The sequence below is a fragment of the Pseudomonas sp. LJDD11 genome, from assembly GCF_024584215.1.
Classification (GTDB): Bacteria; Pseudomonadota; Gammaproteobacteria; order Pseudomonadales; family Pseudomonadaceae; genus Aquipseudomonas.
Genome location: NZ_JANJFL010000001.1, coordinates 1 through 115343, shown reverse-complemented (window position 1 = coordinate 115343; position 115343 = coordinate 1). Strand labels below are relative to the sequence as shown.

Genomic DNA, 115343 nt, shown 5'->3' with positions numbered 1-115343 from the left:
AAGCTGGTGCATATCCACTTCGGCCGGGAAATCATCGAGGTTGCGACCTTTCGCGCCAATCATCCCGACGAAGATGAAGAAGAAAACACCCACCAGTCATCGCGCAACTCCAGTGGCCGGATCCTGCGTGACAACGTCTACGGCACCCTGGAAGACGATGCACAGCGCCGCGACTTCACTATTAACGCGCTGTACTACGACCCGGTGACCGAGCGCATCCTCGATTACGCCAACGGTGTACACGATATTCGCAATCGGCTGATTCGCCTGATCGGCGACCCGGAGCAACGCTACAAGGAAGACCCGGTGCGCATGCTGCGTGCGGTGCGCTTTGCGGCCAAGCTGAACTTCGGCATCGAAAAACACAGCATGCTGCCGATCCGGCCGCTGGCACCGATGCTGCGCGATATCCCGGCGGCACGGCTGTTCGAGGAGTCGCTCAAGCTGTTCCTGTCCGGGCATGGCGAGATCACTTTCGAAATGCTCGTCGACCTTGAGCTGTTCGACCCGCTGTTCCCGGCCACCGCCAAGGCGCTGGAATACAACCCGACCTACACCCATACGCTGATCAGCAAGGCGCTGGCCAACACCGACCTGCGGGTGCGTCAGGAAAAGCCAGTCACCCCGGCCTTCATGTTCGCAGCGCTGCTCTGGCCAGCCTTGCCGGCCCGGGTACTGCGCCTGCAAGAGCGCGGCACGCCGCCGATCACCGCGATGCAGGACGCTGCTCACGAACTGATCGTCGAACAGTGCCGCAGCATTGCCATCCCCAAGCGTTTCACCCTGCCGATCCGCGAGATCTGGGACATGCAGGAACGCTTGCCGCGCCGTTATGGCAAACGCGCCGACCAGTTACTCGACCATCCGCGCTTTCGCGCCGGTTACGACTTCCTGTTGCTACGTGAAACCGCTGGCGAACAGACCGATGGTCTGGGCCAATGGTGGACCGATTATCAGGACGCCAACGACAGCGAACGGCGGCACATGATCAGCGACCTGAGCAGCAAGTCCGACGAAACCGGCAACGGCCCGCGCAAGCGCCGCCGCAGCGGTTCGAAACGCAAGCGCGGCAGCGACGATGCAGACCTGTTCAATGACTGAACGCGCCTATATCGGCATGGGCAGCAACCTGGCCGACCCGGCGGCGCAGTTGCGCAACGCCCTTGAAGCCATGACCCGGCTGCCCGGCACCCGGTTGGCTGGGGTATCGTCGTTCTACGTCAGCGACTCATTGCTGCCCGGCCAACCGCGCTACACCAATGCGGTGGCGGCACTGGATACTGATCTGGCGCCCTTGCAATTGCTCGACGCCCTGCAGGCCATAGAACTCGATCAAGGCCGCGAGCGCCTGGAGCGCTGGGGGCCACGTACGCTGGACCTGGATATCCTGTTGTTCGGCAAGCAGTTGATCGATGTGCCGCGCCTGCAGGTGCCGCATTACCACATGCAGGCCCGGGCATTCGTGCTCTATCCGCTGGCCGAGCTGGACGCCGACCTGCAACTGCCAGACGGCCGCCGCCTCGACCAGATGCTGGCCGCCTGCCCCTTCGAAGGCCTTGAGCGCCTGCCAGCCTTGCAGTAGCAATCCTTTAATGCCCAGAGGGCGCTTATAAAAGAAGTTTTTAGAAGCGTCCTCGTAACGGGTAACACCTCCAATTGACTTCACACTCCCGCCTCACGAAGATAGGCCTCCCGCGCCGGCTTGCTGGCGAATGGGCACAAGACAGGCCTTTGCAAAACACCGCGACACGACGGTGTGCCTGCTTTCCAGGATAAATCCCGAGGATTTACAACGCCTGGTGATGGAGGAACTCTACATGCCGGTTACAACCGTTACGTCGTTGCAGTCGCTCAAGCAAAAGGGTGAAAAGATCACCATGCTGACGTGCTATGACGCGACTTTCGCCCATGTCGCCAGTGGTGCGGGCGTCGAAGTCCTGCTGGTCGGTGACTCGCTGGGTATGGTCCTGCAGGGCCATGACAGCACCCTGCCTGTTACTGTGGCCGACATGGCGTATCACGTCGCCAGTGTCAGCCGTGGCAATCAAGGCGCGCTGGTGCTCGCTGACCTGCCCTTCATGGCCAACGCCAGCATTGAGCAAACCCTGCTCAACAGCGCCACGCTGATGCGGGCCGGCGCGCACATGGTCAAGGTCGAAGGTGCTGCATGGCTGGCCGACTCGGTACGCCAGCTCACCGACCGCGGTATTCCGGTGTGCGTACATTTGGGCCTGACCCCGCAAACCGTCAATGTGATGGGCGGCTATAAAGTTCAGGGCCGGCTCGAAGCCCAGGCCCGACAGATGCGGGCCGACGCCATTGCCCTTGAACAGGCCGGCGCAGCGATGATTCTGCTCGAATGCGTGCCCACCGAGCTGGCCCAGGAAATTACCCAGGCCGTCCAGGTGCCGGTCATCGGGATCGGTGCCGGCAGCGGCACCGACGGCCAGGTGCTGGTGCTGCACGACATGCTCGGCCTGTCGATCAGCGGCCGGGTCGCCCGCTTCGTGCGCAACTTCATGGTCGGCCAGCCGGATATCCCGTCGGCCATCAGCGCCTATGTAGCCGCAGTCAAAGACCTCAGCTTCCCTGCCCTTGAACACGGATTCCAGGCATGAACACAGTCAACAGCGTTCAGGCACTGCGTGCAGCCATTGCCCAGGCACGTAAAGACGGCAAACGCATTGCGCTGGTGCCGACCATGGGCAATCTGCACAGCGGCCATACCACTCTGGTGGCCCGCGCCGCTGAACACGCTGACTTCGTGGTGGCGAGCATCTTCGTCAACCCGCTGCAGTTCGGCGCCAATGAAGACCTGGCCAGTTACCCGCGCACCCTCACCGCCGACCAGCAAAAGCTCCAGCAGTCTGGCTGCCACCTGTTGTTCAGCCCCGGTGTGGACGAGATGTACCCCAACGGCATGGGCGAGCAGACCCGGGTCAGCGTACCGCTGGTTTCCGAAGGTCTGTGCGGTGCCAGCCGGCCCGGGCATTTTGAAGGCGTGGCCACGGTGGTCAGCAAGCTGTTCAACATGGTTCAGCCGGATGTCGCGGTATTTGGCGAGAAGGACTTCCAGCAGCTGGCGGTGATCCGCGCGATGGTCCGCGACCTGAACATGCCAATCCAGATCATTGGCGAACCCACCGTGCGCGCCGCTGACGGCCTGGCGCTGTCGTCGCGCAATGGTTACCTGAGTGATGAGCAGCGCGCCCAGGCGCCGGCCCTGTACCGGGTACTGCGCTCGATAGCCGATGCCCTGCAAGCCGGTGACACCCGGTTCACAGCCTTGCTCGACAGTGGCCGCGACGAGCTTGCGGCAGCTGGCTTTCGCGTCGATTATCTGGAGATTCGCGAGGCTACTAGCCTGCGCCCGGCCACCGAGGCTGATCGCGATGTGGTGGTGATTGGCGCAGCGTTGCTGGGCAAAACCCGACTGATCGACAACCTGCACCTGAGCCGCTGAGGCGTCATTGGCTACTGCAACGGCGCCCTGCGATGAACTAAGCTGGGACAGCAGTGCCATAGCCCTACAGATTGGCGTGGTAATCGATGGCACCCTGGCGTGAAATGCCCGTACATTGAGCGGCGCCCCCAATGTCGAGCCTGCGCTACACAACGGCCGCCGCAGCTGCGGCCCTGACATGTCCACTGGCAGTTCAAGTTAAAGGAAACCCCAAGCGATGGCGTACTACCGCAATCCTTCCGATGTGACCGCTCTGCCCGCCTGGCAGGCATTGAGCCAACACCGCCAGGCAATGCAAGACTTCAGCATGCGCGATGCATTCGCCGCTGACCCGCAGCGTTTCAGCCAGTTCACCCTGAGCAGCAATGGCCTGTTTCTCGACTACTCGAAAAACCTGATCACCACCAAAACCCGCGAGTTGCTGGTCAATCTGGCCAAGGAAGCGGGCCTCAAGGAAGCCATCAAGGCGCAGTACGACGGCGAGCTGGTCAACGCCTCCGAAGGCCGCCCGGCGCTGCACACCGCGCTGCGACGCCCGGTGGGTGACAAGCTGCTGGTCAACGGCACCAACATCATGCCCGAAGTGCACCGGGTGCTGAGCCAGATGACCGAATTGGTCGGCCGGATCCATGACGGCCTGTGGCGCGGCTACACCGAAAAGCCGATCACCGACGTGGTCAACATCGGCATCGGTGGCTCCTACCTGGGTCCGGAGCTGGTCTCCGAATCGCTGCTGGCCTACACCCACAAGGGCGTACGTTGCCATTACCTGGCCAATATCGACGGCAGTGAATTCCACGAGCTGTCGATGAACATCCGTGCCGAAACCACACTGTTCATCGTCTCGTCGAAATCCTTCAGCACCCTGGAAACCCTCAAGAACGCCCAGGCGGCAAGGGCCTGGTATCTGGCTCAGGGCGGCTCGGAAGCCGAACTGCATCGTCACTTCATTGCCGTGTCGAGCAACAACGCGGCGGCGGTGGCATTCGGTATTCGTGAAGAAAACATCTTCCCGATGTGGGACTGGGTCGGTGGCCGCTATTCGCTGTGGTCGGCCATCGGTCTGCCGATTGCGCTGGCCATCGGCATGTCCAACTTCAAGGAGCTGTTGTCGGGCGCCTACACCATGGACCAGCACTTCCAGAGCGCGCCGTTCGAGCAGAACATGCCGGTGCTGCTGGGCCTGCTCGGGGTGTGGTATGGCAATTTCTGGGGCGCACAGAGCCACGCGATCCTGCCGTACGACCATTACCTGCGCAACATCACCAAGCACCTGCAACAGCTGGACATGGAGTCCAACGGCAAGAGCGTGCGTCAGGACGGCAGCCCGGTATCGACCGACACTGGCCCGGTGATCTGGGGCGGTGTGGGCTGTAACGGCCAGCACGCCTACCATCAGTTGCTGCACCAGGGCACCCAGCTGATTCCGGCCGACTTCATCGTGCCGATCGTCAGCTTCAACCCGGTTGCCGACCATCATCAGTGGCTGTACGCCAACTGCCTGTCGCAGAGCCAGGCGCTGATGCTGGGCAAAACCCGCACCGAGGCCGAAGCCGAACTGCGTGAAAAAGGCGTGCCCGAAGAGCAGATTCAGAAGCTGGCGCCGCACAAGGTGATCCCCGGCAACCGGCCGAGCAACACCCTGGTGGTCGAACGCATCAGCCCGCGCCGGCTGGGTGCACTGGTCGCCATGTACGAGCACAAAGTGTTCGTGCAAAGCGTGATCTGGGGCATCAACGCCTTCGACCAATGGGGTGTGGAGCTGGGCAAAGAGCTGGGCAAAGGTGTCTACCAGCGCCTGACCGGCGGTATCGAAGAGCCTGCCGAAGATGCCTCGACCCAGGGCCTGATCAACTACTTCCGCGGCCGTCATCGCGGTTGATCCCCTTGTAGGGACGACCCATGCGGGAACGACATTGGTCGTGAAAGCGGCGTGATATTCACAGCAGATAGTGTGAATGTAACGCCCCCTTCACGAGCGAGCTCGTTCCCACTGAGGTAGCAACTCAGATCTGTGAGAACACCCTCTGTGGGAACGAGCTCAGATCGGTAACACCCGCGCTATGCCTACCGGGATTGAACCCTCCTCCCCCTTGCCGCTCCTATTCTTGTAGAGACCCAAGAACAAGGAGCATGGCATGTTGCAGCTCAGCGATTTCCCTCAAGCCGATGCCGTACGCCGCGCAGCGCGCCTGAGCCCGGATGACTATCAGCGCCTGTATCGGCAGTCTATCGAGCAGCCGGAACAGTTCTGGGCCGAACAGGCCAAAGCGTTTCTCGACTGGGATGCACCCTGGACCCAGGTCTGTCAGGCCGACCTGCACACCGGCCAGGCGCAGTGGTTCAAGGGCGGCAAACTGAACGTCAGCTACAACTGCATCGACCGCCACCTGGCCAGCCGCGGCGATCAGCCGGCCATAATCTGGGAAGGCGACAACCCCGGCGAGTCCGCCGAAATCACTTACAAGAAGCTTCATCACCATGTGGCACGGCTGGCCAACGTGCTCAAGCAACGTGGCGTGAAAAAAGGCGACCGGGTGTGCATCTACATGCCAATGATCCCCGAAGCCGCCTACGCCATGCTCGCCTGCACGCGCATCGGCGCGGTGCATTCAGTGGTGTTTGGCGGCTTCTCTCCAGAAGCGCTGCGCGACCGGATACTCGATGCCGACTGCCATACCGTGATCACCGCCGATGAGGGCGTGCGCGGCGGCAAGTACATCCCGCTCAAGGCCAACGTCGACAAAGCGCTGCAAAGCTGCCCGGCGGTCACTACCGTACTGGTGGTAGAGCGTACCCAAGGCGAGATCGACTGGGTCGAAGGCCGGGATATCTGGTATCACCTGGCGCTCAAAGGGGTCGATGACCATTGCCCGCCCGAGGCGATGGACGCCGAAGACCCGCTGTTTATCCTCTACACCTCCGGCAGCACCGGTAAACCCAAGGGCGTGTTGCACACCACCGGCGGCTACCTGTTGCACGCGGCGCTGACTCACAAGCTGGTGTTCGACTACCAGGATGGCGAAGTCTACTGGTGCACGGCGGATGTCGGCTGGGTCACCGGCCACAGCTACATCGTCTACGGCCCATTGGCCAACGGCGCGACCACCCTGATCTTTGAAGGCGTGCCTAACTACCCGGACAGCTCGCGCTTCTGGCAAGTGATCGACAAGCATCAGGTGAACATCTTCTACACCGCACCAACCGCACTGCGCGCCCTGATGCGCGAGGGTTCCGGTCCCTTGCAGAGCACTTCGCGCAGCAGCCTGCGGGTGCTGGGCAGTGTCGGCGAGCCGATCAACCCCGAAGCCTGGGACTGGTACTTCCGCCAGGTCGGCCAGGCGCGCTGCCCCATCGTCGATACCTGGTGGCAGACCGAGACCGGCGGCATCATGCTCAGCCCACTGGTGGGTGAGGCGCGGATCAAACCCGGTTGTGCCAGTCGGCCGTTGTTTGGCGTGCAGCCAGTGTTACTCGATGACAAAGGCCAGCCAATCGAAGGCGCGGGCAGTGGCTTGCTGGCGATCAAGGCCAGTTGGCCAGGGCAGATCCGCAGTGTGTACGGTGACCCGCAGCGGATGCTCGACACCTATTTCAAGCCTTACCCCGGCTATTACTTCACAGGTGATGGTGCGCGCCGCGACGAGGACGGTGATTACTGGATTACCGGGCGGGTCGATGATGTGATCAATGTGTCCGGGCACCGGATCGGCACGGCGGAGGTCGAGAGCGCGATTGTGCTGCATGACAGCATTGCCGAGGCGGCCGTGGTCGGTTACCCGCATGAGGTCAAAGGCATGGCGATCTATGCCTTTGTGACCCCGGTCAAGGGCGTGGAACCCTCTGATACGCTGAAGCAGGAGTTGCTGACGCGGGTCAGTGGCGAGATCGGCAGCTTTGCCAAGCCTGAGCTGATCCAGTGGACGCCGGCGTTGCCCAAGACCCGTTCGGGCAAGATCATGCGGCGGATCCTGCGCAAGATTGCCTGTAACGAGCTCGACAGCCTGGGGGATACCTCGACCCTGGCCGATCCGGCGGTGGTGGATGAGCTGATCGACAAGCGGATGAACCGTTGAGGGGGTTTATCCGTTAAATGCGACCCGGCGCTTGAGCATCAAGGCGCTTAGCCTTCATTATTCGCGAGCAAGTTCGCTCGGGGTTATGCTCCGGCCCGTGGATCAGCCTTAGGCGTTATATGGAATTCATTCGCCGTCGTATCGAAACGCAGGTTCTGAGCCTGACCGGCCTGGCGCTCGGTCAGCTCGACCTGGAAAATCCCAAGGGTGACCCTGGCCTGTTCGGCCCGCAGGCGGTGTGCTGGCGGGTCAATGGGGATTTCACCAGTATGCTGATCGGCGGTATCAGCGCGCTGATGCTGCAGACCCTGCATCCACTGGCATTGTCCGGGGTCTGGGATCATTCGAGCTTTCGTCAGGACATGCTCGGTCGCCTGCGCCGCACCGGGCAGTTCATCTCAGGGACCACCTATGGCTCGACGCAGGATGCCCAGTGGCTGATCGACAAGGTACGGCGTATTCACCTGCAGATCACCGGCACTGCACCGGACGGCCGGATTTATGCGGCCAGCGATCCGGCCTTGCTGACCTGGGTGCATGTCGCGGAGGTCAGTTGCTTCATGGCCGCGCACCTGCGTTACCTCAACCCGCAGCTGTCGCCAGCCGAGCAGGACGCCTATTTTGCCGAAACCGCCCTGGTCGCAGAGCAACTGGGTGCCCGCAACGTCCCGCGCTCACGCCAGGCGATTGCCGAGTATCTGGACAATATCCGCAGCGAACTGGTCTGCGACCAGCGCAGTCATGAAGTGATCCGCCTGCTGCTGGCGGAGCCGGCGCCCAACCGGCTGGTCAAACCGTTCGGCGCGCTGATGATGCAGGCCGGTATCGAGCTGTTGCCCAACTGGGCCAGCACCATGCTCAGCCGCCAGCAGAGCGCGCCCAAGCGCGCCCTGATCCGCACCGCCGTGCGCAGCGTGGCGCCGGTATTGCGCTGGGCAGTGCGCAACGGCTCGGTGCACCGGGCGAGGCGGCGCATGGGGGTGCAATAACCTGATCGCGCTGCACAAATTTTCTAGATAGCCAGCGGCCCGGAAGGACGATAATGGCGGCGCGAATGAACCTGCGGGCACCCTTGACCGATCATGCCGACCACTAGCTGGATCACCCTCAAACTGGATGCCGAAACCGGGATCGAGACCATTCGTGCGCACTTTACCGGCCATGCCTACGACCCGCACTGGCACGACTGTTATCTGGTGGGCATTACCGAGCAGGGTGTGCAGCAATTCAACTGCCGGCGCCAGTTGCACAGCAGTACGCCGGGCCAGGCATTTTTGCTGGAGCCCGGTGAAGTTCATGACGGCAATGCGCCGCTGAGCGGTGGCTTCACCTACTCGACCCTGTACCTGCAACCGCGTTGGCTTGAAACCCAGATGCAGGCATTGTTCGGCGACGCCCCGGCCAACAGCCTGCCCGGCTTTCGTCAGACCCTGGCCCACGAGCCGGCGCTGGTACAGCGCATCGCCCAGGCCTTTGTCGCGCTGCATCACCAGGATCTGCGGATTGTTCGCCACGCGGCGCTGGATGCTTTGCTGGAAACCCTGAGCGCCACCCTGCACTGGCGTCAGGCCGAACCGGGCAGCGCGCGGCTGCCGCAGGTGGCTATCCGCGCACGCGAATACCTGCACGCCCACGTAGAGCAGGATATCGGCCTGGATGAGCTGGCGCGGGCCAGCGGCGTCGACCGCTTTCGCCTGTCACGGGCGTTCAAGGCGGCTTATGGGCTGGCGCCGCATGCTTATCTGGTGCAACTGCGCCTGAGCCTGGCACGCAGGCTACTGCATCAGGGTTCGACGCCTGCCGATGTCGCCGCCGCGCTGGGCTTTGCCGACCAGAGCCATCTGGGCCGCTGGTTCCGCCGCGCTTACGGCCTGAGCCCGGCCGCCTACCGCAAGCACTGCACAAACCTTCCAGACCGCTGAGCGACAGGTACGGACAATCGGCAGCTCCAAGGAGCTACCCATGACCCACTATCTGCCCTTCATCGTGTTCGCCTTCGTTGCCTCGATCACACCCGGCCCGACCAATATTCTGGTGCTGAGCAACAGCGCCCTGCATGGCCTGGCCGTCGCCCTGCGCATCGCGTTGGGCGCCAGTGCCGGTGCGGCGCTGATTGTGTTACTCACCGGGCTGGGCCTGGGCGAGTTTCTCCAGCGCCTGCCTTGGTTGCAACAGCTGATGGGCTGGCTGGGCGTGGCCTGGATCAGCCTGCTGGCCTGGCAACTGTGGCGTGCGCCCGCCAGCGTGCTGACAGCCGACAGCCGGAGCAAAGCCATGGGCGCCTGGGCCGGCGCCGGCCTGCAACTGATCAACCCCAAAACCTGGCTGATGGCCCTGGCGGTGGTCAGCGTGTTTACCGGCGCACAGGCAAGCGCAGTCGATTACGGGCTGTATGCCGCGATCTTCTTTGTGATCGCCACTCCCTGCCTGCTGGTCTGGGCGTTGCTGGGGCGCGGGGCGGCTGGTCTGCTGACAACCGCGCAAGCCATGCAGCGCTTCAATCGCGGCATGGCTTTGCTGTTGTTGGGGTCAGCCTGGGGCGGGATGCTGCTTTAAGCTTTTTCCTGAGCCTCAACACCCTGCCCGGCAGCGTCGTGCTTACCGGCAACGAAGATGCCGATCAGCGAGATGGCCAATGCCAGGCAGATGGTCGAGGTGATTTCCGCGCGGTGATCCGGGGTGATCATCATCACCACCAGCGCGGCCGAGATAAACAGGATCACCGCATAGGTCAGCCACGGAAACAGCCACATCGGCAGGGCAATTTCGACTTTCTGACGGGTCAGCTTGCGGCGCATGCGCAGTTGCGAGATAGCGATCACCAGGTACACCAGCAACGCGATGGCGCCGGAGCTGGCCAGCAGGAATTCAAACAGCCCGGACGGCGCGAAGTAACTGACGACGGTGATAATGGCACCGAGCACGACACTGGCGTACACCGCCATGCGCGGCACACCGACCTTTGATGTCTTGCGTACTGCAGCCGGTGCTTCGCCGCGCTTGCCCAACGAGTAGAGCATGCGCGAGGAGATATAGATCGACGAGTTCATGCAGCTACCCACCGCGACCAGCACCACCACATCGACCATGAACTTGGCGAACGGGATGTCCATGATCTCCAGCGCCCGCTGGTAAGAGCCCACCACAGTCAGTTGCGGGTCGTTCCATGGCACCACGGAAATGATCACGAACACCGACAGGATGTAGAACACGCCAATGCGCCAGATCACCGAGCGGGTGGCCCTGGCGATGTTGCGTGCGGGGCTGGCGGACTCAGCAGCAGCGATGGTCACCGCTTCAGTACCGATAAAGCTGAACATCACCGTGATGAAGGCCCCGACCACTGCCGACCAGCCGTTGGGGGCAAAGCCGCCATGATTGGCCATCAGGGTGGTCAGGCCGCTGGCCTCGCGGCCCGGCACCCAACCGAACAACACCGCAAAACCGAGGCTGATGAAACCGATGATTGCGGCAACCTTGAACAGCGCGAACCAGAACTCGAACTCGCCGTACTTGGCCACGCTGAACAGGTTGGTCGCGGCCAGCAGCACGATCGACAGCAAGGCGAACAACCAGGCATCGACCTGCGGGAACCACTGATGCAGCACATGGCCGGCGGCCAGCGCTTCGATGGGGATGACCAGCACCCAGAACCACCAGTACAGCCAGCCGATGGTGAAACCGGCCCATGGCCCGATGGCCTGGTCGGCGTAGGTGGAAAACGAACCGGTGTCCGGGTTGGCCACAGCCATTTCGCCGAGCATGCGCATCACCAGCACGACCAGCAAACCGGAACACAGGTAGGAGAGGATGGTGGCCGGGCCGGCGGCGGCGATGGCGTGGCCGGAGCCTACGAACAGGCCGGCGCCAATAATGCCGGCAATCGATAACATCGTGACATGACGCGGCTTGAAACCTTGCGCCAGTTGACCACTGGAGTCGGGGCTGATCATGGTGCTTGTTCTTCTCTTTTTTGTGTCGACGGGTACAGGCTGGCTACCCTGGAAACGGCGCACCTTACACGCTGAGGCACATCGGGAGTAACTACAACGCACGCCAATGAAAATGCCCCGCCACCTTACCCTTGGGCTGCATGGGGTCTATTACCCGATTGCGCCCCGACCAAAGCCAATCACGACATGGGTGTCGCAACCACGACAGCGCTGCGCCGGGCGGTCGCAGGCACGCCGTCAGGGACGTTTTTTGATCAAACGGCAGGCGAAAAAAATGGCCGCGGCACAGGCTGCGACCATCAAAAGAGGAGGTTAAAGCGATAAAGCAGAATCAGGCGAACACGAAATACTTGCGCACGGTTTCAACCACTTCCCAAGTGCCCTTCATGCCGACTTCAACGATGAACTTGTCACCGGCCTTCAGATGAATCGGCTCCTGGCCATCGGGGGTGATGATGCAATAGCCTTCCTGGAAGTCGCAGTATTCCCACTTCACATACTCCACGCGCCACTTGCCCGGCGTGCAGATCCAGGTGCCCATGATCTTCGAGCCGTCCTCGGAGGTGTAGGCATTGAGGTTGACGGTGTGCGGCTCACCTTCGATGCGCTCCCATTTGCAGGCATCGACAACGGGCAAGGGAGTGGTGTCGCGCAGGACGGTGATCGGTTTCTGGCTCATCGGAGGACGCCTGGGTGGTTGAGAAAGACACCGCAGGGTACGGGGGTGGGGCGGGGGGTAATTGTCTGAATGAGACGTTGGGTTTGCTGATTGCGAAAGGAGGGTGATTCATAGAAGAGTCCGCCCCGAGGCGGACTCTGTGTAACAGGATAAAAGCTTTTATCCTTATTGGTTATTTCGCGCGTAGCCCAAGGTTACACATTGACCGGAGTATTCCCAAGTTACAACGCCATTGCCACCCTGCACAATTGTAGGAGTCAATGTACAGGTGTCTGCTGCAGTGAGCCCCCTCACAGCGTTTGGCGTAGCGAAAATTGCAGCCGTGTTCGCGTTGATGACAACCGAGTTCACTGCACCGGCGTTAACAGGGAGAACGACTCCCGCTTCAGCGGCGGTATCACAGTTTGCAAGAACACCTGTCTGGGTCAAACAAATGCCCACTCCAGTTTTAACCGAGGCCATCGCAGCCAGTACCTCGGTATAAGCCGCCTTACGGGTGTAGTTCTGATAAGACGGAATGGCTACCGCAGCCAGAATGCCGACAATCGCCACAACGATCATCAGCTCGATCAGGGTAAAACCTTTTTGTGCATTCATCTGCGCATCTCCAGGCGTCAAGGAAAAGGTGCCTGACTGGGTCAAAGCACAGCGCATGCCAAAGTGACAGCGATCACAATTTCGGCGCAAAAACGCCAGCTGAGCGCAGCAAAGCCTCCAACAATCCGCACAAACTGACATTTTTTGTCACTCGGCACATCCTCATTTGGCAGCATCGTCTGACTGCGATATAACCGTCACACTGTCTGTGTCTGGTGGTGTTATGTCTGATGTTGTCCTCAGCGGTCTGGCCAAGCAACTGGTCGCTTCCGAGCTGTTAACCGAAAAAGCCGCCCAGCAGGCCTCCCAGCAGGCGCGCCGCGACAAGGTTTCGCTGATTACCTATCTGGTCCAGCACAAGCTGGTGAAAAGCCTGACACTGGCCGAGATGGCTTCCGAGCAATTCGGTGTGCCATTCATGGACCTGCACAGCCTCGACAAGGACGGCCAGCCCAAGGGCCTGGTCAGCGAAAAGCTGGTGCGTCAGCACCATGCCCTGCCGCTCTGGCGGCGCGGCAACAAGCTGTTCATTGGCGTGTCGGACCCGACCAACCATCAGGCCGTCACCGATATCCAGTTCAGCACCGGCCTGAACACCGAAGCCATTCTGGTTGAAGACGACAAGCTCAGCGATGCCATCGAGCGCCTGTTCGATACCGGTGGGGGCCTTGCAGAAATTGGCGACATTGATCTAAACGTCGATCTGGAGCCTACCGATAATCTCAAAGAAACATCGCTCAGCGCCCAAAGCGATGCCGACGACGCGCCGGTGGTGCGCTTCGTCAACAAGATGCTGCTCGATGCCATTCGCCTGGGCTCTTCGGACCTGCACTTCGAGCCCTATGAAAAGAGCTACCGGGTACGCTTTCGCACCGATGGCATCCTGCATGAAGCCGCCAAACCGCCGATTCAGTTGGCCGGGCGGATTGCCGCACGCCTGAAGGTGATGGCCAGCCTGGATATTTCCGAGCGGCGCAAGCCGCAGGACGGGCGGGTCAAGTTGCGCATTTCCAATAACAAGGCCATCGATTTCCGGATGAACACCCTGCCCACCCTGTGGGGCGAGAAGATCGTGATGCGGATTCTCGACTCTGCCAGTGCGAAGATGGGTATCGACGCCCTGGGCTACGAACCGGATCAGAAAGCCCTGTACCTGGAAGCGCTCAAGCAACCGCAAGGCATGATTCTGGTCACCGGCCCGACCGGCTCGGGCAAGACCGTGTCGCTGTACACCGGCCTGAATATTCTCAATACCGTGGGCATCAATATTTCCACCGCCGAAGACCCGGTGGAGATCAACCTCGAAGGCATCAACCAGGTCAACGTCAACCCGCGCCAGGGCATGGACTTCGCCCAGGCCCTGCGAGCGTTTTTGCGTCAGGACCCGGACGTGATCATGGTCGGCGAGATCCGCGACCTGGAAACCGCCGAGATTGCCATCAAGGCCTCGCAGACCGGCCATATGGTGCTCTCGACCCTGCACACCAACAGCGCGGCAGAAACCCTTACGCGCCTGCACCATATGGGCGTGGCTTCGTTCAACATTGCCACCGCGATCAACCTGATCATTGCCCAGCGGCTGGCCCGCAAGCTGTGCAAGCATTGCCGCAAAGAGATCGAAGTGCCGCACGACACCCTGCTTAAAGAAGGCTTCAGCGAGGCGCAGATCGGCACCTTTACCCTGTACGCGCCGGTCGGTTGCGAGCAGTGCAATGGCGGCTATAAGGGCCGGGTGGGGATCTATGAGGTGGTGAAGAAAACCCCGGAACTGGAACGGATCATCATGGAAGAAGGCAACGCCCTGCAAATCGCTGCGCAGATGCGCAAGGACGGCTTCAATGACCTGCGCACCTCTGGTCTGGTGAAAGTGATGCAGGGCGTTACCAGCCTGGAAGAAGTCAACCGGGTGACCAAGGACTAAGCATGGCCAAGAAGGCAGTCAAACTCAGTACCTTCAATTGGGAAGGCCTGGACCGCAAAGGCGCCAAGGTGCGTGGCGAGATGGACGGTCACAACCCGGCACTGATCAAGGCCCAACTGCGCAAGCAGGGCATCAACCCGACCAAGGTGCGCAAAAAATCCACCTCGATCTTTGGCAGCCGGGGCAAAAAGATCAAACCGCTGGATATCGCCTTCTTCTCACGGCAGATGGCGACCATGATGAAAGCCGGCGTGCCGCTGCTGCAGTCGTTCGACATCATTGCCGAAGGCTCGGAAAAACCGGCCATGCGCGTGCTGGTCGAGTCGCTGAAGCAGGACGTGGCAGCCGGTAACAGCTTTGCCGCCGCACTGCGCCAGAAGCCGCAGTATTTCGACGAGCTGTATTGCAACCTGGTGGACGCCGGCGAACAGGCCGGTGCCCTTGAAGCGTTGCTGGACCGGGTCGCCACCTACAAGGAAAAAACCGAAGCGCTCAAGGCCAAGATCAAGAAAGCCATGACCTATCCGGCAGCGGTGATGATAGTGGCGGCCATCGTCTCGTCGATTCTGTTGATCAAGGTCGTGCCGCAATTCAAGTCGGTGTTCGAAGGCTTCGGTGCCGAGCTACCGGCCTTTACCCTGATGGTGATTGGCCTTTCCGAAGTATTTGAACAATGGTGGTACATCATCCTCGGCGGGCTGATCGGCGGGATTTTTCTGTTCCTGCGCAGCTACAACAACTCGCAGAAATTCCGCGATACGGTTGACCGTTTTCTGCTCAAGCTACCGCTGGTAGGCCCGCTGATCTACAAGTCCTCCGTGGCGCGCTATGCCCGTACTCTGGCCACGACCTTTGCCGCCGGCGTGCCGCTGGTCGAAGCGCTGGACTCGGTGGCCGGTGCGACCGGCAACGTGGTGTTCAAGAATGCGGTATACAAGGTCAAGCAGGACGTGGCGACCGGTATGCAACTGAACTTCTCGATGCGCTCGACCAATGTATTTCCCAGCCTGGCGATCCAGATGACCGCCATCGGCGAAGAATCCGGCGCACTGGACAGCATGCTCGACAAGGTCGCGACCTACTACGAAGACGAAGTGGACAATATGGTCAATAACCTCACCACCCTGATGGAGCCGATGATCATGGCGGTACTGGGGGTGATTGTCGGCGGCCTGGTGATCGCCATGTACCTGCCGATCTTCAAACTGGGGGCGGCGGTCTGACATGTCACTGGCCGAATTTCTGGCCGCCTCCCCGGCGGCCTTTATCGTTTGCACCCTGCTGCTCGGCCTGCTGGTCGGCAGCTTCCTGAATGTGGTGATCCACCGCCTGCCGAAGATGATGCTGCGCGACTGGCAGACTCAGGCCCGTGAAGTGCTTGAGCTGCCCGCAGAACCGGCCCCGGCGCGCTACAACCTGATCCTGCCGCATTCCGCTTGCCCGCATTGTGAACACCGTATCCGCCCCTGGGAAAACGTGCCGGTCATCAGTTGGTTGCTGCTCAAGGGCCGCTGTTCCAGTTGCCGGGCGCCGATCAGTAAACGCTACCCGTTGGTCGAGCTGGCGTGCGGGGTATTATCGGCCGGCGTCGCCTGGCACTTCGGCTTCGGCTGGCAATGCGCAGCAATGCTGGTGCTGGGCTGGGGTCTGTTGGCCATGAGCCTGATCGATGCCGATCACCAGTTGCTCCCCGACAGCCTGGTGCTGCCGCTGTTGTGGCTGGGCCTGATCGTCAACAGCTTCGGCCTGTTCACGACCCTCGGCGATGCGCTGTGGGGGGCGGTGGCCGGTTACCTGTCGTTGTGGACGGTGTTCTGGCTGTTCAAGCTGCTGACCGGCAAGGAAGGCATGGGTTATGGCGACTTCAAGCTATTGGCCATGCTCGGCGCCTGGGGCGGCTGGCAGATCCTGCCGCTGACCATTTTGCTGTCGTCACTGGTCGGCGCGCTGCTGGGCATGATTTTGCTGCGTCTGCGCCGCCATCAGGCGGGCACGCCAATGCCTTTTGGTCCTTATCTGGCCATCGCGGGGTGGATCGCTTTGCTATGGGGTGGTCAAATAACCGACTCCTATCTGCAATTTGCCGGTTTTAAATGACCCAACCCGTTAACACCCCCTGGATTCTCGGCCTGACCGGCGGTATCGGCAGCGGCAAGAGCGCTGCGGCGCAGTGCTTTATCGACCTGGGTATCCATACCGTCGACGCTGACCACGCCGCCCGCTGGGTGGTCGAACCCGGCCGCCCGGCGCTGGCAAAAATCGTCGAACACTTCGGCCCGCAGGTGCTGCAAGCCAGTGGCGAGCTGGACCGTACTGCATTGCGCCGTTTGATATTCAGCGACCCCGAACAACGCCGTTGGCTCGAAGCATTGCTGCACCCGTTGGTGCGCGAAGAGATCGCCAGCTACCTGAGCCGCGCCGAATCGCCCTACGCCATTCTGGTGTCGCCGCTGCTGATCGAGTCCGGGCAATACCAGACCACCCAGCGCGTGCTGGTGATCGATGCGCCCGTCGAGCTGCAGATCGCCCGCACCATGCAGCGTGATGCCAGCAGCGCCGAACAGGTGCAGGCCATTGTCAAGGTTCAGGCCCAGCGCGAGGAGCGCTTGCGCCACGCTGACGATGTACTGGTCAACGACCGCGACCCGGCCTGGCTGAAAAGCGAGGTCGAGCGCCTGCATCACTTTTATCTGACCCTGACAGGAGGCCACTGATGAGCCAACCCATGACCGTACAGTGCCCCACCTGCGGCGCCCCCGTTGAATGGAGCGCCGCCAGCCCGACCCGGCCATTTTGTTCGGAGCGCTGCAAGCTGATCGATCTGGGCGCCTGGGCGGCTGAAGAGCACGCCATCCCGGTGGCACCGGATGCCGAAGACGAACTGTTCTCTGCCGACCTGGAAAGGCCGTTTCGCGAACATTGATGGTCAGGAGCCTGTAGGCTCTGGCACAACACTATCGCGCTGCACACCCCGTAGGAGCGGCTTCAGCCGCGAAGCTTTAGCGGCGAAGCCTTCGCCGCTAATTTTCGCCGCTAAAGCGGCTCCTACAGGCATCAATGTATGGGCTGTTCCAGTGCCTTGCGCAGCACCTGGGCATCACTGAACTGCTGCTGGCTGAGCAGCTTGCCGTCACGCAATTGCAGCCACAGGACTTTATCCTCGTCACCGGCATAGCGCGGCGCGATCTGTGATTCACGGTCCAGCATCACCCGGTACGAATAGTCGCGCATCTTCGGAATGGCGAACATTTTGGCGATGATGGCCGGCATTTTCTGAATGTCAGCGACAAACACCGTGTTACGCGCCTCCAGATAGCCCTTGGGCTTGCCCTACAGCGCCGCATTGACCAGTTTGGCGGCGTCCATGCTGCGCGCTACCAGCAGGGTCTGGGCCTGGTCGGTCAAGGTGTAGGGCTGATCGTACTGGTCAAGCAGTGTCCAGGGTTGCAGACGCTCGCCAACTTCGACGGCCTGAGCGGCCATAGGCAGCAGGGCCAGCAGCAGGATGGGCAGAATTTTCAAGGCGTTGTCCTCAAGGCAATGGATGACGGCGATTGTGCGCCTGTCTGGCGCATGGCAGGCTACAGGCATATTCACTTTCAGTCACCGCGACGCGACGGCTATGGATGATTCAGATTACCTGCGCCTGCTGACCAGCCAGGCCGAACAAGCCAATGCGTTTCTGTCCAACGCACGCAAATGGGAGCGTGAGCGCTGGGTCTGCCAGCGCCTGCTGCAAGGCCTGAATATCCCCTATCGCCACGAAGACTTTCTGCCGGCCGAACAGGAACCGCCGGATGTGCTGTTTCTGGATGCGCGCTTTGAGGTGTTTTTCGTGCTCGACGAAGGCCGGCGTCTGAACGATGAATGGCGCGAAGAACTGCAACGTCGCCGCAGTGCTTTCTCGCTCAGCCAGCTGGTGCGCCGCGAGACCAAGCCCAAACGGGTGCCGGCCCCTGCCCTGCTGCGCCGGCTGGCCCCGACCCTGCTCAAAAAGGCCAGCAACTACCAGGAACGCGGTCTGGACCTGGGCGCGCTGGACATCATTGCCTTTGCCAGCCTCAAGCGCGAAGCGCTGGACCTCAATAGCCACTTTCCGCCGCCCACCGAATACCTGCGCCAGGGCTGGCGTTCGCTGTCGCTGGTCGGCCCCAATTTTGCCAGGGTGCTGTTCGCGCACCCTGGCGCACCGGACTTTCTGCGTACCAACCTGGGCCGCACGGTGGTTTTCGACGTAGGAATCAGCCTGTGATCAGCCCATTGCAGCAATTATTGGCCGAGGTGCCGCAAACCGGCCAGGTCCGCTGGATCGGGGTACGCCCGCAGGCCCGTGGTGCCATGCTGGAACTGGACGCTGTCGAAGCACGTCGAGAGGCTGGCCTGACCGGCGATCACGCGCGCCCCGGCCCGCGCAATGCCCGCCAGGTGACGCTGATTCAGTGGGAACATCTGGCCGTCATCAGCGCCCTGCTGGGACGCCCTGCGGACCGACCGATCCTGCCCCAGGACCTGCGCCGCAATCTGGTGATCAGCGGCATCAACCTGTTCAGCCTCAAAGGCCGTCGCTTTCGGGTGGGTCAGGCCATTCTGGAAACCACCGGCTGGTGCCAGCCATGCGCACGGCTGGAGCAGAATCTGGGCGTTGGCACCTTTCAGGCAGTGCGCGGGCATGGCGGAATCACTGCGCGAGTGATACAAAGCGGAATCATTCGCTTATGCGACGATCTGCAGGTTGAGCCATTGAGCTGATCCGCCCTGTGGCCTATCGAGCCGAGGCGTCGTCCATGAACCACTTGTTATCCGAGCAGTCTCAATTGTCCAGTGTGTCAGCACAGCCTCCGTATCCGGTAGAGCGCCAGCCTCGCAAGGCTTCGGCAGCTCCCGTGCGGCCATCTGTGGCTTGCCGCCTGACTGCTCTGGATATTCGATCCGCCGCTCTGAGCCGCGCTGCGCTCGCGAAGATCGTTATCACCGATTTCCTTAACCTTCCGAGTAATCCCTATGACTCATCGTATTGTTATCGTCGGCGGCGGCGCCGGCGGTCTCGAACTGGCTACCCGCCTGGGTAAAACCCTGGGCAAAAAAGGCACCGCCAGCGTGACCCTGGTAGACGCCAACCTGACCCACATCTGGAAACCGCTGCTGCATGAAGTGGCGGCCGGCTCGTTGAACTCCTACGAGGACGAGCTGAACTACGTGGCTCAGGCCAAGTGGAGCCACTTTCAGTTCCAGCTCGGGCGCATGAGCGGCCTGGACCGCGCCAACCGCAAAATCCACCTGGCGGCCACGCAGGATGAGCACGGTGAGGTGCTGGTGCCCGCACGCAGCCTGGACTACGACACTCTGGTGTTGGCGGTGGGCAGCACCACCAATGATTTCGGCACCCTGGGGGCAGCCGAGCATTGCCTGTTCCTCGACACCCGCAAGCAGGCCGAGCGCTTTCACCAGCAATTGCTCAACCTCTATTTGCGCGCCCACGCCGGCCAGGCAGACAGCGCCCAGGAGATTAGCGTGGCCATCGTCGGCGCTGGCGCCACGGGGGTAGAGCTGGCTGCCGAGCTGCATAACGCCGCCCATGAACTGGCTGCCTACGGCCTGGGCCAGATCAAACCGGAAAACCTGCGCATTACTGTGATCGAGGCAGGCCCACGCGTACTGCCGGCCCTGCCCGAACGTATCGGCGGCCCGGTACACCAGACTCTGGAAAAACTCGGGGTTACCGTGCTGACCAACTCGGCAGTCAGTGAAGTGACTGCCGATAGCCTGGTGACCAGTAGCGGCCAGGTGATTCCGGCAACGCTCAAGGTCTGGGCGGCGGGCATTCGCGCACCGGGCTTTTTGCAGGACATCGACGGCCTGGAAACCAACCGCATCAATCAACTGCAAGTGCTGGCGACCCTGCAGACCACCCGCGACGAAAATATCTTCGCCTTCGGCGACTGCGCAGCCTGCCCGCAAAAAGGCACTGATCGCAACGTCCCGCCACGCGCCCAGGCCGCCCATCAGCAAGCCTCACTGCTGGTCAAATCGCTGCGCCTGCGCATTGAGGGCAAGGCGTTGCCGGAGTACAGCTACAAGGACTACGGCTCGCTGATCTCGCTGTCGCGCTTCTCGGCAGTAGGCAACCTGATGGGCAACCTGACCGGCAGCGTCATGCTTGAAGGCTGGCTGGCGCGGATGTTCTACATCTCGCTGTACCGCATGCACCAGATGGCCCTGTATGGCACCTTCCGCACCTTGATGCTGATGCTCGGCAGCCGGATCGGCAAAGGCACCGAGCCACGAATGAAACTGCATTGATGCCTTCGCAACCCTAGCCACCGGGAACAACTGTAGGACCAGCCGGGCGGCGACCGGCTTTAGCCGGGAAGCCTTAGCAGCGCCGCCCGGCCGCTGCTACCGGGTGGGCAACAGCCCAGCCGCAATTTTCTTGAATCAACGCCTTGAGCCATCTGTCACATCTGTTGAAGCCCGGATAACCGGTATGTTCATCAAGTGAGGTGTTGCATGGATTTGGCTATCAAGGGGCGGGTCGCACTGATCAGCGGCGCCAGCGGTGGGATCGGGCTGGCCACGGCCCGGTTGTTGAGCGAGGAAGGCGTTCATCTGGTGCTCACCGACAAAGACACGGACGAGTTGCACAAAGCCTGTGCCGGCCTGCCAGGTGAACCGTTGCTGTGGGCCGCCGATATGACCAACCAGAAGCAGGTCGATCAGCTGGTGCAACACGCCGTCGACCGGTTTGGCCAGGTGGATATCGTGGTCCATACCGCAGGGGTTACCGGCGCTAAAGGCGATCCGCTGGAGCTGTCTGATGACGATTACCTGGAAGCCTGGGAAACCGATTTTTTCTCGGCGGTGCGGGTCGCCCGCGCCACCATCCCGGCCATGCGCAGCCGCAACTGGGGGCGTTTTGTCTGCATCACGTCCGAGAACGCCGTGCAGCCCTATTGGGAAGAGGCGGTCTATAACACCGCCAAGGCGGCACTGGCGGCGTTCATGAAGAATCTGTCGTACCAGGAAGCCAAAGACGGCGTGCTGTGCAACACCGTAGCGCCGGCCTTTATCGAAACCGGCATGACCGACGGCATGATGGAAAAACGCGCTGAAGAACTCGGCGTGTCGTTTGAAGAAGCAGTCGAGAGTTTTCTGGAAGAGGAACGGCCAGGCATCGTACAGAAACGCCGGGGCCAGCCTCAGGAAGTGGCTGCAGCCATCGCCTGGCTGGTGTCGGACCGGGCCAGCTTTGTGAACGGCAGCAATCTGCGGGTCGATGGCGGATCAGTACAAGCGGTGCAGAATTGACCGAAGATTTTTAACCTGAAATAAAAAAGGCGTCCTTTGCAGGACGCCTTTTTCAAATATGGTCGGGGTGAGGGGATTCGAACTCCTGACATCCTGCTCCCAAAGCAGGCGCGCTACCGGGCTGCGCTACACCCCGAGGTGACACAGAAAAACGCCCGTTAGGACGTTTTTCGAGGATGATGCAACTGGCATCATCTCCCTAAGATTTGACCCAGTGTAGCAAGGTCAAAAATGGTGGGTCGTGTAGGATTCGAACCTACGACCAATTGGTTAAAAGCCAACTGCTCTACCAACTGAGCTAACGACCCAAATATGGTCGGGGTAAGGGGATTCGAACTCCTGACATCCTGCTCCCAAAGCAGGCGCGCTACCGGACTGCGCTATACCCCGACATGTACAACTTGTATTTGAATCTGGCTCCACGACCTGGACTCGAACCAGGGACCCAGTGATTAACAGTCACTTGCTCTACCAACTGAGCTATCGCGGATCGTATTCAGATTCAGCTACGGCGTTGATTCTAAACAAGTTTTTGTTTCGAATCAACCTCTTTGATTTGATTGTTTCGCGTTTTGCGCTACGTTCGCGTCTCTGAGGCGCGCCATTCTACAAGAATAAAAGACCCTGTCAACACCCTAAATTGCTTTTACTACAATGATTTGCAGTTTTTTTGCGAAGTTGTTGTTCGGGCTCGAAAAAACACTGGTTTGCCGCCAAAAAAGCAGGGCTCCGTTAATGAAGCCCTGCTTTACAACCCCATAGCGACATCAGGCAAAAACGATTTCGTCGCCTTCCAGCGTGGCATTGATCACCTCGCCCGGCACGAAACGCCCGGACAGAATCAATTGCGCCAACGGGTTTTCGATCCAGCGCTGAATCGCCCGCTTGAGCGGCCGTGCGCCGTACACCGGGTCGTACCCTACCGCAATCAGCTTGTCCAATGCCTCGGGGCTGAGGGTCAGGCTCAGCTCGCGTTCAGCCAGGCGGCTGAGCAGGCGGCTCAATTGAATCTGGGTAATGCCTGCGATCTGCTCACGACCCAGCGGTTCGAAGATCACCACTTCGTCGATCCGGTTGATGAACTCGGGCCGGAAATGGGCGCCCACCGCATCCATCACCGCTGCACGCTGCGCCTCGCGGTCACCGGACAACTCCTGGATCTGCGCCGAGCCCAGGTTGGAGGTCATGACGATCACCGTATTACGGAAATCCACGGTACGCCCGTGGCTATCGGTCAGGCGGCCATCTTCCAGCACCTGCAACAGAATGTTGAATACATCGGTGTGGGCCTTCTCTACCTCATCAAGCAGGATCACCGAGTACGGTTTGCGCCGCACGGCCTCGGTCAGGTAGCCGCCCTCTTCGTAACCGACGTAGCCTGGCGGCGCGCCGATCAGGCGAGCCACGGAGTGTTTCTCCATGAACTCGGACATATCGATCCGCACCATGGCCTCATCGGTGTCGAACAGGAACTCGGCCAGCGCCTTGCACAGCTCGGTTTTGCCGACCCCGGTCGGGCCGAGGAACATGAACGAGCCGCTGGGGCGGTTCGGGTCGGACAAGCCGGCCCGCGAGCGCCGCACCGCGTTGGCGACCGCCACCACGGCTTCGTTCTGGCCAATCACCCGCTCGTGCAGCAGGCTTTCCATCTTCAGCAGTTTTTCACGTTCGCCTTCGAGCATCTTGGCCACCGGAATACCGGTCCACTTGGACACCACTTCGGCAATTTCTTCTTCGGTCACCCGGCTGCGCAGCAACTGGTTCTCGGGTTTGCCATGCTGGTCGACCATCTGCAGGCTGCGCTCCAGGTCCGGGATGATCCCATACTGCAATTCAGCCATGCGATTGAGGTCACCACGGCGCCGCGCCGCTTCCAGCTCCTGGCGCGACTGTTCGATCTTCTGCTGGATTTGCGCAGAGCCTGTGACTTCAGCTTTTTCCGACGTCCAGACTTCTTCCAGGTCGGAATACTCCCGCTCCAGCCGCTCAATCTCGATCTGCAGTTTTTCCAGACGCTTGAGGGTCGCTTCGTCGTTCTCTTTCTTCAACGCCTGCGCTTCAACCTTGAGCTGAATCAGGCGACGTTCCAGCCGGTCGAGCACTTCGGGCTTGGAGTCGATTTCCATGCGAATCCGGCTGGCCGCTTCGTCGATCAGGTCGATGGCTTTGTCGGGCAACTGCCGGTCAGTGATGTAGCGATGGCTCAACTTGGCGGCAGCGATGATCGCACCGTCGGTGATTGCCACCTTATGGTGAACCTCATAGCGCTCTTTCAAGCCACGCAGGATGGCGATGGTGTCTTCTTCACTCGGCTCGTCCACCAGCACTTTCTGGAAACGCCGCTCAAGCGCCGCGTCCTTCTCTATATATTGCCGGTACTCATTGAGCGTCGTGGCACCCACGCAATGCAGCTCGCCGCGCGCCAGGGCCGGCTTGAGCATATTGCCAGCGTCCATTGCGCCCTCGCCTTTGCCGGCGCCGACCATGGTGTGCAGCTCATCGATAAACAGGATGATCTGGCCTTCCTGCTTGGCCAGCTCGTTGAGCAACGACTTGAGGCGTTCCTCGAACTCGCCACGGAACTTGGCACCGGCAATCAACGCGCCCATGTCCAGCGACAACAGCCGCTTGCTCTTCAGGCCATCGGGCACTTCACCGTTGATGATGCGCTGGGCCAGGCCCTCGGCAATCGCGGTCTTGCCCACCCCGGGCTCGCCGATCAGCACCGGGTTGTTCTTGGTCCGGCGTTGCAGCACCTGGATGGTCCGGCGAATCTCGTCGTCACGGCCAATCACCGGGTCGAGCTTGCCCTCTTCGGCACGCTTGGTCAGGTCGATGGTGTACTTGTCCAGTGCCTGACGCGACTCCTCGACGTTGGGGTCATTGATCGCGTTGCCGCCGCGCAGGTTGTTCACTGCGTTTTCCAGGGCTTTCTTGCTGACGCCCTGGCCAAGCAGCAGCTTGCCGATCTTGGTGTTTTCATCCAGCGCCGCAAGCAGCACCAGCTCGCTGGAAATGAACTGATCACCCTTCTGCTGGGCCAGCCGGTCGGCCTGATTGAGCAGGCGCGCCAGATCCTGAGACAGGTTCACGTCGCCGGTGGGGTTCTGGATTTTCGGCAAGGTGTCGAGCTCTTTGCCCAACTCCTTGCGCAGGCTGTTGATATCAAAACCGACCTGCATCAGCAGTGGTTTGATCGAGCCGCCTTGCTGTTCCAGCAGAGCATGCAGCAGATGCACAGGCTCGATGGCCGGATGATCGAAACCGACCGCCAACGACTGGGCATCGGATAACGCTAACTGAAGCTTGCTGGTCAATCTGTCGATACGCATTAGTCACCTTCCTTCTGAGCAGGCCGGAGTAATGGACACACCTGTAAAGAAAACCTGCCGGATTACCCGTTAGATGCGGACGATTCTGCAGGTTTCAAGGTAGTACAGATTGATGCGGGTCAGTCTTGGGACAGCCAGACCAGAGAGGCAAAACGACCGGTGCGGGCGCCACGGCGGTAGGAGAAGAAACGCTCATCGGTAAAGGTGTCGAGCCCACCGCCATACACCTGGGTGATTCCGTAAGCCGCCAGACGCAAACGCGCCAGGGCATAGATATCGGCCATGAAGCGGCCATCGTTGACGCTGGGTATGAAGGCAGCAGCGGTTTGCCGATGGCTGGCGACAAATGCCTCACGCACCTCGCCGCCCACCTCAAACGACGGCTGACCGATGGCCGGGCCCAGCCAGACCAGAATCTCGTCAGGTGCCGTCTGCAAGCTGTCGGCAGTGGCTTCCAGTACACCGGCCGCCAGCCCGCGCCAGCCGGCATGGGCTGCCGCTACGCGGGTGCCGGCACGGTTGCAGAACAACGCGGGCAGGCAATCGGCAGTCATGATGGTACAGGCCACACCGGGTGTGGCCGTCCAGCTGGCGTCCGCCTCATCGACCCGCAACGGGTCAGCATGGGCGACGGCAACGCCGTGAACCTGTTGCAGCCAGGCGGGCTCGACGCCCAACGCTGTGGTCAGGCGCAGACGATTGGTGGCCACTGCCTGTGGCTCGTCTTGCACATGATCACCGAGGTTGAAGCTGTCGAATGGCGCCTGACTGACGCCGCCGGCCCGTGTGGTCACACAGGCTCGCACATTGGCGGGCGCGGGCCAGTCAGGCAGCAGCCAGTCGTTGCTCACCCGATGAACGCCTCGCGGTCCTGCTTGAGCAGCGACAGCATCCACACCAGGTCTTCGGGCAACGGCGACTCCCAACGCATGCGTACGCCGGTGGTCGGGTGATCCAGCTCCAGGAACCGCGCATGCAGCGCCTGGCGCGGGAAAGTCTTGAGCGACTCGACCAGGGTTACGCTGGCCGCTGGCGGAATACGGAAACGACCGCCGTAGACCGGGTCACCGATCAGCGGGAAGCCGACGTGAGCCATGTGCACGCGGATCTGGTGGGTACGGCCGGTTTCCAGCTTGACCCGCACATGGGTGTGCGAGCGGAAGCGCTCCAGCACCCGGTAATGGCTGACCGCAGGCTTGCCGTTGTCCATCACCGCCATCCGCTGGCGCTGCTGGCCGTGACGACCGATGGCGGCGTCGATCTTGCCGCCTGCGGTCACCACACCCAGCACGATGCATTCATAGATACGGCTGACCGTGCGGCTCTGCAACTGGTTGACCAGTTGGGTCTGGGCCTGCAGGGTCTTGGCCACCACCATCAGACCGGTGGTGTCCTTGTCGAGGCGATGGACAATACCGGCGCGCGGCACGTTGACGATGTCCGGCACATGGTGCAACAGGGCGTTGAGCAAGGTGCCGTCGGCGTGCCCGGCGGCCGGATGAACCACCAGCCCGGCAGGCTTGTTGATGACCAGGATCTGGTCGTCTTCGTAGACGATATCCAGTTCGATATCCTGGGCCACCCACTCGCCCTGGGCTTCCTGCTCGGCAGTAAGGTGCAAAACGGAGCCGCCGTGGACGATGTCGCGCGGACGCAAGACGGCACCATCCACCGTCAGGCGGCCGTCCTTGATCCAGGTGACAAGGCGTGAACGCGAGTATTCGGCGAACAATTGGGCGGCGACCTGATCGAGGCGTTGACCGCCGGATTCTGACGGTACCTCTGCGCTGAGTTCTATATTTTCGGACATGGCCAGACTGGAAGGCGGCTAGCCTTTGGTTTCGGCTGCGCGCTTGTGGTTAAATACGGCGTCTTTTGTCCCGCATGTTAGCGGGGCGCTCATCATAACAGGACGGCCCCGCCCAAGACAGCAGGCCGTTATAGGGACGCAAGCCGCCATGCAAGTGAAACACCTGCTGCTGATCGCCATCCTCGCAACGACCGCGGCCTGCTCGTCGAAAGAAGTCATCGACGAGAACCTGAGCGAAGTCGAGCTGTACCAGCAGGCGCAGAACGACCTGAGCAATAACAGCTACAACAGTGCCACCGAAAAACTCAAGGCACTGGAGTCGCGTTACCCGTTCGGCCGTTATGCCGACCAGGCCCAGCTCGAACTGATCTACGCGAACTACAAAAATGGTGAGCCGGAAGCGGCAAAATCGGCTGCCGAGCGGTTCATTCGCCTGCATCCGCAGCACCCTAATGTCGACTATGCGTACTATATGCGCGGCCTGACCTCCTTCGACCAGGACGTCGGCCTGCTGGCGCGCTTCCTGCCGCTGGACCAGACCAAGCGTGACCCTGGCGCTGCGCGCGACTCGTTCAACGAATTCGCCCAGCTGACCAGCCGCTACCCCAACAGCCGCTACGCCCCCGACGCCAAGCAGCGCATGATCTACCTGCGCAACCTGCTGGCCTCCTATGAAATCCACGTGGCCGACTACTACCTGACCCGTCAGGCGTATGTAGCCGCCGCCAACCGTGGCCGCTATGTCGTGGAAAACTTCCAGGAAACCCCGGCAGTCGGCGACGGCCTGGCGGTCATGGTCGAGTCGTACCAGCGCCTGCACCTGGACGACCTGGCAGCCACCAGCCTGGAAGTACTCAAAGCCAACTACCCGGACCACCCGCAACTGGCCGGTGGCGAGTTCACCCCGCGTCAGGCCGAGGCTGATAACCGTCCATGGCTGTCCAAGGCCACGCTTGGCCTGATCGGTAATAGCGCGCCGCTGCCACCGGGCGAGACCCGTGCCAACCAGGACATCCAGCGCCAATATCAGGAAGCCAAAGACGGCATTCCGAAAGAACTGTTGCCGGAGAATCAGGCCGAGCTCGACAAGCAGGCGGCCGAAGAGGCAGCAGCCAAGGGCGAGAAAAAACGCTCCTGGTTCAGCTACGCAACTTTCGGTCTGTTCGATTAAGACCGGTAGTTGAGCAAAGAGGCCTGCGGGCCTCTTTTTTATTGCCTGCGCCATGGGCCGCACCTAAAAACTACCTGCGTAGCCACCGCCGCTTGGCTACACTGCGCCATTAACACACCTTCAATCGGTCCATCATGATTCGCATTCTTTTGTGGGCAGCGCTGATCTTCGCCGCTGTCTGGTTCATCAAGCGCTTGCTCAACCCGCCGGCCCGCAAGCCCGCCCAGGACAAAAAGGCAGAAGATGCTGCCGCGCCGATGGTGCGTTGCGCTCACTGCGGCGTCCATCTGCCGCAAGATCGCGCCCTCAACCAGCAACAACAATGGTACTGCAGCGAGGATCACAGGCTGCTGGGCCCCGCCTCACGTGATCGCTGAGCCGCTGGCCCTCGGCAGCGCCCTGGCGCAGCGGATCCTGCGCCTGTACCACCTCTATCGGCTGATCATCGGTGTCATGCTGGTGCTGCTGGTCTCCAGCGACCTGGATGCCGAACTGCTGGAAATGGCCAACCCGAGCCTGTTTCGCGCCGGCTGCTGGATCTATCTGGTTTTCAACATCCTGATCGTCGTGCTGCTGGAGCGGCCGCGCTACAAAGCGCTGATGTTCAGCCTGGCACTGAGCGACACGCTGTTGTTGTCGAGCCTGTTCTATGCCGGCGGCGGCCCGGCCAGCGGCATCGGCAACCTGCTGATTGCCTCGGTGGCCATCAGCAACATCCTGCTGCGTGGACGCATCGGCTTACTGATCGCTGCGGTGTCGGCCATCGGCATCATTTACCTGACCTTCTACCTGAGCATCGCCAACCCGAAGACCTCCAGCGACTATGTCCAGGCTGGCGGCCTTGGCGCCTTGTGCTTTGCCGTGGCCTTGCTGATGCAGGCGCTGACCGCCCGTTTGCGCTTCAGCGAGGTGCTGGCCGAGCAACGCGCCGTGGACGTCGATAACCTTGAAGAGCTCAACGGTCTGATCCTGCAGCGCATGCACACCGGCATACTGGTGCTCGATGCCGGCCGACGGGTGTTGCTGATCAACCAGAGCGCGCTGAACCTGTTGGGCCATGAAGCCTTGCTGGGGCGGGTTATCGATGATTACTGCCCGCACCTGGTCGAACGCCTGCGCCATTGGCGCATGAACCCGATAAGAACCGCCGACAGCTTCAAGAACTCGCCCGCAGGCCCGGCCCTGCAAGCCAGCTTCGCCACCCTCAACCGTCACGAGCAACGTCAGACCTTGGTATTTATCGAGGATCTGTCGCAAGTCGCCCTGCAAGCCCAGCAACTCAAGCTGGCCGCACTCGGGCGCCTGACCGCCGGCATCGCTCACGAAGTCCGCAACCCGCTGGGCGCGATCAGCCACGCCGTACAGTTGCTTGAAGAGTCCGAAGAGCTGCCCCCCCCTGACCGGCGGCTGGCGCAGATCATTCACGAGCAGTCCCGGCGCATCAATGTGGTCATTGAGAACGTTCTGCAACTTTCACGACGTCGTGAGGCCGAGCCGGAGCTGCTGAACCTTGCCGTGTGGCTTGAAGAGTTCGTCAGCCAGTGGCGCTACAGCGCAGCGCCCCGGCATCAGTTGCATTGCGAGACCGGCAGCGGAGTGCTCAGTACCCGGTTCGATCCGGACCAGTTGACCCAGGTCCTTGCCAATCTGGTGCAGAACGGCCTTCGCCACAGCGGCCAGGCGCACGACCAGGCGCAGGTCTGGCTACGGTTGTATCACCATCCCCAGAGCAACCTGCCGAGCCTCGACGTGCTGGACGACGGCGCCGGAGTGTCCGAGCAACATCTGGGCAAGATGTTCGAGCCCTTTTTCACCACGCAAACCAAAGGCACGGGACTCGGGCTTTACCTGTCCCGTGAGCTGTGTGCAAGCAACCAGGCCCACCTGGAATATTCCAGGCGGCCTGAAGGTGGCAGTTGCCTGCGCATTACCTTCGCCCACCCGTTCAAATTGAGTTGAGCATGACTTCAAGGCAGAAGATCCTGATCGTTGACGATGAGCCGGATATCCGTGAACTCCTGGAAATCACCCTGGGACGGATGAAGCTCGACACCCGCGCCGCGCGCAATGTTGCCGAGGCCTATGACTGGCTCAGGCGCGAAGCCTTCGATCTGTGCCTGACTGACATGCGTCTGCCCGACGGTAACGGCATGGAGCTGGTGCAGCACATTCAGCAGCAGTACCCGCAGACACCGGTGGCGATGATTACTGCCCACGGCAACCTCGACCTGGCGATCGGCGCCCTCAAGGCCGGAGCTTTCGACTTTTTGACCAAGCCGGTGGACCTGCCGCGCCTGCGCGAGCTGGTCGGCAGCGCCCTGCGCCTGCGCAACGGCAGCGAGCAGGACCAGAGCATCGACAGCCGCCTGCTGGGCGATGCGCCGCCGATGCGCACCTTGCGCAAACAGATCAGCAAGCTGGCCCGCAGCCAGGCGCCGATCTACATCAGTGGCGAATCAGGCAGCGGTAAAGAACTGGTTGCCCGGCTGATCCACGAACAAGGTCCACGGGCCGATAAAGCCTTCGTGCCGGTCAACTGCGGCGCGATCGCCTCTGAGCTGATGGAGAGTGAGTTCTTCGGTCATCGCAAAGGCAGTTTTACCGGCGCCCACGAAGACAAACCGGGGCTGTTCCAGGTCGCCGATGGCGGCACCCTGTTTCTCGATGAAGTCGCCGACCTGCCGCTGGCCATGCAGGTGAAACTGCTGCGCGCTATTCAGGAGAAGGCTGTGCGCTGCATTGGCGGGCAACAGGAACAGGTCGTGGACGTGCGCATCCTGTGCGCAACCCACAAGGATCTGGCCCAGGAAGTCAGTGCCGGGCGGTTCCGCCAGGACCTGTATTACCGGCTCAATGTCATTGAGTTGCGCGTACCGCCATTGCGCGAGCGTCGCGAAGATATCGAGCTGCTGGCCGAAAGCATGTTGCAGCGCCTGGCGGTCAGTTACGCCCAACCGCTGGCCCGGCTCCATCCGCAGGCGCTGGAAATCCTCAAGAACTACCGTTTTCCCGGCAACGTCCGGGAGCTTGAGAATATGCTGGAGCGCGCCTACACCCTGTGCGAGAACGATCAGGTACTCGCCTCGGACCTGCGCCTGAACGACAGCGCCCCTGCCCAGGACAGGAATGCCCCGAGCCTGGCCAATATCGAAAACCTCGAGGATTATCTGGAGAGCATCGAGCGCCAGCTGATTCTTCAGGCACTCGAAGAAACCCGCTGGAACCGCACAGCGGCGGCGCAGCGCTTGAACCTGTCGTTCCGCTCGATGCGCTACCGGCTGAAAAAGCTGGGGCTCGATTAAGCCAGGCGGCCTGCCGGCGCATAAGGCGCAGGATCGATCACCGGTTGCTGGTCCAATAACAGGTCGGCCAGCAACTGACAGGAAGCCGGGGCCAGCACCAGCCCGTTGCGAAAGTGCCCGCAGTTAAGCCACAACCCGGCAAAGCCTGGCAGTTCACCGATAAACGGAATGCCTTGCGGCGAGCCGGGCCGCAAACCGGCCCAGTGGCCGACCACCTCGGCATCGGCCAAAGCAGGCAGCAACTCGATGGCCGACGCCTTGAGACTGTCCAGCGCCGAGCCGGTCGGGGTTTTGTCGAACCCCTCATATTCCAGGGTACTGCCGACCAGAATATGCCCGTCACGTCGGGGTATCGCATAACGCCCCTTGGCCAGCACCATGCTCGGCAAGAAATCCGCCGCGCACTTGAACAGAATCATCTGGCCCTTGACCGGCTCCACTGGCAGCTCGACACCCAGCGGCTTGAGCAATTCACCGCTCCAGGCCCCGGCGGTCAGCACAACACGATCACTGTGGATAACGCCGTCGGCAGTCGCGACGCCGCTGATTCGGCCCTGTTCATGCAGCAACCCGCTCACCTGGCAGTGCTCGCGAATCTGCACCTGCGGCATGGCCTGCAAGGCCGCCTTGAGGGATTTGACCAGCCGGGGATTGCGCACGTTGGCCACGCCACTCATATGTATGGCGCGGCGATAACCTGGCCCGAGCACCGGCACGGCATCGTAGACCGCCGACATGTCGGCGCGGCTCAGGGGGCGCTGCTCACGCTGCGCCCAGTCCAGCGCCTGCTGTTCATCGTCCAGATCCAGCCAGTACAGGCCGGTCTCGTGAACCTCAGGGTCCAGGCCGGTCTGTTCGAACAAGCGGGCGGCCAGTTGTGGATAAAAGTCCTGCGACCAGTGCGCCAGCGCGGTGACCGCCTGGCTGTAGCGCCAGGGATAAAGCGGCGAAACAATACCGCCCCCGGCCCAAGAGGACTCGCGGCCCACCTCGGCACGCTCAAGCAGCAGTACCGACTGCCCGGCCTGCGCCAGATTGAAGGCCGTCAACAGGCCTATGACACCACCACCGACCACCACCACTTGCTGGGACATGTTGTTCTCTGATTATTGTGAACGGAGCCGTCAGCGGCTCCAGCATTCCTTGGGTGTTGCCCCGCCGGTTGCGCCGGGATTGGTCCGCGCCCCGGTGTTGGTCAAGGTAAAGACGCCACACTTGTCGTTGGCCATCATGCCTTTGCCAGTGGCAGCCAGGGTGAAATCCTGAGCGTTGAGAGCGGCGGCAATGGTGTAGTAATCATTGCCGGCCGACACGCTGGGCGGTGAACCGGCCACCGTGTAGGCACCGTTTTTCGAGTAATACCGTTCAAGCGCCTGGGCCTGCTCCGACAACAGCGTGGCAATCGCCGAGCGCTGGGTACGCTTCACGTACTCGGTGTAACTGGGGTAAGCAATGGCCGCCAGAATACCGACAATCGCCACGACAATCATGAGTTCAATCAAGGTAAAGCCGTTATCTCTTGAGCGCATGAGTCACCTTCTCTACTGAATCTGTCGCCACATGATGCGTTGGAATACGTTGGCCGGGCCACCGCCAAGCGCGTCATTGCGGACCATGCCGCTGCTGTCAGTGGTTACCATAGCGTCGTTACCACCTGCTGTGCTCGATAGCAACGCATTGACAATCGGGATCCCGCTGCCGACCGCCAGACCACCCACCATGGCATCGGCGCTGGTAATCATCCCGTCACCTGTGGTGTCGAGCACCGGATAGTTGAACATGCCGCCGCTGGCGGCATCGAGCACGAGCACCCGGCCGGTACCGGTACTTTCACAAGGATCGGTTGAGTTCACGGCTGCCGTGCTGAAGATGATCCTGCTGCGGCTGCTCTGCGCAGGAAAGATGACCCGTTCCCCCAGATAAGGGGCAGCCGTGGCCAGCGGCAGATACCAGCCTTTGCGGGTCGACCAGTCGACGTTATTTCTGCTGACACTGAAATAGGTCGCGTTGCTGCCAGTCACCGTGCCGGTGATGTTCTGCACCTGCAGGTTGGCCTGGACAAAATTGCCGATGCCACCGCTGGCATCCCAGATGGCATAGAACGCCTGTTGCGCGGTGGTTTGCTTGTCAGTGGTCTCGCTGAATTTGCCGGTGCCGAAATAGATCAGCTTGCCGTTCTGCGGATGATCAAGAATCAGCGGCTGCACGGTAATAGGCTGGGCAGCCCCTAACGGCGCAGTGAACAGCGGCTGACCGCCAAAGGCCAGCGTCCAGCCAGAGGGGTTGGCAGCGCTCAGGTCGAACTTCCACATACGGCCCTTGAGGTCGCCAGCATACGCGGCCTGCACCACATTCTGGGCGTTGACCACCAGCTTGACCGACGACAGGCCGTTATCGGTCTCGTTATTCAACTGCGGGGTCTGGATTTCAGCGATGAACGCACCGGTATTGGCGTTGATCACATACAGCGAGGCACGCTCGGTAAAGCTGCCATAGCCATTGCCGACCACCATGATGCCCGTGCCATTGGCCATCCGTGCCACTTCAGGCCGGGAATAGGCGTACCCCAGGTTATTGAAGCGGTTACTGGGTGTGGAAGTATCAGGCGCCTTGACCTCCCAGAGTGCACTGATGGCATTGCTGACGCCCTCAAACAATTTGACCGCGAAGTAACCCTTACCGCCGGCCCCGGTGCCGCCGTAAGCCACAGTGCGCCATGAACCGTTGTCCTGGGTATCGAATACCGCCACCTGACCGTCAACCGTGAACTTGTGCACGCCCGAACCGTAGGACGTCGAGGCGATGGTCGACAGTGAAGGCAGCACCGTCGAAGGCATGAACGCATAACGGCGCTGGCCCGAACCGGCATCGAGCACGTTGAAAAAACCGTCGTTGGCATTGACCAGCACGCTGCTGCTCATGTTGGCTGACTTGAGTTGCAGGTAGGCCGTATACGAGGTATCGCCGAGCAGGTCACTGGCGGTCTTGTCACCGGGCAACGCCACCGCCAGCGTGGAGTTGACGATATCGCCCAACAGCAGGCTGCGGCTGCGCAACGACGCATTGGCCGTACCCTTGGCCCAGTTGATCAGGTTGGCGCCCGTCACGCCGCTGGGCAGGTTGGCGTTGAGCACCGCCTGTTGCGCCGGCGAGAAGTTGGCGTAATCCAGGCTGATCCGCGCCGGCGTTGTACCGGTACTCCATGACTCAAAGGTCGTCGCGGCGGTGCTGCCGGTCATGGTGGTGTCGGTGGTCCAGATCTGCGAGCCCCGCGCCCCGGTGGTGGCATTGAGGTTGTAGGCGCGCACGGTGCCGTGCCAGTCGGTCGGGTCATAGAATGTCTGGTAGAAGCGGGTGCCGGCCTGCAGTACCGCTGAGTTGGCCGAGGCGCCGCCCCCCGAGCCGACCTTGGCATAGATATCGCCCAGCGCCAGACTCAGGGCGCTGTTCAGGCCAGCGCTGTCATTGGCCTGGAAGTATTTGCCGCGCCCGTGGTTCTCGTCAGCGGCATCGATCAGCATCTGGTTATCCAGGGTAAAGCCAATCGTATAGGTGCTCATGTTCTGCACCGGGAAGCCGCCGGTGTCCCAGCTCTTGCCGGTCAGGTCGCCACCGGGGGTGCGTGAGTCGCGGCGCATGTCGATGTCATAGGCAAACTTGGCGATGTCATCGAGGTACAGGGTATCGCCCTCGTCATCCCCGGTCAGGTTCGGCCCGTCGTTGCTGATCCGGTCCCAGTTGGGCAACCAGCCGCTGGGGTCATCAGGATCGTTGCTCGGGAAGGTCCGGTCGTAGGTGGGCAAGCCATCAGTGATGACCACGCCATAGTTTTTCTGGCAGCGGTACTGGATGGGGCTGGTGAAGGTCGTTGGCGAGCCGGTGTAAGACGGCGAAGGCGACAGGCCGCGCATGTAGCGGGTGACCTGATAATAGGTTTCGGCCAATGGGGTGTTGGCCTCGGCGCGCAGGGCGCCGATCGCATTGCGCAGGTTGTTGTAGTTGGTGTCGGCAGTCTGTTGGCTCACCGCGCTCTGGTAGGCCGTGGCCGGCACCGCTGACAAGTCGGCCACCGATTGCTTGATACTGCCGCCAGGGCCGGGGTCGCCGCTGATGGGCGGGTTGTAACCGGCCAGGCCGATGCGCAGGGCACGGTTGTTCTGCACCAGCCCCTGAGCCACGGAAATCGCGCTATTGAGGCGGCTCTGGGTCGGGATGCCGGAAACGCTGCGGCCGGCGTTGAGTTCCGACACCAGATACGACAAGTAGGTGATCGGATAACGGGTATTGCCCGACCCTGCCGGGTCAGCCAAGGTGATGCAATGGATGGAGTTGGCATTACGGTAGAACGCGTAGGCCCCACCGCTGCAACCGGTTCTGCTCAGGTTGCCGACAAACACGTAATCGGCAGTGCCGTTACTGATCGGGTTGCCCTGGCTGTAGCCGCAGAAAATCAGAAAGCAGCTGTACACCGGTGTGTAGACCGGCCCCCATGTTGCCGAGGGGTTGTAGCCGGACGCCGTGATAATGGTGTCCATACTGCCCGAATTGTCGACCTGAAGCATGACGTTCGGGGTGACCGCAGGCGCACTGAGCAGCGGTACCTGGGCCGGGTTGAATGCGTAGACCGGGGCAGCTACGTATAACCCCAACAGCAGGCCCGCCAGGTACTTACCGGCGCGCGACACCGCCTCAACAATTGGCATAGATACTCTCCAGCACGGTTCGCGAAGCGCCCTGAATGACCACCGCAGTGACCCGGTACATGGTTACCGAGCTACCGGCCTGGCAGGTCGGCGGGCGGCTGATCGGTGTGGTGGTAGTACCCAGGTTCTGAATACCGTAGAAGCCACCACCGGCCGCCACCCACAGCACCCCCGATGCGCCCGTGCCGGCAGTGGTGAGGCTGGTTGACTCGGCTGGCGGCAGACAATTGGCGGGCGAGTTGCACTTGGCCATGCTGAAGTTGCTGGCCATGATCGCCGTCTCCCCCAAGCGCAGCACCGCCTCGGCGGTCTGGAACGAAGTATTGCGCAGGGTGACACTGCCGGCCATCTTCTCCTGCAGGGTGGCGCTTTGCATGGAGGCAATGCCCAGCATCGTCAGCAATAGCAAAAAGATCAGGCTGACCAGCAAGGCCATGCCGTGCTGGCGCTGGATAAACCGGGGCATGCGCTGCAAGCGGTTGGTGTTCATCGCATCCCCTCTCAGAACCGGTTACGCAAGTAGGCGACAGCGCTGTAAGTCTGATTAGCGACCCGCGCCTCCGGGTCTCTCAGGGTCAGGCTCAGGCGCACGCTGCGGATCTCGGCAGAACTGGCCGCGCTAATGACCCGGGTGTAGCTCATGGGGCTGCCGGTCATGCCGAACGATACGTCGAAAGCCACAATATTCTGCAGCAAGGGCTGGGCAGGCTGGGTAGAGGCAGTACCGGCCTTGATGCTCAGGGTGCCGTTATTGGCACTGTAGCTGTAGACCAGTTGCCGCAGCGGGAACGCCGTCTGGCCGGCAGCCGGCGCCCTGGAACCGGCGTAAAGCTGAGACGAGGTTTGGCAATCGGAAAGGATGGTCCAGTTCGGCGCGACCCCGGCTGTACCGATGTCGGCGGTGACAATGGTCAGGGTGTTGGTGGTGTTGTCCCAGAGGATCGGGGTGTTAAGCGCCGTCGGCCACTCAATCGCTGGCGGTACCGGGATGTAACTGCCAAAGCTCAGGCAGCCGTACATGCCGGTCATGCGCAGTTCCTGGATCATCTTGCTCAGCACGAAGCGTGCGTCTTCCTGCAGGCGCGCTGCCGAGTTCTGACTGGAAAAGGTCGTGCGCGCGGCAATGAAAATCTGCACCACCCCGAAGCTGACCACCAGCCCGAGCGCCAGCGCCACCATGATTTCGATGAGACCGAACCCTTGTGAACGGCGCTTCATGGCGTCACCCCGACCCCGATGCGCGAGGTAAGTACGAAGCTGCGTGCAGCCGCCGCAGCAGGCGTTGCTCCGCTGGCCAGGTCTTCAGGTTGCTGGGCACGGCGGTCATTCCAGTAAATGGTGATGGTGACCTCCTGGCCGTTAATGGCAATCTTGCTTTGCGCGCCATCGGTGCCGGCAAAACCCGTGACATTTTCGCGGAAGTCCGACAGGTCTCTGGAGCGCGCATCGTTTCCGGGCGCTGGCGCCGCCGACAGGCTCGACAACCCATAGCTGGCGAGCACATTGGCGGTGCCATTGGAGGTGGCGTTGCCGATCACGTTGGCCCGGATGCGATCCATCATGTCATAGGCAATAAAGCTGGCCTGGCTGGTCATCGCGGCACTGTCGGTGTACTTGAGCGCATTGAGCTGAATAGCAGCGGCGCCCAGCAGACCGATGGCCAGAATCAACACCGAGATCAGCACCTCGATCAGGGTCATGCCCGCCTGGGCAGCGCGACAGGTCTTGGTCATCCGCAGCTTCCATTCAAAACGATTCTTCCGGTCAGGCAGACATACAACGCCTTGCTGATCGTGCCGCGAGTGTAGGTCATGGTCACCTGGCTGGCCGGTGTCGCCACCCCGCCGAGGTTGTTGAATTCGATGGCTGCCACATTGCCGGTGGCCAGCGCCGCACCGGCACTCATGCCGCTCAGGGTCCTGAGGGTGGTCGGGTTGGTTTTTGTGTCAGTGATTCGCAGGTCGGCGGTCCAGTCGGCGCCGCTGACCGGCGCGATGCGGATCGTCATGCCACGGTTGATCGCCTCCAGCCGCGCATAATTGAGCGCCCGCTGCAGGTCGCTGACTTCAGTCTCGGCGCGGTTGTTCTGGATCATGCTGCTGAACCCCGGGATGGCAACGGCCGCCAGAATTCCCACCAGAGACACAGTGACTAACAATTCGATCAGGCTGAATCCCTTGGCGGAACGAGGCATTAAGTGTCTCCTTGACGATACGACTATAAAGCGGCTGCAACACCGAACAACCGTTACAAGGATATACGGTCATTTACGACTGACGAGTGTCAGCTTTTCTTCCAGGGAGGGAAGATCGATGAAACAGAGCGGTTTCACGCTATTGGAGCTACTGATTGCCCTGATTGTTCTGAGCATTCTGAGCGGGCTGGCAGCGCCGGGCCTGAGCGACCTGTGGCAAGCGCAACAACGGCTGGTGGCGGCCCGCGAGCTGGCCGGCGGTATACGCGCCGCAAGGGTCGCGGCAATCACCCGCCATCAGCAGGTCAGTATTCAGGCACTTGGGGAGGACTGGAGCCAGGGCTGGCAGATCATCGCCGAGCACAATCAACAACGCCCGGATGGGCCGGTGCTGCTGGAGCGGGTGCTCAATGGCAAGCTGCGGATCGTGGGCAATAGCAAGGTCGCACAGAAGCTCACATTCAGCGAGCTGGGCGGTTTGCGCGGCGGCGGCAACGGCACCATCCACGTGTGCCTCAGAGACCAGCCGGTCAGCCACTACCGGGTGGTGGTGGCGATTACCGGGAATGTGAGGGTGGTGGAGCGGCAAACCGATCAGCCGCTATGCGGCTGAGCTGTACTTTGAGGGCAGACCTTGAGGGCGTATCAGGTCACCGACTTGACCCGCAGCTCTTTAGGCATCGAGAAGGTGATGTTTTCCGGGCGGCCATCGAGTTCCTGAGCGCTGCTGGCGCCCCACTCCTGCAACTGCTGGATCACACCGCGCACCAGCACTTCCGGCGCCGACGCACCGGCAGTGATACCGATGTTGTGCACCCCGTCGAACCAGCTGCGCTGCATGTCTTCGGCGCCATCGATCAGGTAGGCCGGGGTCGCCATGCGTTCGGCCAGCTCGCGCAGACGGTTGGAGTTGGAACTGTTGGGGCTGCCTACAACCAGCACCACATCGCATTCGTCAGCCAGTTGCTTGACCGCATCCTGGCGGTTCTGGGTGGCGTAGCAGATGTCATCCTTGCGCGGCCCGCCGATAGCCGGGAAGCGCGCCCGCAGGGCGTCGATCACCCGGCTGGTGTCATCCATCGACAGCGTGGTCTGGGTCACAAATGCCAGACGCTCGGGGTTGCTGACCTCAAGCCTGGCGACATCCTGCTCATCTTCCACCAGGTAGATGGCCCCGCCATTGCTGGCATCGTACTGGCCCATGGTGCCTTCGACTTCCGGATGGCCGGCGTGGCCGATCAGGATGCACTCACGGCCATCGCGGCTGTACTTGGCCACCTCGATGTGCACCTTGGTGACCAGCGGGCAGGTGGCATCAAAGACCTTCAGGCCGCGGTTGGCCGCCTCGCTACGCACAGCCTGGGATACACCGTGGGCACTGAAGATGACGATGACGTTATCCGGAACCTGGTCCAATTCCTCGACGAAAATGGCCCCACGCGAGCGCAGATCCTCGACGACGAACTTGTTGTGGACCACTTCGTGGCGCACATAGATCGGCGGCCCGAACACTTCCAGGGCCCGGTTGACGATTTCGATCGCACGGTCCACACCGGCACAAAAGCCGCGGGGATTGGCGAGTCTGATTTGCATGTTGGCCTCGGCAGCCTGTGGCTGTATAGGGTGCGCAGCTTTTGCCGCTCCCGCAGGAGCGGCTTCAGCCGCGAAAAACGTTACGAATCCAGCGCCACGACTTCGAAGATCTGCACTTCGAAATCAAGGGTCTTGCCGGCCAGCGGATGGTTGAAATCGATGGTCACCTGCTGCTCATCGAAGTCCTTCACCACACCCGGCAACTCGGTATTGGCGGCATCGTTGAAAATCACCAGCAGCCCTTCGGACAGTTCCATGCCCTCGAACTGCGAGCGTGGCATGATTTGCACGTTTTGCGGGTTGTGCTGACCAAAGGCACCTTCGGGCGGGATGCGCACGCTTTTGTGATCACCGGCCTTGAAGCCGAAGATCGCCGCTTCAAAGCCTGGCAGCAAGTTGCCGTCGCCGACCTTGAAGGTCGCTGGCGACTTGTCGAAGGTGCTGTCCACGGTGTCGCCGTTTTCCAGGCGCAAGGCAAAGTGCAGCGTCACCTGGGTGTTCTGGCCGATACGGATATCGCCCGCTGATGATTGTTCAGTCATGAACAGCCTCTTCACTTTTCTTGCTCTTGAACATATCCAGCGCCAGCATCACCGCGCCGACGCTGATCGCGCTGTCGGCCACGTTGAACGCCGGGAAGTACCAGCGGTTCTGCCAGTGCACCAGAATGAAGTCGATCACATGGCCCAGCACGACGCGGTCGTAGAGATTGCCGATGGCGCCGCCCAGCACCAGTGCCAGGGCGACCGCCAGCCAGGTCTCATCGCGCCCCAGGCGCTTGAGCCAGACCACCAGCACCGCACTGACCACCAGCGCAATCACGGCGAACAACCAGCGCTGCCAGCCGGCGCCGTCCGCCAGGAAGCTGAACGCTGCGCCGGTGTTATATGCCAGGGTCCAGCTGAAGTAATCCGGAATCACGATGATCTGTTGGTACAGGTTCAACGAGTTCTCGAAGTAGTACTTGCTGACCTGGTCAACGATCAGGACCAGCAGGCTCAGCCATAACCAGGACAGCCGGCCGAACCGGCCGGTGCCCTTATCCAGCCCCGAGTCAGGCATAGTGACGCACCTCGCCGGCACCGCTGATGTTGTCTACGCAGCGGTTGCAGATTTCCGGATGCTCGGCGTGGCTGCCCACGTCTTCGCGGTGATGCCAGCAACGGGCGCACTTGGCGTGCCCGGACTTGACCACTTTGAGCTTGAGCCCTTCGACTTCGGTCACTACCGCATCGGCCGGCGCCGAAACGAACGGCGCGACGGTGGCAGTCGAGGTGATCAGGACGAACCGCAGCTCGTTGCCGAGTTTGGCCAGATCGGCACTCAACGCCTCTTCGGCGTACAGGGTCACTTCGGCCTGCAGGTTGCCGCCGATGGCTTTGGCAGCGCGCAGGTTTTCCATTTCCTTGTTGACCGCAACCTTCACCGCCATGACCCGCTCCCAATAGGCGCGGTCCAGCTCGAAACCGGCTGGCAGCTCGCTCAGGCCCTGATACCAGGTGTTGAGCATCACCGACTCGTTGCGCTCGCCCGGCAGGAACTGCCACAGCTCGTCGGCAGTGAACGACAGGATCGGCGCGATCCAGCGTACCAGCGCTTCAGAGATGTGGAACAGAGCGGTCTGGCAGGAACGCCGCGCGACGCTGTTGGCGCCCGTGGTGTACTGACGGTCCTTGATGATGTCGAGGTAGAAACCGCCCAGCTCCTGCACGCAGAAGTTGTGGATCTTCGAGTAGACGTTCCAGAAGCGGTATTCGCCGTAGTGCTCTTCGAGCTCGCGCTGCAGCAGCAGGGTGCGATCCACCGCCCAACGGTCCAGCGCCAGCATGTCTTCAGCCGGCAGCAGGTCGGTGGCCGGGTTGAAGCCGGACAGGTTCGACAGCAGGAAGCGCGCGGTATTGCGGATCCGCCGGTAGGCGTCGGCACTGCGCTGCAGGATCTGCTCGGAAACGGCCATTTCGCCGGAGTAGTCGGTGGCCGAAACCCACAGACGCAGGATATCGGCGCCCAGCGTGTCGGTGACCTTCTGCGGCTCGATGGTATTGCCCAGCGACTTGGACATCTTGCGGCCGTTCTCGTCGACCGTGAAGCCGTGAGTCAGCAGCTCGCGGTACGGCGCATGCCCGTCGATGGCGCAACCGGTCAGCAACGAGGAGTGGAACCAGCCGCGGTGCTGGTCGGAGCCTTCCAGGTACAGGTCGGCGCGCGGGCCGCTGTCGTGGCCGATATTGTGCGAGCCACGCAGTACATGCCAGTGCGTGGTGCCGGAGTCGAACCACACGTCGAGGGTGTCGTTGATCTTGTCGTAGCTGGCCGCTTCGTCACCGAGCAGCTCGGCAGCATCGAGCTTGAACCAGGCCTCGATGCCTTGCTGCTCGACGCGCTGGGCGACCTGCTCCATCAGCTCGACAGTGCGCGGATGCAGTTCGCCGGTTTGCTTGTGCAGGAAGAACGGAATCGGCACGCCCCAGTTGCGCTGGCGCGAGATGCACCAGTCAGGCCGGTTGGCGATCATCGAATGCAGACGCGCCTGGCCCCAGGCCGGGACGAATTTGGTCTGGTCGATGGCCTTGAGCGAACGCTCGCGCAGGCTGGCACCGGCAGCCGGCTGCTTGTCCATGCCGACGAACCACTGTGCCGTAGCACGGTAGATCAGCGGGGTCTTGTGCCGCCAGCAATGCATGTAGCTATGGCTGATGGTCTCGGTGTGCATCAGGTTGCCGACTTCAGCCAGCTTGTCGACGATGTTCTGGTTGGCCTTGAAGATGAACTGGCCACCGAAGAACTCCAGCGACTCGACATACACGCCGTTGCTCTGCACGGGGCTGAGGATGTCATCGTTGCTCATGCCGTAGTGCTTGCACGAATTGAAGTCGTCTACGCCGTAGGCCGGGGCACTGTGTACCACACCGGTGCCGGCACCCAGCTCGACGTACTCGGCCAGGTACAGCGGCGACAGACGGTCGTAGAACGGATGGCGGAAATTGATCAGCTCAAGCGCTTTACCGGTGGCGGTGGCGATCACCGAACCTTCGAGCTTGTAGCGCGCCAGGCACGCCTCGACCAGCTCTTCAGCCAGCACAAGCAGGCGCTCACCGGTATCGACCAACGCATAGTTGAATTCAGGGTGAACGTTCAGCGCCTGGTTGGCCGGGATGGTCCACGGGGTGGTGGTCCAGATCACGATGGCCGCAGGCTTGGGCAGCGCCGAAAGACCGAAAGCGGCAGCCAGTTTCGCGTCGTCGGCAATCGGGAAGGCGACGTCGATGGTCGGCGACTTCTTGTCCTGATACTCGACTTCCGCTTCAGCCAGGGCCGAGCCGCAGTCGAAACACCAGTTGACCGGCTTGAGGCCCTTGAATACGAAGCCGCCCTTGACCATTTCGGCCAGTGCACGGATTTCTCCGGCTTCGTTGGCGAAGTTCATGGTCAGGTAGGGATTGTCCCACTCGCCCAGCACACCCAGGCGGATGAACTCGGCCTTCTGGCCCTCGACCTGCTCGGCCGCATAGGCACGGCACAGCTCACGGGTCTTGTCGGCCGACAGGTTCTTGCCGTGGGTGACCTCGACCTTGTGCTCGATCGGCAGGCCGTGGCAGTCCCAGCCGGGCACGTAAGGCGCGTCAAAACCGGCCAGGGTCTTGGAACGCACGATCATGTCCTTGAGGATCTTGTTCAGTGCATGACCGATGTGAATCTTGCCGTTGGCATAGGGCGGACCGTCGTGCAGGACGAACTTGGGACGGTCCTTGCCAATTTCGCGCAGCTTCTGGTACAGGCCAATGCTGTCCCAGCGCTGCAGGGTTTGCGGTTCGCGCTGGGGCAGGCCGGCCTTCATCGGGAAGGCGGTGTCCGGAAGATTTAGCGTGGCTTTGTAGTCGGTCATTTCAGGCTCTTGGTTAGCGGTTGGCCATGCCAATGGGCACGGGCGGCGGCGACATCCGCATTGATCGCCGTCTTGAGCGCCTCCAGTGAGGCAAAGCGCTGCTCATCACGCAGCTTTTGGTGGAAAACCACCGTCAAACGCCGGCCATAGAGATCACCGGCAAAATCCAGAAGATGCACCTCGAGGTGGGCACTGCCATCGCCGGCCACGGTCGGACGCACGCCGATATTGGCAACCCCCGGCCAGACCTGACCGTCAATCAGGGTGCTGGTCAGATAGACCCCGCTCAGCGGCACGCGGCGGCGCTTGAGCTGCACATTGGCGGTCGGCGTACCGAGCTGGCGGGCCAGCTTCTGGCCATGCAGGACGCGCCCGGAAATCGCGAACGGGCGGCCCAGCAGTTGCTCGGCAAGGTCGAAGTCGGCGCTGGCCAGCGCCTTGCGTACCTTGGTGCTACTGACCCGCAGGCCATCGATCTCGACGGTCTGCGCCGCTTCGACAGTAAACCCGTGGGCGGCGCCGGCACGTTGCAGGAAATCGAAATCACCGGAACGGTCATGGCCAAAACGAAAATCGTCACCCACTTCAAGGTGCTTCACACCGAGGCCATCAAGAACAATGGTCTCGACGAACTCGGTGGCGCTGAGTTGGCTGAAGCGCTGATTGAATGACAGGCACAGGACCCGGTCAACGCCCTCTGCGCGCAACAGCTCGACTTTGTCGCGCAACCGCGCCAGGCGCGGCGGCGCGGTGTCGGGGGCAAAGAACTCGCGCGGCTGTGGCTCGAAGATCACCACGCAGCTGGGCAGCTCCAGTTCGGCGGCGCGCTCACGCAGGCGCGCCAGGATAGCCTGGTGGCCGCGGTGTACACCGTCGAAGTTGCCAATCGTGGCGACGCAACCCCGGTGCTGGGGGCGCAGGTTGTGAAGGCCTCTAACCAGCTGCATAACGCACATCTTGCTCATAAAGTGGCCGATTATACCTACAGAGGGACAAGGACGACAGGCACGTTACGTCTTGATCGCCTTGCGGGCAAAATCCTTCAGGCGAAAACCCAGCAACAGCAGCATGGCAAAGTAGGCCACGACCCCGGCCGCAACCAGAATCCCCAGACGAACGAAGCGTTCGAGCATACCGCCCTCTGCCCAGGCCGGCATCAACTGCATCACCCCCAGCAGCACGCCGGCCATGACAGCGACCGCCACGCACAGTTTGAGCAGGAACAGCGGCCAGCCCGGTTGCGGCTGGAACAACTGCTGACGACGCAGTTGCCAGAACAGTAACAAGGCATTGATCGTCGCGCCGACACTGATCGCCAGCGCCAGGCCGGCATGCTGCAAGGGCCCGATAAACGCGAGGTTGAGCAATTGAGTGACGATCAACGTGAAAATCGCGATTTTCACCGGCGTGCGGATATTCTGTTGCGCGTAGAACCCCGGCGCCAGCACCTTGATCAGGATGATCCCCAGCAAGCCAACCGAATAGGCAATCAGCGCATGCTGGGTCATCAGCGCGTCGTGATCATCGAACTTGCCGTACTGGAACAACGCAACCGTCAGCGGCTCGGAAATCAGTCCCAGCGCCAGGGTACAGGGCAATACCAGCACAAAGCACAGGCGCAGCCCCCAGTCGAGAATCCGCGAATACTCATGACGGTCACGGTCGGCGTAGGTCTTGGCCAGGATCGGCAACAGGATGGTGCCCAGCGCCACACCCAACACGCCGGACGGCAGCTCCATCAGGCGGTCGGCGTAATACATCCATGACACCGAGCCTGCCACCAGAAAAGAGGCGAATATGGTGTTGATGATCAGCGAAATCTGGCTGACCGACACGCCGAGAATCGCCGGCAGCATCTGCTTCATCACCCGCCAGACACCCGCATCACGCAGGTTCAGGCGCGGCAGCACCAACATCCCGATGCGTTTGAGGTGCGGCAACTGATAAAGCAGCTGCAGCAGGCCACCGGCCAAGACCGCCCAACCGAGCGCCATGATCGGCGGATCGAAGTACGGCACCAGCAACAGTGCAAACACGATCATGCTGACATTGAGCAGGGTCGGCACAAAGGCCGGCACGGCAAAGCGGTTCCAGGTATTGAGAATCGCCCCCGCCAGCGAAGACAGCGAAATCAGCAATATATAAGGAAAGGTCACCCGCAGCAGGTCGGAGGTCAGGGCGAACTTTTCCGGCGTGTCGGCAAAGCCCGGCGCTGTCGCCCAGATGATCCAGGGCGCAAACAGCACACCGAGCAGGGTCACCACCGCCAGGGCCAGGGTCAGTAGCCCCGAGACATAAGCGATGAAGGTGCGGGTCGCCTCCTCGCCCTGCTGGTTCTTGTACTCAGCCAGGATCGGCACGAATGCTTGCGAAAACGCCCCCTCGGCAAAGATTCGCCGCAGCAGGTTGGGCAGCTTGAAAGCGATGAAAAACGCATCGGTGGCCATCCCGGCACCGAACGCCCGGGCGATGATGGTATCGCGCACGAACCCCAGAACCCGGGACAACATGGTGATGGAGCTGACCGCAGCCAGTGACTTGAGCAGATTCATTAGCGCAACAATTCGCCTCGAGCAAAGGACGCTGTTTGCTGTCGTCCATTTATGCGATACTCCGCGGCCCAAAAAAGCCCGAAGCCAAAGTCCGCGAGTGTACAGCCCCGGCGCCGGAAATGAATCACCGGCAAGGTGCAAGACCACTCGGCGCAAACTTGTATCTGCCCTTGACATTCATTGGGCACATCGGCATGATTCGCGGCCTTATTTGTTAGCTATTTCATAACAGTCTTTCGAGGAGCTTGACGGTGGCCAACTCACCTTCCGCCAAAAAACGTGCAAAACAGGCTGAGAAGCGTCGCAGCCACAACGCCAGCCTGCGTTCCATGGTTCGTACCTACATCAAGAATGTAGTTAAAGCCATTGACGCAAAAGACGCAGAAAAAGCACAAGTTGCTTACACTCTGGCTGTGCCTGTCATCGACCGTATGGCCGACAAAGGCATCATCCACAAGAACAAGGCTGCTCGTCATAAGAGCCGCCTGAACGGTCACATCAAGGCCCTGAAAGAAGCCGCCTGATTGACCTGTTCTTGAAAAAACCGACCTGAGGGTCGGTTTTTTTATGCCCGCGCTTTCTATCTGCCCTGCATCAACTGTTGCAGCGGTGCATACTCGGCATGACTGACCGGCGCCAGCCCAGACGCCCCCTGCGACTTCAGAAAGTCGCCCAGCACCGCCCTGTCGCCCAGCATTACCGAGCCAATAGCACGCTTCAACTCATCACACAGGCTGCCGCTAAAAACGTAGGGGTCGTAGTAAATCGGCTCTGAACGCCACAGCACACGCAAGCTGTCTTGCTGCATGCGCCCCTCGCGCAGATAGGCATCGGCGCGCACACTGGCCACGAACACCGCGTCAATACGCTTGCCCAGCAACGCATCCAGGGATTTGTCATGCGAGCCGGAGTAGCTCACCGAACCAAAGAACCGTGCAAGCGGCAGACCGGTCAGCCGGGCAAACTCGGCGTTAGGGATCAGGCTGCCCGAGGTACTGACCGGATCACTCAAGGCGACCGTCTTGCCACGCAGCGCCTCAAGGCTGTCGAACTCGCTGGCACGCACCAACAACAGCGCCTGATAGTGATGTCCCGGCGGCGTGAAATACCCACCATCAATGGTCAGGCTGGCAAACGGCTCGATACGCGGGTCACGACCATGCGCCAGGATATAAGAGGCCGGCCCCAGCCAGGCGATATCCACCCCACCCGAGACGATCGCATCGACAACGCTCTCATAAGAAGAAGACGCGACGATCTCCACCGGCATGCTCAACTTCAGGCTCAACTGATCCAGCAACGGCCGGTACTCATGCAGCAGCACATCCATACCTTTCTTGGGTATGACCGCCACCCGCAAGCTCTTTTGCTGACACTGGGCATAAGCCTGCACAGTGAACAGCCAGAGCAGCAGCAACGTCGACACGACTCTTATTCCACGCATATCTGCTCCGGCTCATCGACTAACGGCACGTACTCACTCAACTGCTGCAACGACAGCGGTCGGCTGAAGTAATAACCCTGGGCGAAATCGCAGCCCACCCGCTTCAGGTAAAGCATCTGCTCGCGGGTCTCCACTCCCTCCGCAACCACCTCAAGTCCCAGGCGCTTGGCCAGGATGAGGGTCGACGACACAATCGGGCTGTCATCCATGACGCCCGACAAGGACGCAATCAGCGCACGATCAAGCTTCAACTTGGTCAATGGCAACGCTTGCAGGTGGGCAAACCCCGCATAACCTTTGCCAAAGTCATCAAGACTGATATTCAAGCCTGCATCACGCAGACGACGAAGATGCTCGACCGCCAGGTTTTCGTCTTCCAGCACGGCCGTTTCGGTAATTTCCAAGTCAAGCCACTCAGGCTTCAGGGCATGCCTGTCGAGTTCATCAAGGACCCTCTGGCTAAAATCGGCCTGACGCAACTGAATGGCCGACACATTGACCGCCAGACGAATCGGCTGCCCTCGCGCATACCACTGCGCCATCATTTCACAGGCAAGACGCAGCACTTCCCAGCCCAGCTCGACGATAAACCCACTGCGCTCGGCCAATGCGATAAACCGGTCCGGATAAAGCAACCCGAGCGCCGGATGCTGCCAGCGCACCAGCGCCTCGCAACTGCTGAGCGAGATATCATCCAGGCGCATCTGGGGCTGGTAATGAAGAATGAACTGCCGCCCCTGCAGCGCCTCGACGAAAGCCTGCTCCAACGCAAAACTTTCGCCCTCCTCGACATTCAGCGAGGCATCGAAGAACCGGTACTGGCCGCGCCCGGCCCGCTTGGCCAGATACATGGCTGCATCAGCAGCACGAATCAGCTCATCGACCGCCTGCCCATCACGCGGATACAGGCTTACTCCGACGCTGGGGCTGGTACTGAGCATATGCTCAGCCAGGCTGTAGGGTGCCGACAACTTCTGCACCAACGCACCCACCCAGGCGTCTATCTGCCGCTCATTACGCTCACCGGCCAGCAGCACGACAAACTCATCACCACCAAAGCGCGAGGCTTCGTCTCCAGGCCCAAGCATCCAACTGATCCGCCCGGCGACCGCCTGCAATAGCAAGTCGCCAATCTCGTGGCCCAGCGAATCATTGATCGACTTGAAACGGTCCATGTCGATAAACAGCACCGCCATCAACTGCCCCTTGCCCAGCGCCCGCATGGCGACCTTGAGCAACTGGCGGCGGTTGTGCAAACCACTGAGATGATCAGTGGCGGCCGCATGACTGCTACGCCGGTGTTCCTCTTCAAGCCGGGCAATCAACGCCTGATTGGCTTGCTGGACCTGCTGCAGAGCAACAAAGGCGTCCTGGCGCTTGCGCAGCAGGCGCAGCGTCCACAACAGGCAGCCCAGAAGCAGCAGCGTCATGCTCAGGTTCAGCCATAGCCGACCACGAAACGACTCACGCGAGGCGTGCAGGATTTCGTCGACACCCTGGCTGACCACCACGGTAAAGCCGCGCTCCGGCAGGCGCACATACAGACTCTGGTAATGGCTTGGGCCAGCCTGCTGAAGCAGTTGCCCGGAAAGCTCCTGCACAGTGGCAAAGCCCGGCTCAAGCGCCCCGCCACCCACCACAACCCCACTGCTGTTGATGCGCAGCAACTCCTGACCCGCACCATCGAGCAAGCGCATCATGCCGCTGCGCCCCAGATCAATACGCTCGAACAATGCAGCCAGATAACCGATATCCAGTTGCACGACCAGAATGCGATTGAGCGTACCGTTTGCAGAGTCGACCAACGGCAACATGAATGGTAAGCGCCAACTGGGCAGCGAAGGCGCATCCTGCGCGCGAGCAACGAGCGGCAACAGCGGCTTGAGCCCGTATTGCATGGAATGATCGGCCAATTGCTCAAGCCACAGCACCGGCAAGCGACTCGGTTCATCCATGTGACTGGCAGACAGCAGCCGCCCATCCAGGCCATACAGGCTCATGCGCTTGAACACCGGGTCTTCGGCAAGCATGCGCACCAGCCCCTGCCGGCTATTGGCCGTGCCACCGAAATCGTCACGCACGACCTCACCAATGACCTGGGCCCGATCGACCAGCTGGCGCAGATTCTGCCCGGCTATTGCAGCCAGATTCAGATGCTCTGCCGCCTTGGCAGCCAGCGCTTCATCAGCAGAGGAGGCTTGATGCTGAAAGTGCCGCACCCAGAGAAATGCCAGGGTCACAGCACAAAATGCCAGCAACAACAGCTGCAGAGAGCTGAGCGAGGAAAATGACCTCCGGATCACTGCAAAACATCCATGCCCTGTAATACCGGCAATTTACTACTACGGCATTGCCAAATAATGACGGTTTTGCAGGGTCCGGAGATTGCCGGTCAGGTCAGGTACAACCTGCTAAGGCTTTTCAGCCTCACGCCACGGCAGGATCGGAATCGCAGTCACCGCATTTTGCGGGCTGCCTTCGATAAGGCGGTCGCTGTAGACCAGATACACCAGCGTATTGCGCTTCTCGTCCAAAAAGCGCACCACCTGCATGGTCTTGAACACCAGCGAGGTACGCTCCTTGAACACCTCTTCACCATCCTTGAGCGGCAACTCGAAGCGGATCGGCCCGACCTGACGACAGGCAATCGACGCCTCGGCGCGGTCCTCTGCCAGCCCCAGACTGCCTTTGACCCCACCGGTCTTGGCCCGCGACAGGTAGCAGGTCACGCCCTCGACCTTGGGATCATCGAATGCCTCGACCACGATCCGGTCGTTGGCGCCGAGCAGTTTAAAAACCGTCGACACCTGGCCAATCTCTTCAGCAGCAGCCTGCAAGGACCAGCCCAGCAGCGGCCAGGCCAGCAACAACCCGATTCCCAGCCTGAACACGCGCATGAACCACCTCACACCAGAATCAGATTATCGCGATGCACCAGCTCAGGCTCAGCCATGTAGCCCAACACCCGAACGATGGCATCAGACGATTGACCGATGATCTTCTGCGCCTCGACGGCGCTGTAGTTACTCAGCCCGCGCGCCACTTCACGACCATCCGGCGCCACACAGACAACCATCTCGCCGCGCCGGAAACTGCCCTGGACCAGCTTGACGCCGACCGGCAGCAAGCTCTTGTTATCCGAGGCCAGCGCGCTGACCGCGCCATCATCGAGCACCAGCGTGCCACGGGTCTGCAGATGCCCGGCCAGCCACTGCTTGCGCGCCGCAAGCATTTCGCGCTCCGGCGACAACAGGGTGCCGAGTTGCTCGCCGGCCTTGAGCCGCGCCAACACCTGCTCAATGCGCCCACCGACGATCACGGTGTGCGCACCGGAACGCGCCGCCAGACGCGCAGCGCGCAGTTTGGTCTGCATACCGCCACGCCCCAGCGCACCGCCTGTGCCACCGGCAACGGCGTCCAGCGCCGGATCATCGGCACGCGCCTCAAGAATCAATTGGGCATCAGGGTTGTTACGCGGGTCGGCATCGAACATGCCGTCACGATCCGTCAGGATGACCAGCAGATCGGCCTCGACCAGGTTTGCCACCAACGCCGCCAGGGTGTCGTTGTCACCGAAGCGGATCTCATCGGTGACCACCGTGTCGTTCTCGTTGATGACCGGCACCACCCCCAGCTCGACCAGCGCACGCAAGGTGCTGCGGGCGTTGAGATAACGCTTGCGGTCCGACAGGTCGTCGTGGGTCAGAAGAATCTGCGCAGTGTGCCGGTCATGCTCGGCAAAGCTCGACTCCCAGGCCTGTACCAGCCCCATCTGGCCGATAGCCGCTGCCGCCTGCAGCTCATGCATGGCACTCGGTCGGGTCGTCCAGCCCAGACGGCTCATCCCGGCCGCCACCGCCCCGGAGGACACCAGCACCAGTTCGACGCCCGCCTCATGCAGCGCCACCATCTGTTCAACCCAGACACTCATTGCCGAGCGATCCAGGCCCTTGCCATCAGCAGTCAGCAAAGCACTGCCAATCTTCACGACCCAGCGCCGGGCACCCGTCACTTTGCTGCGCATCATCATCCAACCTTAGCCAGAGAGTTTTTCAATTCGGCTTTCAGGGCACGAAAACGCCGCTCGAAAGCGGCGTTAGTTTACTGCAAGTTACGACCCGCCATCAGTCACGGACATAAATGATTTCCGGGCCGTCTTCGTCATCCAGATCATCGCCCCAATCATCGTCGTCACTGACATCATCGACGCTTTTCACACCACTGCGGCGCAGGGCACGCTTGTCGTCCAGCGCCTGCAACTGGGCACGCGCCTCGTCTTCGATGCGCTGATCCAGCTCGGCCAGCTCTTCGGCATAAGCCGGGTCATGGGCCAGGCGATCAGCACGGTCTTCGAGGTAACGCATGATGTCGCGCGACAGACGCTCGGTGCCTTCACGGGCGATGGCCGAGATCACATAAACCGGGCCGGTCCAGCCCAGCCGCTCGACGATCTCGCGCTTGCGCTGCTCCTGCTCATCTTCGAGCAACTGGTCGCACTTGTTCAGCACCAGCCAGCGGTCGCGATCAGCCAGCGCCGGACTGAAGCGGATCAGCTCATTGATGATCACCTCGGCCGAATCAGCCGGGCTGGTTTCATCCATCGGCGCCATGTCCACCAGGTGCAGCAACAGACGGGTACGCGCCAAGTGCTTGAGGAAACGAATCCCCAGGCCCGCGCCGTCCGAAGCACCTTCGATCAGCCCCGGAATGTCGGCGATGACGAAGCTCTTCCAGCGGTCGACACTGACCACCCCAAGGTTCGGCACCAGCGTGGTGAACGGATAATCCGCCACCTTTGGCTTGGCGGCCGATACCGAGCGAATGAAGGTGCTCTTGCCAGCATTCGGCAGGCCCAGCAGGCCGACGTCAGCCAGCACCTTGAGCTCCAGCTTCAGGTCACGCTGGTCGCCCGGTTTGCCCGGAGTGGTCTGGCGTGGCGCACGGTTGGTGCTGGACTTGAAACGGGTGTTGCCCAGGCCGTGCCAGCCGCCCTGAGCGACCATCAGCTTCTGACCGGCCTTGGTCAGGTCGCCGATGACCTCCTGGGTACCGGCGTCGATCACCGTGGTGCCGACCGGCACGCGCAGGAACAGGTCTTCTCCCTTGGCACCGGTGCAGTCCGTGCTGCCACCGTTGGAACCGCGCTGGGCATCGAAATGCCGCGTGTAGCGGTAATCCACCAGGGTATTGAGGTTTTCGTCAGCGACCATGTACACCGAGCCACCGTCACCACCGTCACCGCCGTTGGGACCGCCGTTCTCGATGAATTTTTCACGCCGGAAGCTCATGCAACCGTTGCCGCCGTCACCGGCCTTTACCCGAATCGATACTTCATCAACAAATTTCATAACGCCTGCTCCCGCCACAAGGACGAGCCGAACCACATGAATTCATAAGCCTCTTGCAAAAATAGCACTGCGACACCGATCAGAAAACGGCGAGCCGAAAGGCCCGTATCACAAGCGCCTGCAAAAACCGTTTTGCAAGAGACTCACCACCACCAAAACGAAAAAGCCCCGTCGCAGGACGGGGCTTTTCATGCAACTGCGTGATTACGCTACCGAGGCTTCAGCCTTCGGAACGATGCTCACGTAACGACGACCGAAGGCGCCTTTGACTTCGAACTTCACAGTGCCTTCCACTTTCGCGAACAGGGTGTGGTCCTTGCCAATGCCAACGCCGTAGCCAGCGTGGAACTCGGTGCCGCGCTGACGAACGATGATGTTGCCCGGAATGATTGCCTGGCCGCCGTAGATTTTAACGCCAAGACGTTTACTTTCTGAGTCGCGACCGTTGCGGGTACTACCGCCGGCTTTTTTGTGTGCCATGAGTCAATTCTCCAAATGAGGATTAGGCTGGATTACGCCTGAATACCGGTGATTTTGATCTCGGTGTACCACTGACGGTGGCCCTGGCGCTTCATGTGGTGCTTACGACGACGGAACTTGATGATACGAACCTTGTCGTGACGACCTTGCGAAACCACTTCGGCTACAACGGTAGCGCCAGCAACAACTGGAGCACCGATGGTGACGTCGTCACCGTTGCCGACCAGCAGAACGCGGTCGAAAGTAACGGATTCGCCAGTGGCGATTTCCAGTTTTTCAACTTTCAGGTATTCACCTGGGGCGACTTTGTACTGCTTGCCGCCGGTAACAATAACTGCGTAAGACATGGTGTCTCTCCGAAAATCCTGCTCACCCAGCTCTTTATAGGAATAGTGTCGGCTGGCATGGCTGCATCAGGCTGGAGACCTCGATGCAATTGCGTAAGGCAGGTAATGCCCAAGAAAGTAAGGGTGCGCGATTGTACGCAAGCGGTGATTACCTTGCAAGGGCCGGGCTTGCATACCTTGACACACCTGTACCCGCAACCTAGCATGCGGCGCAACCTATGTGGAGCACCTGTCGCTGATGCAACCCCAAGCCTTCTACCGCGCGGTGGCGGACGACTTTACTGCCGTTGACCTGATCATCAAGAAGCAACTGACGTCGCGTGTACCGCTGGTCTCGAAGATCGGCGACTATATTACCTCCGCCGGAGGCAAACGGCTGCGTCCGTTGCTGGTGTTGCTGGGCGGCAAAGCCCTGGGCCATCAAGGCGACGACCTGCGCCTGCTGGCCGCCACCATCGAATTTCTGCACACCGCCACCCTGCTGCATGACGATGTGGTCGACATGTCCGGCATGCGCCGTGGCCGCTCGACAGCCAATGCCCTGTGGGGCAACGCGCCGAGCGTGCTGGTCGGTGACTTCCTGTATTCGCGCTCGTTCGAAATGATGGTCGAACTGGGTTCGATGCCGGTCATGCAGATTCTCTCCAGAGCCACTCGGGTGATTGCCGAAGGTGAAGTGCTGCAGCTGTCGAAAGTACGCGACGCCAGCACCACTGAAGAAATCTACATGGAAGTGATCCGCGGCAAGACCGCCATGCTGTTCGAAGCATCGACCCACAGTGCAGCAGCCCTGTGCGGCGCCAGTGCCGAACAGAGTGAAGCGCTGCGCACCTTCGGCGACCATCTGGGCGTGGCATTCCAACTGGTGGACGACCTGCTCGACTACCGTGGCGACGCCGAAACCCTGGGCAAGAACGTTGGCGACGACCTCGCTGAAGGCAAGCCGACCCTGCCGCTTATCTACACCATGCGTGAAGGCACCGCCGAACAGGCAGCCCTGGTTCGCCAGGCCATTCAGAAAGGCGGCCTGGAAGACCTCGAAAGCATCCGTAATGCCGTAGAAAGCGCAGGCGCCCTGGACTACACCGCGCAACTGGCGCGCGACTACGCAGCCCGCGCCATCGCCTGCCTGGAAGCCTTGCCGCCCAGCGAGTACCGCGATGCGCTGGTTGAACTCAGCGAGTTCGCTGTCGCGCGTACCCACTGACCGTCAGCACGTACCACCAAGAGCCCGTCCTTGTGACGGGCTTTTTATTGCCCGGCGTCAACCGCTCGACAGAAAATGCGAATTAATCTCAATAGAGGCTTGCTATTATCGTAATAGGAATTATTCTCACCTCATCGGAACAGGAGATGGAATATGACTTATTTGATCGATGCATGGCTGGATCGCCCGCACCCTTACCTGCGGATTCTTCATCGCGAGACAGGTGAAGTCTGCGCCGTACTGGAACAGGACGCTCTGGAAGAGTTACGTGAACAAGGTGATCTGGACGTCAATGTCCTCAGCTCCAGCGAGCCGGTGGTGCTCAAGGAGCTGGTGCGAAACCTGTTTCTGTTTTGCTATGCGCGAGCGTTGCGCCCGATGGGTGAGTTTGGAACGGCGTGATGAAACTTGACACGCCTGGCTGCTGAACGAGCCGCAACGGCGCGTTCAGCAGACTCGGCAACGGCTTACAGAACAGCCAGCAGCTCGACGTCGAACACCAGCACGCTGTGCGGCGGGATGCTGCCCACGCCTTGCGCGCCGTAGGCCAGTTCGCTCGGCACGTACAGGCGCCATTTGCTGCCGGTACCCATCAGTTGCAGGGCCTCGGTCCAGCCAGCGATCACGCCGCCCACCGGGAATTCGGCCGGCTCACCACGATCGTAGGAGCTGTCGAATACAGTGCCGTCGATCAGGGTGCCGTGGTAGTGCGTACGCACCTGGTCTTCACGGGTCGGCTTGGCGCCATCACCCGCTGTCAGCACTTCGAATTGCAGGCCCGACGCCAGAGTGGTCACGCCTTCACGCTTGGCGTTCTCGGCCAGGTAGGCGACGCCAGCGGCGGCGGCTTTTTCGGCCTTGGCAGCCGCTTCAGCCTGCATGACTTCACGAATCGCCTTGAACGCCGAGGACAGCTCTTCCTGACCCACACGGCTTGGCTGGTTGTTGAAGGCGTCGGTCAGGCCGGTGATGATGGCTTGCAGATCCACACCTGGCGGCGGGTTGTCGCGCAGTTGATCGCCCAACTGGCGGCCAATGCCGTAGCTGACGCGGGTTTCGTCGGTAGACAGATTGACTTCGGACATGATGCTGCTCCGCATGTGGAACGTCCGACTGACCGGCAGGCCACTCGAACACCCCGGATAAAAGGGCGAGCAGCCTAGCATAGTTGCGCCGCCAGCCCCTATCGCTGCCAGCGCAACCCTGTCATTAATGCTTGGTGAGCTTGTCCAGATAGCCCATGGCAAATGCCGAAATCACGAAGGTCATGTGAATGATCACGTACCATTTCAGGTGTTCGGTCTCGATATTGCTGGCATCCATGAACACCCGCAGCAGGTGAATGGACGAAATGGCCACGATGGATGCCGCGACTTTCATCTTCAGCGAAGAGGAGTCCATGGTGCCGAGCCAGTTGAGCTTCTCCTTGTGCTCATCGATATCCAGTTGCGAAACGAAGTTTTCGTAGCCGGAAATCATCACCATGACCAGCAGGCCACCCACCAGTGCCATATCGATCAGCGACAGCAGGACCAGAATCAGATCGGCTTCAGCCAGGGAGAAGACATTGGGCAGAACGTGGAAGATCTCCTGGAAGAACTTCAGGCCCAACGCCAGCAAGCCAAGCGACAGGCCGAAATAGATCGGTGCCAGCAGCCAGCGCGACGCATACATGGCATTTTCAAAAAAACGTTCCATTGAAACTCGCAAGGTGTGGGAGAAGACGCGCGAGTATATCAGCGAGAAGTGATGGCTCTTGGCTCGCGACAAAATGTCGCAGCAAACGCCACTGCCCGGCGGCTGCACCGGCCCATCAAGGGCGGCGCCACACTAGAACAACGAGGAGTGCTGGCAGTGCGACGGATCGGTATTGAGCCGACGCAGTTCGCCCTGCAGATGCAGGCTCCAGATCGGGATATCGTCAGAACACTGATAGCCGTTCAACGCCAGACTGTCGGCAATCGCCTGCAGCACGGACTCGGCAGCACGCGCGCCCTGGAAAGGCCCTTGAGCCTTGATGGCCGAAGGTTGTTCACCGGACATGCCCGCCGCGAACAGCAGGGTCCACAGGCCGTTATCGCCCAGTGGCCGGATCACGCATTCGATCCGGGTCACCAGGCCCAGACACTGGCGGGTCAGGCAGAGACGTCGCACCATGGCGAGTTCCTCCTCTTCAAGCTGATTGCCAGCTGCAACGGTGCAGCGGCCTGCCAATCCATTTGGCGACTGTATTGATCCAACAGCATAGAAGAAAAACCCCACGGTAAGCGAGGGATGGATGAACGGATGCCGGAGAATGCGAACTTCGTCCGGCATCACAGCCCATAGGGTCAAGCCTTGAGTTCAGGTTGCAGTTGCGCCGGCTCCTTTTCGAGTTCTTCACTTAGCTCTTCAGCGCTGAGCATCTCGGCGATATCACGCAGCCGCTGAACCACACGGGCGTTGACACTGCCCTCCGGGAACTGGCCATTGTCGTCTGGCGCACCGGCCGGCTCACCGACCAGCAGGCTCAGAGCCTCATCGGCCTGGCTGACGGCGTAGATGTGGAACTGCCCGGCCTTCACAGCCTGCAAGACCCGCTCATCAAGCATCAGGGTCGCGACGTTGGAACGCGGAATGATCGCGCCCTGTTCGCCGGTCAGGCCGCGTGCCTCGCACAGCCGGAAGAAGCCTTCGATCTTCTCATTGACCCCGCCGACCGCCTGCACTTCGCCAAACTGGTTGATCGAACCGGTAATCGCGAAGCACTGCTTGAGCGGCGTGCGCGACAACGCCGAGATCAGGGTGCAGACCTCGCCCAATGAGGCGCTGTCCCCATCGACATAACCGTAAGACTGCTCCAGGGCGATGCTGGCTGAAATCGCCAGCGGGAATTCCTGGGCATAGCGGCTGCCCAGGTAACCGGTGAGGATCATCACCCCCTTGGAGTGGATCGGCTGGCCAAGGTTGACCTCCCGCTCGATATCCACAATACCGCTGCCACCGGGATACACCGTGGCCGAGATCCGGGCCGGCACGCCGAACGCCGAGTCACCCACTTCCAGCACGGTCAGGCCATTGCATTTGCCTACCGCAGCACCATCGGTGTCGATCAGGATGACCCCGGCCAGCATGTCGTCGAGAATCCGCGCCGAGACCCGCCCGGTGCGGGTGGCCTTGGCCTTGAGGGCCCGTTCGATATGCCCGGCATCGGTGAACTCTTCATTGGCCAGGTGGCGAATGAAGTCGGCTTCGCTGACCAACTGGAACAGGTCGCCGATCTTCGCCGACAAGCGCCCCTGATGCTCGGCCAGCCGTGCGCTGTAGGTGGCCAGACGGGCAACCGCATCAGCGGTCAACGGCGCCATGCCCTCCTCTGTGGTGCGGGTCTTGAGCAACTGGGCGAACTGCTCCAGGGTCTCGTCAACCATCGGGATCTCTTCGTCGAAGTCCACCAGCACCCGGAACATCTCCTGAAAATCCGGATCCAGGTCCTGCAAGGTGTAGTACAGCGAGCGCGAACCGATGATGACGATCTTGACGCTCCAGGGAATGACCTGAGGGGTAAGGGTAACGGTCGCCACACGGCCCAATTCGCCCAGTGGCGACTCCATCTTCAGCTTGCGCGTCTGCAAGGTACGTTTAAGCGCATCCCAGACGAACGGCTCGCCCAGCAGCTTTTCCGCCTCCAGAATCAGGAAACCGCCGTTGGCGCGGTGCAAGGCACCGGGGCGCAACTGCCGGTAGCTGGTGTAAAGCGCCCCCTGATCAGTGCTGTACTCGATGCGGCCGAACAGGTTGTCGTAGGTCGGGTGCGACTCGAACACCACCGGTGCACCACCATCATGGGTATGGCCCACCACCAGACTGGGGCTGTACTGCTCTTCGAGCATTTTGCGCGCCTGGGCGTCGGTCTTGGCATCGTCAACCAGTTCCTCGACCAGGGTTTTGATCAGGTTGACCTGCAGCGCTTGCAGATAGGCGCACACCGCCGCTGTCTCGGCATACTTCTGCGACAACGGCGCCAGCAATGGCTGCAGGGCCAGAATGATGGTTTCGTCGTTGAGCTGGCGCAGCTGATTGTTGGACTCGCGCTTCCATTGCGGCAGGCTCGACAACTCTTCGTTCAGGCGCTCTTCCAGGTCGGCGATGTCCTCATGGAAACGCTCGCGCTCAGCCTCCGGCAGTTGGGAGAACTCGGCTTCATCCAGTGCCTTGCCGTCGGTCATGGGCGTGAAGGCGATGTTGGAGCTGTCGCGGTACAGGGCAATGCTCTTTTCCAGCGCCAGACGCTCGATCACATCCAGAGCGCGGTCATAGCGCTGGTTGAAGGCGCGGTCGATGGCGCTTTTTTTCTGCTGGTAGGTCGGGTGCTCGAACACCGCCGGAAAGGTTGCCAGCAGGTTATCGATCAACCCGGCGATGTCGGCGATGAACGCCTGCGCACTGCCGGCCGCCAGTTCCACGGCACGCGGCTCGCGGGGTTCGTCGAAGTTATTGACATAGACCCAGTCGGAGGGGGTCTGCAAACGCTTGGCTTCGGCCTTGAGGTAGCGTTTGACGAACGAAAACCGGCCGGTGCCAGGCTCGCCCATGACATACACGTTGTAACCGGGTCGCGGCATCGCCACGCCAAACTGCAGGGCCTCTACGGCACGTTCCTGGCCGAGTACGCCGCGAAAGGGTTCCAGATCATTGGTGGTCTTGAAAGCGAACTGTTCAGCAGAGAATGGACGGGTCAGCGCTTGTGGCGCCAGACGCAGGCTGGCAGCAACGGAATCGGGCATCAGTGTTCCTTACATCAGGCGGGGCAGATGCGGGCATTCTGGCGCTCGCCGGACACCACTTGCAAGACAGTTGCACGCTACCCGCTGCCCATTGCCACCCTCAATAGGCTGACGGATGTCAAAACCTCCCAATAAACCGTAATAAATCACGGAACCCCGCTACGCCGCCTAGACTCCAACCTGCGCATACTGGCCAGTATGGCCTTTTTGCACTAATGCAATGACGCATGCACCCGACCACTCAGGTTGACCAGAAAGAGAATAAAGCTATGAAACGGATTCTTCTTGGAACGCTCTTCGCCGCTGCATCTTTCAACGCCATGGCCCAAGCGCCAGGCGGCCCGGACTGCGGCTGGGGCAACATGCTGTTTGAAGGCCAGCGCGGCACTCCTGCTCACTTCCTGGCGTCCACCACCAACGGCACCTCCGGTAACGCCACCTTCGGCATGACCAGCGGTACCAACGGCTGTTCCACCAATGGCGCACTGACCTACGGCGGCAAATCCTGGATTGCCATGAACGGCATGATGGACGAGCTGAGCAAGGACATGGCCATGGGTCAGGGTGAAGCACTGACCACCTACGCGGTGGTTCTGGGTGTTGCGCCACAAGACCGTGCGCGTTTCGCGGCTGTCACTCACGACAACTTCTCGAAGATCTTCAACAAAGCTGACGTCACCGCCGAGGACGTTCACACCAACACCCTCGATGTGCTGAAAAACGACGCGACCCTGGCCAAGTACGCGACTCAGGCCTGATGCTCGTACCGCTCCCCGGCTCACGGGGAGCGGTTTCCCACTTTTCGAACAGTTGCCCGCCCATGCTCAAACGTCTCGCCTGCCTGACGCTGTTTGTCTGCGCCCCGCTGTGCGCAGCCCCGCAAGTGACCCCACAAGTCAATAACGAACGTTTGCAGCAACTGGCCAGCGACCCGTTCTGGCTGTCTCTGGGCCACTATGAAAAAACCCGTCTGAGTGGCTGGCGCAGCCACGTCGACGACCCGAAATTCTTTCTTGCCGCCAATGGTGCGCATGACCCATATGCCGAACTGAGTGCAACCCTGGCGGCGATCCGGGCTCCCGAGCTCGATCAGCAGCCCCATGCGCAATGCACTTACCCGGCCCGCACCCGCTGGCTGCGCAATCAGTTGCAGTTGCGCGACCTGCCAGTGGTGGACTGCAAGGAATTCAACGAGTGGTTCAAGGATGTCTCGCCCGACAGCACCACGCTGGTGTTCCCGGCGGCCTACCTGAACAGCCCGTCATCGATGTTCGGCCATACCCTGCTGCGTATCGACCCGGCCAGTGCACGATCCAACAACACCACCCTGCTCAGCTATGCAATCAACTTCGGTGCATACATCGAGGGCTCGGACAACAGCATCCTGTACGCCTGGAAAGGCCTGGCAGGCGGCTATCCGGGCCTGTTCGCGCTGGTGCCCTATCAGGAAAAGCTCGCCGAATACCGCAGCCTGGAAAACCGCGACCTGTGGGAATACCGGCTGAACCTGAGCAAGGAAGAAACCGAGCGCATGGTCGAGCATGTCTGGGAGTTGAAGCAAATTCGCTTCAGCTACTACTTTTTTGACGAAAACTGCTCCTATCGCTTGCTGGAATTGCTGCAAATCGCCCGGCCCGGCCTGCAACTGACCGATCAGTTCGAACTGACGGCGATCCCCACCGACACCGTCAAGGCGGTCAAGGCCGCCGGGCTGGTGGACAAGATCGACTACCGCCCGTCGCGTGAGCGCGAATTGCTCAGCCGCGCCGAGCCACTGGACCACACTGAGCAGCAGTGGGTGCTGGCCGTCAGCGCCGACCCGGCGCAACTGCAAAGTGCCGATTACCTGGCCCTGCCAGCCGAGCGGCGAGCCTTGATTCAGGACGCTGCTTACCGTCTGGAGCGCTACCGTGCCAACGGTCAGGAACGTGACCGTAACAGCGCCCAACGCAGCTTCGAGCTGCTGCGCGCGATCAACCAGAATCCTCCGCCGATGCTGCAGATCGACCAGCCGGGCCTGCCCGAAGAAGGTCATCAGTCACGCACCTGGCAAGTGGGCGTGGGCAGCCATGCTGACAAGGCGTTCGCCGAGTACGGGCTGCGCATGGCCTATCACGACCTCAACGATAACGCCTACGGCTTCCCGCTGGGTGCGCAAATCGAAATCCTGCAGCTCAAACTGCGCCAGTACGAGGGCAACGACTGGAAACTGCAGCGCCTGGACCTGGCGACCATTCGCTCGCTGACGCCGCGCAATGAGTTGCTCAAACCCTGGTCATGGCAGGTCTCCGGCGGTCTGGAGCGCGTGCCGGGCAAGCATGGCGAGCAGACACTGGTCAGCCACGTCAACGGCGGCGGCGGCGCGACCTGGCAACTGAGCGACAACCTGCTGGGCTTCGCCCTGGGTACCGCACGGCTGGAGCATAACAATGACTTCAGCGCCTTTGTCGCGCCCGCCGCCGGCTTCAATACCGGAGTGCTGTGGCGAAACCCGCTGGGCAACCTGAGTGTGGAGGCCAAGGGCGACTATTTCACCAATGGCGAAGTGCGGCGCAGCATCAGCCTGAACCAACAGTGGGAGGTTTCGCGCAATCTGGGGCTGCGCCTGACCGCCCAGCGCGACTTCACCCATTTGGGCGATGCGCAGAACGAGGTGATGCTGCAATTACGCTGGTATCACTACTGAACACTTTTTCGACGAACTGTTGACCGGCTGCGTACCCGGCATTGACTAGACTTTCCTCAGTAACCGAGGAATTCGATCATGAACATGCGTATAGCGTTGTTGGGCCTGATCGTAGTGCTTGCAGGATGCCAGTCGACCCACGAGCAATTGTTGGCCGAGGGTTATCCACCGGCATTCGCCGATGGTTTTCAGGATGGTTGCGGCAGTGGACGACAGGCGGCAGGCTCGATTGGCGGGCAATACCGCAAAAACGTGCCTCGCTACCTCAAAGAAAAGCTGTATGCCCAAGGCTGGGACGATGGTTTGCGTCAGTGCCAGGCGATGCAGGAAAGCCGCGACCGGGAAAGTAACGGCTGGAGCAGTGACCGGGACCGTGCCTGGGAACAGCAGAAGACCCGCGACAAGGCCAGAGCTTATCGTCCCGACTGAGACGAGAAGCACCGCCTGGGGGTCGCAAACGGACATCCACAACACTCACTCGCAGCGCATGCTGAGTCTTGTCCGGGATTCCCGAGCGCTGCGCCCGTAGTCATGCAAACCTGTTTCGCCCGGTCATGCCGAGGGGCTGTTGACGTTTCAGCGCGCCCCGCAGGGCCGTGGCTTTTTTGGCGCACGCATTGCGACAGAGTGAAGCCTATGCAGGCCGACAAACAGACCTCGGCGCGGTTGTGATGAAACGTCAACAGCCCCTAACCTTGCATCTACGGGAGGAAAATCATGAGTCGTGCGTTCGTCAACGAAGACAGCAATGCCGAACAGACCAGCCAGCCGGTAGAGCGGCTGGTCAGCGAGAGCCCCAATTACGTCACCGCCCATGGGCTGGTGCAGTTGCAAAACCAGGTTCGTGCGCTGCAGGAGCAGCACCGCGAGCAGACCGAACTGGGCGAGAAGGCTGACAAACAGCGACTGGTGGATATCGAGCGCGACCTGCGCTACTACACCCAGCGCCAGCAGAGCGCCCTGGTGGTAACCCCGGCGTTATCCACTGAAAAGGTGCAGATCGGCAGTTGGGTGACCTATGCCGATGAACACGACCATCGCCAGCGCGTGCAACTGGTCGGCGAGGACCAGGCCGATGCCGCTCATGGCCTGATCAACTGGGGCTCACCACTGGGCCGTGCCCTGCTCGGTGCGCAACCCGGTGATGAAGTGCTGTGCAAGCGCCCGGCCGGGGATCAACTGATCGAAATACTGGAAATCGAGGCTGACGCAGGCCCGTGACAGAGGCGCAGGTCAGGCAAGGACAACTCGGTCACTGTGGGAGGAGCCAGAGCCACTTAACTGATCGGCATTAGCCCCATACTGTCCACTTAGGTACTGCATGCCCCCTACCGGGGTACATAAAAGCACTTAACCGAACAGTATTGGCATCAGTCCATCAAAGGCTGAATCAGACCACGCCTTGCGCCAGCATGGCATCGGCGACCTTGACGAAGCCTGCGATGTTGGCACCTTTGACGTAGTTCACGCTGCCGTCAGCTTGCTGGCCGTAATGCACACAGGCATTGTGGATCGACTGCATGATGCCATGCAGCTTGCTGTCCACTTCACCGGCGCTCCACAGCAGGCGCATGGCGTTCTGCGACATTTCCAGACCACTGACCGCGACACCGCCGGCGTTGGAGGCTTTGCCCGGGGCGAACAGCGTCCCGGCTTCGATGAACAGGTCCACGGCATCAAGGGTGGTTGGCATGTTCGCGCCTTCAGCCACGCAAATGCAGCCGTTGCGCAGCAGGGTCCGGGCGTCTTCGCCGTTCAGTTCGTTCTGGGTGGCGCACGGCAGGGCGATATCGCAGGCCAGGCTCCATGGGGTCTGGCCCTTGCGGAACTCCAGGCCAAAGCGTTCGGCCAGTTCACTGATGCGCCCACGCTTGACGTTTTTCAGCTCCATCAGCGCATCCCACTGCTGATCGTTCAGACCCGCCTCGATGTACAGGGTGCCTTCGGAGTCAGACAGCGAGATGACCTTGCCGCCCAGGTCCATGACCTTGCGCGCAGCGTATTGAGCCACGTTGCCGGAACCGGAAATCGCCACACGACGGCCATCAATGGCCTTGCCGTCACGCTTGAGCATTTCTTCGGCGAAATACACGCAGCCGTAGCCGGTGGCCTCTGGACGAATCAGGCTGCCGCCGTAGGTCATGCCCTTACCGGTCAGCACCGATGTGAACTGGTTGGCCAGACGCTTGTACTGACCGAACATGAAGCCGATCTCGCGCGCGCCCACGCCAATGTCGCCGGCCGGCACGTCGAGGTCAGCACCGATGTGGCGGTACAGCTCACTCATGAATGCCTGGCAGAAGCGCATGACTTCGGCGTCGCTCTTGCCCTTTGGATCGAAGTCCGAGCCGCCTTTGCCGCCGCCCATGGGGAGCGAGGTCAGGGAGTTCTTCAATACCTGTTCGAAGGCCAGGAATTTGAGCACGCTCAGATCCACCGAGGGGTGGAAACGCAGGCCGCCTTTATAAGGGCCGATGGCACTGCTCATCTGGATGCGATAGCCGCGGTTGACCTGAACCTTGCCCTGATCGTCGACCCACGACACACGAAACAGCACCGCACGCTCCGGCTCGACCATACGTTCGACGATGCCGGCCTCAAGGTAATGCGGGTTGGCTTCCAGAAACGGCCAGAGGGTCCGCAGCACCTCTTCCACTGCCTGATGAAACTCGGGCTGGGCAGGATCGCGTTGCTTCAGACGAGCAAGGAAAACATCGACGGATTCGGTCATTGGAACGTCTCGACAGAGTGGCTATTTGTAGGAATTTTCCCGGACTCTACCAATTCAAAACGCACTTAAAAAGTGCGAAATGTCGTTTTTATGAATTTTTCTGGTGCAAATATATAAATAGCCACCTGCCAAAGCTGAAAAAACGAGCACAAAAATGGGGCCATAAAGGCCCCATTCCTGTGCGAAGACAACCGGCTTATTGAGCCAGCTTCTTGTGCCGGACCCGATGCGGCTGGGTGGCCGCATCGCCCAGGCGCTTCTTGCGATCGGCTTCGTACTCGGTGTAGTTGCCTTCGAAGAACACAATGTTCGAATCGTCTTCGTAAGCCAGGATGTGAGTTGCCACGCGGTCCAGGAACCACCGATCGTGGGAAATCACAATCGCTGCGCCCGGGAAGTCCAGCAGAGCCTCTTCCAGGGAACGCAGGGTTTCGACGTCGAGGTCGTTGGACGGTTCGTCGAGCAGCAGGACGTTACCGCCCTCCTTCAGGGTCAGGGCCAGGTGCAGACGGCCACGCTCACCACCGGACAGATCCTTGACGAACTTCTGCTGATCGCCACCCTTGAAGTTAAAGCGCCCCACATAAGTACGCGACGGAATCTCGTAGTTGCCGATACGGATCTGGTCGGAACCGTCGGAGATCTGCTGGAACACGGTCTTGCCGCCGTCGAGGTCGTCACGCGCCTGGTCGACACACGCCAGTTGCACGGTTTCGCCGATCGCGATGCTGCCCGAGTCTGGCTGCTCCTTGCCCATGATCATGCGGAACAGGGTCGATTTACCTGCGCCGTTACCACCGATAACGCCGACGATCGCGCCTTTTGGCATGGTGAACGACAGGTTATCGATCAGGACCCGATCACCGTAGCTCTTGGTGACATTCTTGAACTCGATCACGTTGTCGCCCAGCCGCGGACCGGCCGGAATGTAGATCTCGTTGGTCTCGCTGCGCTTCTGGAATTCCTGCGATTGCATTTCTTCGAAGCGTGCCAGACGGGCCTTGGATTTGGACTGGCGGGCTTTGGCGCCTTTGCGCACCCACTCCAGCTCTTCCTTCATGGCTTTTTCGTGTGCGCTCTGTTGCTTGGACTCCTGCTCCAGACGCGCCGACTTGGTCTCCAGCCAGCCCGAGTAGTTACCTTCGTACGGGATGCCTGCGCCGCGGTCGAGTTCAAGGATCCAGCCAGCGACGTTATCCAGGAAGTAACGGTCGTGGGTAATGGCTACCACGGTGCCCGGGAAGTCGTGCAGGAAGCGCTCCAGCCAGGCCACCGAGTCGGCGTCCAGGTGGTTGGTCGGCTCGTCAAGCAGCAGCATGTCCGGGGCGGACAGCAGCAAGCGGCACAGGGCAACACGGCGTTTTTCACCACCGGACAGCACCGCCACCTTGGCGTCCCAGGCCGGCAGGCGCAGCGCATCGGCGGCGACTTCCAACTGACGCTCCAGGTTGTGACCATCGGCAGCCTGCAAAATGGCTTCGAGCTTGGCCTGTTCGGCGGCCAGCTTGTCAAAGTCAGCGTCCGGCTCGGCATAGGCGGCATAGACTTCGTCGAGGCGCGCCTGGGCGTCCTTGATCACGCTGACGGCTTCTTCAACCACTTCACGGACGGTCTTTTCCGGGTCCAGCTGCGGCTCCTGTGGCAGATAGCCGACATTCAGCTCAGGCATCGGACGGGCTTCACCGTCAAACTCGGTGTCAACGCCAGCCATGATTTTCAGCAGGGTGGATTTACCCGAGCCGTTGAGGCCCAGCACGCCGATCTTGGCGCCCGGGAAGAACGACAGGGAGATGTTTTTGAGAATTTCCCGCTTCGGCGGCACTACTTTGCTCAGCCGATGCATGGTGTAGACGTATTGAGCCAAAACCTGGACCTCGCTCGAAAACGTGATTGAAAGCCTTGCCTGGCAAGCAAAGCCATAAAGAAACAATTATTCAGATTCAGAGCAGCAAAATTGCGCGGGCCGCGCGACGCGGTCGGAACACCGGCCAGGCTGCATTGCGTACGACAAACAAGCGCCACTCAACTGCGCTCAGGGTCGGCAAGCTTAACCCAAGTCGGCGGACGCTGGCAGGGGGGCTGCCCGGCGACAGCCCGAAATCCGCCGTTACGCCGCAGGCAGATACCGCCCTGGCGATATGACTAAAAAAGGTGCAGAAAACCCCTTGAACAATGCCAGATCCGGCTTAATTCTTTGCCGGTCCTTGCCGAGTAACAGTTACGCGCCTTGAATTGATCAAATGCGAAGTGAAATACGGCAAATACAACCAACCGAACGGGCCGACAAACAGGCGTGACCACCAATAAACGCTGGCACTTAGCCACAACTAAAGGCATGCTAGCCGCCATTTGGGCGCCCGGCTTATAGTGCAGGCTGCATTCGCTGCTTCAGTCCAGTAGTCAGGAACATCGACTTGCCCACACCAACGGCTTCTACATCATCGCGTAGCGTCAAGAATTCCAGTCAACTGCCTGTGCGCGGTTCACTGAAAGGCGCGTTGGCCGCTCTGGTGTTGGTGATGCTCGCCCTGTTGCTGTGGCAATCCTTCGAGCAGTTTCAACAGACTCAAGAGCGTCAGCGCCAGCGCAGCCTGGACTACAGCATGCAGCTGGCAGACCGCCTGAGCCTGAACCTGACACTCAGCGCCCAGGTCAGCGTGAGCCTGCTGGATGAGGCGGTCAGCGTCGGTCAGTCGCTGGAGCAGCCCTCGACCCTGGACAACCTGCGCCAGGCGCTGCCGGCCCTGCAAAGCGTGGCCTGGCTCAGCCCAGCCGGCGATATCATCAAAGACAGTGCAATGGGCACCGGTGACGCAGCCTTTCTCAAAGAGCAACTGCGCAAAGCCCAAGGCAAGCCGTACTACTACACCAACGCCAGCGACGGCCGGCTGGTTTACCTGTTGGTCCGTCAGGCGGGCGGCATTACCGGTGACTACTGGGCATTGCGTCTGGGCCGGGAGGCACTCAAGCCGCTGACCCAGCAACCGTCCCACGACTTCATGCACCTGTGGCGCCTGGAAAATCGTGACCAGTCGCAGATTATCGCCCGTGACGGGCATCGCAGTAATGGCAACCTGCAAACGGTGCTGCTGCAACCGATCAGCAACAGCGACTGGCAACTGCATGGTTTGTTCGATGCCCGGCAAGAGCGCGAGGCGCTAGTGTTGCCACTGATTTTCAAGTGCGTGCTGGCCATGATGTTTGCCATCCTGCCCTTGATTACCCTGTTTGGCTTGCGTCGCCGCCAGACCCAACTGGTTGAAAGCCGCCGCCGTTATCAGGGTATTTTCGAGGGGGCAGGCGTTGCCATCTGCGTGCTCGACATGTCCGCACTGTTTACCTTGCTCGACAGCTTGCAAGTGCGCAATGCCGAGGATCTGGACAGGCTGATCAAACACCAGCCCAGCCAGTTCAAACGGCTGCTCCAGCAATTGCACATCACAGAAGTCAATCAGTTCGCGCTGGACCTGCTGGGTATCGAGAACAGTCAGCAGGCCTGGGACTCGCTGATCGACGCAAACCCGAGAAACCCCGCAGGCCCAGGAACACGGATCATCCGCGCGGTCCTTGCCAATGAGCCGAGTCTGGAGCTGGAAATTCGCCTGACCCGTGACGCTGGTGAAGACCAGCATCTCTGGCTGGTCATGCGCCTGCCCGAAGAGCAGAGCGACTACGACTCGGTGATTCTCAGCATTGGCGACATCACTAGCCGCAAGCAGATGGAACTGTCGTTGCTGGACCGCGAAAGCTTCTGGTCCGACGTGGTTCGGACCGTGCCCGATCACCTGTACGTGCAAGACGTGCCCAGCCAGCGGATGATCTACAGCAACCACCATCTGGGGCAGACGCTGGGTTACAGCAAGACTGAACTGCAAAGCATGGGTGAGTTTTTCTGGGAGTTGCTGCTGCACCCCGACGATGCCAGCAACTACCGGGACATGCGCCTGCGCCAACGCCATCATGGGCACAACGAACTGCTGCAATGCGTACTGCGCTTTCGCGACTGCCAACAGAGCTGGCGCCATTTCGATATCCGCGAACAGGCGATGGCCTGGGACAAGGATGACCAGGTCACGCGGATCATCGGTATTGCCAAAGACATCACCCACCAGGTGACCGCCAGCCAGTCGCTGCGCGACAGCGAACAGCGCTACCGGATGCTTGCCGAAAGCATCAGCGACGTTATCTTCTCCACTGATCGGGGTCTGGAACTCAACTACGTCAGCCCGTCAGTCGAAACGGTACTGGGCTACAGCGCCGACTGGATTGTCCGCAATGGCTGGAGCGCGGCGCTGGCTAACCCGCAGCAACTGACCGGCATCTACAGCCTGATCGTTCGTATCCGCAAAATGTTGAACAAGCCGCACGACCTGGAGCGGCTGCGCAACGAAGTGCCGACCCGTCAGTTCGTCTTCGATTGCCTGCGCGCCGATGGCCGCAAGATTCCTATTGAACTGCGCCTGGTACTGGTCTGGGACGAGCATGGCAGTTTCGAGGGCATCCTGGGCGTCGCCCGCGACGTCAGCCAGCAACGCCGGGCTGAAAAAGACCTGCGCATGGCGGCTACGGTTTTCGAGCACTCGACTTCCGCGATCCTGATCACCGACCCGGCCGGTTACATCGTGCAGGCCAATGATGCTTTCACCCGGGTCAGTGGCTACGAGGTCCACCAGATCCTGGACCAGTTGCCGACCCTGCTGACCGTAGAGCACGAAGAGGCGCACCTGCACCAGGTGCTCCGGCACCTTAACCAGCGCGGCAACTGGGAAGGCGAGGTTCAGCTCAAGCGCCGCAACGGCGAGCAATACCCGGCCTGGGTCGGGATCACCGCAGTCCTTGATGATGAAGGCGACCTGGCCAGCTATGTGTGCTTCTTCAGCGACATCAGCGAGCGCAAGGCCAGCGAGCAGCGCATTCATCGCCTGGCCTACTACGACGCCCTGACCCACCTGCCCAACCGCACCCTGTTCCAGGACCGCCTCCATTCGGCATTGCAGCAGGCCGAGCGCCAGAGCGCCTGGGTGGTGCTGATGTTCCTCGACCTCGACCGTTTCAAACCGATCAACGACTCGCTCGGCCATGCCGCCGGCGACCGCATGCTCAAGGAAATGGCCAGTCGGCTGCTGGCCTGCGTGACTGATGACGATACCGTGGCACGCATGGGCGGCGACGAATTCACCCTGCTGCTGCACTCCGGCGCTACCCGTGAGGTTGCCCTGAACCGCGCCATTCATGTGGCCGAACAGATTCTCAACAGCCTGGTCACGCCGTTTGTTCTGGAGGGCCGCGAGTTCTTCGTCACTGCCAGTATCGGCATTGCCCTGAGTCCCCAGGATGGCCATGAACTGAGCCAGTTGATGAAGAACGCCGACACGGCGATGTATCACGCCAAAGAGCGCGGCAAGAACAACTTCCAGTTTTACCAGGCAGACATGAACGCAACCGCGCTGGAACGCCTGGAGCTGGAAAGCGATCTGCGCCACGCGCTGGAACAGGAAGAGTTCGTGCTTTACTACCAACCGCAGTTCAGCGGCGACGGCAAGCGCCTGACCGGCGCCGAGGCACTGCTGCGCTGGCGCCATCCACGACGCGGGCTGGTGCCACCGAACGACTTCATTCCAGTGCTCGAAGAGCTTGGCCTGGTCATGGAAGTTGGCGACTGGGTACTGGCCGAGGCCTGCCGCCAGCTCAAGACCTGGCACCAGGAACGGGTTCGGGTGCCGAAGGTGTCGGTCAATATTTCTGCCCGTCAGTTTGGCGACGGGCAACTGGGCGAACGCATCGCTGCCACCCTCAGGGACACCGGGCTGCCGCCGGCCTGCCTGGAGCTGGAACTGACCGAAAGTATCCTGATGCGTGAAGTCGGCGAAGCCATGCAGACCCTGGCCGGCCTCAAGAATCTCGGTTTGAGCATCGCGGTTGACGACTTTGGCACCGGCTACTCATCGCTCAACTACCTCAAGCAGTTCCCGATCGATGTGCTCAAGATCGATCGCTCCTTCGTCGATGGTTTGCCCTCGGGCGAGCAGGATGCACAGATTGCCCGGGCGATCATCGCCATGGCGCACAGCCTGAACCTGTCGGTGATCGCCGAAGGCGTGGAAACCCACGAGCAACTGGACTTCTTGCGCGAGCATGGCTGCGACGAGGTACAAGGCTACCTGTTCGGCCGCCCGATGCCGGCCGGGCAGTTCGAGGCCCAGTTCAGCAATGACGCACTGTTCATGCTGGATTGAAGCGGCGGCAGGCGGCTTCAGCCGCGATGGGGTCAGGCCAGGCACAGCAGAGGTGTCGCCTGGTCAATGTTCGCGGATGAATCCGCTCCTACGAGCTTGCAGCTGCTTCACCCGACGGATGAGGCCCTTTCATATGCCAGAGATTCTCCGATGGGGTAGAATGCCCCCCTTTTCCGCTCCAAGCCCTCGAGGACAGCCATGTTCAGCCGTGATTTGACTATCGCCAAGTTCGACCCCGATCTTTTTGCCGCCATGGAACAAGAAGCCGTGCGCCAGGAAGAGCACATCGAGCTGATCGCTTCGGAAAACTACACAAGCCCCGCAGTGATGGAAGCTCAGGGCTCGGCGCTGACCAACAAGTATGCCGAAGGTTACCCGGGCAAGCGTTACTACGGTGGTTGCGAGTACGTCGACATCGTTGAACAACTGGCCATCGACCGCGCCAAAGAGCTGTTCGGTGCCGACTACGCCAACGTCCAGCCGCACGCTGGCTCCCAGGCCAACGCCGCTGTCTATCTGGCGCTGCTGCAGGCCGGCGACACCATCCTGGGCATGAGCCTGGCTCACGGTGGTCACCTGACCCACGGCGCCAGCGTCAGCTCGTCGGGCAAACTGTACAACGCCATTCAATACGGCATCGATGCCAACGGCCTGATCGACTACAACGAAGTCGAGCGCCTGGCTGTCGAGCACAAACCCAAGATGATCGTCGCTGGTTTCTCTGCCTACTCGCAGGTTCTGGACTTCGCTCGTTTCCGCGAAATCGCTGACAAGGTCGGCGCACTGCTGTTCGTCGATATGGCTCACGTCGCCGGTCTGGTCGCCGCTGGCGTCTACCCGAACCCGGTTCCGTTCGCTGACGTGGTCACCACCACGACTCACAAGACCCTGCGTGGTCCACGTGGCGGCCTGATCCTGGCCCGTGCCAACGCCGAGATCGAGAAGAAGCTCAACAGCGCAGTATTCCCGGGCGCCCAAGGCGGCCCACTGGAGCACGTGATCGCAGCCAAGGCGGTGTGCTTCAAGGAAGCCCTGCAACCTGAGTTCAAGGCGTACCAGCAGCAAGTGGTGAAGAACGCCCAGGCCATGGCCAGCGTGTTCATCGAGCGTGGCTTCGACGTCGTTTCCGGCGGCACCCAGAACCACCTGTTCCTGCTGTCTCTGATCAAGCAGGACATTTCCGGTAAAGATGCAGACGCCGCTCTGGGCCGTGCCTACATCACCGTCAACAAGAACTCGGTACCTAACGACCCGCGTTCGCCATTCGTCACTTCGGGCCTGCGTTTCGGCACCCCGGCAGTGACCACTCGTGGCTTCAAGGAAACCGAGTGCAAGGAACTGGCTGGCTGGATCTGCGACATCCTGGCTGACCTGAACAACGAAGCCGTGATTGATGCGGTACGCGAGAAGGTCAAGGCGATCTGTGCACGTCTGCCGGTTTACGGCGCGTAATCGCGTAGCCTGCTGCATGAAAAAGCCCGGCCTTTGCGCCGGGCTTTTTTGTGGCCGCCGAACGGATTAGTTGGAAGCACCGCAGGAGCGGCTTTAGCCGCAATACTGTTCAGTTAAATGCTTTATGTACCCGGCAGGAGCGACCTTGGTCGCGAAGAGGCCAGTAAAGACACTACATCTGCTGTGAACGTGCCGCCGTCTTCGCCAGCAGAGCTGCCTCCCACCGAGATTTGTGTACTTAACTGAACAGTATTGGCTTTAGCCGCGAATGGGTCTTTAGACCGCTGGAAAATCCTTCATCGCGCTGCCTGAACTGCAGGTTTCGCCCTGCTGGGCGAGTGACTTTGGGGCGCCAAAGTCACCAAAGCGCTTGCTCCGGTCTTGGCCCCCTACGGGGGTCCCCTCACTCCGGTGCCGATTTGGCGATCGGCGCGATGGGAGTCCTGCCCAGCGCACCTAAAACCGGCTTCCGTGCCGGTTTTCCCACCAAATCGACACCTCCAATCGGCCAGCGCCAATCGTCGCGTTCGGCGGTGTCTGTACCCTCTCGGCTCGAAGATCAAAATCAACGGCTCACACCTTACCGCTTGTAGCTTGTAGCTTAAGCTCCAACCAGCGCGGCAAACCCTGCGCGGATCTTCTCCTCGGGCAATTCATCGGCAATGAACACGATCACGCTCTCACGCGCTTCGTCTTCGGCCCATTCGGTGTCCCAGTCGAAACCGTACAGTTTAAGCACGCCCTGGAACACCAGCCGGCGTGGTTCGCCGGCGATGTTGAGCACGCCCTTGTAGCGCAGCAATTGCTTGCCGTGATCTTCCAGCAGGGTGTTCATGAACTCGCTGAGCCGATCGATATCCAGCGGCTGGTCAGTGCGCAGTACCAGGCTGGAGATGCGGTCGCCGTTATTGCCGGCCGGTGCCACGGGACGCAAGGTGATGCCACCGCCCAGGTCGGCATTGAGGTTGAAGCCACGCACGTCCAGTAACTCGGCCAGGTCGATACGTCCGTGATCGACCGTACGGATCGGCGCACGACGGTTGATCCGCGCCAGACGGGCACTGAGCGCCTCGAATGTTTCGTCATCGACCAGATCACGCTTGCTGACCAGCAGCCGGTCGGCGAAGCCAATCTGGGCCTGGGCGATGGTCTGGGTCAGGTGCACATCGGCATGCGCCGCGTCGACCAGGGTGATGATGCCGTCGAGGATGTAGCGCTCACGCAGTTCCTCGTCGATGAAAAAAGTCTGCGCCACCGGCGCCGGGTCGGCCAGACCGGTGCATTCGATCACCAGCCGGTCGAAAGCGATTTCGCCGCTGTCCAGGCGCTCCAGCAGCAGGTACAGCGCTTTGGTCAGGTCGGTGTGGATGGTGCAGCACACGCAGCCATTGGACAGGGTCATGACCTGGACCGGCTCGTCGCCGAGCAACTGGCTGTCGATGCCGGCGTCGCTGAATTCGTTTTCGATCACCGCAATCTTCAGGCCGTGCTCGGCCTTGAGCAGGTGGCGCAGCAAGGTGGTCTTGCCCGCGCCCAGAAAGCCGGTCAGCACGGTAACGGGGATGGGTTGCAACTCGCTCATGGGGGCTCCTTGGCAGAGGCTTGCACTAAAAACAAAACGCGCCACAGGCAGGAACCTGTGGCGCGTCGGGTCAAACAGTCATGTCAGAGGTTCAACAACACTTCGGACCACTCTTGCCACCGTAACGGGCTTCCTGGCGTTCCCGGAAGAACTCCTCGTAGCTCATTACCGGTTTGTCCGGGTGCTTGCTCTGCATATGTTCCACATAGTTGTCGTAGTCGGGCATTCCCACCATCAGGCGTGCAGCCTGACCGAGGTATTTGCCCAGACGACCCAGGTCATTGAACATTGGCAGATCCTCGCATGACGCTCATCACACCTGTGCCCCTGGTGGCATTTCCTGGTACGGCGACTCTTTGTCGCTGCGCTCAGGCTTGCTCCAGGCCTGGCTACCCACTTTCAGGGAGTAGAACAGGATACTGCCGACCACGAACAGGAACAGCACACTGAGGCCTGCGTTGGTGTAGGCGTTCATGATCACGTGCTGCATCTGGTCCATGTTCTTGGCCGGAGCCAGCAGCTGGCCGGCTTCGGCTGCGGTGCTGTACTTCTTGGCCAGGGCCAGGAAGCCTACCGCAGGGTTGGAGTCGAACAGCTTGATCATGCTGGCTGTCACGGTGCAGATCAGCAGCCAGGCGGCCGGTACTGCGGTGACCCAGACGTAGCGCTGACGCTTCATCTTGATCAGTACGACGCTGGCGAGCATCAGGGCGATACCGGCGAGCATCTGGTTGGAGATGCCGAACAGCGGCCACAGGGTATTGATGCCACCCAACGGGTCGATCACGCCCTGATACAGCAGGTAACCCCACAGCGCCACGCAACCACCGGTGCCGATGATGTTGGCCGTCCACGACTCGGTGCGTTTGAGGGCTGGAACGAAGCTGCCCAGCAGGTCCTGGAGCATGAAGCGGCCGGCACGGGTACCGGCGTCCACCGCGGTCAGGATGAACAGCGCCTCGAACAGAATCGCGAAGTGGTACCAGAAGGCCATGGTGTTTTCACCCGGCAGTACCTGGTGAAGGATCTGCGCGATACCCACCGCCAGGGTCGGCGCACCACCGGCACGGGCCAGAATGGTGTGCTCGCCGATGTCGGCTGCGGTGGCGGTCAGTTGTTCAGGGGTAATCAGGAAGCCCCACTCACTGACCTTGGCAGCCACCGACACGACGTCGCTGCCGACAATCGCCGCCGGGCTGTTCATGGCGAAGTAGACGCCTGGCTCGATGACCGATGCAGCGACCATGGCCATGATTGCCACAAACGACTCCATCAGCATGCCGCCGTAGCCGATGTAACGGGCGTTGACTTCGTTATCCAGCAGCTTGGGGGTGGTGCCCGAAGAGATCAGCGCATGGAAGCCCGATACCGCACCACAGGCAATGGTGATGAACAGGAACGGGAACAGGCTGCCTTTCCAGACCGGACCGGTGCCGTCGGTGAACTGGGTCAGGGCCGGCATTTTCAGCTCAGGTGCCAGAATCAGGATACCGACGGCCAGGCCGACGATGGTGCCGATCTTGAGGAAGGTCGACAGGTAGTCACGTGGCGCCAGCAACAGCCAGACCGGCAGCATGGCCGCGACGAAACCGTAGCCGACCAGCATCCAGGTGATCTGCACACCGGTGAAGGTAAAGCGCGGGCCCCAGACCGGATCGGCGGCAACCAGGCCGCCGAACCAGATCGATGCCAGCAGCAGCACGACCCCGATGATCGAGATTTCACCGATGCGACCCGGGCGGATGTAACGCATGTACACGCCCATGAATATCGCAATCGGTATCGTCGCGATCACCGTGAACATGCCCCACGGGCTTTCGGCCAGGGCCTTGACCACGATCAGCGCCAGCACCGCAAGGATGATGATCATGATCAGGAAGCAGCCGAACAAGGCGATGGTGCCGGGAATACGGCCCATTTCCTCGCGGACCATGTCGCCCAGCGAACGGCCGTTACGGCGCGTCGACAGGAACAGGATCATGAAGTCCTGCACGGCACCGGCCAGCACCACACCGGCGATCAGCCAGAGCGTACCGGGCAGATAGCCCATTTGCGCCGCCAGCACAGGGCCGACCAGCGGGCCGGCACCGGCGATGGCCGCGAAGTGGTGGCCGAACAGGATGTGTTTGTTGGTTGGAACGTAATCCAGACCATCGTTATTGACGACAGCCGGCGTCGCGCGACGCGGGTCCAGCTGCATGACGTGGTTGGCGATGAACAGACTGTAGTAACGGAAAGCGACCAGGTAGATGGCAACCGCTGCCACTACGATCCACAAGGCGTTGATTGCTTCGCCGCGGCGTAGCGCGACGACCCCCAGGGCACAGGCCCCAATGATCGCCAGTAGCACCCAAGGCACATGGCGCATCAAGCTGTTGTTATTTTTCATATTGTTATTCCAGCAAAAGTGACTAGAAACCAGCAGTGCGAGTGTAGCGCTGTCGCAGCGAAAGGCCACCCCCAACCAAGGTATAGACACAAATTAATCAAAACGTAAAAAACCGCGGCCTAGAGCGTCCGGATCACGACTGGCGGGCCTGTCGGCCAGCGCCTGCGGTGCAGGTAGAACTGGTCGGCGCTGCACTTCGGGTTTATCTTGATTGCACACGCGGTCTGTTACCCAGACCTGCCCGCTGACCCGCTCAGCCCGAGGAGTGCACGTGATGACCGATTCCCCCGCAGATCGCCGGCGCTTCAAACGTATTGCCTTCGATGCCAGGACCAGCCTGAGCCAGGATGAGCGGACCTGGGCAGTGCAGTTGCTCGACCTGTCACTCAAGGGGTTACTGATCGAGCGCCCCGAAGCCTGGGACGGCGACACCCGCCGTAACTTTCTGGTCGACATCCACCTGAGCGCCGATGCGACGGTGCGCATGGAAGTTCAGCAAACCCACGACGACAGCCAGCACCTGGGCTTTGTCTGCCAACATATCGGGCTGGAGTCGATCAGCCACCTCAGACGCCTGGTAGAGCTGAATCTGGCGGACCATGACGAGCTCGACCGCGAGCTGGCGGCGCTGATCGAAATCTGAACGGTTTATTCGAACAAGGCATCCAGGGCCTGTTCAAGGCGGGTGACGGCGACGACCTGCAAGCCGGCAAATCCCTCTTTGGGCGCATTGCCCTTGGGTACGATGGCACGCTTGAAGCCGTGCTTGGCTGCCTCCTTCAGACGCTCCTGGCCACTGGGCACCGGGCGCACCTCCCCTGACAACCCGACCTCGCCGAACACCAGCAGGTCATGGGGCAACGGCCGGTTGCGCAGGCTGGACATCACCGCCGCCATCAGCGCCAGGTCGGACGCGGTTTCCAGCACCTTGACCCCACCCACCACGTTGAGGAACACATCCTGATCGTGGGTCGGGATGCCGCCATGGCGATGCAGCACCGCCAGCAGCATGGCCAGACGATTCTGATCCAGCCCCAGAGTAACCCGGCGCGGGTTGGCCATATGGCTGTCATCGACCAGTGCCTGCACCTCGACCAGCATCGGCCGGGTCCCCTCCCAAGTGGCCATCACCACACTGCCAGACACCTCTTCCTGGGCGCGACTGAGGAAAATCGCCGACGGGTTGGAGACCTCCTTGAGGCCCCGGTCAGTCATGCCGAACACCCCCAGTTCGTTGACCGCGCCGAACCGGTTCTTCACCGCCCGCAGCAGGCGCAGGCGGCCATCGGCTTCACCCTCGAAGTACAACACGGTATCGACCATATGCTCCAACACGCGCGGGCCGGCCAGCGCGCCCTCTTTGGTGACATGGCCGACCAGAAAGATCGCCGTACCGCTTTGCTTGGCATAGCGCACCAGCAGCGCGGTGCTTTCGCGAACCTGAGCCACACCACCGGGCGCCGATTGCAGCTGTTCGGTAAAGATGGTCTGGATCGAGTCGATGACCATGACCTTGGGTTGCTCGACCCTGGCAGTGGCAATGATCGACTCGATGCTGGTCTCGGTCATCACCCGCAGCTTGTCTTGCGGCAGCCCCAGACGCCGGGCGCGCATGGCCACCTGTTGTTGCGATTCCTCACCGGTGACATACAGGGCCGGCATGCTCTCGGCCAGATGACACAAGGTTTGCAGCAGAATGGTGGATTTGCCGATGCCGGGATCGCCGCCGATCAGGATCACCGAGCCATCGACCATCCCGCCGCCCAGCACCCGGTCCAGCTCGGTGGAGCGGGTAGAAAAACGCGGAATTTCTTCAACACTGACTTCGGCCAGGGTCTTGATCTGGGTCTGCGCCCCGGTCCAGCCACTACGCCCGCTGGGCGCCGCGGCTGCGCCGCTCTCCAGCACGGTTTCGACCAGGGTGTTCCACGCACCGCAGTCGGCACATTGCCCGGCCCATTTGGGAAAAGTCGCACCGCATTCAGTGCAACCGTACAAGCGCTTGGCTTTGGCCATGCAGCAAACCCCGCTGGCAAAAGCCGACATCATAACGCAGCCGGCCAGCAATACAGTTGGCCCGCCCGCCGGTGTTTTTGCACAGTTGGATAAAACTTGTCCGCTCGTGCCCGGTCGATTGCAGGTGCGGGGGGCAGACTGTCCCACGCTCTATTACACTGGAGCCGATCTTCTCATCTGTAATAAGGAATGACCCATGAGCATCGTTAACGAATTCAAAGCCTTCGCCGTCAAAGGCAATGTGGTCGATATGGCCGTGGGTATCATCATCGGTGCCGCGTTCGGCAAGATCGTCTCGTCGTTCGTCGGCGACGTGATCATGCCGCCGTTGGGCCTGCTGATTGGTGGTGTGGACTTCAGCGATCTGGGCGTCACCCTGCGTGCGGCGCAAGGCGATGCACCCGCCGTGGTCCTGGCCTACGGTAAATTCATCCAGACCGTGATCGACTTCCTGATTGTCGCCTTTGCGATCTTCATGGGCGTCAAGGCGATCAATCGCCTTAAACGCGAAGAAGCCAAGGCGCCGACAGTCAACAAGCAGGAGGTGCTGCTGAGCGAGATCCGTGATCTGCTCAAGGAGCAGAACAAACCTGCCGCCCCGGTGAACGTCGATCCGAACAAGCCGTTTTGACATCCTCCCCGCCCTAAAGGGCGGGGATTCCCACAATTGGACGCTCATGCCCGAGCGCGAGAATGTTCTTTGCGGCGTTGACGTCGCGGTCGTGGGTGGCACCACACCCACAACAAGTCCATTCCCTTATTCCAAGCCCTGCGATACCTCTGGGCCTCGAGTCCGGCAATTGCTTGCAGCTCGAACAGGTTTGGGTGGTGTTTCTCTCGCTGACAACCTTGAAAACCGTGCCTGCGTGATCGCATTTGTATTCCAGCATGGTTTTCAATTGGCCCCAGCCGGCGTCCAGCACCGACTTGGCCATCCTGGTTTTCGCGAGTTTCAGTGAGCTCACATCGCCCACCACAATGACGCCACAACGCGCTACCAGCGCGTTGCTGAACTTATGCAGGGTATCCTTGCGACGGTTCGCAATTTTGGCGTGAATCGCCCGCACACGGGCTTTCTTGCCGGCCCCGTTGGTGTACTTGTGAATGTCGAACGTCGACAGAAAACGACCGTGCTCACGAATCGAGCGACTGCTCAACTCGTTTACGTAGTTCCACACAAAATTCACAGCACGAGAAGTTTCACGCAGCTGCGCTGCGTGCTTGTCTCGCACTCGAACCTTGAGGGTTTTGGTCGCGTTCATTTCAGTCATGAAATACAGAATAGGGGCCGCTTTGCGGTGGCGCTTTCATCCCCCACCTGAAAGAAGGGGCTTTTCGCGCCAGCTTGGTAACCCTGCCGGTCGTGGTTACCAGTAGGTTTCCACGGCCACCTGCCCCGGTCGGCGGCTCAGGCTCAGGCTCATGCCACGCTGCTTGAGCAACGCGCGGGTCTCGTCGACCATTTCCGGGTTGCCGCACAGCATCACCCGCGAATGCTCAGGCGTCAGCTCAAGCCCTGCGGCAGTTTCCAGGTCGCCGTTTTCGATCAGCGTAGTAATGCGCTCGTTCAGTGCCCCTGGGTGCTGTTCACGGGTCACTACCGGTAGGTACAAGAACTTGTGGGCATATTCAGCCAGGTACTCGCGCTGGGTCAGTTCGTCGATCAACGGTTGATAAGCCAGCTCTTTGGCTTCACGCACGCTGTAGACCAGAATGATGCGTTCGAATTTTTCCCAGACTTCGAAATCCTGAAGGATCGACAGGAACGGCGCCACGCCGGTCCCGGTGGCCAGCAGCCACAGATCGCGACCGTCGACGAAGCGATCCAGGGTCAGGTAACCGTATGACTGTTTTTCGACCAGCAGTTGATCGCCTTCGCGCAGACGGCTCAGCTCACTGGTGAACTCACCGTCCGGCACCACGATGGAAAAGTATTCGAGAAATTCGTCATAGGGCGAGGACACCATCGAGTAGGCACGCCACACTGTACTGCCATCAGCCTTGGTGACACCCAGACGGGCAAACTGCCCGGCGCGAAAGCGAAAGCCTGCGTCGCGGCTGGCGCGCAGGGTGAAAAGATTGGCGGTCAACGGGGTAACGCGCTGCAGCGTTTGCCGGGTGAACTTGTCTTCGCTGACGGTCATGGTGTGCTTGCGACTCCTGAACATGAATGGCGGGTCCCAAGTGTCCCGCAAATGCATGCCGATAAACACCACCTGTTTGTAGGGTCTGTCGCAGCCAGACAACCTTAGACTGTTTGGTTCTTGCCGGCCCATCACGACGAGCAGGCCCGATTTCATCCAACTCGATGCAAGCTGAGCAGGCCGCGGCTTCCGCCAGGACACCCTCCTTTGAATACTTAAATAGCCATTACTCCATCCGTCTGGATGGATTTCAGCCCCATGGTTCCCGGGCGCTTTTTCCCTAAACTCAGAGAACCCCCTCACCCGGGATTCGCCAACACAAGCAGGGAGGCGACTATGGAGCCCGCCGCAACCGTATCACCACAACGTTCACCTGCCGTTGTCCTGACGCAGAGAGAAATCGAAATCCTCAAGTGGTCCGCCCAGGGCAAGACAGCCGCCGATATCGCAATCATCCTGCGTTTGAAGGAGCGAACCATCAATTTTCATATTGCCAGTGCCATTCATAAAATGGGTGTCTGCAACAAGACGGCCGCCGCTGTACAGGCCGCCTTGAGCGGAATGTTCTGACCCGACAACTTTGCACCGCAATGGCAGGTGCCAAGGGTAAAAAGCACGTAGAATCACGCCCCTCAAGCCAGCCTGGGTCAAACCGGTCTAGCGTGACACTTGTCGTTTGCCCAGAGTTTCCTGCCATGCCCGTGCTCACCAGCCCTTTTGCCGAACTTGATCTGATCCGTCAGCCCGAACAACCCAACGAACCGCTGCAGGCGTTCGATGCGGCAGATGAGTACCTGCTCAATCATGTAGCCGAACATGGCCTGACCCTGCAGACCCGGGTCCTGGTGCTCAATGACAGCTTTGGCGCGCTGGCGACGAGCCTGGCGCCGCATGCCACGGTATCGAGCAGCACCGACTCGGTTCTCGGTGCACAGGCGCTGGAAATCAACCTGCTGCGCAATGGCCTGAGCGCAGACGCGGTGACCTTGATTCCGGCCAGCGCGCCACTGCAAGGCCCCTTCGACTGGGTGCTGATCCATATCCCCAAGACCCTGGCCCTGCTTGAAGAGCAACTGATCCGCCTGCAAGGCCAGCTAGCGCCCGGTGCCAGGGTCGTGGCAGCGGCGATGGTCAAGCACCTGCCGCGCTCGGCTGGTGAGTTGCTGGAAGAGTATGTCGGCCCGGTCCAGGCTTCACTGGCGGTAAAAAAAGCCCGGTTGCTGTTTGTCACGCCAGAAGACAAAGAGCCCCAGCCTTCGCCCTACCCGACCCGCTACACGCTTGATGAACCGGCGCTGGAGCTGGTTAATCACGCCAATGTGTTCTGCCGCGACGGCCTGGATATCGGCACCCGGGCGTTTCTGCCCTGGCTGCCGAAGAATCTGGGCAAGGCACGGGTGGCCGACCTGGGGTGCGGCAACGGCGTGCTGGCCATTGTCAGTGCACTGAGCAACCCTGAGGCTCAGTACACGCTGGTGGATGAGTCGTACATGGCTGTGCAGTCGGCAGCAGAAAACTGGCAAGCGGCGTGCGGTGACAGGCCGGTGACGCTGCGCGCTGCCGACGGTCTGGCGACTCAGGCGCATGATTCGCTGGACGTGGTGCTGTGCAACCCGCCGTTCCACCAGCAGCAGGTGGTGGGAGATTTCCTGGCCTGGCGGATGTTTTTGCAGGCACGTGCGGCGCTGGTGCCGGGCGGGGCGCTGTATATCGTTGGCAACCGTCACTTGGGTTATCACGCCAAGCTGGCGCGGCTGTTCCGCGATGTCGAGCAGGTGGCGGCGACGCCCAAGTTTGTGATTCTCAAGGCGCGGAAGTAGGAGCGGCGGGGCGGCGATCCGCTTTAGTCGCTCACGGGTCTTTAGAGCGATGGAAAATCCTTCATCGCGTTGACTGGGATGCAGGTTTCGCCCTGCGGGCGAACTTCCCTCCGTCCGGCACCCAAGTCGCGATTCGCGTCGTCTGTGCCATCTCGGTTCGAAGATCAAGATCAACGGCAACGGCTTATATACAGGCAAAAAAAACCCTCCATCACAGCCTGATCAGGAGGGTAAAAAACCGTGTCCACGAAACACGGGATGGGATAGAGCAATCAGGCAGCAATCAAGGGGTGGTCAGACCCGCTGCGCTCATGAACATGCGCATCAGGCTGGCGACGATGAACAGCGCCAGTACACTGCCGGCCCAGATCCCGGCCAGCCAGGCCAGACGTTGCCAGAGCGGTTTGTTGATGGCCGGGTCGGGATCATGCTGGGGATGTTTATCGGACATGACGGCGCTCCTTTAGTGATAACCGTCTTCTGCGGTCACTTTGCCGCGGAACACGTAGTAGCTCCAGAAGGTGTAGCCCAGGATGAACGGCAGGATGAATAGCGTGCCGACCAGCATAAAGCCCTGGCTTTGCGGCGGCGCGGCGGCTTCCCAGATGCTGATTGATGGCGGCACGATATTCGGCCACAGGCTGATGCCCAGCCCGCTGTAGCCAAGGAAGATCAGCAGCAGGGTAAGCAGGAACGGCGTGTAGTGGGCATTACGCGCCACCGCCCGGAACAGGCCAACCAGAGTGACCACCACCAGAATCGGTACGGGCATAAACCAGAACAGGTTCGGCAGGCTGAACCAGCGCTCGGCAATCTGCGGATGGGCCAGCGGGGTCCACAGGCTGACGATGCCGATCATCGCCAGCACGGCCAGCGCCAGCGGCCGGGCCAGATCATGCATGGCCTGCTGCAGCGGGCCTTCGGTCTTCATGATCAGCCAGGTACAGCCCAATAGCGCATAAGCCACGATCAGCGCCAGGCCACAGAAAATCGGGAACGGTGCCAACCAGTCCAGCGAGCCGCCAGCGAACTGCCGGTCGACGACGGGCAAGCCCTCAATGAACGCACCCAGTGCCACGCCTTGAAAGAAGGTCGCCGCCAGGGAGCCGCAGATGAACGCTTTGTCCCACAGGTGCCGCTTGGCCTCTGAAGCCTTGAAGCGGAACTCGAACGCCACGCCGCGAAAGATCAACCCGATCAGCATCAGGATCAATGGCAGGTACAACGCCGACAGCACCACCGAGTAAGCCAGCGGAAAAGCGCCGAACAGACCGGCCCCGCCCAGCACCAGCCAGGTTTCGTTGCCGTCCCACACCGGGGCGACGGTGTTCATCATCACGTCGCGGTCGCTGCTGTCCTTCATGAACGGGAAGAGAATGCCAATTCCCAGGTCAAAGCCGTCCATCACCACGTACATCATGATGCCGAAGATGATGATGACCGCCCAAAGCAACGCAAGATCGAAGCCCATGACTCAGTTGCTCCTGTTCAGGTTGGCGGATGCAGCATCTGGCTGACCGTTTTCATCGGCAGCCGACAGCGGACGTGCCGGGGTACGAGGCTGACCGGGGCCGCCGCTGGGGGCGTGCTCGACATGCGGCTGCGGCCCTTTGCGCACCAGCCGCAGCATGTAGCCCAGACCGGCACCGAACAGCAGGAAGTAAACGACCACGAACAACACCAGGGTGATGCTCATCTGCACCACGCTGTGGTTCGACACCCCGTCGGCGGTACGCATCAGGCCGTAGACCACCCATGGCTGACGGCCGATTTCGGTGGTGAACCAGCCGGCCAGGATGGCGATCAGGCCCGACGGCCCCATCCACAGGGCCAGGTGCAGAAACGGCCGCGACTGGTACAACGTACCGCGCTTGCGCAGCCACAGACTCCACAGCCCGGTAGCGATCATCAGCATGCCCAGACCGACCATGATCCGGAACGACCAGAACACCACGGTGGAGTTGGGCCGGTCCTCAGGTTTGAACTCCTTGAGCGCCGGCACCTGCTTGTCCAGGCTGTGGGTCAGGATCAGGCTGCCCAGATAGGGAATCTCCACAGCAAAGCGGGTTCGCTCCTGCTGCATGTCCGGCCAGCCGAACAGAATCAGCGGGGTCGGCTCGTCACCGACGTTTTCCCAGTGGCCTTCAATCGCCGCGATCTTGGCCGGCTGATACTTGAGGGTGTTCAGGCCATGAAAGTCGCCGACCACCGCCTGGATCGGCGCCACCAGCAGGGCCATCCACATGGCCATCGACAACATCTTGCGCACCGCCGGGTTATCACGGCCGCGCAGCAGGTGCCAGGCCGCCGAAGCACCGACGAAGAAAGCCGTGGCCACGAATGCAGCAATGGCCATATGCGCCAGCCGGTACGGGAATGACGGGTTGAACACCACGGCAAACCAGTCGGTGGGAATCACCCGGCCATCGACGATTTCGAACCCCTGAGGGGTCTGCATCCAGCTGTTGGAGGACAGGATCCAGAACGTCGAGATCAGGGTGCCGACCGCAACCATTATTGTGGAGAAGAAATGCAGGCCACGGCCGACCCGGTTCCAGCCAAACAACATGACGCCTAGGAACCCGGCCTCCAGGAAGAACGCGGTGAGCACTTCATAGGCCAGCAACGGGCCGGTCACTGCACCGGCAAAATCGGAAAAGCGGCTCCAGTTGGTGCCGAACTGATAGGCCATGACCAACCCGGAAACCACACCCATGCCGAAGTTGACGGCGAAGATCTTCAGCCAGTAGTGGTACAGGTCACGGTAGACGTCGTTGCGCGTCTTCAGCCACAAGCCTTCGAGCACGGCCAGATAGCTGGCCAGACCAATGGTGATGGCAGGAAACAGAATATGGAACGAGATCGTGAACGCGAACTGGATCCGGGCCAGGTCGAGTGACTCCAAACCGAACATAAGACTACCTCTCAGATGCTACGGCTGTTGGCCTGGGCCAGCAGCGAGAACCCCACGGTCAGGGCGGTTGCTGCGTGCCGGACGGCTTTTGGGGAAGGCTCTCGGCACAAAGGGTCTGACGGGCGACGCACAACTTCGGTTCGATCGTTGTGACGTGCGTCAATCGGTGAGAGAAGATTAGCCCCTTTACGGGCTTTGACCGGCGTGGTGCGTTGTCGCGTGACCGGTTGTCCCATCCCCTTGGCGTTCGGCTTGAAGAGGTGTACGACGAACGGTCAGCCGTTTCGACGCTTGACATGGATGTTTGCGACGGCCCGTCCAAACACCCCTTTCCACCATGATGGCCCTATGCTATTGAGTAACTTGCCAAAGCCACTCCATCCCCCTGAAGTGTCACAGGACGTGCATGCCCATCACTCATAGCCTCTCCGAACTCTTCGTGCAGTCCATCGAGCAGGCTGGCAACAGCGTGGTAGTCAGCGATGCCGACAACTGCGTGGTGCTGTTCAACCAGGCGGCGGAGTTGTTGTGGGGCCTCAAACGCCACGAAGTCATTGGCCAGGATGCCAAGTGTCTATTGCCGCAGCCGGTGCACGGCTATTACCAGCAACAGGAAAACGGTGATGGTGAACTGCTGATCCTGCGCATCCCGCACCGCGATGGCGGCCAGCACTGGGGCTCGTTGTCGATCTCGCGGGTCGCCAGCCATGCACAGACCTACTTCGTCACCTCGATCAAGGACATTACCCGCCAGCACGAGGAGTGCGAGCGGCTGCGGCTGTTGTCGCTGGTAACCGATCACTCTGACAACGCCATTATCATCACCGACGAAAACTGGCGCATCAGCTACGTCAACGCCGGCTTCGAGCGAATGTCCGGTTATCGCTTCGATCAGGTCTGCGGCCAACACCCCGCCGCGATGCTTGCCCCCTATCTGAGCCATGAAGTGATACTTGCCGCGCGCCAGACGTTGAGCAGCGGACAATCGATCAAGACCGATCAATTGACCTGCATACAAAATGGCGAACGGCTGTGGTGCAGCGTGGTGGTCAACCCGATTCTGGATAATCAGGGCCGGCTTCTCAATGCCGTCGGCATCCTGACCGACATCACCAGCACCAAGATGCACGAGATCCTGCAGCACAGCATGCTCAACGCCATGGTCCGGGAAGAGCCGCTCGAAGACCTGATGCTGCTGGCCTGCCGGGAGATCGAACGTATCGCCCCGGAAGTCACCACCTCGATGCTGCTGGTTGATGAAGAAGGGCTGCTGCATCCACTGGCCACCCACAGCCTGCGTGCCAGCTACTGCCAGAGCATGGAAGGCATCAGGATCGGCGAAGGCGTCGGCACCTGCGGCACCGCCGCGTTCCGCGGCCAGCCGGTGATCACCAAGGATATCGCCAGCGACCCGCTATGGGATGGCTACCGACACATCGAACTGCCCGAGGGGCTCAAGAGCTGCTGGTCGACGCCGATCATGGGCGCCAATCAGCGAGCCATTGCCACGCTGGCGTTCTATTTCAAGGAAGTCCGCGGGCCGTCGGAATTCCATCAGCGTCTGGTGGACGTCATCGTGCCGCTCTGTGCGCTGGCCATCGAGCGTGAAAAATCCCGGGCTCACATCAGCCAGCTGGCGTTTTACGACAGCCTGACCGAACTGCCCAACCGCAGCCTGCTGCTGGCCAATACCGAGCAGGCGCTGCACGCTGCGCAACGCAACAAGACCTCCCTGGCCGTGTTGTTCATCGACGTTGATCGCTTCAAGCAGGTCAACGACTCGTTCGGCCATCCGGCGGGCGATGAACTGCTGCAGGTCATTGCTCGCCGCCTGCAGGAAAATCGCAGCCAGAAGGACATCGTCGGGCGCCTGTCCGGTGACGAGTTCGTCGTGGTACTGCCTGACTGCGATAACCAGCGGGTCACCGAACTGGTCGAGCAGATGAAGCTGACCATCGCCCAGCCTTGCCAGGTCGGCAACAGCCGGGTCTCGCCGTCAGTCAGTATCGGTGTGAGCATGTTCCCGGAAGACGGCCATGACATGGGCACGCTGATCCACCGGGCGGACATGGCCATGTATCAGGCCAAGAATGCCGGGCGCGGGCGGTTCAGCTTCTTCTGCCATGAACTGAACCAGCTGGCCCAGGAACGCCAGGCCATGGAAAACGCCCTGCAACAGGCCTTGCAGGATGGCGCTCTGGAGCTGCACTACCAGCCGCAGATCAATATCGCCGATGGCCGTCTGTACGGTGTCGAAGCGCTGGCGCGCTGGCACCACCCGCATTGGGGCCAGGTGTCTCCGGCGCGCTTTATTCCCTTGGCAGAAGAATGCGGGCTGATCGTGGAACTGGGCCTGTGGGGGATTCGCGAAGCCTGCCGGCAACTGGCTGACTGGCGAGGCAAAGGGGCACAGCTGCCGGCCATTTCGGTGAATCTGTCACCCACCAACTTCCATGATCTGGCGCTACCGGCCATGCTTACGCAATTGCTGGATGAACATCAGCTAAGCCCCGGCGACCTGACCCTGGAGCTGACCGAAAACATCCTGATGGACACCAACCCCAGCACGCTCAAAGTCCTCAACGACGTGCATGCGCTAGGCATTCGCCTGGCCATGGATGACTTTGGTACCGGCTATTCGAGCCTGAGTTATCTGCGGCAGTTGCCGATCCAGGAACTCAAGCTCGACCGCAGCTTTGTGATGGACCTGGAAAACGACGCCACGGCCCGCACCCTCAGTGATGCGGTGATCCATATCGGCAACAGCCTTAACCTGACCGTGGTCGCCGAGGGCATCGAGACCGAAGGTCAGCATGAAATCCTCAGGCAGCAGGGTTATCACGTCGCCCAGGGGTATCTGTTCTCCCGACCATTGAGCGCACCGGACCTGGAACGTTGGTTGTTGGCGCGCTAAGGCACGATCGTGCTGTTTAGCGGACAATGATCGGCCATCGTTCATCGCTGTGCAGCCAGTTGCGCGACTGGCTGGTATGATGCGCGGCTTTTTCCGAACCATAGAAAACCACAGGCGCTCAGAGGGTGTTTACAAAATAGGCGAACGAAGGCAAGACAAGGCGAAATCGGGCGAAAAAGCGCAGTGTACATTCAGTACCTGAGCATTTTTAGGTCGATTTCAACGCAGTATTGTCGAGTGCAGCCATTTTGTAGACACCCTCTCAGCCCGGACTGTGTTTGGCTATTGGTATCGAATCATTCACGGCACAGGCCAGGTCCTCGGAGCCCGATATGCTGGAAAGGCTGTTTCAACTAAAAGCACACAACACCAACGTGCGCACCGAGATTCTCGCGGGCGTCACGACCTTCCTGGCCATGGCCTATATCCTGTTCGTCAACCCGAGCATTCTCGGCGAGACCGGCATGGACAAGGGCGCACTGTTCGTTGCCACTTGCCTGGCCGCAGCGATTGGCTCGGCAGTGATGGGCCTGGTTGCCAATTACCCGATCGCCCTGGCGCCGGGCATGGGCCTGAACGCGTTTTTCACCTACACCGTGGTCCTGCACATGGGCCATACCTGGCAGGTCGCGCTGGGCGCGGTGTTCATCTCGGCGGTGATGTTCTTCATCCTGTCGATTTTTCGCATTCGCGAGTGGATCATCAACAGTATTCCGCTGGCTCTGCGCTCGGCCATTGCCGCGGGCATCGGCCTGTTCCTGGCGCTGATCGCCCTGCAGAACGCCAAGATCATCACCTCGCACCCGGTCACCATGCTCAGCCTGGGCGATCTGAAAAGTCCGGCGCCGATTCTTGCCACCCTGGGCTTTTTCCTGATCGTCGCCCTGGAGCGGATGCAAGTGCGCGGCGCAGTTCTGATCGGCATCCTGGCGGTCACTCTGGCGTCCATCGTGCTGGGTTTCTCGCCGTTCGGCGGGCTGGTGTCGATGCCGCCATCGCTGGCGCCGACCTTCCTGCAACTGGACATCATGGGCGCGCTGGACGTCGGTCTGGTGAGCATCATCTTTGCCTTTCTGTTCGTCGACATCTTCGATAACTCCGGCACTCTGATCGGCGTCGCCAAACGCGCCGGCCTGATGGGCAAGGACGGCCACCTGCCGAAAATGGGCCGGGCGCTGATCGCCGACAGTACCGCGGCCATGGCCGGTTCGCTGCTGGGCACTTCGACCACCACCAGTTATGTCGAGTCGGCAGCCGGTGTCAGCGCCGGTGGACGGACCGGCCTGACCGCGATCGTGGTCAGCGTGCTGTTTCTGCTGGCGCTGTTTTTCGCGCCACTGGCCGGCAGCGTGCCCGCGTATGCCACCGCACCGGCGCTGCTGTTCGTGGCCGTGCTGATGGCCTCGGGCCTGGCGGAAATCGACTGGGAGGACATCAGCGTAGCGGCGCCGGTGGTGATTACCGCGCTGGCCATGCCGTTTACCTATTCCATTGCCAACGGCATCGCCTTTGGCTTCATTTCCTGGACGGCAATCAGGCTGTTGTCGGGACGCGCACGCGAGCTCAATGCTGCGCTGCTGATCCTGTCGGTTCTGTTCGTCATCAAGCTGGGCTGGTTCAACGCATGAGTGTTTCCTTCGACCCCGCGAGCTACGAGCTGCAGCTCGCTGAAAAAGCCGCCCGCCTGCAAACGTTGCTGGCGCCTTTCGACGCACCCGCAGCCCAGGTGTTCGACTCGCCCCGCGAGCATTACCGGCTGCGCGCCGAGTTTCGCCTGTGGCTCGAAGGCCAGCAGCGCCACTACGCGATGTTCGCCCCCGGCGACAAGCACACGCCGATCCTGCTCGACGGCCTGCCCATCGCCAGCCAGCGCATCAATGAACTGATGCCGCTGCTGCGTGACGCCTGGCAGACCAGTCAGGCGTTGAGCTACAAGCTGTTTCAGGTGGACTTTCTGACCACGCTGTCTGGCGACTCGATGATCACCCTGTGCTACCACCGTCCGCTGGACGACACCTGGCAAGCGGCCGCCGAACAGCTGGCGGCGCAACTGAAGGTCAAGCTGATTGGCCGTTCTCGTGGTCAGCGGCTGGTGATTGGCCAGGACTACGTGACCGAGCAACTGCAAGTGGCCGGGCGTACCTGGCGCTACCGTCAGCCTGAAGGCGCGTTCACCCAGCCCAACGGCACGGTGAACCAGAAGATGCTCAACTGGGCACTTGAAGCCATGGGCCAGCGCGACGACGACCTGCTGGAGCTGTACTGCGGCAATGGCAACTTCACCCTGCCGCTGGCGACCCGGGCGCGCAAGGTGCTGGCGACCGAAATCAGCAAAACCTCGGTGAATGCCGCACTGGCCAACCTGGCCGACAACGGGGTGGACAACGTGACCCTGGTCCGGCTGTCTGCCGAAGAACTGACCCAGGCGCTCAACGAGGTGCGGCCGTTCCGCCGCCTGCACGGCGTAGACCTGAAAAGCTATGAATTCGGCACCGTGTTCGTCGACCCGCCACGGGCCGGCATGGACCCGGACACCTGCGAGCTGACCCGACGCTTCGAGCGCATTCTGTACATTTCCTGCAACCCGCAGACCCTGGCGGCCAACATCGCGCAATTGCACGACACCCACCGGGTCGAGCGCTGTGCGCTGTTTGACCAGTTCCCGTATACCCACCATATGGAATCCGGGGTTTTGCTGGTGCGTCGCTGAGTTTTTGGAGGGCTTCTGAAGGCGGCCTGAGCCGTATCGATTCTGTAGGAGCAGCTTCAGCTGCGAATCTAAAGCTGCAAATCTTTCGTTCGTAGCAAGGATCTTTGCCGCAGTTGTCTGAGCCTCAGGTTCCGCCCCGACGGGCGGGTTCCTTTGATGCGCCAAAGGAACCAAAGCGCTTGCGACGGCTAGTCCCGCTTCAAGCGGGATTCCCTCGCTCCGGCGCCGATTTGGCGTTCGGCGTCGTCTGTGCCATCTCGGCTCGAAGATCAAAAGCAGAAGCGACAACATCGGCATCGCTAGTGAACTTAACGCTACATCCGCGACCAAGGTCGCGCTTGCTTCAATAGGCAGCTACCTATCATTTGCGGTATAACGCGTACTCGCTTATCTGCCGCGTGTGTGGGTACCTGCCTTGAGTTGCGAATCACCTGCTTCGACTTCCACTTCATCGGGTCTGGCTCGTCAACCCGGATTTCTTGCGTTTCTGTTCGCCCGGTTGCTGGCCATGTTCGCCATGCAGATCCAGGCCGTGGTGGTCGCCTGGCAGGTCTACGACCTGACCCGCGATCCGATGGCGCTGGCCTATGCGGGCCTGGCGCAATTCATTCCCATGCTGCTGTTGTTGATGCCGGCCGGCGACCTGATCGACCGCTATGATCGCAAGCTGATCCTGATTCTGAGCTGGATCGTGCAGGCGCTGTGCGGGGTCATCCTGCTGCTGTTTTCATTCTTTGACCTGCATGACGTGCGCCTGGTCTACGCCGCGCTGGTGCTCTACGGCGCTGCACGGGCCTTTACCGGCCCGACCCTGCAGAGCCTGCTGCCACAGATCGTGCCCCGCGACCGGCTGGCTTCGGCCATCGCGACCAACAGCGTAATCATGCGCTGCTCCACCGTAGCAGGTCCGCTGATCGGCGGCGCTCTGTATGCCTTGGGCGGCGCGGAGCTGACCTACTCGGCCTGCGTCGCCGCGTTCATCGCCGGCATCCTGCTACTGCCACTGGTGGCCACCCCTTACGCCGAAGCCCGCGCCCCGCTGGAAGGCAGCGGCTGGCAGCGCTTCACTGCCGGGATCGCCTTTATCCGCTCGCGACCGATTATTCTCGGCACCATTTCCCTTGACCTGTTCGCAGTGCTGCTCGGTGGCGTGATTGCGCTGTTGCCGATCTATGCCCATGAGGTGCTGCACCTTGGCCCACAGGGGCTGGGAGCGTTGCGCAGCGCCATGAGCCTGGGTGAGCTGGTCACCGGTGTGTACCTGAGCGTTCGGCCGCTGGACCGTCATGTGGGCCTGACCATGTTCATCGCCGTGGGCATCTTTGGCCTGGCCAATCTGCTGTTCGCACTGTCAACGCTGTTCTGGCTGTCGTTCGTGGCACTGCTGATCGCCGGGGCAGCCGATATGGTCAGCGTCTACATTCGCTCATCGCTGGTGCAGTTCTCCACGCCCGATGCCATGCGCGGGCGGGTCAATGCGGTGAACATGCTGTTCATTGGTTCGTCCAACGAACTGGGTGAATTTCGCGCCGGCACCAGCGCCTCACTGATCGGTGCGATCCCGGCGGCGATCACCGGTAGCCTCTGCACGCTCGGCGTCGTAGGCGCCTGGATGGCCGGTTTCAAGAGCCTGCGCCGGGTCGACCGGTTTGCCGATGCCGCGCCACAGCAAACCGCCAGTACCCTGAAGTGACCGACGGGCTGGCGCAGCCCGATTACACCAGCAACACTTGTTTGTCAGGCCGTTCAAAAACGTCAGCAAGGCCGGTTGTTTGTCGAGGGCAGTTGTATGTTGTGGAAAAAAGGCCGACGGAGCGACAACGTGGTCGATGCTCGCAGTGACCGTAGCGGCATGCGGGTCGGCGGCAAGGGGCTTACCCTGGGCGGGGTAGCCCTGATCGTAGTGTTTGGCCTGATCACCGGCCAGGACCCGCTGCAGATTCTTGGCCAGATCACCGGGCAACTGGGGCAACAGAGCGCACCGCTCAGCCCCCAGAGTCAATCCACTCTCCCCACTAACGACCCGCAGACCGAATTCGTGCGCGCCGTGCTCGGTGATACCGAAGACAACTGGCAAGCCGTGTTCAGCCAGGCAGGCCGGCAGTATCAGGAGCCCAAGCTGGTGCTGTTCAACGGCCAGGTCAATTCGGCCTGCGGCTATGCCACCTCGGCCACCGGGCCATTCTACTGCCCGGCCGACCGTAAGATTTATCTCGACCTGGATTTCTTCCGGGAAATGTCCCAGCGCTTTTCAGCGGCCGGCGATTTTGCTCAGGCTTATGTGATTGCCCATGAAGTGGGTCATCACGTACAGACCCTACTGGGCATTTCCGCCAAGCTCCAGGCCGCGCGCCAGAGCGGCCGACGCCTTGAAGGCAGCAGTGGCCTGCTGGTGCGCCAGGAGTTGCAGGCCGACTGCCTGGCCGGGGTCTGGGCACACAACGCGCAAAAGCGTTTGAACTGGCTGGAACCGGGTGATATTGAAGAAGCCTTGAATGCGGCCAACGCCATTGGCGATGATCGCCTGCAACGCCAGAGCCGCGGCCATGTGGTGCCCGACTCGTTTACCCACGGAACATCCGAACAACGGGTGCGCTGGTTCAAGACCGGCTTCGCCCAGGGCAACATCAACCAATGCGATACCTTCGCCGCCAAGAGCCTGTGAATAAATGATCAAACCGTTGTTGGCCCTGTTGTTGAGCAGCACTGTTCTGAGCCTGAGCGCCCATGCCGAAACCCCTCCCGCAAAATCCCTGAGCCCGGACCGGCTGGCGATCAACGGCGCGCAGGCCACCCTGGGGTTAAGCCAGGAGTGGGTCCACCCCAAACCACAGATCCAACGGGTGGTGATTGTCATCCATGGCCGCCAGCGTAACGCCCCGACCTACCTGCGCAGCGTCGAGCGCGCCGCCAACCAGTCCAAAGAGCGCAGCCGCACGCTGTTGATCGCCCCGCAGTTTCTGGATGAAAAAGACATCGCGGCCCACCACCTGGCAGACAATATTCTGCGCTGGCATGAAGACGACTGGATTTCCGGCAGCCGCTCGGTGGGCAGCAAGGCGGTCAGCTCCTTTAGCGTGCTGGATCACATTCTCAAGCGTCTGAGCGACGACAAGCTGTTCCCCAACCTCAAGGAAATCGTGATCGCCGGGCATTCGGGCGGCGCGCAGATGGCCCAGCGTTATGCATTGCTCGGCGGTCGTGAGGAGGCGCGGCTGAAACAGGCGCACATTCGTCTGCGCTACGTGATCGCCACGCCCTCGACCTATGCCTGGTTTGACGCAGAGCGGCCGGTGGCCAACCCGGCAAGCAACTGCCCGGGCTTCAACGACTGGAAATACGGCCTGGAAAAACTGCCGCCCTACGCCGCCAAGGTCGAACGCGCCAGCCTTGAGAAAGCCTATGTGCAGCGTGACGTAACCTACTTGCTGGCGCTACAGGACAACGACCCGAACCATGTCTCGCTGGACAAGAGCTGCGCTGCCCAGGCCCAGGGCGCTGATCGGCTGACGCGCGGGCATAACTACTTCGATTACCTGACCAAACGCCACCCTACGGGCCTGAACCAGCGCATCGTGCTGGTGCCGAACGTGGCGCACAACGGCGATGCGATCTTTACCTCGCCGGAAGGTCAGGCGGTGCTGTTCAAACCGCTATAAGCCCGGAACCCGTAGGGGCCCGTAGGAGCCCGTAGGAGCCACTTCAGTGGCGAAAACCTTGATCCCTTCGCCACTGAAGTGGCTCCTACGACGCTCATGAATCCAGCATCGCCTGTAACGCTGTGCAATCGGCGGCATGCCAGTCGGTCAGTTCCGGCCAGGGATTGTCCGGTACATGGTCGGGCAGGTTGACCAGCACGGTGCGGGCGCCCGCCGCGCGGCCACAATTGAGGTCGTGAACGTAGTCGCCGACCATCACCATGTTCTGCGGCGCGACATCCCAGGCGCTGGCCAGTTTGAGCAGCCCGGCCGGGTCGGGCTTGGGGGTGGCCTCGTCGCGGCCGAGGACGTCCTGCACGGCAAAACAGTCCGCAATGCCAATCGCCGCCAAAGTGATATGCGCCAGCTCGCGGGCATTGCGGGTCAGGATGCCCAGCCGGTAACCGCGCCCGGCCAGCTCGCGCACCAGCGCCACCGCACCGGGCGCGGCTTTGGAACCTACCGCCAACTCGCGCTCGTGCTCCAGCAGCCAGGCGTGTTTGGCCGCGGCTTCGTCTGCCGGCAGGCTGGCCAGATGGCCGAGAATGTCGGCCTCGGGCGGAATGTCCAGGGCGCGCTTGATGGCCAGGAAATCATGCACCGCCAGTGTCAGGGTGCCGTCCATGTCGAACACCCAATGGCGAATCTCGCTCAGTTTCATGCCCAGTCCTTGCGATGACGAATCAGGCCTTCCTGGCTGACCGAGGCCACCAGTTGTCCGGCACGGTTGTACACGCTGCCACGAGAGAAACCACGGGAGTTGCCGGCCCACGGGCTGTCCATGGCATACAGCAGCCAGTCGTCAGCGCGCAGGTCACTGTGGAACCACAGCGAGTGATCCAGGCTGGCGACCTGCATATCGCGTTGCCACACCGTCTTGCCGTGGGGCAGCAGCGAGGTGGTCAGCAGGTTGAAGTCCGAGGCATAGGCCAACAGGTATTTGTGCAGCGCCGGGACATCCTTGAGGGTGCCATCGGCGCGGAACCAGATGTACTTGACCGGCTCACCCGGCTTGGGATCGTAGGGATCTTCAGCCGTTACCGGACGAAACTCGATGGGCTTGGGGCAGAGGAATTTTTCGCGCATCGCTTCGGGGATCAGATGCGCGCGGCGAGTCAGCAGTTCAAGCTCGCAAGGCAGGTTTTCCGGACCGGCAATCTGTGGCATCGCCGCCTGATGTTCGAAGCCTTGCTCGTCGTACTGGAACGAAGCGCTGCAGGTGAAGATCGGCTTGCCCTTCTGGATGGCGGTGACGCGCCGGGTACTGAAGCTGCCGCCATCGCGTACCCGATCAACGTGATAGACCACCGGCAACTGGGCATCACCTGGGCGCAGGAAGTAACCGTGCAGCGAATGCACATGGCGGTCATCTTCTACGGTCTGGCTGGCCGCCGACAACGACTGGCCCAGCACCTGGCCGCCGAACAGCTGGCGAAAGCCCAAGTCCTGGCTACGGCCGCGAAACAGGTTTTCTTCGATGGATTCCAGCGTCAGCAGATCGACCAGATCTTCCAGCACTCGGCTCATTCATGACTCCTTGCACACAGAGGTTGCGCGTTCAAACGCGGCTATAGAGCCCAATGATACAAAATCCTTCAGCCTTGCAGGGTCGAAAGCCACTGCTCACGGTTGATGCGGTACAGCACATGGGGTTTGAGCGGATGATTATCGGCCAGCGCCGGATGGTCAAAATCACCCTGCAGGTCGGCGTGCATGCCGATGGCCTGCATGACTTTCTGAGAGGGCAGGTTGCTGCGCGCGGTAAACGACACTACCTGATCCAGCCCCAGCCGCTCAAAGCCACAGCCCAGTGCCGTCCAGGCCGCCTCGCTGGCAAAGCCCAGCCCCCAATGCTCACGCGCCAGCCGCCAGCCAATTTCCACGGCCGGGGTAAACGGCGCCTCGAAGTCCACCACCAGCAAACCGGTAAAACCGATAAACGCACCGGTGTCCTTGCGCTCCAGCGCCCACAGGCCGAACCCCAGCTCGGCAAAGTGCCCGCGCAGGCGGCCAATCATCGCGGCGCACTGCAAGCGGCTCATGGGCTCAGGGAAGTAGCGCATCACCTGCGGGTCGGCACACATGGCGGCAAAGGCCGGCAGGTCGTCGTCGCGCCATTGGCGCATCGTCAATCGCGGGCTATCGAGCGTGAGTATCGGTTCCATCCGTCATGTCTCCGGGCCATCTTCAATCATCGCGGCAGTGTAGTTGCAACTGTGCGATCAGTTAGGTTACTGGCACTATCGCGGTTTGACCCTGATGCTAAAGAAAAATGCCACTGCCGCTGATCTACCACGACGATTACAGCCCGCCCTTCCCGGCCGACCACCGTTTCCCGATGGACAAATTCCGCCTGCTGCGCGATCACCTGGTCGACAGCGGCGTAACCACTGACGCGCAACTGCTACGCCCTGAGCTATGCCCGGCGGATATTCTGGCCCTTTCCCATGAACCGGCCTATATCCAGCGCTTCATGAGCGGCGAGTTGTCCAGAGAGGATCAACGCCGTCTCGGGCTGCCGTGGAGCGAAGCGCTGGCGCGCCGCACAGTACGCGCGGTGGGCGGCTCGCTGCTGACCGCCGAACATGCCTTGCAACACGGCATGGCCTGTCACCTGGCCGGCGGCACGCATCATGCCCACTACGATTACCCGGCAGGTTTCTGCATCTTCAATGACCTGGCGATCATCAGCCATTACCTGCTCGGCAGCGGTCGGGTGGGCAAAGTGCTGATCTTCGATTGCGACGTGCATCAGGGTGACGGTACGGCCCGGCTGCTGGCCGATACCGATGATGCGATTACCGTGTCGCTGCACTGCGAGAAGAACTTCCCGGCGCGCAAGGCACAGAGCGACTGGGATATTCCACTGCCCATGGGCATGGGCGATATGGACTATCTGAAGGTGGTGGACGACACGCTCAACTACCTGCTGCCGTTCTACCAGCCTGACCTGGTGCTTTATGACGCCGGGGTCGATGTTCATGAGGACGACGCGCTGGGGTATCTGAAGCTCACCGATCAGGGGCTGGCGGCCCGTGACGAGGCCGTGCTGCACCATTGTCTGGGCCGCGATATCCCGGTAATGGGGGTGATCGGCGGCGGCTACAGCAAGGATCGCCATGCCCTGGCAAAGCGGCACGGCATCCTGCATCACAGCGCCCGCAAGGTATGGGACGAGCGCGGCCTGGGTTAATCAACTACGGCAGGGTCAGTGGCGGCTCAGATAACTCTCGATGATCGCGGAAAAATCCCGCCCGCCTTCGCCCCGCTGGCTCATGGCCTGAAACAACTGCTGGGCCAGCGCCCCGAGCAATACCGGCTGATGGGCAAGCCGCGCCGCTTCGGTGGCCAGGCCCAGATCCTTGAGCATCAGGTCGGCGGCAAAGCCACCGGTATAGCCTCGTGAAGCCGGTGCGGTCTCGACGATACCCGGCCAGGGGTTGTAGCTCTGCGAACTCCAGCAACTGCCGGTGGAGCTGTTGATGACCCCGGCCAGCACCTGAGTATCGATACCCAGTGCGTTACCCAGGGCCATGGCTTCGCTGACGCCGATCATCGAAATACCCAACAGCAGGTTATTGCACAGCTTGGCGATTTGCCCGGTACCCACCTCACCGCAATGCACGATATTACGGCCCATCTGCGCCAGAACAGGCTTGACCCGCTCGTAGTGCTGAACCGAGCCGCCGACCATGAACGTCAGCGTCGCGGCATTGGCCCCTGCCGTACCGCCGGATACCGGAGCATCACCCACTACCACGCCCTGGCTGGCGGCAATCGTGGCGATGTCGCGGATGCTCTGCGGGTCAATGGTGCTGCAGTCGAGCGCCGGGGTCCCGGTAGCGATACCGGCCAAGATACCGTTCTCGCCCAGAAACGCGCTGCCTACATGCGCCGCCGCCGGCAGCATGGTGATCACCAGGTCACTGCCTTGCGCCGCGTGCCTGGCAGAGTCTTTGATGTGCCCGCCCTGGGCTGCCAGCTCAGCCAGGGCGTTAGTGTCGAGATCGAACAGATGCAAATGATGCCCGGCCTTGAGCAGGTTACGGGCCATGGGCGCGCCCATGTTACCCAGGCCGATGAATGCGATTTTCATTGTTGTTCTCCATTGGCGTGCACAGCAGCAAGGCTTGCTCATCGAGCTACTGCGGGCAGCAATTGTGCCTTCCCTTCGAATACTAGCTCACCGCCTTGATGCGCAAGGCTTGCCGCCAGCCTGTGGATAACCCTGTGGATGATTTGCTGGAAAGCTGTATACGCAGGAGCGGAGAGGGACGCAAAGAACTGCGCAGTGCGGTGCTTAAGGATGCGCGATTTTTGCTTGAAAATACGCCAGAAAGCTTCCAATAAAAAGTTAAGACATTGATTTATAAGAAATTTAAACGAAAGGCACGCTTCTTGACTTGTGCATCAGGTGGCCTCGCCGAATGACTCGGCGGGCACTTGAGCCTGCAAGGAGAACCTCCATGGCTACACCGGCCTATATGTCCATCACCGGCAGTAAACAAGGGCACATCACCAAAGGCGCTTCCACCGCTGACTCGGTGGGTAACAACTATCAGGAAGAACATGAAGACCAAGTGCTGGTCCAGGCCTTCAGCCACAAGATCAGCCTGCCCACCGACCCTCAGTCCGGACAGCCCGCCGGGCAGCGGGTCCATGATGCGGTGTGCATCACCAAGGTGTTCGACAGGGCTTCACCCTTATTGCTGGAAGCCCTGACCAAGGGCGAGCTGCTGCCCGAGGTTGAAATCGAGTGGTACCGCACCTCCAAGTCCGGAACCCAGGAGCATTACTACACCACCCATCTGGTGGACGCGATCATCGTCGAGATCCGCGACTACATGCACAACTGCCAGGACCCTGGCAGTGCCCACTTCACTCACCTGCAAGATGTCTACATGACTTACCGCAAGATCAGCTGGACCCACAAAGTCAGCGGCACCTCCGGCTCGGATGACTGGCGCAAACAGAAGACCGACTGATCGGCAGGCTCATCGGCCCGTCGTGCGGGCCGATGCACCTCAGGCAGGCAATCGGGCGCGCAGCGCCTGGGCCTGCTCACCCAGATCCCAGAACAACCCGGCCGCCGCCTTGAGCCCTTGCTCAACGATGCTTTCCAGCAAATGCTCGTCCGGCGCGTGCTGCTTGCAGGAGGGATAAGAGTGCGGCAGCCATACCGTCGGCAAGCCCAGTACATCAGCGAAGCAATGGTTGGGGATGGTCCCGCCCAGATTCGGCAGAATACTCACCGGCTCGCCCAGGCTGGTGCTGACTGAGCGGCTGACGAAGCCGACCCAAGGGTGCGCCGGGTCGAGCCGGGTCGCCGCATAGCCGCCATCGATCTGCACCTGCACCTCGGTAAAACCTTGCTCATCAAGATGGCGACGCAGGTTATCCGCCAGCCCCTGCCAGTCGGTGCCCTGGACAAAACGTAACTGGCAGACCATTTCCGCCCGGCCAGGAATCGCGCCAATCACCTTGACGGTACTGCCCGCAGACATCCCCACCACTTCCAGGGTATTGCAGCCGAACAACTTCTCGCCCACGCTCAAACCGGGTTCACCCCACTGCAGATTGAGCTGCGGGTCGAAGCTTTCACCACCGACCGGCAGATCACGCACCAGCGCCGAGACCGACTCACTGATCGGTGCCGGGCGCAGAAAGTCGGCCTGCAATTGCCCGCTGGCCGATACCAGGCTCGCCAGCACATGGCCCATGACAATCGCCGGGTTGGTGATGATCCCGCCCCAGTTGCCCGAATGACGACTGCCATTGCCGGTGTCCAGGCTCAGACGGAACTGGCACACCCCACGCGAGCCGAGAAACAGCGTCGGCAGGTCATGACGCACCCGCGGTCCGTCAGAGGCCAGGAACAGATCCGCAGACAACGCCTCGGCATGCTCACGGCACGCTTGCTCCAGCCCTGGCGAGCCCACTTCTTCGCTCATTTCGAAGATGACTTTCAGGTTGAACCCCAACTGTCCCTGGCGGACCTGCAGCACCGCATCCAGCGCGGCCAGGTTGATACTGTGCTGGCCCTTGTTGTCGGCCGTTCCACGCCCATAAATGCGTCCGTCCTTGATGCTCGTGCGCCATGGCGCAGTGCCTTGCTGCCAAAGCTCATCCTGGCCACTGGTGACGTCACCATGGCCGTAGCTGAGCAAGGTCAGCAAAGCCGGGTCTTCAATACGCTCAGCCAGCAATAGCGGCGGTTTGCCGGCCTGCGGGTTGTCGATGATCCGGCAACTGAAGCCCATGCCCAACAGCACCGGCTGCAATTCGTCGTACAGATAGGCGTGCAGTGCTGCGCTGCAATCAGGGTTCTGGCTTTCGGTACGCTGGGCGACACGGCGGTCAAGGATTTGCAGGAACGCACCACTGCTGTAGTGCCGTGCGGCCAGTTCCAGAGCATGTTCACGTGAGCAGGCAGAAGAGATCGACATATCAGGTTCCTTGCTATCAGGCATTGGTCGTCGGGCGCGACCAGCAAGCCCTCGACCGAACAGTGCCGCAGAGGTTAACGTGGCAGCCTGAGTTGCAACAATTATCAAGTTCTCAATTCAACCTTGTCTTTTTTGCAAGCCAGCCTTGCACTTGCCTGAAGCATCAATGGAGCCGCGCCATGCATGACCTGCCCTTGCGTTACTTCCACAGCGTGGCCAGGACCGGCTCGCTCTCGGCTGCTGCCGAGGAGCTGCACGTGGCCGTTTCGGCGGTCAGCCGACAGATCAGCAACCTGGAAGAAAACCTCGGGCTGCAATTGTTCGAGCGCAAACCGCGAGGCATGCAACTGACCGAGCCAGGCGAAGTGCTGCTGGCCTACGCCAACCGCAATCAGTTGGAAGTGCGCAACGTGATTGCCGAGATGCGCGGCCTCAACACCCTGCAACAGCACACCATCACCCTCGCCTGCCCGGAAGGCATGGCCTGGGAATTTCTGCCACGGGTGTGCGCGCAGTTCCGGGCCTTTCATCCAGGTGCGAGTTTCGATTTACAGGTGGTGGACGCCGCAAGGGCCTCGCAACTGGTCAAGGACGGCGTAGCCGACATCGCGCTGACCTTCAGCCTGACGCCGACCCTGGGGGTGGAGATTTCGCTCAGTTGCGACTCGCCGATCAGCGCGCTGATGCCTGTCAGTCACCCGCTGGCGAGCAGCGAATCATTGACCGTGCAGGAACTGGCGCAGTATCCACTGGCCCTGCCGCATGCCGGGTCGACCATCCGCTATCTGTTCGACATCGCCTGCAACCTGCACAGCATGAACATTGTGCCGGCCTACGCCAGCCACTCTCTGGGCGCGATCTATAACGCGGTTCGTCACTCCACGGACGTGATTGCCTTGTGCGGCGCCGCCACCGTCAGCGGCACCGCCGCGCGTGACAACCTGCTGCTGGTGCCGATGAGCGACCCGCAATTGCGCCAGCGTAGCCTGCAGGTGCAGATCATGGCCGGGCGCAAGCTGCCGGTGCTGATCCGTTATTTCCTGAGTTTTCTGGAGGAACAATTGGTCAGCGTCAGCCAGCCCCCCGAGCCGGATACGCCTACCAGAAGTTCACGGAGTAAGTCAGGGCCAAGCGGTTTTCTTCGTAACGCGAGGATTCGCGCACGTTGACCCCGATGTTCATCCAGTTGGCCCCGAACCCCTTGAGCGGCCCGCTCTGCACCACGTAACTGAGCACTGAGGTGCGTTCGGTCTCGTGGCTCTGCTGGCCCAGATCAATGTCGTTGCCCTCCATCCAGCGCGCCATCCACTTCAAGCCCGGCACGCCCACGGCGGCAAAGTCATAGTCATAGCGCAGTTGCCAGGAACGTTCGCCAGGCTTGACGAAGCCCAGCGCCGACCAGTTGATCAGAAACGGCGCCGGCGCGTAGTTGTTAAAGGTCGGGAACGTGTCCAGGCCCAGCATGCGCTGGTAACCGGCCCCCAAGGTATGGCCGTTTTTGCTCAGGCTGAGCATCAGGCCATAGGTGCGATTATCCACCCGGCCAGACAACGCTTGGCCCTGCTCGCGGGTGTTGTAGTAGCGCACATCGGTCTTGAGCGTGAAACCGCCGCCCAACGCAGCCTTGTGCACCAGCCCCAGGTAATGCTGGCGGTAGATGTCCTGCAGTTGTGCGTAGAAATACGAGCCGGACAACTGCGGGGTGAACGCATAGGTGGCGCCAGCGAAATCCAGACCGTCGCTGGCTTGCGCCGGGGTATCGCCCCACAGGTACAGGTCTTCGCGTTCGGAAGACTCACGGCCGGTGATGCTCCAGAGCCGCCCGGCTGTCAGGGTCAGGTCTTTGACCTCCCGCGACTCAAGCACCGCGCCCTCGTAGCGGGTCACCAGTTGCCGGGTCGGGTCGTAGGACACCACTGGCAAGTTCGGCCGCTGGTCACCGATGCGCAGTTCGCTCTTTGAATAGCGCAACTTCACCGCCAGGTTGGCCCGCCCGTAATCCTTGACCGGGCTGCCATCGGTGCTGACCGGCAGCACACCATCGGGCGAGCGGCCTTTGCCGCCATCGAGCCGATAGGCAAAGTCGGCGCCCAGGTCCAGACCGAACTGGATCGGTGTGTCGGTGTAACCGGACTTGAACTGCAAGTCAAAGCCCTGCGACCAACTGCCGGTGCGTGACTTGGGCGCATTGGCCTGTTTGAAATCGCGGTCGACGTAGAAATTGCGCAGCCCCAGGGTCAGGTGGCTGTCATCGAGCAGGTCGGCCCGGGCAGGGCCTGCGACGCACAGGCCGACGCTGGTGAGCAGTGCACAGGTAAGGCGCAAATCAGACATGGTCCACTCCAGAATCTTCAGGTGATTGGCGGCAATCAGCGAATCGTTGGCGTGCGAGTCCTCGCCCGTCACGACCATGGCGGGGCAAGAACAGGCAGGAGGTGGGGTGGCCCGGCCAAACGCCGGGCCAGGTGGCGATCAGTTGCGTTTGAGTTGCCGGGTAATGGCCAGCAAGGTGATCAGGCTGAGCAGACCGGTGACCAGCAGGTAGAAGCTCGGTGCAAGCTTGTTGCCGCTGGCGCCAATCAGCCAGGCAACAAAGAACGGTGTGAAGCTGCCGAAGATTGTGGTGCCGATGTTGTAACTCAGCGCCATACCGGTGGCCCGCACGCGGGTCGGGAACAGCTCAGCCATCAGCGCGGGCAGACCGCCGAAATACACAGCCTTCAGGACGCTCATCCAGAACAGCACCGCCAGCAACGCCATCAGGGTCGGCTGCGCTGCCAGCCAGGAGAACGCCGGGTAGATACTGGCGATGAACACCAGCGCGGCCCAGAACATGATGCGGGTGCGGCCAAACACATCGGAAAGGTGACCGATGAAGGGCGTCAGCACGGTCAGCACCAGGCCACTGAGCAGCGTACCGGCAAAACCGATCGAGGCGGTCAGGCCCAGTTGCTTTACCGCATAAGTGGGCATGTAGATGATCACGTAGCTGACCGAGGTCGACAGCACCAACGCGCCAATGGCGAGCAGCATGCGGTACTTGTGCTGCCTGAACAGCGTACCGGCCGGTGCGTGCTCGGCTTCGCTCTGCTTGAACTCGCCGGCTTCTTCAATATGCCGCCGGATGTACAGCCCCACCGGGCCGATCAGCAGGCCGAACAGAAACGGAATACGCCAGCCCCAGGACTCCAGTTGGTCGACGGTCAAGGTCGAGCTGAGCAGCAGACCGAAGCCCGATGCCAGCAGGCCGCTGATGCCCTGGCTGGCAAACATGAAGCTGGAGATCAGCCCTTTGCGCTCTGGCGCATGCTCGACCAGCAGCGCCGTGGCACTGCCGAATTCGCCACCGGCAGAAAACCCCTGGATCAACCGCGCGGTAAAAATACCGATGGGGGCCAGGATACCGATGGTGGCATAAGTGGGCATGATCGCGATCAGCAAGGTGCCGAGCATCATCAGCCAGATGGACACCAGCATCGCAGCTTTGCGTCCGACCCGGTCGGCGTAGGAGCCCAGCACGATCGCGCCCAGTGGGCGAATCAGGTAAGACACGGCAAAGGTGCCCAAGGCCAGCAGCAATGACACGGTTTCATCGGCGGCAGGGAAGAACAGCTTGGAAATGGTCATGGCAAAGAAGCCATAAACGATCAGGTCAAACCACTCCAGGGCGTTGCCGATGGAGGAAGCGATGACCAACTTGTACAGCTTGCTACGGGGCATGCGGCCGGCCAGCGGTTGGGTCGTCATCTGCGCAGTTGTCATTATTCGAAGCTCCAGCAGGTAGTCGGTGACGTGGCGGGAGGAAGGGGGCGTCATCCTTGAAAATCGATGGTAGGGACCTGCCAGGTTTCCCACAATTATGCATTTCAGAAGCAAACGTTGCGTTCAAGGCAAAACGCATCTGCTACATTTTGGCCGCTTGAGCGATATTAGTGCCCGCAGGCCAGCGAGCGGCGGCAAAGGCCCGAACTGAACGCCACGGCAATCAGCAGGCCGGCAAGAAGAGGCCAGGGCGCACAGCGCATGCACCCTGGTTTGGCGGGGTTACAGCTCCAGCATCAAGCCGCTCAAACGCTTGACCTTGCGTTGCAGGGCCTGCTCAAAAACACCCTGGCGTGGCTCGATCAGGCTGAACCATTTACGCGCACGGGTGATGCCGGTGTAGATCAGTTCTTTGGTCAGCACCGGGTTCAAGGCATCGGGCAGGATCAGTGCAGTGTGGGCGAATTCCGAGCCCTGGGACTTGTGCACGGTCATGGCATACACCGTCTCGACATCGTTGAGCCGGCTAGGCAACACAAACCGCACACCGCCGCTGCCGTCGTTGCGCGGGAAAGCCACCCGCAATACCTGACGCGTCTCACCTTCGCGCTCCGGTACCCGCAAGGTGATGCCGATATCGCCGTTCATCAAGCCCAGGCCATAATCGTTGCGGGTCATCAGCACCGGGCGGCCTTCATACCACAGCTCGTCGTCGATCAGGCCGGCACTGAACAAGGCTTGGGTAATACGCTGATTGAGCCCTTCGACACCCCACGGGCCTTTGCGTACCGCGCAAAGCAACTGGAACTCATCGAACGCCTGCAACACCGAGCGTGCCCATACTGTCCAGCACTCATCGAGCAGATCGGCGCCCTCTGTCGGTCTCTCGATTGCCAGCACGTTCAGGTAATGCCGGTAACCTTGCGGGCTGTCAGCGCCTTCGCCGAGCCCCTCCAGTGCCAGGCGCTCAAAACTGCGATCCTGCTCGTTCTTCAACAAGCGCACATGCAGGTCGGAATGGCTGTTGGCTGCCAGCAGCTCGCGCGCCCTGGCATGTTCCTGCCGATTGACCAGCCGAGCCAGTTGGCCAATGCCGCTGCCCTGGCCGAAGCGTCGTGAGTGCCGCAGCATCACCACCTGCTGGGCTAACGGATGCTGCTGCCCATCGCCTTCCTGCAGGCCACTGCTGGCCAGGCTTTCACCGCTGACCGACTCCAGCCAGGCCCGGGTATGCGGACTGTACAGGCCAATTTCGGCGTCGCGACACAAATCGCCCAATACCGCACCCGCTTCTACCGAAGCCAATTGGTCCTTGTCACCGAGCAGCACCATTCGTGCGTGTGGCGGCAAGGCATCGAGCAGGTTGGCCATCATTTCCAGGTCGATCATCGACGCTTCGTCCACCACCAGTACATCCAGCGGTAGCGGATTACCGGCATGGTGACGAAAATGCCGGGTGCCGGGGCGGCTGCCCAGCAGGCGGTGGACGGTGGTGACCTCACTGGGGATCTTCTCACGCACTGCCTCATCGACCTTGAGCTGTTGCACTTGCTGGCTGATCGACTCGGTGAGCCGCGCCGCGGCCTTGCCGGTCGGCGCGGCGAGCCGGATGCGCAGCGGCTGACCACTGGCCACTGCCGGCGCCTGAAGCAGCGCCAGCAGGCGTACCACCGTGGTGGTCTTGCCGGTGCCTGGGCCGCCGGTGATGATGCTGAACGCCTTGCGGGTTGCCAACGCGCAGGCCAGTTTCTGCCAGTCGATCTGCTCGCCGGCCTGACCAAACAGCGCATCCAGGCGCGTGCGCAGGTCGGCCGGCGTCGCCTCCTGCTCAGCCAGCCGCTGGTGCAACACCGCATCGATACGCCGTTCGTAGTTCCAATAGCGGCGCAGGTACAGACGCCGCCCGGCCAGCACCAGCGGCCGCTGCCGGTCTTCACCTGGTGCCAGAGCGACCAGTGCGCTGTGCTCCAGAACCTGACACCAGGCGGCGCCGTCCAGGCCGGCCAGCAGTTGTGACGGCAGCAGCATCGGGCCGCTCTGCACGTCACCTTCCGGCGGCAGCGACAGGGCGAAGTCAGGCGCCTTGAGGGTCTCGAACAGGTCCAGGCACACATGACCATGACCTAACTGGTGACTGGTCAAGGCTGCCGCCAGCAGTACCCGCGGGTCGGCGTGCGGATCAAGGCTGGCCAGAAACGCCACGAATGCCCGGTCCAGCGAGCGCAGCCAGCCACGCTCGCTCCAGCGGTCAAGCAGCATCAGCAGGTGATCGACCCGCGCCAGCGGCGCCAGGCCAGTCAGGCTGTCAGCCTGCAGCGGGGTAGGCAGTAACTGGGCAAGGGTACGGCTCATGCGGGCTCTCCTGACTCAGCCGGGATGGGTAACAGGCCCTGAAACAGCAAGTCGAGGCTTTCGATCAACTCGCGGGGTGGGCGGGTGAAATACCCGCCCTGCCCCGGCGCCCGGTTACCGCGCAAGAACAGATACAGAGCACCGCCCATGTGCAGGTCATAGTCGTAGTCGGCCAGGCGCGCCTTGAGCTGACGATGCAGCGCCAGCAGGTACAGCACGTATTGCAAGTCGTAACGGTGTTCAAGCATCGCCGTCTCCATGGCCGCCGGTGTGTAGGCGTCGTCATCGGCACCCAGCCAGTTGGATTTGTAGTCGGCCACGTAGTAGCGCCCTTCATGCTCAAAGGTCAGGTCGATAAAGCCTTTGAACATGCCATTGAGCGCGGCAGGCTGCAGCGGAGCACGGGGCAGGTTGTGGTGGGTATGGCGGCGTACCAGCTCATCCAGCCGCAGCACATCGACCTGACGACTGGCGAACCAGAACTCCATCTCGATCCGGTACTGATTGGGTTGCTCAAGGCCGCTCAACGAGGCATTGCCCGGCAACGGCAATGGCATCTGTAACAGGTCCAGCAGCCAGTCGCTGAGCGGTTTGATCCAGCTGTCCCAGCCGCGCCGGCTACAACGCCGCGCCACGGTGTCGCGTACGCCTTCGGGATCACTGGCCGTCAGTGCAAAGCCCTCTTTACCGGCCCATTCCAGCAGGCCATGGAGAAAGGTGCCTGGATTCGGCCCGCGCGGGAAGCGATGAATGTCGGTAGCACCCGGTACTGCTTCACGGGCCGCTTGCGGGTCAGGACGGTCGTCGTCGAACAGCTTCTGGGCCAGCGCCGTGTCCGGCGCGCTGTCGCTGCCAGTGAGCATGCCATCACCAATGCGCAGCGCACTGTAGGAAGCAATCCACCAGTTTTCAGCCGCCTTGCGCCGAGGCGTCAGCGGCTTGAGCAGCGCGGCCTGATTACGTGGCGCGCTAAAGCGCTCTGCGCAAGGCTCAGGGAGTGGCTCCAGCAACATGGCCGGGCTGTCCTTGACCAGCGCATTGAGCCATTCACCCAGTTGCGCGCTATCGCTCAGTGCAGCACCACCACCGAGCAGGTAGCCCAGCGCCGAGCGATGCAGTTGCGAGTTTTTCCCGGCGCCGCGCTTGAGGTCGGTGACGCCCAGCCAGCACGCGTGCTCAGAGCGGGTCAGCGCCACATAAAGCAAGCGCAGGTCTTCAGCCAGGCGTTCGTCGTCGGCGCGCTCGATCAGCTCTGCGGTCGGTTGCAGGCTGATCCGCGCCAAGCCGTCATCATCGTGAAACTGTAGCGGCAGGCGACTGCCATCCACCGGTTTGCTGGAGCAGATGAACGGCAGAAATACCAACGGGTACTGCAAGCCCTTGGATTTGTGGATGGTCACCACCTTGACCAGTTGCTCGTCGCTTTCCAAACGCAGGATCTGCTCTTCACCGGCCTGGCCGCTGAGCATCAACTGCTCGCCCAGATGGCGAATCAGCGCCTGCTCGCCATCCAGTTCAGCGGCGGCCTGTTGCAGCAACTCGGACAAATGCAACAGGTTGGTCAGCACCCGCTCGCCATCACTGCGGGCGATCAGGGTCTGCGGCAACTGGAAGTCATGCAGCAGGCGACGCAGCATCGGCAGTACGCCCTGATAGCGCCAGACGTTGCGATAGCCACGAAACTGCATCACCCGCCGCTCCCAGGCCAGTTCGTCCTGATTCAGCCGTTCCAGTTCGGTCAGTGGCAGGCCGAGGGTGATGCTCGCCAGTGCGCCACGCAGGGTCCGTTCGGCATCCGGTTCGGCACAGGCCTTGAGCCAGGCAAGCACATCATGGGCCTCTTGGGCGGCGAACACCGAGTCTTTATCCGACAGGTACACGCTGCGCACCCCACGGGCGGCCAGCTCGCCGCGCACCGCCTGGGCCTCTTTGCCATCGCGTACCAGGATCGCAATGTCTGCTGGCAACAGCGCGCGCAGCGCCTCGCCGGGGCGGACAAAACCGGCTTCCCCGCGCTGACCGGCATTGAGCAAGCGGACGATCTCACTGGCACAGGTCGCCGCCAGTTGCTGTCGATAGGTTGCACCGGAGACGGGCTGATCGTCACAGAGTTGCCAGATGGTCAGTGCCGTGAGCGGCTGGCCGGCAAGCTCCAGACGCTCTTTGCGCCCCTGAGCCAGCGCCGGGGCAAAGGGCACCGGGTTGTCATTGCCGTGGCGAAACAGGAACGCACCGCGCCCGCTGTCTCGCTGCTCGGCGCGCATGAACACCTGGTTGGCCGCCTCGACCATGGCGACACTGGAGCGAAAATTGGTGTCCAGTGTATGCCAACGGCCCGCAGTGGCTTTACGGGCGCGCAGGTAGGTGTAGATATCAGCACCGCGAAAGGCGTAGATCGCCTGCTTGGGGTCGCCGATCAGGAACAGACCGGTGCTTTCGTCGTTTTGCTCCAGACGATAGATACTGTCAAAGATCCGGTACTGCACCGGGTCGGTGTCCTGGAATTCATCGATCAGGGCCACCGGGAACTGCTCACGGATCAGGGTCGCCAGGCGGTCACCGCCACCGGCACTCAACGCAGCATCGAGGCGCAATAACATGTCGTCGAAGCCCATTTCGGCACGGCGGCGTTTTTCGCTTTCAAAACGCAGGCTGACCCAGCGAGCGGCATGCTGCAATAACTGCGCATCGGGGGTCGGCAGGTCGTCCAACTGACGCTTGAGAGTCAGCATGGCATCAAGTGCCGGGTGCGTCGGCGGGTTACTCTTCCAGGATTCAGCAACGCCGTCAGGCGTCAGACGGGTAAAGCCGGTACCCAGATCAAGGTCGACCTGATCCTCGTCCTGCGCCCAAGTAGTGAGTTTGTCGAACCAGGGCTTGAAGTAACGCTCTTGAATCTGTCGGCCATTGACCTGCTTGGCCGCCACCGCCTGGGTGAAGATCGTATCCAGTTCCTGTGCCCAGGCTGCCCAGGGTGCCTTGAGTGCCCGCAGCGCGGCACGGCGCCGCTCCAGTGCCTCAGCGATCAACTGCGCAGGCTCTTGTTCCACCACCGGGTAATCACGACCGAACAGGCCGCGCACCCGTGATAACAGCGCATTCGGCCCGCCCCAGTGGTCCCGCACCCAGTCCAGTGCAACGCCATCCATGGGGTAACAAAAACGTCGCCAGTAATCGCGCAGCACTTCGCCGAGCAATTCACTGTGGTCGGTTTCCAGACTCTGGGTAAACAGGCTGCCGCTGTCGAAGGCGTGCTCACGCAGCATGCGCTGGCACCAGCTGTGAATGGTCGAAACAGCCGCTTCGTCCATCCATTGCGCGGCGATATCCAGCCGGCTCGCGCAGCCGGGCCATTGCTCAGGCTCGAAGTCGCTGCGCAGTTCGGCGATCAAGGCATCGGGGGCCGGGATCTCGTCGCGGAAAAAACGTGCCGCTTCAGCCAAACGGGTACGAATCCGGTCACGCAGTTCCTTGGTCGCGGCGTCGGTGAAGGTCACCACCAGAATCTGCGGCGGCAACAACTCACGGCCAAAGCCGGTCAACTCGTCACCATGGCCCAGTACCAGGCGCAGGTAGAGCGCCGAAATGGTGAACGTCTTGCCGGTGCCGGCGCTGGCTTCGATCAGTTGGCTGCCACGCAGCGGAAAGCGCAGCGCCAGGGGGCGCGAGGTCAGGGAGCTATTCATTGACCGGCCTCCTCGCCCTGCCAGGGCGCATCGAACAAGGGTTTGTACAGCGACTCACACCAGCCGGAAAAGAGCTCGCTGTCTTGCAGAGCGGCAAAATCCGGGTATTGGCGCAACAGTGCCGTGCTTTCGGCGCGTTCGCCGTTAGTGTTCTGACCATCGCCTTCATAAGCTTTACGCGCCGCAGCTTCAGCCTTGAGATCGTCGCCGGCCTGAGCCAGCCAGGCAAACGCCGTCTTGGCGGCGACCGGTAACGGATGCTGCATACCGTTGAGCCAGCCGCTCAACAGATAACCCAGGCACTCACGGGCGGCGTCTACCTCCAGAGGCGGCAACAGCAGGGTTTCATCGCTGGCCACCAAGGCGGTGGTGAGGCTCAGGTCACAAGCCGAAGCCGCCAGATGATTGACCCATGGACGGATCAGACGATGCCATTTGCGGGTCTTTTGCGAGCCGATGGCATTGGGCACCACGGTGACCGCCAGCAACTGACCTTGAGCATTGCGATGCAAGCCGCCCAGCCAGCCTTCAAGACGCACCTGGCGGTACTCGAAGCTGACCGGCAAAGCGCTATGGACCGGCTCAGGCCAGCGGCTGAGCAATGATTGATAACGTTGCAGTACATCCGGTAACGGCGCGATCAGTTCGGCCTGCATTGAGGTGCCGAACCCGGCCATCGGCAACAGACCGCTGCCCTGCAAGCGTTGCGCCTGGGACTGCATGGCCTGGTCGCTGTTATCCAGGTCGAGCAGCGCCGCAGCCAGCAGGCTTTCACTGAGCCCATAGCGTTGCAGCGCATCAAGCACGAACGGCTCTTCATCAGCCAGTGGTGCCTGGGCCTGATCGAAGAAAATTTTCAACCGCTGGGTATAGAAATGCTTGACCGGATTACGCAAGAAATCCTGCAACAGCGCCAGCGTCAGCGGCTCTTGTGGATCATGGGCAGACAATTGGGTCTGCTCCAGAGGCGCTGCGTCGCCGCTGTGCAGCGCCTGCCACTCACGGGCAAAACTGAAGTAGCCATAACCTTCATGAAAATACCGGGCACTGAACGGCTGTAGCGGATGGGCCAGGGTCAGCGCGTTGAGCAGAGCTTCACCGCTCGTCAGGTCAGACTCGTCCTGCGCGAGTCGCCAACCACTGGCCAGGTGATCACGCAGTTGGCCGATCAGCACCGAAGAGGGCCGCTCGCTGTTGTCCCGGATGCTGTGGCCGACCCAACTGATATACAGCTGGTCACGGGCCGACAACACGGCTTCAAGCAACAGATAACGATCATCCTCGCGACGTGAGCGGTCACCGGGGCGGTAATCACTGCCCATCAGGTCGAAGTCCAGCGGCGGCTGCGCGCGCGGATAGTCACCGTCGTTCATGCCCAGCAGGCAGACCACCTTGAACGGAATGGCACGCATCGGCATCAGTGTGCAGAAGTTGACCGAGCCGGCGAGGAAACGCTGCGACAGACGCCCTTGATCGAGACCGGCCAGCCAGGCTTCGCGTACCACCGTCAGCGGCAATGGATCGAGCAAACCGACTGACTCACAGGTCTGTAGCCAGTCCTCACGGAGGTTCTCCAACTGCACCAGCAGGTAGTCATCGTGTTCGCTCTGCGCCTGGAAAAACACCTGAATGAGGTTCTGCAGACGCACACCCCAGTCCTGCGCAGTGGCCTGCGTGGAAAGCTCGGCATGCGCCACATCCAGCGCATCAATCAAGGCCACCAACGGGCCGATCAGCGCGGCGTCCAGGCCGCCGATTTCATCGTAAGGTTCGATGTCCTGAAACGCGGCGCCGGAGCCTACTGCATACCCCAAGAGCATGCGCTGTAAGCCAAATTGCCAGCTATTCTGCTCCAGCGCCTCGGGCAATCCGAGACCTTCGCGCTGACTGGCATCCAGCCCCCAGCGCACACCGGCGCCTTCGATCCAGCGATGCAGGGTCGGCAGGTCACGCTCCTTGATCCCAAAGCGGGCACGCAGCGCCGGGACATCCAGCAGGTCAAGGATTTCACTGACCGGAAAACGGCTGTCGGGCAGCTTGAGCAAATGCTCCACCGCGATCAGCAGCGGCTCGCGACCACGCTGGCCCTGGTCTGCCAGGGTGAAGGGGATGAAGCGTTTGTCGTCGCGCTCAAGCTGGCCGAACACTGCGCGGATGTGTGGCGCATAGCTGTCGATGTCCGGGACCATGACGATCACATCGCGGGGGCGTAACTGCGGATCTTTGCTGAACCGGGCGAGCAACTGATCATGGAGAATCTCCACCTCGCGCTGGGCACTGTGGGCCACATGAAAGCGGATCGAGCGGTCTTGCAGGGTATCGACTGCGGGCCATAGCTCACGGGTTTCGTCCAGCGGGCGCAGTTCCAGAATATCGTCCTGCAACTGGCTGAGCATGTGGTGTGGCTCGCCCTCGCTGAACAGGTCAATGCGCTCGTCCTTGAAGCAGAAACGATAGCTGTGCGGGTTGTCGTGACTGTCCAGCAGGTTGATGTAATCACGGCCTTGCTTGCCCCAGGCTGCGAGCAACGGGTGCGCGTGCTGATGCAAAGTCTGTGGATCAAGCACCTGAGGCGTACCGGGTTTACGTGCCTGGCGCTTGTATTGGTGACGCAGCAGGTCTTTGTCAGCGACGATATCGGCCCAGTGGTGCCGACACGGGTTATGCACACACAGCAGCACCTGACTGAACCTGGCCAGACCGGCCAAAGCCTCCAGCGCCTGGGCCGGCAACGATGAAATACCAAAGACGATGACCCGTGGCGGTAACCCCGGCACCGCATCGGTCATGGTCTGAACCCGCTCGATGAAACGCTGATGCACTCCGGCACGGCTCTGGGCCATACCGGCAACACCGACATCGTGCAGCAGGGCGCGCCACAGTTCGGCCTGCCAGATATTGGCCGGGTTCAATGGCTTGATTTCGCCGCGCACCGAACGTAACTGATGGCGACCGGCAGCCCAGTCTTCCAGCCAGTCGGCGCGATACACCTGATACTGGTCAAAGAGGTCAGCGAGACGCTCGGACAATTGATAACGCTTGCGCAGGTCGGTGTCTGCGGTCAAGAACCGTTGCAGCGGCTCGAAGTGTGGCTGATTGATCAACTCCGGTAGCAACCGCATCAGCCGCCAGGTCAGGGGCGCCTTGTCCAATAGAGAGGTCTGCGGGATCTCGTCGCGGCCCAGTACGGCGCGGTAAAGCTGCCACATGAAACTGCCCGGCAGTTGCACATCGATAGCGGCGGCAATGCCGCAACCGCCGAGGTCGTCATCCTCGGTATCTTCGGCCAGGGCAAGCTTGAGCCATTGCGCGATCCCGTTGCTCTGTACCAAGGCAATTTCATTCTCCAGCGGCGCCAGAGGGTAACGCCGCATCCAGGACACCACCAGGCTGCGCAACTCATCCAGTCGATTGCCATGAACCACCATGAAACCGGCGTTCAGTGAGGTAGTGTGTGGCATGCGTGCATCCCTGACCTATTGGAAGAATAGCCAAGCGCGCACCATAAGGGCTAAGCAGGGCAGCGTCCAGTTGCAACAGCTTCGCGAGCAAGCTCGCTCCCACAGCGATTTTATTTCGCGCAAAGCAAAACCCCCGATCGCAGAGCGATCAGGGGTTCTGTGTTTGAATCTTGACGATGACCTACTCTCACATGGGGAAGCCCCACACTACCATC

The 115343-nt window shown here is 61.1% G+C and carries 97 protein-coding genes, 4 tRNA genes and 1 pseudogene (1 of these 102 running past the window's edge); 46 read left to right on the top strand and 56 right to left on the bottom strand.

The genetic code is table 11. The annotated features are described in order from the left end of the window. The 9 genes from NRB16_RS00510 to NRB16_RS00470 form a co-directional block, all read left to right on the top strand. Positions 1 to 1101 carry the 3' portion of a polynucleotide adenylyltransferase PcnB gene (locus tag NRB16_RS00510; protein WP_045483558.1) on the top strand. The gene continues 303 nt to the left of window position 1, outside the view, so only the last 1101 of its 1404 coding nucleotides appear in the window; its start codon lies off the left edge, out of view; the stop codon is at positions 1099 to 1101. Continuing rightward, positions 1094 to 1582, top strand: coding sequence for a 2-amino-4-hydroxy-6-hydroxymethyldihydropteridine diphosphokinase (gene folK, locus NRB16_RS00505; protein ID WP_257105228.1), 489 nt, complete (start codon positions 1094 to 1096; stop codon positions 1580 to 1582). The genes NRB16_RS00510 and folK overlap by 8 nt, the downstream gene beginning before the upstream one ends. A 235-nt stretch (positions 1583 to 1817) precedes the next feature. Beyond that, complete coding sequence (panB, locus tag NRB16_RS00500; RefSeq protein ID WP_045493853.1) at positions 1818 to 2618, top strand: 3-methyl-2-oxobutanoate hydroxymethyltransferase; 801 nt, start codon at positions 1818 to 1820, stop codon at positions 2616 to 2618. After that, on the top strand, positions 2615 to 3463 hold the full coding sequence (panC, locus tag NRB16_RS00495; protein WP_045483560.1) for a pantoate--beta-alanine ligase: 849 nt from the start codon (positions 2615 to 2617) through the stop codon (positions 3461 to 3463). The genes panB and panC overlap by 4 nt, the downstream gene beginning before the upstream one ends. Before the next feature lie 217 nt (positions 3464 to 3680). Beyond that, positions 3681 to 5345, top strand: coding sequence for a glucose-6-phosphate isomerase (gene pgi, locus NRB16_RS00490; protein ID WP_257105227.1), 1665 nt, complete (start codon positions 3681 to 3683; stop codon positions 5343 to 5345). Positions 5346 to 5601: 256 nt separating this feature from the next. Then, positions 5602 to 7539 (top strand): acetate--CoA ligase, encoded by a 1938-nt coding sequence (gene acs / locus NRB16_RS00485; protein WP_257105226.1) that lies wholly within the window; start codon positions 5602 to 5604, stop codon positions 7537 to 7539. 119 nt (positions 7540 to 7658) lie between these two features. After that, entirely contained in the window at positions 7659 to 8528 is an 870-nt protein-coding gene (locus NRB16_RS00480) for an oxygenase MpaB family protein (protein ID WP_045483570.1), read from the top strand. Positions 8529 to 8621: 93 nt separating this feature from the next. Continuing rightward, positions 8622 to 9461 carry an AraC family transcriptional regulator gene (locus NRB16_RS00475; RefSeq protein ID WP_257105225.1) on the top strand — a complete coding sequence of 280 codons (840 nt, stop codon included), beginning with the start codon at positions 8622 to 8624 and terminating at the stop codon, positions 9459 to 9461. A gap of 40 nt (positions 9462 to 9501) precedes the next feature. Further along, positions 9502 to 10095 carry a LysE family translocator gene (locus NRB16_RS00470; protein ID WP_257105224.1) on the top strand — a complete coding sequence of 198 codons (594 nt, stop codon included), beginning with the start codon at positions 9502 to 9504 and terminating at the stop codon, positions 10093 to 10095. On the opposite strand, the gene NRB16_RS00465 is transcribed toward NRB16_RS00470, so the two are convergent. The 3 genes from NRB16_RS00465 to NRB16_RS00455 form a co-directional block, all read right to left on the bottom strand. Next, positions 10092 to 11492 carry an amino acid permease gene (locus tag NRB16_RS00465; RefSeq protein ID WP_257105223.1) on the bottom strand — a complete coding sequence of 467 codons (1401 nt, stop codon included), beginning with the start codon at positions 11490 to 11492 and terminating at the stop codon, positions 10092 to 10094. The genes NRB16_RS00470 and NRB16_RS00465 overlap by 4 nt on opposite strands. A gap of 331 nt (positions 11493 to 11823) precedes the next feature. Continuing rightward, entirely contained in the window at positions 11824 to 12171 is a 348-nt protein-coding gene (locus NRB16_RS00460) for a cupin domain-containing protein (protein ID WP_045483578.1), read from the bottom strand. 165 nt (positions 12172 to 12336) lie between these two features. Further along, on the bottom strand, positions 12337 to 12768 hold the full coding sequence (locus NRB16_RS00455; protein WP_257105222.1) for a prepilin-type N-terminal cleavage/methylation domain-containing protein: 432 nt from the start codon (positions 12766 to 12768) through the stop codon (positions 12337 to 12339). A gap of 223 nt (positions 12769 to 12991) precedes the next feature. Here NRB16_RS00455 and pilB point away from each other — a divergent pair, with 223 nt between their 5' ends. From pilB to yacG, 5 genes are read left to right on the top strand one after another with little or no spacing between them, the layout of a single operon-like run. Beyond that, positions 12992 to 14689, top strand: a complete 1698-nt coding sequence (gene pilB / locus NRB16_RS00450; RefSeq protein WP_045483599.1) for a type IV-A pilus assembly ATPase PilB — start codon at positions 12992 to 12994, stop codon at positions 14687 to 14689. Positions 14690 to 14691: 2 nt separating this feature from the next. Then, a complete protein-coding gene (locus NRB16_RS00445; RefSeq protein ID WP_257105221.1) occupies positions 14692 to 15912 on the top strand; it encodes a type II secretion system F family protein in 1221 nt (406 codons plus the stop codon). Position 15913: 1 nt separating this feature from the next. Further along, a complete protein-coding gene (locus NRB16_RS00440; RefSeq protein WP_257105220.1) occupies positions 15914 to 16786 on the top strand; it encodes an A24 family peptidase in 873 nt (290 codons plus the stop codon). After that, positions 16783 to 17403, top strand: coding sequence for a dephospho-CoA kinase (gene coaE, locus NRB16_RS00435; RefSeq protein ID WP_253116237.1), 621 nt, complete (start codon positions 16783 to 16785; stop codon positions 17401 to 17403). Before NRB16_RS00440 ends, coaE begins: the two co-directional genes overlap by 4 nt. Beyond that, positions 17403 to 17612, top strand: coding sequence for a DNA gyrase inhibitor YacG (gene yacG, locus NRB16_RS00430; protein WP_045483612.1), 210 nt, complete (start codon positions 17403 to 17405; stop codon positions 17610 to 17612). Before coaE ends, yacG begins: the two co-directional genes overlap by 1 nt. A gap of 131 nt (positions 17613 to 17743) precedes the next feature. Here the strand turns inward: yacG and NRB16_RS00425 are convergent. Then, positions 17744 to 18211 (bottom strand): annotated as a pseudogene (locus tag NRB16_RS00425) (hypothetical protein). Between the two features lie 100 nt (positions 18212 to 18311). Here NRB16_RS00425 and NRB16_RS00420 point away from each other — a divergent pair. From NRB16_RS00420 to NRB16_RS00405, 4 genes are all read left to right on the top strand, one after another. After that, positions 18312 to 18941, top strand: coding sequence for a DUF1780 domain-containing protein (locus NRB16_RS00420; protein ID WP_257105219.1), 630 nt, complete (start codon positions 18312 to 18314; stop codon positions 18939 to 18941). Next, positions 18941 to 19438: an MOSC domain-containing protein gene (locus tag NRB16_RS00415; RefSeq protein ID WP_253116286.1), complete on the top strand. Its 498-nt coding sequence runs from the start codon at positions 18941 to 18943 to the stop codon at positions 19436 to 19438. Before NRB16_RS00420 ends, NRB16_RS00415 begins: the two co-directional genes overlap by 1 nt. Before the next feature lie 252 nt (positions 19439 to 19690). Continuing rightward, positions 19691 to 20989, top strand: coding sequence for an NAD(P)/FAD-dependent oxidoreductase (locus NRB16_RS00410; RefSeq protein ID WP_045483621.1), 1299 nt, complete (start codon positions 19691 to 19693; stop codon positions 20987 to 20989). A gap of 207 nt (positions 20990 to 21196) precedes the next feature. Beyond that, a complete protein-coding gene (locus NRB16_RS00405; RefSeq protein WP_253142352.1) occupies positions 21197 to 21994 on the top strand; it encodes an SDR family NAD(P)-dependent oxidoreductase in 798 nt (265 codons plus the stop codon). Between the two features lie 59 nt (positions 21995 to 22053). Here the strand turns inward: NRB16_RS00405 and NRB16_RS00400 are convergent. The 7 genes from NRB16_RS00400 to rluD form a co-directional block, all read right to left on the bottom strand. Then, a tRNA-Pro gene (locus tag NRB16_RS00400) sits at positions 22054 to 22130 on the bottom strand. Between the two features lie 96 nt (positions 22131 to 22226). Beyond that, positions 22227 to 22302 (bottom strand) — tRNA-Lys (locus tag NRB16_RS00395). Positions 22303 to 22307: 5 nt separating this feature from the next. After that, positions 22308 to 22384: transfer RNA gene (locus NRB16_RS00390), tRNA-Pro, on the bottom strand. A 24-nt stretch (positions 22385 to 22408) separates the two neighbouring features. Beyond that, positions 22409 to 22484, bottom strand: a tRNA-Asn gene (locus NRB16_RS00385). A gap of 277 nt (positions 22485 to 22761) precedes the next feature. After that, the gene (clpB, locus tag NRB16_RS00380) at positions 22762 to 25326 is read right to left on the bottom strand and encodes an ATP-dependent chaperone ClpB (RefSeq protein WP_045483627.1); all 2565 of its coding nucleotides are present in this window, start codon (positions 25324 to 25326) and stop codon (positions 22762 to 22764) included. Between the two features lie 119 nt (positions 25327 to 25445). Further along, positions 25446 to 26177, bottom strand: a complete 732-nt coding sequence (gene pgeF, locus NRB16_RS00375; RefSeq protein WP_045483629.1) for a peptidoglycan editing factor PgeF — start codon at positions 26175 to 26177, stop codon at positions 25446 to 25448. Next, complete coding sequence (rluD, locus tag NRB16_RS00370; RefSeq protein ID WP_045483632.1) at positions 26174 to 27136, bottom strand: 23S rRNA pseudouridine(1911/1915/1917) synthase RluD; 963 nt, start codon at positions 27134 to 27136, stop codon at positions 26174 to 26176. The genes pgeF and rluD overlap by 4 nt, the downstream gene beginning before the upstream one ends. 148 nt (positions 27137 to 27284) lie before the next feature. Here rluD and NRB16_RS00365 point away from each other — a divergent pair, with 148 nt between their 5' ends. From NRB16_RS00365 to NRB16_RS00350, 4 genes are all read left to right on the top strand, one after another. Further along, the gene (locus tag NRB16_RS00365; protein ID WP_045483635.1) at positions 27285 to 28307 is read left to right on the top strand and encodes an outer membrane protein assembly factor BamD; all 1023 of its coding nucleotides are present in this window, start codon (positions 27285 to 27287) and stop codon (positions 28305 to 28307) included. A 134-nt stretch (positions 28308 to 28441) separates the two neighbouring features. Continuing rightward, a complete protein-coding gene (locus NRB16_RS00360) occupies positions 28442 to 28684 on the top strand; it encodes a PP0621 family protein (protein ID WP_253116226.1) in 243 nt (80 codons plus the stop codon). After that, complete coding sequence (locus tag NRB16_RS00355) at positions 28674 to 30266, top strand: ATP-binding protein (RefSeq protein ID WP_257105218.1); 1593 nt, start codon at positions 28674 to 28676, stop codon at positions 30264 to 30266. The genes NRB16_RS00360 and NRB16_RS00355 overlap by 11 nt, the downstream gene beginning before the upstream one ends. A gap of 2 nt (positions 30267 to 30268) precedes the next feature. Then, positions 30269 to 31609, top strand: a complete 1341-nt coding sequence (locus tag NRB16_RS00350) for a sigma-54 dependent transcriptional regulator (protein WP_257105217.1) — start codon at positions 30269 to 30271, stop codon at positions 31607 to 31609. Here the strand turns inward: NRB16_RS00350 and thiO are convergent. Genes thiO through NRB16_RS00315 form a run of 7 tightly spaced genes read right to left on the bottom strand, consistent with a single transcriptional unit; the run spans position 31606 to position 38506 of the window. Next, a complete protein-coding gene (thiO, locus tag NRB16_RS00345; RefSeq protein ID WP_257105216.1) occupies positions 31606 to 32703 on the bottom strand; it encodes a glycine oxidase ThiO in 1098 nt (365 codons plus the stop codon). The two genes, NRB16_RS00350 and thiO, sit on opposite strands and share 4 nt — an antisense overlap. Positions 32704 to 32733: 30 nt before the next feature. Beyond that, positions 32734 to 33138 carry a type IV pilin protein gene (locus tag NRB16_RS00340; RefSeq protein ID WP_253116221.1) on the bottom strand — a complete coding sequence of 135 codons (405 nt, stop codon included), beginning with the start codon at positions 33136 to 33138 and terminating at the stop codon, positions 32734 to 32736. Positions 33139 to 33150: 12 nt separating this feature from the next. Further along, complete coding sequence (locus tag NRB16_RS00335) at positions 33151 to 36312, bottom strand: pilus assembly protein (RefSeq protein WP_257105215.1); 3162 nt, start codon at positions 36310 to 36312, stop codon at positions 33151 to 33153. Continuing rightward, a complete protein-coding gene (locus NRB16_RS00330) occupies positions 36299 to 36802 on the bottom strand; it encodes a PilX N-terminal domain-containing pilus assembly protein (RefSeq protein ID WP_045483655.1) in 504 nt (167 codons plus the stop codon). Before NRB16_RS00330 ends, NRB16_RS00335 begins: the two co-directional genes overlap by 14 nt. Before the next feature lie 11 nt (positions 36803 to 36813). Continuing rightward, positions 36814 to 37530, bottom strand: coding sequence for a PilW family protein (locus tag NRB16_RS00325; protein WP_045483658.1), 717 nt, complete (start codon positions 37528 to 37530; stop codon positions 36814 to 36816). Continuing rightward, positions 37527 to 38045, bottom strand: coding sequence for a type IV pilus modification protein PilV (gene pilV, locus NRB16_RS00320; RefSeq protein WP_045483661.1), 519 nt, complete (start codon positions 38043 to 38045; stop codon positions 37527 to 37529). Before pilV ends, NRB16_RS00325 begins: the two co-directional genes overlap by 4 nt. Continuing rightward, a complete protein-coding gene (locus tag NRB16_RS00315; RefSeq protein ID WP_045483664.1) occupies positions 38042 to 38506 on the bottom strand; it encodes a GspH/FimT family pseudopilin in 465 nt (154 codons plus the stop codon). Before NRB16_RS00315 ends, pilV begins: the two co-directional genes overlap by 4 nt. A 118-nt stretch (positions 38507 to 38624) precedes the next feature. Here NRB16_RS00315 and NRB16_RS00310 point away from each other — a divergent pair, with 118 nt between their 5' ends. After that, a complete protein-coding gene (locus NRB16_RS00310) occupies positions 38625 to 39119 on the top strand; it encodes a GspH/FimT family pseudopilin (protein WP_045483666.1) in 495 nt (164 codons plus the stop codon). A 32-nt stretch (positions 39120 to 39151) separates the two neighbouring features. Here the strand turns inward: NRB16_RS00310 and ispH are convergent, their stop codons facing one another. The 6 genes from ispH to murJ all read right to left on the bottom strand — a co-directional run bounded on the left by ispH (position 39152) and on the right by murJ (position 46537). Further along, the gene (gene ispH / locus NRB16_RS00305) at positions 39152 to 40099 is read right to left on the bottom strand and encodes a 4-hydroxy-3-methylbut-2-enyl diphosphate reductase (protein ID WP_045483668.1); all 948 of its coding nucleotides are present in this window, start codon (positions 40097 to 40099) and stop codon (positions 39152 to 39154) included. 80 nt (positions 40100 to 40179) lie between these two features. Then, the gene (locus NRB16_RS00300) at positions 40180 to 40641 is read right to left on the bottom strand and encodes a peptidylprolyl isomerase (RefSeq protein WP_045483670.1); all 462 of its coding nucleotides are present in this window, start codon (positions 40639 to 40641) and stop codon (positions 40180 to 40182) included. Further along, complete coding sequence (lspA, locus tag NRB16_RS00295) at positions 40634 to 41161, bottom strand: signal peptidase II (RefSeq protein ID WP_253142360.1); 528 nt, start codon at positions 41159 to 41161, stop codon at positions 40634 to 40636. The genes NRB16_RS00300 and lspA overlap by 8 nt, the downstream gene beginning before the upstream one ends. Further along, complete coding sequence (gene ileS / locus NRB16_RS00290; protein ID WP_253142361.1) at positions 41154 to 43985, bottom strand: isoleucine--tRNA ligase; 2832 nt, start codon at positions 43983 to 43985, stop codon at positions 41154 to 41156. The genes lspA and ileS overlap by 8 nt, the downstream gene beginning before the upstream one ends. Then, positions 43982 to 44932, bottom strand: coding sequence for a bifunctional riboflavin kinase/FAD synthetase (gene ribF / locus NRB16_RS00285; protein WP_253116206.1), 951 nt, complete (start codon positions 44930 to 44932; stop codon positions 43982 to 43984). The genes ileS and ribF overlap by 4 nt, the downstream gene beginning before the upstream one ends. A gap of 63 nt (positions 44933 to 44995) precedes the next feature. Continuing rightward, positions 44996 to 46537 (bottom strand): murein biosynthesis integral membrane protein MurJ, encoded by a 1542-nt coding sequence (gene murJ, locus NRB16_RS00280; protein ID WP_045483681.1) that lies wholly within the window; start codon positions 46535 to 46537, stop codon positions 44996 to 44998. A gap of 251 nt (positions 46538 to 46788) precedes the next feature. Here murJ and rpsT point away from each other — a divergent pair, with 251 nt between their 5' ends. Beyond that, entirely contained in the window at positions 46789 to 47061 is a 273-nt protein-coding gene (gene rpsT, locus NRB16_RS00275) for a 30S ribosomal protein S20 (RefSeq protein WP_045483684.1), read from the top strand. 56 nt (positions 47062 to 47117) lie between these two features. Here the strand turns inward: rpsT and NRB16_RS00270 are convergent, their stop codons facing one another. The 7 genes from NRB16_RS00270 to rplU all read right to left on the bottom strand — a co-directional run bounded on the left by NRB16_RS00270 (position 47118) and on the right by rplU (position 54156). Then, positions 47118 to 47981, bottom strand: a complete 864-nt coding sequence (locus NRB16_RS00270; protein WP_257105214.1) for a phosphate/phosphite/phosphonate ABC transporter substrate-binding protein — start codon at positions 47979 to 47981, stop codon at positions 47118 to 47120. Next, complete coding sequence (locus tag NRB16_RS00265) at positions 47969 to 50284, bottom strand: EAL domain-containing protein (protein ID WP_257105213.1); 2316 nt, start codon at positions 50282 to 50284, stop codon at positions 47969 to 47971. Before NRB16_RS00265 ends, NRB16_RS00270 begins: the two co-directional genes overlap by 13 nt. A 108-nt stretch (positions 50285 to 50392) precedes the next feature. Further along, positions 50393 to 50878: a CreA family protein gene (locus NRB16_RS00260; RefSeq protein WP_045483688.1), complete on the bottom strand. Its 486-nt coding sequence runs from the start codon at positions 50876 to 50878 to the stop codon at positions 50393 to 50395. Positions 50879 to 50886: 8 nt separating this feature from the next. Then, positions 50887 to 52005, bottom strand: a complete 1119-nt coding sequence (proB, locus tag NRB16_RS00255; protein WP_045493860.1) for a glutamate 5-kinase — start codon at positions 52003 to 52005, stop codon at positions 50887 to 50889. Positions 52006 to 52105: 100 nt separating this feature from the next. Continuing rightward, positions 52106 to 53329 (bottom strand): Obg family GTPase CgtA, encoded by a 1224-nt coding sequence (gene cgtA, locus NRB16_RS00250; protein WP_045483690.1) that lies wholly within the window; start codon positions 53327 to 53329, stop codon positions 52106 to 52108. A 204-nt stretch (positions 53330 to 53533) separates the two neighbouring features. Next, a complete protein-coding gene (rpmA, locus tag NRB16_RS00245; protein ID WP_045483692.1) occupies positions 53534 to 53809 on the bottom strand; it encodes a 50S ribosomal protein L27 in 276 nt (91 codons plus the stop codon). Positions 53810 to 53841: 32 nt separating this feature from the next. After that, on the bottom strand, positions 53842 to 54156 hold the full coding sequence (gene rplU / locus NRB16_RS00240) for a 50S ribosomal protein L21 (protein WP_045483694.1): 315 nt from the start codon (positions 54154 to 54156) through the stop codon (positions 53842 to 53844). Between the two features lie 238 nt (positions 54157 to 54394). On the opposite strand from rplU, the gene NRB16_RS00235 reads away from it, so the two are divergent. Both NRB16_RS00235 and NRB16_RS00230 read left to right on the top strand, forming a co-directional pair. Continuing rightward, positions 54395 to 55363, top strand: a complete 969-nt coding sequence (locus tag NRB16_RS00235; protein WP_045493863.1) for a polyprenyl synthetase family protein — start codon at positions 54395 to 54397, stop codon at positions 55361 to 55363. 153 nt (positions 55364 to 55516) lie between these two features. Next, complete coding sequence (locus NRB16_RS00230) at positions 55517 to 55765, top strand: hypothetical protein (RefSeq protein WP_257105212.1); 249 nt, start codon at positions 55517 to 55519, stop codon at positions 55763 to 55765. 65 nt (positions 55766 to 55830) lie between these two features. Here NRB16_RS00230 and NRB16_RS00225 read toward each other — a convergent pair whose 3' ends face one another. The 4 genes from NRB16_RS00225 to NRB16_RS00210 all read right to left on the bottom strand — a co-directional run bounded on the left by NRB16_RS00225 (position 55831) and on the right by NRB16_RS00210 (position 60129). Next, positions 55831 to 56448 carry an FKBP-type peptidyl-prolyl cis-trans isomerase gene (locus tag NRB16_RS00225; protein ID WP_045483700.1) on the bottom strand — a complete coding sequence of 206 codons (618 nt, stop codon included), beginning with the start codon at positions 56446 to 56448 and terminating at the stop codon, positions 55831 to 55833. A 124-nt stretch (positions 56449 to 56572) separates the two neighbouring features. Continuing rightward, on the bottom strand, positions 56573 to 57061 hold the full coding sequence (locus NRB16_RS00220; RefSeq protein WP_045483703.1) for a TIGR00645 family protein: 489 nt from the start codon (positions 57059 to 57061) through the stop codon (positions 56573 to 56575). Positions 57062 to 57193: 132 nt separating this feature from the next. Beyond that, positions 57194 to 57520 (bottom strand): hypothetical protein, encoded by a 327-nt coding sequence (locus NRB16_RS00215; RefSeq protein WP_045483706.1) that lies wholly within the window; start codon positions 57518 to 57520, stop codon positions 57194 to 57196. Positions 57521 to 57693: 173 nt separating this feature from the next. Next, positions 57694 to 60129, bottom strand: a complete 2436-nt coding sequence (locus NRB16_RS00210; protein ID WP_253116198.1) for a Lon protease family protein — start codon at positions 60127 to 60129, stop codon at positions 57694 to 57696. Between the two features lie 269 nt (positions 60130 to 60398). Between NRB16_RS00210 and NRB16_RS00205 the strand changes: the two genes are divergently transcribed. The 4 genes from NRB16_RS00205 to NRB16_RS00190 all read left to right on the top strand — a co-directional run bounded on the left by NRB16_RS00205 (position 60399) and on the right by NRB16_RS00190 (position 64036). Beyond that, positions 60399 to 60887, top strand: coding sequence for a DUF3015 domain-containing protein (locus NRB16_RS00205; RefSeq protein WP_257105211.1), 489 nt, complete (start codon positions 60399 to 60401; stop codon positions 60885 to 60887). 62 nt (positions 60888 to 60949) lie between these two features. Continuing rightward, positions 60950 to 62815, top strand: a complete 1866-nt coding sequence (locus tag NRB16_RS00200; protein ID WP_257105210.1) for a DUF4105 domain-containing protein — start codon at positions 60950 to 60952, stop codon at positions 62813 to 62815. A 78-nt stretch (positions 62816 to 62893) separates the two neighbouring features. After that, a complete protein-coding gene (locus tag NRB16_RS00195; RefSeq protein WP_253116194.1) occupies positions 62894 to 63244 on the top strand; it encodes a hypothetical protein in 351 nt (116 codons plus the stop codon). Positions 63245 to 63532: 288 nt separating this feature from the next. Beyond that, positions 63533 to 64036 (top strand): GreA/GreB family elongation factor, encoded by a 504-nt coding sequence (locus tag NRB16_RS00190; protein ID WP_253142368.1) that lies wholly within the window; start codon positions 63533 to 63535, stop codon positions 64034 to 64036. A gap of 169 nt (positions 64037 to 64205) precedes the next feature. Here the strand turns inward: NRB16_RS00190 and gdhA are convergent, their stop codons facing one another. Both gdhA and ettA read right to left on the bottom strand, forming a co-directional pair. Then, a complete protein-coding gene (gene gdhA, locus NRB16_RS00185) occupies positions 64206 to 65546 on the bottom strand; it encodes an NADP-specific glutamate dehydrogenase (protein WP_253142369.1) in 1341 nt (446 codons plus the stop codon). Between the two features lie 196 nt (positions 65547 to 65742). Next, positions 65743 to 67410, bottom strand: a complete 1668-nt coding sequence (gene ettA, locus NRB16_RS00180; RefSeq protein ID WP_253116187.1) for an energy-dependent translational throttle protein EttA — start codon at positions 67408 to 67410, stop codon at positions 65743 to 65745. 550 nt (positions 67411 to 67960) lie between these two features. On the opposite strand from ettA, the gene NRB16_RS00175 reads away from it, so the two are divergent. Beyond that, the gene (locus tag NRB16_RS00175; RefSeq protein ID WP_373568415.1) at positions 67961 to 71782 is read left to right on the top strand and encodes an EAL domain-containing protein; all 3822 of its coding nucleotides are present in this window, start codon (positions 67961 to 67963) and stop codon (positions 71780 to 71782) included. Positions 71783 to 71980: 198 nt separating this feature from the next. Further along, positions 71981 to 73234 carry a serine hydroxymethyltransferase gene (gene glyA / locus NRB16_RS00170; protein ID WP_253116184.1) on the top strand — a complete coding sequence of 418 codons (1254 nt, stop codon included), beginning with the start codon at positions 71981 to 71983 and terminating at the stop codon, positions 73232 to 73234. A 601-nt stretch (positions 73235 to 73835) separates the two neighbouring features. Here the strand turns inward: glyA and yjiA are convergent. From yjiA to NRB16_RS00155, 3 genes are all read right to left on the bottom strand, one after another. Then, positions 73836 to 74816: a GTPase gene (gene yjiA, locus NRB16_RS00165; RefSeq protein ID WP_045483736.1), complete on the bottom strand. Its 981-nt coding sequence runs from the start codon at positions 74814 to 74816 to the stop codon at positions 73836 to 73838. 91 nt (positions 74817 to 74907) lie between these two features. Next, complete coding sequence (locus NRB16_RS00160) at positions 74908 to 75105, bottom strand: YbdD/YjiX family protein (protein ID WP_257105209.1); 198 nt, start codon at positions 75103 to 75105, stop codon at positions 74908 to 74910. 24 nt (positions 75106 to 75129) lie between these two features. Continuing rightward, entirely contained in the window at positions 75130 to 77205 is a 2076-nt protein-coding gene (locus NRB16_RS00155) for a carbon starvation CstA family protein (protein ID WP_257105208.1), read from the bottom strand. 274 nt (positions 77206 to 77479) lie between these two features. On the opposite strand from NRB16_RS00155, the gene NRB16_RS00150 reads away from it, so the two are divergent. Beyond that, positions 77480 to 77848, top strand: a complete 369-nt coding sequence (locus NRB16_RS00150) for a PilZ domain-containing protein (RefSeq protein WP_253116177.1) — start codon at positions 77480 to 77482, stop codon at positions 77846 to 77848. A 5-nt stretch (positions 77849 to 77853) separates the two neighbouring features. On the opposite strand, the gene radA is transcribed toward NRB16_RS00150, so the two are convergent. Continuing rightward, a complete protein-coding gene (gene radA, locus NRB16_RS00145; RefSeq protein WP_045493866.1) occupies positions 77854 to 79221 on the bottom strand; it encodes a DNA repair protein RadA in 1368 nt (455 codons plus the stop codon). A gap of 196 nt (positions 79222 to 79417) precedes the next feature. Here radA and mscL point away from each other — a divergent pair, with 196 nt between their 5' ends. Continuing rightward, positions 79418 to 79852 (top strand): large-conductance mechanosensitive channel protein MscL, encoded by a 435-nt coding sequence (gene mscL / locus NRB16_RS00140; protein WP_257105207.1) that lies wholly within the window; start codon positions 79418 to 79420, stop codon positions 79850 to 79852. 13 nt (positions 79853 to 79865) lie between these two features. Here mscL and NRB16_RS00135 read toward each other — a convergent pair whose 3' ends face one another. After that, on the bottom strand, positions 79866 to 80483 hold the full coding sequence (locus NRB16_RS00135; RefSeq protein ID WP_257105206.1) for a transposase: 618 nt from the start codon (positions 80481 to 80483) through the stop codon (positions 79866 to 79868). A gap of 105 nt (positions 80484 to 80588) precedes the next feature. Then, positions 80589 to 81365 carry a ferredoxin--NADP reductase gene (locus tag NRB16_RS00130; RefSeq protein ID WP_253116173.1) on the bottom strand — a complete coding sequence of 259 codons (777 nt, stop codon included), beginning with the start codon at positions 81363 to 81365 and terminating at the stop codon, positions 80589 to 80591. Positions 81366 to 81701: 336 nt separating this feature from the next. Here NRB16_RS00130 and NRB16_RS00125 point away from each other — a divergent pair, with 336 nt between their 5' ends. Next, positions 81702 to 81935 (top strand): LuxR C-terminal-related transcriptional regulator, encoded by a 234-nt coding sequence (locus tag NRB16_RS00125; RefSeq protein WP_084710201.1) that lies wholly within the window; start codon positions 81702 to 81704, stop codon positions 81933 to 81935. A 125-nt stretch (positions 81936 to 82060) separates the two neighbouring features. Next, entirely contained in the window at positions 82061 to 83185 is a 1125-nt protein-coding gene (locus NRB16_RS00120; RefSeq protein WP_257105205.1) for a class I SAM-dependent methyltransferase, read from the top strand. A gap of 283 nt (positions 83186 to 83468) precedes the next feature. Here NRB16_RS00120 and NRB16_RS00115 read toward each other — a convergent pair whose 3' ends face one another. Genes NRB16_RS00115 through NRB16_RS00105 form a run of 3 tightly spaced genes read right to left on the bottom strand, consistent with a single transcriptional unit; the run spans position 83469 to position 86099 of the window. Beyond that, on the bottom strand, positions 83469 to 83636 hold the full coding sequence (locus tag NRB16_RS00115; RefSeq protein ID WP_084709853.1) for a DUF2474 domain-containing protein: 168 nt from the start codon (positions 83634 to 83636) through the stop codon (positions 83469 to 83471). A 12-nt stretch (positions 83637 to 83648) separates the two neighbouring features. Then, complete coding sequence (gene cydB / locus NRB16_RS00110; RefSeq protein WP_045483757.1) at positions 83649 to 84656, bottom strand: cytochrome d ubiquinol oxidase subunit II; 1008 nt, start codon at positions 84654 to 84656, stop codon at positions 83649 to 83651. 3 nt (positions 84657 to 84659) lie between these two features. After that, positions 84660 to 86099, bottom strand: coding sequence for a cytochrome ubiquinol oxidase subunit I (locus NRB16_RS00105; protein WP_045483760.1), 1440 nt, complete (start codon positions 86097 to 86099; stop codon positions 84660 to 84662). A gap of 406 nt (positions 86100 to 86505) precedes the next feature. On the opposite strand from NRB16_RS00105, the gene NRB16_RS00100 reads away from it, so the two are divergent. From NRB16_RS00100 to NRB16_RS00075, 6 genes are all read left to right on the top strand, one after another. Then, positions 86506 to 89013 (top strand): EAL domain-containing protein, encoded by a 2508-nt coding sequence (locus NRB16_RS00100; protein ID WP_257105204.1) that lies wholly within the window; start codon positions 86506 to 86508, stop codon positions 89011 to 89013. Between the two features lie 332 nt (positions 89014 to 89345). After that, the gene (locus tag NRB16_RS00095; RefSeq protein ID WP_253116164.1) at positions 89346 to 90641 is read left to right on the top strand and encodes an NCS2 family permease; all 1296 of its coding nucleotides are present in this window, start codon (positions 89346 to 89348) and stop codon (positions 90639 to 90641) included. Further along, positions 90638 to 91723 (top strand): tRNA (uridine(54)-C5)-methyltransferase TrmA, encoded by a 1086-nt coding sequence (gene trmA, locus NRB16_RS00090; RefSeq protein WP_257105203.1) that lies wholly within the window; start codon positions 90638 to 90640, stop codon positions 91721 to 91723. Before NRB16_RS00095 ends, trmA begins: the two co-directional genes overlap by 4 nt. Positions 91724 to 92138: 415 nt before the next feature. Next, positions 92139 to 93416, top strand: a complete 1278-nt coding sequence (locus NRB16_RS00085) for an MFS transporter (RefSeq protein ID WP_257105202.1) — start codon at positions 92139 to 92141, stop codon at positions 93414 to 93416. Positions 93417 to 93512: 96 nt separating this feature from the next. Next, complete coding sequence (locus tag NRB16_RS00080) at positions 93513 to 94388, top strand: neutral zinc metallopeptidase (RefSeq protein WP_253116162.1); 876 nt, start codon at positions 93513 to 93515, stop codon at positions 94386 to 94388. 4 nt (positions 94389 to 94392) lie between these two features. Further along, complete coding sequence (locus NRB16_RS00075; protein ID WP_253142888.1) at positions 94393 to 95382, top strand: alpha/beta hydrolase; 990 nt, start codon at positions 94393 to 94395, stop codon at positions 95380 to 95382. 94 nt (positions 95383 to 95476) lie between these two features. Here the strand turns inward: NRB16_RS00075 and NRB16_RS00070 are convergent, their stop codons facing one another. From NRB16_RS00070 to NRB16_RS00060, 3 genes are all read right to left on the bottom strand, one after another. Beyond that, positions 95477 to 96082, bottom strand: a complete 606-nt coding sequence (locus NRB16_RS00070) for an HAD family hydrolase (protein ID WP_257105201.1) — start codon at positions 96080 to 96082, stop codon at positions 95477 to 95479. Continuing rightward, a complete protein-coding gene (tesB, locus tag NRB16_RS00065) occupies positions 96079 to 96948 on the bottom strand; it encodes an acyl-CoA thioesterase II (RefSeq protein WP_045483782.1) in 870 nt (289 codons plus the stop codon). Before tesB ends, NRB16_RS00070 begins: the two co-directional genes overlap by 4 nt. A 68-nt stretch (positions 96949 to 97016) precedes the next feature. Beyond that, a complete protein-coding gene (locus NRB16_RS00060; protein ID WP_045483785.1) occupies positions 97017 to 97586 on the bottom strand; it encodes a GNAT family N-acetyltransferase in 570 nt (189 codons plus the stop codon). Positions 97587 to 97693: 107 nt separating this feature from the next. On the opposite strand from NRB16_RS00060, the gene NRB16_RS00055 reads away from it, so the two are divergent. Next, the gene (locus tag NRB16_RS00055) at positions 97694 to 98614 is read left to right on the top strand and encodes a histone deacetylase (protein ID WP_257105200.1); all 921 of its coding nucleotides are present in this window, start codon (positions 97694 to 97696) and stop codon (positions 98612 to 98614) included. Between the two features lie 15 nt (positions 98615 to 98629). Here NRB16_RS00055 and mmsB read toward each other — a convergent pair whose 3' ends face one another. Continuing rightward, positions 98630 to 99517 carry a 3-hydroxyisobutyrate dehydrogenase gene (gene mmsB / locus NRB16_RS00050; protein WP_045483791.1) on the bottom strand — a complete coding sequence of 296 codons (888 nt, stop codon included), beginning with the start codon at positions 99515 to 99517 and terminating at the stop codon, positions 98630 to 98632. A 370-nt stretch (positions 99518 to 99887) separates the two neighbouring features. Between mmsB and NRB16_RS00045 the strand changes: the two genes are divergently transcribed. Further along, a complete protein-coding gene (locus NRB16_RS00045; protein ID WP_045483794.1) occupies positions 99888 to 100406 on the top strand; it encodes an Hcp family type VI secretion system effector in 519 nt (172 codons plus the stop codon). A 39-nt stretch (positions 100407 to 100445) separates the two neighbouring features. Here the strand turns inward: NRB16_RS00045 and NRB16_RS00040 are convergent, their stop codons facing one another. Beyond that, entirely contained in the window at positions 100446 to 101867 is a 1422-nt protein-coding gene (locus tag NRB16_RS00040; RefSeq protein WP_257105199.1) for a M20 family metallopeptidase, read from the bottom strand. A 179-nt stretch (positions 101868 to 102046) separates the two neighbouring features. Between NRB16_RS00040 and NRB16_RS00035 the strand changes: the two genes are divergently transcribed. Then, positions 102047 to 103036: a LysR family transcriptional regulator gene (locus NRB16_RS00035; protein WP_084709856.1), complete on the top strand. Its 990-nt coding sequence runs from the start codon at positions 102047 to 102049 to the stop codon at positions 103034 to 103036. On the opposite strand, the gene NRB16_RS00030 is transcribed toward NRB16_RS00035, so the two are convergent. The 5 genes from NRB16_RS00030 to recC all read right to left on the bottom strand — a co-directional run bounded on the left by NRB16_RS00030 (position 102966) and on the right by recC (position 115128). After that, positions 102966 to 104201, bottom strand: coding sequence for an OprD family porin (locus NRB16_RS00030; protein ID WP_257105198.1), 1236 nt, complete (start codon positions 104199 to 104201; stop codon positions 102966 to 102968). The genes NRB16_RS00035 and NRB16_RS00030 overlap by 71 nt on opposite strands. A 138-nt stretch (positions 104202 to 104339) precedes the next feature. Then, a complete protein-coding gene (locus tag NRB16_RS00025) occupies positions 104340 to 105629 on the bottom strand; it encodes an MFS transporter (protein ID WP_045483800.1) in 1290 nt (429 codons plus the stop codon). 282 nt (positions 105630 to 105911) lie between these two features. Beyond that, positions 105912 to 107981: an exodeoxyribonuclease V subunit alpha gene (recD, locus tag NRB16_RS00020; RefSeq protein WP_045483803.1), complete on the bottom strand. Its 2070-nt coding sequence runs from the start codon at positions 107979 to 107981 to the stop codon at positions 105912 to 105914. Beyond that, the gene (gene recB, locus NRB16_RS00015) at positions 107978 to 111667 is read right to left on the bottom strand and encodes an exodeoxyribonuclease V subunit beta (RefSeq protein ID WP_257105197.1); all 3690 of its coding nucleotides are present in this window, start codon (positions 111665 to 111667) and stop codon (positions 107978 to 107980) included. The genes recD and recB overlap by 4 nt, the downstream gene beginning before the upstream one ends. Then, positions 111664 to 115128, bottom strand: a complete 3465-nt coding sequence (recC, locus tag NRB16_RS00010; RefSeq protein ID WP_257105196.1) for an exodeoxyribonuclease V subunit gamma — start codon at positions 115126 to 115128, stop codon at positions 111664 to 111666. The genes recB and recC overlap by 4 nt, the downstream gene beginning before the upstream one ends. Here recC and NRB16_RS00005 point away from each other — a divergent pair. Next, the coding region (locus tag NRB16_RS00005; protein ID WP_257105195.1) for a hypothetical protein at positions 115127 to 115343 on the top strand (217 nt) is incomplete at its 3' end. The genes recC and NRB16_RS00005 overlap by 2 nt on opposite strands.

Coding starts and splice junctions, on each gene's coding strand:
- clpB (WP_045483627.1), bottom strand. CDS start 25,326: ATGCGTATCGACAGATTGACCAGCAAGCTTCAGTTAGCGTTATCCGAT.
- pgi (WP_257105227.1), top strand. CDS start 3,681: ATGGCGTACTACCGCAATCCTTCCGATGTGACCGCTCTGCCCGCCTGG.
- NRB16_RS00120 (WP_257105205.1), top strand. CDS start 82,061: ATGCCCGTGCTCACCAGCCCTTTTGCCGAACTTGATCTGATCCGTCAG.
- NRB16_RS00340 (WP_253116221.1), bottom strand. CDS start 33,138: ATGCGCTCAAGAGATAACGGCTTTACCTTGATTGAACTCATGATTGTC.
- mscL (WP_257105207.1), top strand. CDS start 79,418: ATGAGCATCGTTAACGAATTCAAAGCCTTCGCCGTCAAAGGCAATGTG.
- NRB16_RS00190 (WP_253142368.1), top strand. CDS start 63,533: ATGAGTCGTGCGTTCGTCAACGAAGACAGCAATGCCGAACAGACCAGC.
- glyA (WP_253116184.1), top strand. CDS start 71,981: ATGTTCAGCCGTGATTTGACTATCGCCAAGTTCGACCCCGATCTTTTT.
- NRB16_RS00460 (WP_045483578.1), bottom strand. CDS start 12,171: ATGAGCCAGAAACCGATCACCGTCCTGCGCGACACCACTCCCTTGCCC.
- NRB16_RS00075 (WP_253142888.1), top strand. CDS start 94,393: ATGATCAAACCGTTGTTGGCCCTGTTGTTGAGCAGCACTGTTCTGAGC.
- NRB16_RS00230 (WP_257105212.1), top strand. CDS start 55,517: ATGACTTATTTGATCGATGCATGGCTGGATCGCCCGCACCCTTACCTG.
- NRB16_RS00470 (WP_257105224.1), top strand. CDS start 9,502: ATGACCCACTATCTGCCCTTCATCGTGTTCGCCTTCGTTGCCTCGATC.
- recB (WP_257105197.1), bottom strand. CDS start 111,667: ATGAATAGCTCCCTGACCTCGCGCCCCCTGGCGCTGCGCTTTCCGCTG.
- NRB16_RS00260 (WP_045483688.1), bottom strand. CDS start 50,878: ATGCGCGTGTTCAGGCTGGGAATCGGGTTGTTGCTGGCCTGGCCGCTG.
- NRB16_RS00130 (WP_253116173.1), bottom strand. CDS start 81,365: ATGACCGTCAGCGAAGACAAGTTCACCCGGCAAACGCTGCAGCGCGTT.
- cgtA (WP_045483690.1), bottom strand. CDS start 53,329: ATGAAATTTGTTGATGAAGTATCGATTCGGGTAAAGGCCGGTGACGGC.
- cydB (WP_045483757.1), bottom strand. CDS start 84,656: ATGGGCTTCGATCTTGCGTTGCTTTGGGCGGTCATCATCATCTTCGGC.
- gdhA (WP_253142369.1), bottom strand. CDS start 65,546: ATGACCGAATCCGTCGATGTTTTCCTTGCTCGTCTGAAGCAACGCGAT.
- NRB16_RS00135 (WP_257105206.1), bottom strand. CDS start 80,483: ATGAACGCGACCAAAACCCTCAAGGTTCGAGTGCGAGACAAGCACGCA.
- panB (WP_045493853.1), top strand. CDS start 1,818: ATGCCGGTTACAACCGTTACGTCGTTGCAGTCGCTCAAGCAAAAGGGT.
- NRB16_RS00100 (WP_257105204.1), top strand. CDS start 86,506: ATGCCCATCACTCATAGCCTCTCCGAACTCTTCGTGCAGTCCATCGAG.
- acs (WP_257105226.1), top strand. CDS start 5,602: ATGTTGCAGCTCAGCGATTTCCCTCAAGCCGATGCCGTACGCCGCGCA.
- panC (WP_045483560.1), top strand. CDS start 2,615: ATGAACACAGTCAACAGCGTTCAGGCACTGCGTGCAGCCATTGCCCAG.
- lspA (WP_253142360.1), bottom strand. CDS start 41,161: ATGCCTGACTCGGGGCTGGATAAGGGCACCGGCCGGTTCGGCCGGCTG.
- NRB16_RS00235 (WP_045493863.1), top strand. CDS start 54,395: ATGCAACCCCAAGCCTTCTACCGCGCGGTGGCGGACGACTTTACTGCC.
- NRB16_RS00125 (WP_084710201.1), top strand. CDS start 81,702: ATGGAGCCCGCCGCAACCGTATCACCACAACGTTCACCTGCCGTTGTC.
- yjiA (WP_045483736.1), bottom strand. CDS start 74,816: ATGAGCGAGTTGCAACCCATCCCCGTTACCGTGCTGACCGGCTTTCTG.
- NRB16_RS00095 (WP_253116164.1), top strand. CDS start 89,346: ATGCTGGAAAGGCTGTTTCAACTAAAAGCACACAACACCAACGTGCGC.
- rplU (WP_045483694.1), bottom strand. CDS start 54,156: ATGTCTTACGCAGTTATTGTTACCGGCGGCAAGCAGTACAAAGTCGCC.
- NRB16_RS00350 (WP_257105217.1), top strand. CDS start 30,269: ATGACTTCAAGGCAGAAGATCCTGATCGTTGACGATGAGCCGGATATC.
- NRB16_RS00315 (WP_045483664.1), bottom strand. CDS start 38,506: ATGCCTCGTTCCGCCAAGGGATTCAGCCTGATCGAATTGTTAGTCACT.
- NRB16_RS00155 (WP_257105208.1), bottom strand. CDS start 77,205: ATGAAAAATAACAACAGCTTGATGCGCCATGTGCCTTGGGTGCTACTG.
- NRB16_RS00060 (WP_045483785.1), bottom strand. CDS start 97,586: ATGGAACCGATACTCACGCTCGATAGCCCGCGATTGACGATGCGCCAA.
- pilV (WP_045483661.1), bottom strand. CDS start 38,045: ATGACCAAGACCTGTCGCGCTGCCCAGGCGGGCATGACCCTGATCGAG.
- NRB16_RS00160 (WP_257105209.1), bottom strand. CDS start 75,105: ATGTTCAATGACCTGGGTCGTCTGGGCAAATACCTCGGTCAGGCTGCA.
- NRB16_RS00215 (WP_045483706.1), bottom strand. CDS start 57,520: ATGGTGCGACGTCTCTGCCTGACCCGCCAGTGTCTGGGCCTGGTGACC.
- coaE (WP_253116237.1), top strand. CDS start 16,783: ATGACCCAACCCGTTAACACCCCCTGGATTCTCGGCCTGACCGGCGGT.
- rluD (WP_045483632.1), bottom strand. CDS start 27,136: ATGTCCGAAAATATAGAACTCAGCGCAGAGGTACCGTCAGAATCCGGC.
- ispH (WP_045483668.1), bottom strand. CDS start 40,099: ATGCAAATCAGACTCGCCAATCCCCGCGGCTTTTGTGCCGGTGTGGAC.
- NRB16_RS00045 (WP_045483794.1), top strand. CDS start 99,888: ATGGCTACACCGGCCTATATGTCCATCACCGGCAGTAAACAAGGGCAC.
- radA (WP_045493866.1), bottom strand. CDS start 79,221: ATGGCCAAAGCCAAGCGCTTGTACGGTTGCACTGAATGCGGTGCGACT.
- NRB16_RS00325 (WP_045483658.1), bottom strand. CDS start 37,530: ATGAAGCGCCGTTCACAAGGGTTCGGTCTCATCGAAATCATGGTGGCG.
- NRB16_RS00480 (WP_045483570.1), top strand. CDS start 7,659: ATGGAATTCATTCGCCGTCGTATCGAAACGCAGGTTCTGAGCCTGACC.
- pilB (WP_045483599.1), top strand. CDS start 12,992: ATGTCTGATGTTGTCCTCAGCGGTCTGGCCAAGCAACTGGTCGCTTCC.
- NRB16_RS00410 (WP_045483621.1), top strand. CDS start 19,691: ATGACTCATCGTATTGTTATCGTCGGCGGCGGCGCCGGCGGTCTCGAA.
- recC (WP_257105196.1), bottom strand. CDS start 115,128: ATGCCACACACTACCTCACTGAACGCCGGTTTCATGGTGGTTCATGGC.
- mmsB (WP_045483791.1), bottom strand. CDS start 99,517: ATGAAAATCGCATTCATCGGCCTGGGTAACATGGGCGCGCCCATGGCC.
- NRB16_RS00360 (WP_253116226.1), top strand. CDS start 28,442: ATGATTCGCATTCTTTTGTGGGCAGCGCTGATCTTCGCCGCTGTCTGG.
- trmA (WP_257105203.1), top strand. CDS start 90,638: ATGAGTGTTTCCTTCGACCCCGCGAGCTACGAGCTGCAGCTCGCTGAA.
- NRB16_RS00225 (WP_045483700.1), bottom strand. CDS start 56,448: ATGTCCGAAGTCAATCTGTCTACCGACGAAACCCGCGTCAGCTACGGC.
- NRB16_RS00040 (WP_257105199.1), bottom strand. CDS start 101,867: ATGTCGATCTCTTCTGCCTGCTCACGTGAACATGCTCTGGAACTGGCC.
- rpmA (WP_045483692.1), bottom strand. CDS start 53,809: ATGGCACACAAAAAAGCCGGCGGTAGTACCCGCAACGGTCGCGACTCA.
- NRB16_RS00150 (WP_253116177.1), top strand. CDS start 77,480: ATGACCGATTCCCCCGCAGATCGCCGGCGCTTCAAACGTATTGCCTTC.
- folK (WP_257105228.1), top strand. CDS start 1,094: ATGACTGAACGCGCCTATATCGGCATGGGCAGCAACCTGGCCGACCCG.
- NRB16_RS00205 (WP_257105211.1), top strand. CDS start 60,399: ATGAAACGGATTCTTCTTGGAACGCTCTTCGCCGCTGCATCTTTCAAC.
- NRB16_RS00030 (WP_257105198.1), bottom strand. CDS start 104,201: ATGTCTGATTTGCGCCTTACCTGTGCACTGCTCACCAGCGTCGGCCTG.
- NRB16_RS00335 (WP_257105215.1), bottom strand. CDS start 36,312: ATGCCAATTGTTGAGGCGGTGTCGCGCGCCGGTAAGTACCTGGCGGGC.
- NRB16_RS00210 (WP_253116198.1), bottom strand. CDS start 60,129: ATGCCCGATTCCGTTGCTGCCAGCCTGCGTCTGGCGCCACAAGCGCTG.
- ileS (WP_253142361.1), bottom strand. CDS start 43,985: ATGACCGACTACAAAGCCACGCTAAATCTTCCGGACACCGCCTTCCCG.
- NRB16_RS00475 (WP_257105225.1), top strand. CDS start 8,622: ATGCCGACCACTAGCTGGATCACCCTCAAACTGGATGCCGAAACCGGG.
- tesB (WP_045483782.1), bottom strand. CDS start 96,948: ATGAGCCGAGTGCTGGAAGATCTGGTCGATCTGCTGACGCTGGAATCC.
- NRB16_RS00080 (WP_253116162.1), top strand. CDS start 93,513: ATGTTGTGGAAAAAAGGCCGACGGAGCGACAACGTGGTCGATGCTCGC.
- NRB16_RS00025 (WP_045483800.1), bottom strand. CDS start 105,629: ATGACAACTGCGCAGATGACGACCCAACCGCTGGCCGGCCGCATGCCC.
- NRB16_RS00445 (WP_257105221.1), top strand. CDS start 14,692: ATGGCCAAGAAGGCAGTCAAACTCAGTACCTTCAATTGGGAAGGCCTG.
- proB (WP_045493860.1), bottom strand. CDS start 52,005: ATGCGCAGCAAAGTGACGGGTGCCCGGCGCTGGGTCGTGAAGATTGGC.
- murJ (WP_045483681.1), bottom strand. CDS start 46,537: ATGAATCTGCTCAAGTCACTGGCTGCGGTCAGCTCCATCACCATGTTG.
- NRB16_RS00270 (WP_257105214.1), bottom strand. CDS start 47,981: ATGCGTGGAATAAGAGTCGTGTCGACGTTGCTGCTGCTCTGGCTGTTC.
- NRB16_RS00220 (WP_045483703.1), bottom strand. CDS start 57,061: ATGGAACGTTTTTTTGAAAATGCCATGTATGCGTCGCGCTGGCTGCTG.
- thiO (WP_257105216.1), bottom strand. CDS start 32,703: ATGTCCCAGCAAGTGGTGGTGGTCGGTGGTGGTGTCATAGGCCTGTTG.
- NRB16_RS00465 (WP_257105223.1), bottom strand. CDS start 11,492: ATGATCAGCCCCGACTCCAGTGGTCAACTGGCGCAAGGTTTCAAGCCG.
- NRB16_RS00195 (WP_253116194.1), top strand. CDS start 62,894: ATGAACATGCGTATAGCGTTGTTGGGCCTGATCGTAGTGCTTGCAGGA.
- NRB16_RS00115 (WP_084709853.1), bottom strand. CDS start 83,636: ATGTCCGATAAACATCCCCAGCATGATCCCGACCCGGCCATCAACAAA.
- NRB16_RS00055 (WP_257105200.1), top strand. CDS start 97,694: ATGCCACTGCCGCTGATCTACCACGACGATTACAGCCCGCCCTTCCCG.
- NRB16_RS00330 (WP_045483655.1), bottom strand. CDS start 36,802: ATGAACACCAACCGCTTGCAGCGCATGCCCCGGTTTATCCAGCGCCAG.
- NRB16_RS00420 (WP_257105219.1), top strand. CDS start 18,312: ATGGATGATTCAGATTACCTGCGCCTGCTGACCAGCCAGGCCGAACAA.
- NRB16_RS00440 (WP_257105220.1), top strand. CDS start 15,914: ATGTCACTGGCCGAATTTCTGGCCGCCTCCCCGGCGGCCTTTATCGTT.
- recD (WP_045483803.1), bottom strand. CDS start 107,981: ATGAGCCGTACCCTTGCCCAGTTACTGCCTACCCCGCTGCAGGCTGAC.
- NRB16_RS00310 (WP_045483666.1), top strand. CDS start 38,625: ATGAAACAGAGCGGTTTCACGCTATTGGAGCTACTGATTGCCCTGATT.
- NRB16_RS00365 (WP_045483635.1), top strand. CDS start 27,285: ATGCAAGTGAAACACCTGCTGCTGATCGCCATCCTCGCAACGACCGCG.
- yacG (WP_045483612.1), top strand. CDS start 17,403: ATGAGCCAACCCATGACCGTACAGTGCCCCACCTGCGGCGCCCCCGTT.
- NRB16_RS00105 (WP_045483760.1), bottom strand. CDS start 86,099: ATGTTCGGTTTGGAGTCACTCGACCTGGCCCGGATCCAGTTCGCGTTC.
- NRB16_RS00035 (WP_084709856.1), top strand. CDS start 102,047: ATGCATGACCTGCCCTTGCGTTACTTCCACAGCGTGGCCAGGACCGGC.
- NRB16_RS00200 (WP_257105210.1), top strand. CDS start 60,950: ATGCTCAAACGTCTCGCCTGCCTGACGCTGTTTGTCTGCGCCCCGCTG.
- NRB16_RS00405 (WP_253142352.1), top strand. CDS start 21,197: ATGGATTTGGCTATCAAGGGGCGGGTCGCACTGATCAGCGGCGCCAGC.
- ribF (WP_253116206.1), bottom strand. CDS start 44,932: ATGCAGCTGGTTAGAGGCCTTCACAACCTGCGCCCCCAGCACCGGGGT.
- NRB16_RS00455 (WP_257105222.1), bottom strand. CDS start 12,768: ATGAATGCACAAAAAGGTTTTACCCTGATCGAGCTGATGATCGTTGTG.
- NRB16_RS00070 (WP_257105201.1), bottom strand. CDS start 96,082: ATGAAACTGAGCGAGATTCGCCATTGGGTGTTCGACATGGACGGCACC.
- NRB16_RS00300 (WP_045483670.1), bottom strand. CDS start 40,641: ATGACTGAACAATCATCAGCGGGCGATATCCGTATCGGCCAGAACACC.